General features: G+C 69.3%; 117 protein-coding genes, 1 tRNA gene and 3 pseudogenes (1 of these 121 cut by a window edge). 63 read left to right on the plus strand and 58 right to left on the minus strand.

Annotated elements, in window-relative coordinates; genetic code table 11:
• The 4 genes and pseudogenes from OUA97_RS04360 to OUA97_RS04375 form a co-directional block, all read left to right on the plus strand.
• Positions 1-543 (plus strand): annotated as a pseudogene (locus tag OUA97_RS04360) (TonB-dependent receptor); the annotation flags it as partial.
• Positions 544-652: 109 nt separating this feature from the next.
• Positions 653-1,183 carry a dihydrofolate reductase family protein gene (locus tag OUA97_RS04365; RefSeq protein WP_267230597.1) on the plus strand — a complete coding sequence of 177 codons (531 nt, stop codon included), beginning with the start codon at positions 653-655 and terminating at the stop codon, positions 1,181-1,183.
• A 26-nt stretch (positions 1,184-1,209) separates the two neighbouring features.
• Positions 1,210-2,082, plus strand: coding sequence for an alpha/beta fold hydrolase (locus OUA97_RS04370; protein WP_267230598.1), 873 nt, complete (start codon positions 1,210-1,212; stop codon positions 2,080-2,082).
• A gap of 1 nt (position 2,083) precedes the next feature.
• Positions 2,084-2,428, plus strand: coding sequence for a hypothetical protein (locus OUA97_RS04375; RefSeq protein WP_267230599.1), 345 nt, complete (start codon positions 2,084-2,086; stop codon positions 2,426-2,428).
• A 65-nt stretch (positions 2,429-2,493) separates the two neighbouring features.
• On the opposite strand, the pseudogene OUA97_RS23400 reads toward OUA97_RS04375, so the two are convergent.
• Positions 2,494-2,595, minus strand: a pseudogene (locus OUA97_RS23400) (PEPxxWA-CTERM sorting domain-containing protein); the annotation flags it as partial.
• Between the two features lie 612 nt (positions 2,596-3,207).
• Here OUA97_RS23400 and OUA97_RS04385 point away from each other — a divergent pair.
• Positions 3,208-4,260, plus strand: a complete 1,053-nt coding sequence (locus OUA97_RS04385) for a helix-turn-helix domain-containing protein (RefSeq protein ID WP_267230601.1) — start codon at positions 3,208-3,210, stop codon at positions 4,258-4,260.
• A gap of 9 nt (positions 4,261-4,269) precedes the next feature.
• Here OUA97_RS04385 and OUA97_RS04390 read toward each other — a convergent pair whose 3' ends face one another.
• Positions 4,270-5,067 (minus strand): YgfZ/GcvT domain-containing protein, encoded by a 798-nt coding sequence (locus tag OUA97_RS04390; RefSeq protein ID WP_267230602.1) that lies wholly within the window; start codon positions 5,065-5,067, stop codon positions 4,270-4,272.
• A 61-nt stretch (positions 5,068-5,128) separates the two neighbouring features.
• On the opposite strand from OUA97_RS04390, the gene OUA97_RS04395 reads away from it, so the two are divergent.
• The 6 genes from OUA97_RS04395 (at position 5,129) to OUA97_RS04420 (ending at position 12,677) form a co-directional block, all read left to right on the plus strand.
• Complete coding sequence (locus tag OUA97_RS04395) at positions 5,129-6,103, plus strand: glycosyltransferase family 9 protein (RefSeq protein ID WP_267230603.1); 975 nt, start codon at positions 5,129-5,131, stop codon at positions 6,101-6,103.
• A 15-nt stretch (positions 6,104-6,118) separates the two neighbouring features.
• Positions 6,119-7,453 (plus strand): dihydroorotase, encoded by a 1,335-nt coding sequence (locus tag OUA97_RS04400; RefSeq protein WP_267230604.1) that lies wholly within the window; start codon positions 6,119-6,121, stop codon positions 7,451-7,453.
• Between the two features lie 2 nt (positions 7,454-7,455).
• A complete protein-coding gene (locus tag OUA97_RS04405) occupies positions 7,456-8,109 on the plus strand; it encodes an esterase/lipase family protein (protein WP_267230605.1) in 654 nt (217 codons plus the stop codon).
• Positions 8,110-8,233: 124 nt separating this feature from the next.
• A complete protein-coding gene (locus OUA97_RS04410) occupies positions 8,234-9,301 on the plus strand; it encodes a DUF898 family protein (RefSeq protein WP_267230606.1) in 1,068 nt (355 codons plus the stop codon).
• Between the two features lie 65 nt (positions 9,302-9,366).
• Complete coding sequence (locus OUA97_RS04415) at positions 9,367-11,136, plus strand: feruloyl-CoA synthase (protein WP_267230607.1); 1,770 nt, start codon at positions 9,367-9,369, stop codon at positions 11,134-11,136.
• Entirely contained in the window at positions 11,136-12,677 is a 1,542-nt protein-coding gene (locus OUA97_RS04420) for an acetolactate synthase large subunit (protein ID WP_267230608.1), read from the plus strand. The genes OUA97_RS04415 and OUA97_RS04420 overlap by 1 nt, the downstream gene beginning before the upstream one ends.
• A 138-nt stretch (positions 12,678-12,815) precedes the next feature.
• Here the strand turns inward: OUA97_RS04420 and OUA97_RS04425 are convergent, their stop codons facing one another.
• Entirely contained in the window at positions 12,816-13,271 is a 456-nt protein-coding gene (locus tag OUA97_RS04425) for a hypothetical protein (protein ID WP_267230609.1), read from the minus strand.
• 9 nt (positions 13,272-13,280) lie between these two features.
• Positions 13,281-13,463, minus strand: a complete 183-nt coding sequence (locus OUA97_RS04430; protein WP_267230610.1) for a hypothetical protein — start codon at positions 13,461-13,463, stop codon at positions 13,281-13,283.
• 428 nt (positions 13,464-13,891) lie between these two features.
• Here OUA97_RS04430 and OUA97_RS04435 point away from each other — a divergent pair, with 428 nt between their 5' ends.
• Both OUA97_RS04435 and OUA97_RS04440 read left to right on the plus strand, forming a co-directional pair.
• Positions 13,892-14,017 (plus strand): hypothetical protein, encoded by a 126-nt coding sequence (locus OUA97_RS04435; RefSeq protein WP_267230611.1) that lies wholly within the window; start codon positions 13,892-13,894, stop codon positions 14,015-14,017.
• 134 nt (positions 14,018-14,151) lie between these two features.
• Complete coding sequence (locus tag OUA97_RS04440; protein ID WP_267230612.1) at positions 14,152-15,537, plus strand: RNB domain-containing ribonuclease; 1,386 nt, start codon at positions 14,152-14,154, stop codon at positions 15,535-15,537.
• On the opposite strand, the gene OUA97_RS04445 is transcribed toward OUA97_RS04440, so the two are convergent.
• Positions 15,534-16,436 (minus strand): LysR family transcriptional regulator, encoded by a 903-nt coding sequence (locus tag OUA97_RS04445; protein ID WP_267230613.1) that lies wholly within the window; start codon positions 16,434-16,436, stop codon positions 15,534-15,536. The two genes, OUA97_RS04440 and OUA97_RS04445, sit on opposite strands and share 4 nt — an antisense overlap.
• Positions 16,437-16,554: 118 nt before the next feature.
• Here OUA97_RS04445 and OUA97_RS04450 point away from each other — a divergent pair, with 118 nt between their 5' ends.
• The 3 genes from OUA97_RS04450 (at position 16,555) to OUA97_RS04460 (ending at position 18,658) form a co-directional block, all read left to right on the plus strand.
• Positions 16,555-17,418 carry a pirin family protein gene (locus OUA97_RS04450; protein ID WP_267230614.1) on the plus strand — a complete coding sequence of 288 codons (864 nt, stop codon included), beginning with the start codon at positions 16,555-16,557 and terminating at the stop codon, positions 17,416-17,418.
• A gap of 76 nt (positions 17,419-17,494) precedes the next feature.
• Positions 17,495-18,136, plus strand: coding sequence for a hydrolase (locus tag OUA97_RS04455; protein WP_267230615.1), 642 nt, complete (start codon positions 17,495-17,497; stop codon positions 18,134-18,136).
• A 51-nt stretch (positions 18,137-18,187) separates the two neighbouring features.
• Complete coding sequence (locus OUA97_RS04460) at positions 18,188-18,658, plus strand: cysteine hydrolase family protein (RefSeq protein WP_267230616.1); 471 nt, start codon at positions 18,188-18,190, stop codon at positions 18,656-18,658.
• A gap of 218 nt (positions 18,659-18,876) precedes the next feature.
• Here the strand turns inward: OUA97_RS04460 and OUA97_RS04465 are convergent, their stop codons facing one another.
• Complete coding sequence (locus tag OUA97_RS04465) at positions 18,877-20,199, minus strand: hypothetical protein (RefSeq protein WP_267230617.1); 1,323 nt, start codon at positions 20,197-20,199, stop codon at positions 18,877-18,879.
• Between the two features lie 160 nt (positions 20,200-20,359).
• On the opposite strand from OUA97_RS04465, the gene OUA97_RS04470 reads away from it, so the two are divergent.
• The 4 genes from OUA97_RS04470 (at position 20,360) to OUA97_RS04485 (ending at position 24,197) form a co-directional block, all read left to right on the plus strand.
• On the plus strand, positions 20,360-21,424 hold the full coding sequence (locus OUA97_RS04470) for an MBL fold metallo-hydrolase (protein WP_267230618.1): 1,065 nt from the start codon (positions 20,360-20,362) through the stop codon (positions 21,422-21,424).
• A 176-nt stretch (positions 21,425-21,600) separates the two neighbouring features.
• Positions 21,601-22,380, plus strand: coding sequence for an enoyl-CoA hydratase-related protein (locus tag OUA97_RS04475; RefSeq protein WP_267230619.1), 780 nt, complete (start codon positions 21,601-21,603; stop codon positions 22,378-22,380).
• A 3-nt stretch (positions 22,381-22,383) separates the two neighbouring features.
• Positions 22,384-23,343 (plus strand): oxidoreductase, encoded by a 960-nt coding sequence (locus OUA97_RS04480; protein ID WP_267230620.1) that lies wholly within the window; start codon positions 22,384-22,386, stop codon positions 23,341-23,343.
• Positions 23,340-24,197 (plus strand): SDR family oxidoreductase, encoded by an 858-nt coding sequence (locus OUA97_RS04485; protein ID WP_267230621.1) that lies wholly within the window; start codon positions 23,340-23,342, stop codon positions 24,195-24,197. Before OUA97_RS04480 ends, OUA97_RS04485 begins: the two co-directional genes overlap by 4 nt.
• Before the next feature lie 31 nt (positions 24,198-24,228).
• On the opposite strand, the gene OUA97_RS04490 is transcribed toward OUA97_RS04485, so the two are convergent.
• A complete protein-coding gene (locus OUA97_RS04490; RefSeq protein WP_267230622.1) occupies positions 24,229-24,567 on the minus strand; it encodes a TfoX/Sxy family protein in 339 nt (112 codons plus the stop codon).
• Here OUA97_RS04490 and OUA97_RS04495 point away from each other — a divergent pair.
• Positions 24,566-25,072, plus strand: a complete 507-nt coding sequence (locus OUA97_RS04495) for a GNAT family N-acetyltransferase (protein ID WP_267230623.1) — start codon at positions 24,566-24,568, stop codon at positions 25,070-25,072. The two genes, OUA97_RS04490 and OUA97_RS04495, sit on opposite strands and share 2 nt — an antisense overlap.
• A 107-nt stretch (positions 25,073-25,179) precedes the next feature.
• On the opposite strand, the gene OUA97_RS04500 is transcribed toward OUA97_RS04495, so the two are convergent.
• Entirely contained in the window at positions 25,180-25,866 is a 687-nt protein-coding gene (locus OUA97_RS04500; RefSeq protein ID WP_267230624.1) for a cation transporter, read from the minus strand.
• Between the two features lie 44 nt (positions 25,867-25,910).
• Between OUA97_RS04500 and OUA97_RS04505 the strand changes: the two genes are divergently transcribed.
• On the plus strand, positions 25,911-26,333 hold the full coding sequence (locus OUA97_RS04505; protein WP_267230625.1) for a MerR family transcriptional regulator: 423 nt from the start codon (positions 25,911-25,913) through the stop codon (positions 26,331-26,333).
• A gap of 52 nt (positions 26,334-26,385) precedes the next feature.
• On the opposite strand, the gene OUA97_RS04510 is transcribed toward OUA97_RS04505, so the two are convergent.
• Complete coding sequence (locus tag OUA97_RS04510; protein WP_267230626.1) at positions 26,386-26,937, minus strand: TetR/AcrR family transcriptional regulator; 552 nt, start codon at positions 26,935-26,937, stop codon at positions 26,386-26,388.
• A gap of 71 nt (positions 26,938-27,008) precedes the next feature.
• Here OUA97_RS04510 and OUA97_RS04515 point away from each other — a divergent pair, with 71 nt between their 5' ends.
• Complete coding sequence (locus tag OUA97_RS04515; RefSeq protein ID WP_267230627.1) at positions 27,009-27,446, plus strand: tautomerase family protein; 438 nt, start codon at positions 27,009-27,011, stop codon at positions 27,444-27,446.
• Between the two features lie 122 nt (positions 27,447-27,568).
• Here OUA97_RS04515 and OUA97_RS04520 read toward each other — a convergent pair whose 3' ends face one another.
• Positions 27,569-27,967, minus strand: coding sequence for a hypothetical protein (locus tag OUA97_RS04520; RefSeq protein ID WP_267230628.1), 399 nt, complete (start codon positions 27,965-27,967; stop codon positions 27,569-27,571).
• Positions 27,968-28,035: 68 nt separating this feature from the next.
• On the opposite strand from OUA97_RS04520, the gene OUA97_RS04525 reads away from it, so the two are divergent.
• Positions 28,036-28,638, plus strand: a complete 603-nt coding sequence (locus tag OUA97_RS04525) for a GNAT family N-acetyltransferase (RefSeq protein WP_267230629.1) — start codon at positions 28,036-28,038, stop codon at positions 28,636-28,638.
• Here OUA97_RS04525 and OUA97_RS04530 read toward each other — a convergent pair whose 3' ends face one another.
• The 3 genes from OUA97_RS04530 to OUA97_RS04540 form a co-directional block, all read right to left on the minus strand.
• On the minus strand, positions 28,639-28,929 hold the full coding sequence (locus tag OUA97_RS04530; RefSeq protein WP_267230630.1) for a hypothetical protein: 291 nt from the start codon (positions 28,927-28,929) through the stop codon (positions 28,639-28,641).
• A gap of 143 nt (positions 28,930-29,072) precedes the next feature.
• Positions 29,073-30,008, minus strand: coding sequence for an SDR family NAD(P)-dependent oxidoreductase (locus OUA97_RS04535; protein ID WP_267230631.1), 936 nt, complete (start codon positions 30,006-30,008; stop codon positions 29,073-29,075).
• A 32-nt stretch (positions 30,009-30,040) separates the two neighbouring features.
• On the minus strand, positions 30,041-31,300 hold the full coding sequence (locus OUA97_RS04540; protein WP_267230632.1) for an MFS transporter: 1,260 nt from the start codon (positions 31,298-31,300) through the stop codon (positions 30,041-30,043).
• Positions 31,301-31,549: 249 nt separating this feature from the next.
• On the opposite strand from OUA97_RS04540, the gene OUA97_RS04545 reads away from it, so the two are divergent.
• Positions 31,550-32,035 (plus strand): GNAT family N-acetyltransferase, encoded by a 486-nt coding sequence (locus OUA97_RS04545; RefSeq protein ID WP_267230633.1) that lies wholly within the window; start codon positions 31,550-31,552, stop codon positions 32,033-32,035.
• Between the two features lie 3 nt (positions 32,036-32,038).
• On the opposite strand, the gene OUA97_RS04550 is transcribed toward OUA97_RS04545, so the two are convergent.
• Positions 32,039-32,452 carry a DUF1801 domain-containing protein gene (locus tag OUA97_RS04550; protein ID WP_267230634.1) on the minus strand — a complete coding sequence of 138 codons (414 nt, stop codon included), beginning with the start codon at positions 32,450-32,452 and terminating at the stop codon, positions 32,039-32,041.
• A gap of 127 nt (positions 32,453-32,579) precedes the next feature.
• On the opposite strand from OUA97_RS04550, the gene OUA97_RS04555 reads away from it, so the two are divergent.
• The 5 genes from OUA97_RS04555 to OUA97_RS04575 all read left to right on the plus strand — a co-directional run bounded on the left by OUA97_RS04555 (position 32,580) and on the right by OUA97_RS04575 (position 36,138).
• The gene (locus OUA97_RS04555) at positions 32,580-33,155 is read left to right on the plus strand and encodes a DUF1285 domain-containing protein (RefSeq protein WP_267230635.1); all 576 of its coding nucleotides are present in this window, start codon (positions 32,580-32,582) and stop codon (positions 33,153-33,155) included.
• A gap of 23 nt (positions 33,156-33,178) precedes the next feature.
• Positions 33,179-33,793, plus strand: coding sequence for a CoA pyrophosphatase (locus OUA97_RS04560; protein ID WP_267230836.1), 615 nt, complete (start codon positions 33,179-33,181; stop codon positions 33,791-33,793).
• Positions 33,786-34,061 (plus strand): DUF6111 family protein, encoded by a 276-nt coding sequence (locus OUA97_RS04565; RefSeq protein ID WP_267230636.1) that lies wholly within the window; start codon positions 33,786-33,788, stop codon positions 34,059-34,061. The genes OUA97_RS04560 and OUA97_RS04565 overlap by 8 nt, the downstream gene beginning before the upstream one ends.
• Complete coding sequence (locus tag OUA97_RS04570; protein ID WP_416362409.1) at positions 34,058-35,302, plus strand: CCA tRNA nucleotidyltransferase; 1,245 nt, start codon at positions 34,058-34,060, stop codon at positions 35,300-35,302. Before OUA97_RS04565 ends, OUA97_RS04570 begins: the two co-directional genes overlap by 4 nt.
• Positions 35,303-35,439: 137 nt before the next feature.
• Positions 35,440-36,138 (plus strand): glutamine amidotransferase-related protein, encoded by a 699-nt coding sequence (locus tag OUA97_RS04575; RefSeq protein WP_267230637.1) that lies wholly within the window; start codon positions 35,440-35,442, stop codon positions 36,136-36,138.
• Between the two features lie 94 nt (positions 36,139-36,232).
• On the opposite strand, the gene hemF is transcribed toward OUA97_RS04575, so the two are convergent.
• Together hemF and OUA97_RS04585 are read right to left on the minus strand one after the other, a co-directional pair.
• On the minus strand, positions 36,233-37,111 hold the full coding sequence (hemF, locus tag OUA97_RS04580; RefSeq protein WP_267230638.1) for an oxygen-dependent coproporphyrinogen oxidase: 879 nt from the start codon (positions 37,109-37,111) through the stop codon (positions 36,233-36,235).
• Between the two features lie 12 nt (positions 37,112-37,123).
• Entirely contained in the window at positions 37,124-37,591 is a 468-nt protein-coding gene (locus tag OUA97_RS04585; RefSeq protein ID WP_267230639.1) for a tRNA (cytidine(34)-2'-O)-methyltransferase, read from the minus strand.
• A 229-nt stretch (positions 37,592-37,820) separates the two neighbouring features.
• Between OUA97_RS04585 and petA the strand changes: the two genes are divergently transcribed.
• The 4 genes from petA to OUA97_RS04605 all read left to right on the plus strand — a co-directional run bounded on the left by petA (position 37,821) and on the right by OUA97_RS04605 (position 42,454).
• Positions 37,821-38,375: a ubiquinol-cytochrome c reductase iron-sulfur subunit gene (gene petA / locus OUA97_RS04590; RefSeq protein ID WP_267230640.1), complete on the plus strand. Its 555-nt coding sequence runs from the start codon at positions 37,821-37,823 to the stop codon at positions 38,373-38,375.
• A gap of 5 nt (positions 38,376-38,380) precedes the next feature.
• Positions 38,381-39,700 carry a cytochrome b gene (locus tag OUA97_RS04595; RefSeq protein ID WP_267230641.1) on the plus strand — a complete coding sequence of 440 codons (1,320 nt, stop codon included), beginning with the start codon at positions 38,381-38,383 and terminating at the stop codon, positions 39,698-39,700.
• Positions 39,701-39,707: 7 nt separating this feature from the next.
• Entirely contained in the window at positions 39,708-40,556 is an 849-nt protein-coding gene (locus OUA97_RS04600) for a cytochrome c1 (protein ID WP_267230642.1), read from the plus strand.
• Between the two features lie 128 nt (positions 40,557-40,684).
• A complete protein-coding gene (locus OUA97_RS04605) occupies positions 40,685-42,454 on the plus strand; it encodes a tetratricopeptide repeat protein (RefSeq protein WP_267230643.1) in 1,770 nt (589 codons plus the stop codon).
• 4 nt (positions 42,455-42,458) lie between these two features.
• On the opposite strand, the gene OUA97_RS04610 is transcribed toward OUA97_RS04605, so the two are convergent.
• Positions 42,459-43,250, minus strand: coding sequence for a hypothetical protein (locus OUA97_RS04610; RefSeq protein WP_267230644.1), 792 nt, complete (start codon positions 43,248-43,250; stop codon positions 42,459-42,461).
• Positions 43,251-43,407: 157 nt separating this feature from the next.
• On the opposite strand from OUA97_RS04610, the gene OUA97_RS04615 reads away from it, so the two are divergent.
• Positions 43,408-43,884, plus strand: coding sequence for a hypothetical protein (locus OUA97_RS04615; protein ID WP_267230645.1), 477 nt, complete (start codon positions 43,408-43,410; stop codon positions 43,882-43,884).
• Here the strand turns inward: OUA97_RS04615 and OUA97_RS04620 are convergent.
• The 8 genes from OUA97_RS04620 to OUA97_RS04655 form a co-directional block, all read right to left on the minus strand.
• On the minus strand, positions 43,881-44,396 hold the full coding sequence (locus OUA97_RS04620; RefSeq protein ID WP_267230646.1) for a GNAT family N-acetyltransferase: 516 nt from the start codon (positions 44,394-44,396) through the stop codon (positions 43,881-43,883). The genes OUA97_RS04615 and OUA97_RS04620 overlap by 4 nt on opposite strands.
• The gene (locus tag OUA97_RS04625; protein WP_267230647.1) at positions 44,393-45,073 is read right to left on the minus strand and encodes a dienelactone hydrolase family protein; all 681 of its coding nucleotides are present in this window, start codon (positions 45,071-45,073) and stop codon (positions 44,393-44,395) included. Before OUA97_RS04625 ends, OUA97_RS04620 begins: the two co-directional genes overlap by 4 nt.
• 3 nt (positions 45,074-45,076) lie before the next feature.
• A complete protein-coding gene (locus tag OUA97_RS04630; RefSeq protein ID WP_267230648.1) occupies positions 45,077-45,745 on the minus strand; it encodes a dienelactone hydrolase family protein in 669 nt (222 codons plus the stop codon).
• A gap of 105 nt (positions 45,746-45,850) precedes the next feature.
• Positions 45,851-46,948 (minus strand): redox-regulated ATPase YchF, encoded by a 1,098-nt coding sequence (ychF, locus tag OUA97_RS04635; protein WP_267230649.1) that lies wholly within the window; start codon positions 46,946-46,948, stop codon positions 45,851-45,853.
• Positions 46,949-47,011: 63 nt separating this feature from the next.
• Positions 47,012-47,626 (minus strand): aminoacyl-tRNA hydrolase, encoded by a 615-nt coding sequence (gene pth, locus OUA97_RS04640; protein WP_267230650.1) that lies wholly within the window; start codon positions 47,624-47,626, stop codon positions 47,012-47,014.
• Positions 47,627-47,655: 29 nt separating this feature from the next.
• A complete protein-coding gene (locus OUA97_RS04645; protein WP_267230651.1) occupies positions 47,656-48,264 on the minus strand; it encodes a 50S ribosomal protein L25/general stress protein Ctc in 609 nt (202 codons plus the stop codon).
• A 126-nt stretch (positions 48,265-48,390) separates the two neighbouring features.
• Positions 48,391-49,320 carry a hypothetical protein gene (locus OUA97_RS04650; protein WP_267230652.1) on the minus strand — a complete coding sequence of 310 codons (930 nt, stop codon included), beginning with the start codon at positions 49,318-49,320 and terminating at the stop codon, positions 48,391-48,393.
• Between the two features lie 382 nt (positions 49,321-49,702).
• The gene (locus OUA97_RS04655; RefSeq protein WP_267230653.1) at positions 49,703-50,638 is read right to left on the minus strand and encodes a ribose-phosphate pyrophosphokinase; all 936 of its coding nucleotides are present in this window, start codon (positions 50,636-50,638) and stop codon (positions 49,703-49,705) included.
• A gap of 159 nt (positions 50,639-50,797) precedes the next feature.
• On the opposite strand from OUA97_RS04655, the gene OUA97_RS04660 reads away from it, so the two are divergent.
• Entirely contained in the window at positions 50,798-51,874 is a 1,077-nt protein-coding gene (locus OUA97_RS04660; protein ID WP_267230654.1) for a calcium:proton antiporter, read from the plus strand.
• A 75-nt stretch (positions 51,875-51,949) separates the two neighbouring features.
• Positions 51,950-53,023 (plus strand): mechanosensitive ion channel family protein, encoded by a 1,074-nt coding sequence (locus tag OUA97_RS04665; RefSeq protein ID WP_267230655.1) that lies wholly within the window; start codon positions 51,950-51,952, stop codon positions 53,021-53,023.
• 98 nt (positions 53,024-53,121) lie between these two features.
• On the opposite strand, the gene pgeF is transcribed toward OUA97_RS04665, so the two are convergent.
• From pgeF to lgt, 3 genes are read right to left on the minus strand one after another with little or no spacing between them, the layout of a single operon-like run.
• Positions 53,122-53,910, minus strand: coding sequence for a peptidoglycan editing factor PgeF (gene pgeF / locus OUA97_RS04670; RefSeq protein WP_267230656.1), 789 nt, complete (start codon positions 53,908-53,910; stop codon positions 53,122-53,124).
• Positions 53,907-54,962 (minus strand): class I SAM-dependent methyltransferase, encoded by a 1,056-nt coding sequence (locus tag OUA97_RS04675; RefSeq protein ID WP_267230657.1) that lies wholly within the window; start codon positions 54,960-54,962, stop codon positions 53,907-53,909. The genes pgeF and OUA97_RS04675 overlap by 4 nt, the downstream gene beginning before the upstream one ends.
• A complete protein-coding gene (gene lgt / locus OUA97_RS04680) occupies positions 54,959-55,813 on the minus strand; it encodes a prolipoprotein diacylglyceryl transferase (protein ID WP_267230658.1) in 855 nt (284 codons plus the stop codon). The genes OUA97_RS04675 and lgt overlap by 4 nt, the downstream gene beginning before the upstream one ends.
• A gap of 83 nt (positions 55,814-55,896) precedes the next feature.
• On the opposite strand from lgt, the gene OUA97_RS04685 reads away from it, so the two are divergent.
• The 3 genes from OUA97_RS04685 to proC all read left to right on the plus strand — a co-directional run bounded on the left by OUA97_RS04685 (position 55,897) and on the right by proC (position 57,654).
• Complete coding sequence (locus tag OUA97_RS04685) at positions 55,897-56,142, plus strand: accessory factor UbiK family protein (RefSeq protein ID WP_267230659.1); 246 nt, start codon at positions 55,897-55,899, stop codon at positions 56,140-56,142.
• Positions 56,143-56,284: 142 nt separating this feature from the next.
• The gene (locus tag OUA97_RS04690; protein ID WP_267230660.1) at positions 56,285-56,788 is read left to right on the plus strand and encodes a YbjN domain-containing protein; all 504 of its coding nucleotides are present in this window, start codon (positions 56,285-56,287) and stop codon (positions 56,786-56,788) included.
• Between the two features lie 71 nt (positions 56,789-56,859).
• A complete protein-coding gene (gene proC / locus OUA97_RS04695) occupies positions 56,860-57,654 on the plus strand; it encodes a pyrroline-5-carboxylate reductase (RefSeq protein ID WP_267230661.1) in 795 nt (264 codons plus the stop codon).
• 97 nt (positions 57,655-57,751) lie between these two features.
• Here the strand turns inward: proC and OUA97_RS04700 are convergent, their stop codons facing one another.
• The 4 genes from OUA97_RS04700 to OUA97_RS04715 all read right to left on the minus strand — a co-directional run bounded on the left by OUA97_RS04700 (position 57,752) and on the right by OUA97_RS04715 (position 60,921).
• A complete protein-coding gene (locus OUA97_RS04700) occupies positions 57,752-58,186 on the minus strand; it encodes a DUF2147 domain-containing protein (RefSeq protein ID WP_267230662.1) in 435 nt (144 codons plus the stop codon).
• 50 nt (positions 58,187-58,236) lie between these two features.
• Positions 58,237-59,589, minus strand: coding sequence for an ATP-binding protein (locus tag OUA97_RS04705; RefSeq protein ID WP_267230663.1), 1,353 nt, complete (start codon positions 59,587-59,589; stop codon positions 58,237-58,239).
• 148 nt (positions 59,590-59,737) lie between these two features.
• The gene (locus OUA97_RS04710; protein ID WP_267230664.1) at positions 59,738-60,445 is read right to left on the minus strand and encodes a response regulator; all 708 of its coding nucleotides are present in this window, start codon (positions 60,443-60,445) and stop codon (positions 59,738-59,740) included.
• Positions 60,445-60,921 (minus strand): MarR family winged helix-turn-helix transcriptional regulator, encoded by a 477-nt coding sequence (locus OUA97_RS04715; protein WP_267230665.1) that lies wholly within the window; start codon positions 60,919-60,921, stop codon positions 60,445-60,447. The genes OUA97_RS04710 and OUA97_RS04715 overlap by 1 nt, the downstream gene beginning before the upstream one ends.
• Positions 60,922-61,002: 81 nt before the next feature.
• Between OUA97_RS04715 and OUA97_RS04720 the strand changes: the two genes are divergently transcribed.
• Complete coding sequence (locus OUA97_RS04720; protein ID WP_267230666.1) at positions 61,003-61,890, plus strand: branched-chain amino acid aminotransferase; 888 nt, start codon at positions 61,003-61,005, stop codon at positions 61,888-61,890.
• Positions 61,891-62,199: 309 nt separating this feature from the next.
• Here the strand turns inward: OUA97_RS04720 and OUA97_RS04725 are convergent, their stop codons facing one another.
• The 5 genes from OUA97_RS04725 to OUA97_RS04745 all read right to left on the minus strand — a co-directional run bounded on the left by OUA97_RS04725 (position 62,200) and on the right by OUA97_RS04745 (position 65,385).
• Positions 62,200-62,598: a DUF4870 family protein gene (locus tag OUA97_RS04725; protein WP_267230667.1), complete on the minus strand. Its 399-nt coding sequence runs from the start codon at positions 62,596-62,598 to the stop codon at positions 62,200-62,202.
• A 94-nt stretch (positions 62,599-62,692) separates the two neighbouring features.
• Positions 62,693-63,169 carry a hypothetical protein gene (locus OUA97_RS04730; RefSeq protein ID WP_267230668.1) on the minus strand — a complete coding sequence of 159 codons (477 nt, stop codon included), beginning with the start codon at positions 63,167-63,169 and terminating at the stop codon, positions 62,693-62,695.
• Complete coding sequence (gene folB, locus OUA97_RS04735; protein WP_267230669.1) at positions 63,169-63,516, minus strand: dihydroneopterin aldolase; 348 nt, start codon at positions 63,514-63,516, stop codon at positions 63,169-63,171. Before folB ends, OUA97_RS04730 begins: the two co-directional genes overlap by 1 nt.
• A gap of 94 nt (positions 63,517-63,610) precedes the next feature.
• Entirely contained in the window at positions 63,611-64,345 is a 735-nt protein-coding gene (locus OUA97_RS04740) for an SDR family oxidoreductase (RefSeq protein ID WP_267230670.1), read from the minus strand.
• Positions 64,346-64,497: 152 nt separating this feature from the next.
• Positions 64,498-65,385, minus strand: a complete 888-nt coding sequence (locus OUA97_RS04745) for a LysR substrate-binding domain-containing protein (RefSeq protein WP_267230671.1) — start codon at positions 65,383-65,385, stop codon at positions 64,498-64,500.
• Between the two features lie 94 nt (positions 65,386-65,479).
• On the opposite strand from OUA97_RS04745, the gene OUA97_RS04750 reads away from it, so the two are divergent.
• Together OUA97_RS04750 and OUA97_RS04755 are read left to right on the plus strand one after the other, a co-directional pair.
• Entirely contained in the window at positions 65,480-66,865 is a 1,386-nt protein-coding gene (locus OUA97_RS04750) for a phospholipase D-like domain-containing protein (RefSeq protein ID WP_267230672.1), read from the plus strand.
• 96 nt (positions 66,866-66,961) lie between these two features.
• The gene (locus tag OUA97_RS04755; RefSeq protein WP_267230673.1) at positions 66,962-67,270 is read left to right on the plus strand and encodes a hypothetical protein; all 309 of its coding nucleotides are present in this window, start codon (positions 66,962-66,964) and stop codon (positions 67,268-67,270) included.
• Here OUA97_RS04755 and OUA97_RS04760 read toward each other — a convergent pair.
• Entirely contained in the window at positions 67,267-67,812 is a 546-nt protein-coding gene (locus OUA97_RS04760; protein ID WP_267230674.1) for a porin family protein, read from the minus strand. The genes OUA97_RS04755 and OUA97_RS04760 overlap by 4 nt on opposite strands.
• Positions 67,813-67,944: 132 nt before the next feature.
• On the opposite strand from OUA97_RS04760, the gene OUA97_RS04765 reads away from it, so the two are divergent.
• The 3 genes from OUA97_RS04765 to OUA97_RS04775 all read left to right on the plus strand — a co-directional run bounded on the left by OUA97_RS04765 (position 67,945) and on the right by OUA97_RS04775 (position 71,539).
• Positions 67,945-68,892, plus strand: coding sequence for an SMP-30/gluconolactonase/LRE family protein (locus OUA97_RS04765; RefSeq protein WP_267230675.1), 948 nt, complete (start codon positions 67,945-67,947; stop codon positions 68,890-68,892).
• Positions 68,893-69,016: 124 nt separating this feature from the next.
• On the plus strand, positions 69,017-70,456 hold the full coding sequence (locus OUA97_RS04770; protein ID WP_267230676.1) for an aldehyde dehydrogenase family protein: 1,440 nt from the start codon (positions 69,017-69,019) through the stop codon (positions 70,454-70,456).
• Between the two features lie 150 nt (positions 70,457-70,606).
• On the plus strand, positions 70,607-71,539 hold the full coding sequence (locus tag OUA97_RS04775; protein WP_267230677.1) for an alpha/beta hydrolase: 933 nt from the start codon (positions 70,607-70,609) through the stop codon (positions 71,537-71,539).
• Positions 71,540-71,650: 111 nt separating this feature from the next.
• Here OUA97_RS04775 and OUA97_RS04780 read toward each other — a convergent pair whose 3' ends face one another.
• Positions 71,651-72,919 (minus strand): adenosylmethionine--8-amino-7-oxononanoate transaminase, encoded by a 1,269-nt coding sequence (locus OUA97_RS04780; RefSeq protein WP_267230678.1) that lies wholly within the window; start codon positions 72,917-72,919, stop codon positions 71,651-71,653.
• Positions 72,920-72,968: 49 nt separating this feature from the next.
• Between OUA97_RS04780 and bioF the strand changes: the two genes are divergently transcribed.
• On the plus strand, positions 72,969-74,117 hold the full coding sequence (bioF, locus tag OUA97_RS04785; protein ID WP_267230838.1) for an 8-amino-7-oxononanoate synthase: 1,149 nt from the start codon (positions 72,969-72,971) through the stop codon (positions 74,115-74,117).
• The gene (bioD, locus tag OUA97_RS04790; RefSeq protein WP_267230679.1) at positions 74,117-74,776 is read left to right on the plus strand and encodes a dethiobiotin synthase; all 660 of its coding nucleotides are present in this window, start codon (positions 74,117-74,119) and stop codon (positions 74,774-74,776) included. Before bioF ends, bioD begins: the two co-directional genes overlap by 1 nt.
• Before the next feature lie 47 nt (positions 74,777-74,823).
• Here bioD and nhaA read toward each other — a convergent pair whose 3' ends face one another.
• Entirely contained in the window at positions 74,824-76,011 is a 1,188-nt protein-coding gene (gene nhaA, locus OUA97_RS04795; protein ID WP_267230680.1) for a Na+/H+ antiporter NhaA, read from the minus strand.
• Between the two features lie 82 nt (positions 76,012-76,093).
• On the opposite strand from nhaA, the gene OUA97_RS04800 reads away from it, so the two are divergent.
• Complete coding sequence (locus OUA97_RS04800; RefSeq protein WP_267230681.1) at positions 76,094-77,509, plus strand: protein adenylyltransferase SelO; 1,416 nt, start codon at positions 76,094-76,096, stop codon at positions 77,507-77,509.
• A 61-nt stretch (positions 77,510-77,570) separates the two neighbouring features.
• Positions 77,571-77,891, plus strand: a complete 321-nt coding sequence (locus tag OUA97_RS04805) for a plasmid stabilization protein (RefSeq protein ID WP_267230682.1) — start codon at positions 77,571-77,573, stop codon at positions 77,889-77,891.
• A 3-nt stretch (positions 77,892-77,894) separates the two neighbouring features.
• Here OUA97_RS04805 and OUA97_RS04810 read toward each other — a convergent pair whose 3' ends face one another.
• Positions 77,895-78,563 carry a TetR/AcrR family transcriptional regulator gene (locus OUA97_RS04810; protein ID WP_267230683.1) on the minus strand — a complete coding sequence of 223 codons (669 nt, stop codon included), beginning with the start codon at positions 78,561-78,563 and terminating at the stop codon, positions 77,895-77,897.
• A gap of 115 nt (positions 78,564-78,678) precedes the next feature.
• On the opposite strand from OUA97_RS04810, the gene OUA97_RS04815 reads away from it, so the two are divergent.
• Entirely contained in the window at positions 78,679-79,806 is a 1,128-nt protein-coding gene (locus OUA97_RS04815) for an aromatic ring-hydroxylating oxygenase subunit alpha (RefSeq protein ID WP_267230684.1), read from the plus strand.
• Here OUA97_RS04815 and OUA97_RS04820 read toward each other — a convergent pair.
• From OUA97_RS04820 to OUA97_RS04830, 3 genes are read right to left on the minus strand one after another with little or no spacing between them, the layout of a single operon-like run.
• Complete coding sequence (locus tag OUA97_RS04820) at positions 79,803-80,681, minus strand: DMT family transporter (RefSeq protein ID WP_267230839.1); 879 nt, start codon at positions 80,679-80,681, stop codon at positions 79,803-79,805. The two genes, OUA97_RS04815 and OUA97_RS04820, sit on opposite strands and share 4 nt — an antisense overlap.
• 1 nt (position 80,682) lies before the next feature.
• Positions 80,683-81,528 (minus strand): tRNA glutamyl-Q(34) synthetase GluQRS, encoded by an 846-nt coding sequence (gene gluQRS / locus OUA97_RS04825; RefSeq protein WP_267230685.1) that lies wholly within the window; start codon positions 81,526-81,528, stop codon positions 80,683-80,685.
• A 10-nt stretch (positions 81,529-81,538) separates the two neighbouring features.
• Positions 81,539-82,162: a TetR/AcrR family transcriptional regulator gene (locus OUA97_RS04830; RefSeq protein ID WP_267230686.1), complete on the minus strand. Its 624-nt coding sequence runs from the start codon at positions 82,160-82,162 to the stop codon at positions 81,539-81,541.
• Positions 82,163-82,512: 350 nt separating this feature from the next.
• Here OUA97_RS04830 and OUA97_RS04835 point away from each other — a divergent pair, with 350 nt between their 5' ends.
• On the plus strand, positions 82,513-83,535 hold the full coding sequence (locus tag OUA97_RS04835; RefSeq protein ID WP_267230687.1) for a phosphotransferase: 1,023 nt from the start codon (positions 82,513-82,515) through the stop codon (positions 83,533-83,535).
• A 389-nt stretch (positions 83,536-83,924) separates the two neighbouring features.
• Positions 83,925-84,485 carry an HNH endonuclease gene (locus OUA97_RS04840; RefSeq protein ID WP_267230688.1) on the plus strand — a complete coding sequence of 187 codons (561 nt, stop codon included), beginning with the start codon at positions 83,925-83,927 and terminating at the stop codon, positions 84,483-84,485.
• Here OUA97_RS04840 and OUA97_RS04845 read toward each other — a convergent pair.
• Genes OUA97_RS04845 through OUA97_RS04855 form a run of 3 tightly spaced genes read right to left on the minus strand, consistent with a single transcriptional unit; the run spans position 84,482 to position 87,080 of the window.
• Positions 84,482-85,735: a hypothetical protein gene (locus OUA97_RS04845; protein ID WP_267230689.1), complete on the minus strand. Its 1,254-nt coding sequence runs from the start codon at positions 85,733-85,735 to the stop codon at positions 84,482-84,484. The genes OUA97_RS04840 and OUA97_RS04845 overlap by 4 nt on opposite strands.
• An 8-nt stretch (positions 85,736-85,743) precedes the next feature.
• Positions 85,744-86,424, minus strand: a complete 681-nt coding sequence (locus tag OUA97_RS04850) for a VOC family protein (protein WP_267230690.1) — start codon at positions 86,422-86,424, stop codon at positions 85,744-85,746.
• The gene (locus OUA97_RS04855; RefSeq protein ID WP_267230691.1) at positions 86,421-87,080 is read right to left on the minus strand and encodes a TetR/AcrR family transcriptional regulator; all 660 of its coding nucleotides are present in this window, start codon (positions 87,078-87,080) and stop codon (positions 86,421-86,423) included. The genes OUA97_RS04850 and OUA97_RS04855 overlap by 4 nt, the downstream gene beginning before the upstream one ends.
• Before the next feature lie 83 nt (positions 87,081-87,163).
• On the opposite strand from OUA97_RS04855, the gene OUA97_RS04860 reads away from it, so the two are divergent.
• The 3 genes from OUA97_RS04860 to OUA97_RS04870 all read left to right on the plus strand — a co-directional run bounded on the left by OUA97_RS04860 (position 87,164) and on the right by OUA97_RS04870 (position 90,954).
• Entirely contained in the window at positions 87,164-88,315 is a 1,152-nt protein-coding gene (locus tag OUA97_RS04860) for an alpha/beta hydrolase family protein (protein ID WP_267230692.1), read from the plus strand.
• 147 nt (positions 88,316-88,462) lie between these two features.
• On the plus strand, positions 88,463-90,700 hold the full coding sequence (locus OUA97_RS04865) for a patatin-like phospholipase family protein (RefSeq protein WP_267230693.1): 2,238 nt from the start codon (positions 88,463-88,465) through the stop codon (positions 90,698-90,700).
• A gap of 113 nt (positions 90,701-90,813) precedes the next feature.
• Positions 90,814-90,954, plus strand: a complete 141-nt coding sequence (locus tag OUA97_RS04870) for a hypothetical protein (protein WP_267230694.1) — start codon at positions 90,814-90,816, stop codon at positions 90,952-90,954.
• 3 nt (positions 90,955-90,957) lie between these two features.
• On the opposite strand, the gene OUA97_RS04875 is transcribed toward OUA97_RS04870, so the two are convergent.
• The 7 genes and pseudogenes from OUA97_RS04875 to OUA97_RS04905 all read right to left on the minus strand — a co-directional run bounded on the left by OUA97_RS04875 (position 90,958) and on the right by OUA97_RS04905 (position 97,086).
• Positions 90,958-91,791: a hypothetical protein gene (locus OUA97_RS04875; RefSeq protein ID WP_267230695.1), complete on the minus strand. Its 834-nt coding sequence runs from the start codon at positions 91,789-91,791 to the stop codon at positions 90,958-90,960.
• 10 nt (positions 91,792-91,801) lie between these two features.
• Positions 91,802-94,354: pseudogene (locus tag OUA97_RS04880) on the minus strand (TonB-dependent receptor); the annotation flags it as partial.
• A 130-nt stretch (positions 94,355-94,484) separates the two neighbouring features.
• Positions 94,485-94,751 (minus strand): DUF1294 domain-containing protein, encoded by a 267-nt coding sequence (locus tag OUA97_RS04885; RefSeq protein WP_267230696.1) that lies wholly within the window; start codon positions 94,749-94,751, stop codon positions 94,485-94,487.
• Positions 94,748-95,392, minus strand: coding sequence for a GNAT family N-acetyltransferase (locus OUA97_RS04890; RefSeq protein WP_267230697.1), 645 nt, complete (start codon positions 95,390-95,392; stop codon positions 94,748-94,750). Before OUA97_RS04890 ends, OUA97_RS04885 begins: the two co-directional genes overlap by 4 nt.
• Positions 95,389-95,952 carry a demethoxyubiquinone hydroxylase family protein gene (locus OUA97_RS04895; RefSeq protein WP_267230698.1) on the minus strand — a complete coding sequence of 188 codons (564 nt, stop codon included), beginning with the start codon at positions 95,950-95,952 and terminating at the stop codon, positions 95,389-95,391. Before OUA97_RS04895 ends, OUA97_RS04890 begins: the two co-directional genes overlap by 4 nt.
• Complete coding sequence (locus OUA97_RS04900; RefSeq protein ID WP_267230699.1) at positions 95,949-96,467, minus strand: disulfide bond formation protein B; 519 nt, start codon at positions 96,465-96,467, stop codon at positions 95,949-95,951. Before OUA97_RS04900 ends, OUA97_RS04895 begins: the two co-directional genes overlap by 4 nt.
• Positions 96,468-96,507: 40 nt before the next feature.
• The gene (locus OUA97_RS04905) at positions 96,508-97,086 is read right to left on the minus strand and encodes a YqaA family protein (protein WP_267230700.1); all 579 of its coding nucleotides are present in this window, start codon (positions 97,084-97,086) and stop codon (positions 96,508-96,510) included.
• Between the two features lie 84 nt (positions 97,087-97,170).
• Here OUA97_RS04905 and OUA97_RS04910 point away from each other — a divergent pair, with 84 nt between their 5' ends.
• The 4 genes from OUA97_RS04910 to OUA97_RS04925 are packed head-to-tail and all read left to right on the plus strand — an operon-like array spanning position 97,171 to position 100,028.
• Positions 97,171-98,217 (plus strand): isoaspartyl peptidase/L-asparaginase family protein, encoded by a 1,047-nt coding sequence (locus OUA97_RS04910; protein ID WP_267230701.1) that lies wholly within the window; start codon positions 97,171-97,173, stop codon positions 98,215-98,217.
• Between the two features lie 9 nt (positions 98,218-98,226).
• Positions 98,227-98,502, plus strand: a complete 276-nt coding sequence (locus OUA97_RS04915; protein WP_267230702.1) for a hypothetical protein — start codon at positions 98,227-98,229, stop codon at positions 98,500-98,502.
• A complete protein-coding gene (locus OUA97_RS04920) occupies positions 98,503-99,510 on the plus strand; it encodes a fumarylacetoacetate hydrolase family protein (protein ID WP_267230703.1) in 1,008 nt (335 codons plus the stop codon). It abuts the gene before it with no gap.
• Positions 99,507-100,028: a MarR family winged helix-turn-helix transcriptional regulator gene (locus tag OUA97_RS04925; RefSeq protein WP_267230704.1), complete on the plus strand. Its 522-nt coding sequence runs from the start codon at positions 99,507-99,509 to the stop codon at positions 100,026-100,028. Before OUA97_RS04920 ends, OUA97_RS04925 begins: the two co-directional genes overlap by 4 nt.
• Before the next feature lies 1 nt (position 100,029).
• Here OUA97_RS04925 and OUA97_RS04930 read toward each other — a convergent pair whose 3' ends face one another.
• The 3 genes from OUA97_RS04930 to OUA97_RS04940 all read right to left on the minus strand — a co-directional run bounded on the left by OUA97_RS04930 (position 100,030) and on the right by OUA97_RS04940 (position 102,625).
• Positions 100,030-100,338 (minus strand): hypothetical protein, encoded by a 309-nt coding sequence (locus tag OUA97_RS04930; RefSeq protein ID WP_183772262.1) that lies wholly within the window; start codon positions 100,336-100,338, stop codon positions 100,030-100,032.
• Positions 100,339-100,430: 92 nt separating this feature from the next.
• Positions 100,431-102,302 (minus strand): ferrous iron transporter B, encoded by a 1,872-nt coding sequence (feoB, locus tag OUA97_RS04935; RefSeq protein WP_267230705.1) that lies wholly within the window; start codon positions 102,300-102,302, stop codon positions 100,431-100,433.
• Positions 102,299-102,625, minus strand: a complete 327-nt coding sequence (locus OUA97_RS04940) for a FeoA family protein (protein WP_267230706.1) — start codon at positions 102,623-102,625, stop codon at positions 102,299-102,301. The genes feoB and OUA97_RS04940 overlap by 4 nt, the downstream gene beginning before the upstream one ends.
• Positions 102,626-102,997: 372 nt before the next feature.
• On the opposite strand from OUA97_RS04940, the gene OUA97_RS04945 reads away from it, so the two are divergent.
• Positions 102,998-103,082: transfer RNA gene (locus OUA97_RS04945), tRNA-Leu, on the plus strand.
• A gap of 337 nt (positions 103,083-103,419) precedes the next feature.
• Positions 103,420-104,268, plus strand: coding sequence for a universal stress protein (locus OUA97_RS04950; protein WP_267230707.1), 849 nt, complete (start codon positions 103,420-103,422; stop codon positions 104,266-104,268).
• Here the strand turns inward: OUA97_RS04950 and OUA97_RS04955 are convergent.
• Complete coding sequence (locus OUA97_RS04955) at positions 104,255-104,773, minus strand: NUDIX domain-containing protein (protein WP_267230708.1); 519 nt, start codon at positions 104,771-104,773, stop codon at positions 104,255-104,257. The two genes, OUA97_RS04950 and OUA97_RS04955, sit on opposite strands and share 14 nt — an antisense overlap.
• 350 nt (positions 104,774-105,123) lie before the next feature.
• Here OUA97_RS04955 and OUA97_RS04960 point away from each other — a divergent pair, with 350 nt between their 5' ends.
• Positions 105,124-105,844, plus strand: the 5' portion of a protein-coding gene (locus OUA97_RS04960; protein ID WP_267230709.1) for a universal stress protein. The gene runs 116 nt beyond the window's last position; the window shows 721 of its 837 coding nt (coding positions 1-721); its start codon is at positions 105,124-105,126; its stop codon lies beyond the right edge, outside the window.

Below are 105,844 nucleotides of genomic sequence, written 5' to 3' on the forward strand. Positions count from 1 at the left end.
GGCTTCGGCGGTCCGGGCGGCGGCGGCCCGCGCATGGGCGGCTTCGGGCCCGGCGGCCCGCGCAACGGCGTGTTCCAGGTCGGGCTCTATCATACCGTGGCGTTCAAGGACGAAGTGGAGATCCGGCCGGGCGTGCCGACCCTCGACCTGCTGGACGGCGGGGCGCTGGGCTCGGGCGGCGGCTCGCCGCGCCACCAGGTCGACCTGCAGGCCAACTACACCCGCGGGGGCCTCGGCGTAGCGGCGAACGCCAAGTGGCAGAGCGCGACCAAGGTGGTCGGCCTGACCGCGGCGGACGACCTGGAGTTCTCGGACCTGACGACCGTGAACCTGCGGCTGTTCGCGGACCTGGGCATGCAGCCGATCGCCCGCGAGCAGAAGTGGCTGCGCGGCATGCGCGCCACCCTGTCGGTCGACAACCTGTTCGACGAGCGCCAGGACGTGAAGACCCCGCAGGGGACCACGCCGATCAGCTACCAGCCGGACCTGATGGACCCGGTCGGCCGCTCGGTGAAATTCACGGTGCGCAAGCTGTTCTTCTGATCGGGCTTCGCTCTCACCCTTCTCCCGCGAGGGGCGCGAGCCCGTGTCCTGACGCTACGCAGGCGGGCAAAAGTCGGTCATGGTGCGGACCCAGCAAGGGAGACCGCCCATGGCCAAGCTCGTCTTTGGCATGAACCAGTCGCTGGACGGCTATGTCGACCACATGCGGTTCGCGCCCGATCCGGCGCTGTTCCAGCACTTCGTCGAGCAGGCGCGCGAGCAGACCGGCGCGATCTACGGGCGCGGTCTCTATGAGCTGATGCGCTACTGGGACGAGGACGACGCGGGCTGGAGCGCGGCGGAGCATGACTTCGCGCGGGCCTGGCGGGCCCAGCACAAGTGGGTGGTGTCGCGCTCGCTGACCGAGGTCGGGCCGAACGCAACCCTGGTCGGCGAGGACTTCGAGACCGTGCTGCGCAAGGTGAAGGCCGAGCATCCGGGCGAGATCGAGGTCGGCGGCCCGGTGCTGGCCAAGAGCCTGGGCGAGCTGGGGCTGATCGACGCCTATCGGATCTATCTGCACCCGGTCGTGCTGGGCGACGGCAGTCCCTACTTCGTCGGCCCGCGGCCGCGGCTGCGCCTGGTGGCGCACGAGCGGATCGGGCCGGAGGCGCTCCGGTTGACCTACGTGCCGGCGTGACCGGCTAGGGTACGAAGGAGTGCGCCATGGCCTTCGAAGGCTTCAAGCTTGAGCGGGTGAGCACCGGCGAGGCGGTGCTGCGGTTTCGGATCGGCGGTTCGGGGCCGCCGCTCCTGCTGCTGCACGGCTATCCGCAGACGCACATGATGTGGGGCCAGATCGCCGGCGAGCTGGCCAAGGACTTCACTGTGGTGGCCCCGGACCTGCGCGGCTACGGCGGCAGCTCGGGACCGCCGACGACTCCGGACCACGAGCCCTATTCGAAGCGGGCGATGGCGCGCGACGTCGTGGCGCTGATGAGAATACTGGGGTTCGCGCGGTTCGACATGGTCGGCCACGACCGCGGCGGGCGCACCGCCTATCGGCTGGCGCTGGATACGCCGCAGGCGGTCCGCAAGCTGAGCATCCTCGACATCATCCCGACCGCCGACGTCTGGCGGTTGGCCGACCGGCGGTTCGCGCTGGGCTACTGGCACTGGAGCTTCCTGGCCCAGGCCCATCCGTTCCCCGAGCATTTCATCGCCGCCGACCCGGTGCATTTCGCCTTCCGCATCGCCCAGGGTGCGACCTATTTCGAGCCGGCCGCCTATGCCGATTATGTGGCGGCGGTGGCCGACCCGGCGGTGATCCATGCGATGTGCGAGGACTACCGGGCCGGGGCGACCTATGACGTCGCCGCCGACGAGGCCGACCGCGGGGTCAAGCAGATCGCCGCCCCGACCCAGGTGCTGTGGGGCGCCAAGGGGGCGGTCGGCCACTGGTACGACGTGCTGGAGGTCTGGCGGCCCTGGTGCGAGGACCTGCGCGGCCAGGCGATCGAAGGGGCCGGGCACTTCCTGGCCGAGGAGAAGCCGGCCGAGACGCTGGCGGCGCTGCGGGGGTTCCTGCTTGGCGGGTGACGTGCGCAATCGGCTGATGATGATCGCAGCTGGCGGGGGCATCGTGCTGGCGGCGGGAGCGATGCTGGCGACGTCGGTCAGCCTGTCGCCAGGGCGGCCAGGCTATGGCGCGGTAGTCGCCCTGCTAAGCGTGGAGACGGAGCAGGGCGCGGTTCCAGGCGCGTGGGTCATTGTCGGGGAGCGGCGGGTCCGCGTGACGTTGAACCGCGGAAGCGGCTGCGTGGTCGGCGACCGCATCGCGCTGGTCGAGCACAAGATGCTGCTGGGGCGGCGGTACGTGGCGGGGATCGGAGGGTGCTCAACTCCAACCTTGGCCGAAGCCAGGCGGACGGCCTGGGCAAGCTAGGGGCCTGGGCCGACGAAAAAGGGCACCGGGAAGCCGGCGCCCTTTGCATGCGGCAGGCGGAGACGTCAGGCGGCGAGCGCCGCCGGCCTGCGGCGCCGAACGGCGCCGCCGACGACGCCGAAGCCGGCGATCATCATCGCCCAGGTCGCCGGCTCGGGGACGGCGCTCGTCGGGGAGAAGGTGGCCAGGGTGAAGCCGGTGTCCGACCAGTCGAAGCCGTTTGGAACGCCATAGCCGCCGGGAGCGTACCATCCTCCCGCGAGTTCAACGTAGAAGCCCTGACCATCGAAGGCGTGCGGAACAAGCACGCCAGCAAAGCTCTCGTACGGGAAGAACGACTGGAACTCGGAGCTGGCGAGGATGGCGGCAAGCGCCTCGGCGGCTTGCGCGCGCGTGTTGAAGGTAAGGGTTCCGTCGAAGGCGTCGCCGGTGAACGTGACGTCGTACTTCGCGCCGCCGATCGAAAGGTCGTGCAGGGTGACGCCGTCCAGCAGCGTGGCGGCGTGCGCCGAGGTCGAGGCGACCGCCAGCATCATTGCGGCGAACGCGCCCGCGACCGTCGATTTCAAAGTGAGCATAGTTTTCCCCCTGTTGGCCGTGCTCGGCGCGTGCCGCCGTGGCCCTGTCCACGTCAGTGCACCAGCATCGGCCGGAGCCGAACCGCGAAAGGCCCCGGGGAGTCTCAGCGGAACGGTCAATTCCCGCGATCTGTCTCATTTCACGGAAAATAGTTGGCCGGTGCCGGAAAGCTGGGCCATTCGCTTCCGATGGAAAGAGTCATGAACGCGTCTGGAGGCGAGCTCGTGCTGGGCCAGCCCATCCCGCGCGTTCGCCACGCGCTGCTGCCGGGCGAGACGCGGCTGGATTTCGCGCACCGCCTCGCGCAGTCCGTGGCGTTCGCCTTTTCCGTCGATCCGGCCCGGATGGCGGAACAGCCGGACTTCGACTTTTCCGCCGACGCCTTCGTGCTGCCGGAGGCGGTCGTCTCGCGCTCGAAGCTGTGCGGCCGGATGACGCTGAGCCGAGACGACGCGCTCATCGCCGCCACCGGCGCGGACCAGCTGTTCGTCCATGTGGTCGAGGACGGCGCGCTCGACGTGCAGCCGACGCGGTCCGGCCGGCGCCTGCGCGCCGGGGACATCCTCGTCCTCGACCTGGCGCATGCGGCCACGGTGACGCAGGCCGACTATGCGGCGATCATGATGGTCATGACGCGCGGGGCGCTGCCCGAGCCCTTGCGCCACCTCGATCTGCACTGCGCGGAAATCCGCGGCGACCACCCGTTGGCCCGCGTGATCGCCAGCACGCTGGCCTGCCTCTGCGAGGACGCACCGGACATGACCCAGGCGCAGGGCTCGCTGGTGTTGCGCGCGGCGATAGAGATGCTGGGCATGGCGCTGACCGACGTCAGGCGCGCCCGGCTCGCGCCGCCGGCGCTCAAGGCCATGGCCGAGGCGCTGGTCGACGACCACCTGAGCGAACCGGCCTTGTCGCCCGCCTGGATCGCGGCGCGGCTCGACGTCTCGCGGGCCACCCTCTACCGCGCCTTCGCCCCGTACGGCGGCGTCACCCGCTTCATCAACGACCGGCGCCTGGAGAACGCCTGGATCCTGTTGACGTCGGACGACCATCTCCCGCTTGGCGAGATCGCCGCGCGCTGCGGCTATGTCGGCCGTACGCGGCTGTTCCAGGCTTTCAACGAGCGCTTCGCGATGCCGCCCGACGCCGTGCTCTCGGCCAGCGAGGACGACCGCGCCATGCTCCGGGAGCATGCCGCGCGCGCGATGATGGACGTGTGGGACCGGCGCACCGGCAGGGCGGTCGCCGGCTGAGCCGGGGACCTAGTCGGCTGCCAGCCAGGCCGGCTTTTCGGCCCGGACGTCGCGGCCGTCGGCGGTGAGGGCGCCTTCCAGGCGGTCGAGGCGGACGAGGGCCATAGCGCGGCCTTCGGCGCCGGAGAGGACCTCGCCGGCGCGGCGTTCACCATTCAGCAGTTCGGCGCCGGCGGCGGGGGGCGGGCCGTCGAAGGCGAGCGGCAGCATGCGGTTCTTGATCTGGCCGCGGCGCTTCATGCGCGAGGTCGTCTCCTGGCCGATGAAGCAGCCCTTGTGGAAGTCGATGCCGTGCAGCAGGTCGAAGTTGGCTTCGATCGGGTAGGTCTGCTCGACGCCCCAGTCTGCGGGGCCGGGCACGCCCAGCGCCAGGCGGTGGGCGTCGTAGGCGGCTTCGTCGGTGGTCGGTTCGGCGGCGACGCCGTAGCCGCGCCAGCCGAGCGCGGCCAGCCGCGGATCGGGCGCCCAGCCGGGCCCGGGATCGCCGCCCCAGGCGGCGAGCACCGGGGTCTCGTCGGCGGCGATCTGAACCTTGGCCCGCAGGCGGTACATGGTCAGGCGCAGGATCAGGGCCTCGCGGCTGGTCCGCTCGACGTCGAGGACGGCGCCGTCATCCCGTCCGACCACGAACAGATCGAACAAAAGCCGCCCCTGGGGGTTCAGGAGAGCGCCGAACCGCACCTCGCCGGGCGCGAGGGTCTCGACGTCCTGGGTGATGAGGCCGTGCAGGAAACTGCGCCAATCCTCGCCCGAGACGGCGATCAGGGCTCGGCTGGACAGGGCTGCGATCGGGGGCTGCGTCGACATGGAACAGGAGTTAAGGGCTGCGCGGGTGGAGCGCCAGCGTCAGGAGCCCTATAGAAGGACGATGGCGCACGGGTCCTTCCCGATTCTGTTCATCACCGCGACCCGGATCGGCGACGCGGTGCTGTCGTCCGGCCTGATCAAACGATTGCTGGACGAGGTTCCGAACGCGCGCTTCACGATCGTCGCCGGCAAGGCGGCCGCGCCGCTGTTCGCCGAGGTCCCGCATCTCGACCGCCTGATCGTGCTGGAGAAGGCCAAGAATGGCGGCCACTGGCTGAAGCTGTGGCGCGAGGTGCGCCATCGCAAATGGGGGCTGATCGTCGACCTGCGCGGTTCGGCGATCTCGCAGTTCCTGCGCCGCGAGCGGCGGGCGGTCTACAAGCGCGGCTCCGGCGGCGGGGTCCACAAGGTGATCGAGGCCGCGCGGCTGCTGAAGATCGAGGACGAGCCGCCGGCCCCGTACCTGTTTACCTCTGCGGCGACCGAGGCCTATGCCGACGAGCTGACCACCGGCAAGGGGCCGATCCTGGCCATGGCGCCGGCCGCCAACTGGGTCGGCAAGACCTGGCCGGCCGAACGCTTCGCTCAAGTTGCGATCCAGCTGCTGGGCGGGCCGATGGCCGGCGGGCGGCTGATGCTGCTGGGCGGACCGGACGACAGTCAGGCGGTCGCGGCGCTGCGCAACGTGGTCCCGCGCGAGCGGACCATCGACCTGGCCGGCAAGGTCGAACTGCTGGCCAGCTACGCCTGCCTGAAGCGCGCCCAGCTGTTCATCGGCAACGACAGCGGGCTGATGCACATGGCCGCCGCGGCCGGGACCCCGACCATCGGTCTGTTCGGCCCTTCGGACGACAAGCTCTATGGACCGTGGGGCGAGAATACGCGGATCGTGCGCGGCATTCGCAGCCTGGACCAGATCCGCGAGGTTGACCCAGGGCTCTCGCAGGCGCTCTGTCACATGATGGACCTGCCGGTGGATTGGGTGACCAACGCCGCCCGGGACCTGCTCGCCCAAACCAGTTCCAAAGCCAGTTAAGCCCAGAGACGCAACATGCCCGAGACCTTCGACCTCATCGTGAGGGGCGGCGAGGTGGTGAACCATGCCGGCCGCGGCCTGGCCGACGTCGGCGTGCGGGCGGGCAAGATCGTGGAGATCGGCGACCTCAGCCAAGCCAGCGCCGGGCAGGTGTTCGACGCGGGGGGCCTGACCGTGCTGCCCGGCGTCATCGACACCCAGGTGCATTTCCGCGAGCCTGGCCTGGAGTGGAAGGAAGACCTGGAGACCGGATCGCGGGCCGCGGCCATGGGCGGCGTCGTCGCCGTGTTCGAAATGCCGAACACCGAGCCGACCACCACCGACCCGGACGCCCTGGCCGACAAGCTGCACCGCGCCGCCGGCCGGATGCACACCGACCACGCCTTCTATGTCGGCGGCACGCATGAGAACGCGCAGTTCCTGGGCGAGCTGGAGCGGCTGCCCGGCTGCTGCGGCATCAAGGTGTTCATGGGCGCCTCGACCGGCAGCCTGCTGGTGCAGGACGACGAGGGCATCGAGCAGGTGCTGCGCCATGTGAACCGCCGCGCGGCGTTCCACTCCGAGGACGAATATCGGCTGGCCGAGCGCCGGCCACTGGCCCGCACCGGCGACTGGACCAGCCACGAGGAGGTGCGCGACGCCGCCTCGGCGCTGGAATCGACCCACCGGCTGGTGCGGATCGCCAAGGCGCTGGGCAAGCGCATCCACGTGCTGCACGTGACGACGCGCGAGGAGATCGAGTTCCTGGCGCTGCACAAAGACGTGGCCAGCGTCGAGGTGACCCCGCAGCACCTGACCCTGACCGCGCCGGAAGCCTATGAGCGGCTGAAGGGCTACGCCCAGATGAACCCGCCGATCCGCAACGCCTATCACCAGGCCGGGCTGTGGCATGGGATCGCCGCCGGCATCGCCGACGTGCTGGGCTCGGACCACGCGCCGCACACCAAGGACGAGAAGGCCCGGCCCTATCCGGCCTCGCCATCGGGCATGCCGGGCGTGCAGACGCTGGTGCCGGTGATGCTGACCCACGTTAACGAGGGGCGGCTCAGCCTGGAGCGGTTCGTCGACCTGACCAGCCATGGCGCCAACCGGGTGTTCGGCATGGCCGACAAGGGCCGGCTGGCGGTCGGCTACGACGCCGACATCACCGTCGTCGACATGAAGGCCCGCCGCACGATCAAGCACGAGGACATGGCCACCCGCGTCGGCTGGACCCCGTTCGACGGCTTCGAGGCCAAGGGCTGGCCGACGGCGACGATCATCCGCGGCACGGTGGTGATGCGCGACGACGAGCTGGTCGCCCCCAGCATCGGCCAGCCGGTGCGCTTCGCCGAGACCCTGGGCGGGTAGGCATGCCGACGGCGCCGCCGGGCGAGTGCGTGGTGCTGCTCCACGGCCTGGGGCGCAGCGCCGCCTCGATGGCCCCGATCGGCCGCGACCTGAGCCGGCGAGGCTACACGGTCGTCGCCCGCAGCTATCCCTCGACGCGGCTGAGCATCGAGGCCGCGGCGGCCGGCGTCGAGCAGGACATCGCCCGCTGCCGGCGGGCGCGGGCCACGCGCATCCATTTCGTGACCCACTCGCTCGGCGGGCTGCTGCTGCGCGGCTACTTCCAGGACCATGAGGCGCCCGAGGCCGGGCGGGCGGTGATGCTGGGGCCGCCCAACGGCGGCAGCGAGATCGCCGACGAGCTGAAGCACCACTGGTGGTTCCGGCGCGCGCTGGGCCCCGCCGGCCAGGCCCTGGGCACGCGCGAGCCGATGGCCTTCGCCCGACCCCTGCCGCTGGAGGTCGGGGTGATCGCCGGCACCCGGAACTACGAGCCGTGGTTCGCCGGCTGCTTCGGCGGGCGGCCCAATGACGGCAAGGTGAGCGTTGCGAGCACGCGGCTGCCGGAAATGGCCGATTTCCTGACGGTGCGGGCCGGCCACACCTTCATGGTCCGCTCGCGCCTGGTCCAGAACCAGGTCGCCGCCTTCCTGCAGGACGGCCGCTTTACGCCTTAGTTCCCGCAGCGCGCGAAGCTGCGGGCGCGAGGTTCGGGTCTCGGCAATACTTTCACCCTCATACTATCGTGAGTGGGAAGTAACCGGCGCACTCGCGCGCCGCAGGCTCGTCGCGGGGGAGTAGATGTCGCGATCGAACGCCGCCGAGTCGGGCGGCCCGAGTCTGACGCTCGTGCAGCGACTGGATGCACGGGGCTTCCTGTCGCTCACCCTGCGCCATGGGGCGCTGAACCTGCTCACCCTCGGGCTCCACGGGTTCTGGGGCCGCAGCGCGATACGCCGGCGATTGTGGGCGGCCACGGACATGAACGGCGAGCCGCTGGACTATGGCGGACTCGGCATCGAACTGCTGATCGGCGCGCTGGCCAAGCTGCTGGTCGTCGCCGCTGCGTTGGCGGCGGTCCTGGCGGCGGTGCAGGGGCTGGGCGTCTGGGGCGCGCCGGTGGCGCTGATCGCGGCGGCGAGCGTGGCGCTGTTCATGGGTTTCTGCCGCTTCGTGGGCTTCGTCTACCTGGCGACCCGCACCGAGTGGCGCGGGCAGGTGTTCGAGGTCGACGGCTCGTCGGCCGCCTTCGCGCTGGCCGAGCTGCGCGACGCCGCGCTTATCGCGCTGACCCTCGGCTGGTGGCGGCCGGCGGCCGACCGCCGGCGGGACGCCTTGCTGTGGGGCGGCCTGCATCATCCGCATCGCCCGGCCGCCTATGACGCGGCCGCCGCCGCGCGCCGCCCGCTCTACAGCGCCTTTGCGATCGGCTGGTTCGCCAGCGTGATGATCGGATTGTTCGCGGGCGGGGTGGCGATGGGGCTGGCGGCCGGCTTCCTGCCGACCCCGGTGCTGGGGACCGTGCCGACCCTGGTCGAGCTGGCGGCGCTGGGCGCGCTGGCGCTCGGCCTGTGGCTGGCGCTGACGGTCGCCTGGGCGCCGTACCAGGCCGCGCGGCGCACGGCGACGGCGGCGGGACTGGGGTTGAGGCTGCCGCTCTGCTGGCGGGCCTGGGCGCGGCTGCAGGCGGGCAACACCGCCCTGCGCATCGTCTCGCTGGGCGCGCTGGCGCCCTATGCGGCGGCCCGTGAGAGCGCCTTCGTGTTCGCCCGGCTGGAAGAGGCGCGGCGGCGCTCGAAGCGGGTGCGGGCCGAGCGCCTGTCGGCCGGCGTGAGGTTCACGCCGCTGGAGATGAAGGCCGGCTCGTAGCCGATGGCCAAATCGCTTTGATGGGATGACATCCCCGGCGCTCGCCCGCTAAGGCTATGCGCATCATGGACGCCAGAATCCGCCCGACAGACGCCCCGTTCCGCGACGCGCGCTATGCGCCGCCGCAGCTGGACATCGAGGAGAGGGGCGGCGGCGAGCTGATCCTCACCAATCCGACCCCGTTCTCGGGCGAGTTCACCACCATGACCCAGGCGCTGGACCGCTGGGCGCGCGAGGCGCCGGGGCGGACCTGGCTGGCCGAGCGGTCGGGCGAGGGCTGGCGGCGGACCAGCTTCGGCGAGGCGCGCGAGCAGGTGCGGGCGATCGCAGGCGGCCTGCGCGAACTGGGCGTGGTCGGGACGCGGCCGCTGCTGATCCTGGCGCGCAACGGGATCGACCACGGGCTGGTCGGCTACGCGGCGATGAGCCAGGGCATGCCGATCGCGCCGGTGTCGCCGCAGTACGGCCTGCCGGGTGCGAACCTGACGCGGCTGGCCCATGCGGTCGAGGTGCTGAGGCCCGCTGCGGTCTATACCGAGGACGCGGCGCTGTTCTCCGAGGCGCTGGAGGCGCCGTTCCTGGCCGGGCTGCCGGTGGTCGCGGGCAAGAACCCGCGGCCGGGCGACGTGCCGCTGGCGCGGCTGCTGGGCGCGGCCGGCGTCGAGGCTACCGCTCAACCCGACGACCACGCCAAGTACCTGCTGACCTCCGGCTCGACCGGCCTGCCCAAGGCGGTGATCTGCCTGCATCGCGGCATCGCGCTGAACTCGGCCCAGATCGCGGCCTGCTACGCCGACGACGAGCCTCCGGTGATGGTCAATTCGGCGCCCTGGAGCCATAGCCTGGGGGCCAACTCGATCCTGCACATGGCGCTGCACCGCGGCGGCACGCTGCACATCGACGCCGGCCAGCCGGTGGCCGGGCGGTTCGGCGAGACGCTGCGCAACCTGAAAGAGGTGGCGACCACCTATCACAACATGGTCCCGGCCGGCTGGATGCTGCTGGCCGGCGAGCTGGAGCGCGACGAGGATCTGGCGCGGACCTTCTTCGAGCAGGTGCGGGTGCTGCAGTACGGCGGCGCGGCCCTTGGCCAGGACGCCTGCGACCGCATCCAGGCCGTCGCGGTGGCGAGCGTCGGAGAGAAGATCAGCTTCGCCTCGGGCTATGGCGCGACGGAGACCGGGCCGACCGCCTGCAACGTCCACTGGCGCAACGACCGCATGGGTCTGATCGGCCTGCCGGTGCCGGGCACGTCGGTCAAGCTGACCCCGGCGGCGGGCAAGCTGGAATTCCGGGTGAAGGGGCCGCAGGTCTCGCCCGGCTATCTGGGACGCCCCGAGCTGTCGGCGCAGAGCTACGACGCCGACGGCTTCTACCTGCTGGGCGATGCGGCGCGGTTCGTGGACGAGGCCAGCCCCAAGGCGGGCCTGGCCTTCGACGGGCGCATCTCGGAGAACTTCAAGCTGGCCAGCGGCACCTTCGTCACGGTCGGCGACCTGCGGGTGAAGGCGGTCTCGGCGGTGGGCGACGCGGTCACCGACGCGGTGGTCTGCGGCGAGGGGCAGGAGGCGGTGGGGCTGCTGTTCTATCCGAACCCGAACATGGACCGCGACGCGATCGAGGCGGCGGTGCGGGCCGGGATCGAGCGCTTCAACGCCGGGGCCAAGGGCTCTGGCGGCAAGGTGGCCCGGGCCCTGGTGCTGGCCACGCCGCCGGACGCCAACGCCGGCGAGATCACCGACAAGGGCTATATCGCCCAGCCCGTGGCCCGCGCGCTGCGGGCGTCCGAGGCCGAACGACTGTTTTCCGATGCTGCTGATGTGATGGTGTTCTGATGAACGGCGCCGACGCCCTGATTACCACCCTCGTCGAAAACGAGGTCACCGCCTGCTTCGCCAATCCCGGCACCAGCGAGATGCAGTTCGTCGCCGCGCTCGACCGCGAGCCGAAGATGCGGCCGGTGCTGTGCCTGTTCGAGGGCGTGGCGACGGGGGCGGCGGACGGCTATGGCCGCATCGCCGAAAAGCCGGCCTGCACCCTGCTGCACCTGGGCCCCGGCTACGGCAACGGCCTGGCGAACCTGCACAATGCGCGGCGGGCGTTCACCCCGGTGGTCAACGTGATCGGCGACCACGCTACCTATCACCGCCAGTACGACGCGCCGCTGAACTCGGACATCCCGACCATCGTCGGCCCCAACTCGCTGTGGGTGAAGTCGGCCGACAGCCCCGACAGCGTCGCCGAGCTGACCGCCGAGGCGGTGACCGCCAGCTACGGCCCGCCGGGCGGTCCCGTCAGCCTGATCCTGCCGGCCGACTCGGCTTGGCTGGAGACCGCCAAGGGCGCGGTGAAGGCGAGCGTCCCGACCCGCGCGGCCCCGGCCGGCGGCGTGGTCGAGGACGTGGCCAGGAAGGTCCGCGCGGCGGCCAAACCCGTCGTGCTGCTGGGCGGGCAAGGGACCAGCGCCAAGGCCTTGGAACAGGCCGCGCGCCTGCAGGCGGCCGGCGTGCGGGTGATGGCCGACACCTTCTGCGCGCGCCAGCCGCGCGGGGCCGGCGTCTTCCAGCCGGCGCGGATGCAGTATTTCGGCGAGGCGGCCCTGGCTGACCTCGAAGGCGCCGACCTGATGGTGTTCGTCGGGACGGTGACGCCGGTGGCGTTCTTCGCCTATCCGGACCGTCCCAGCGTGCTGGTCCCGGAAGGCTGCGAGACCATGACCCTGGCGCAGCGCTCGGAAGATGCGGTCGCCGGCCTGGCGGCGCTGGCCGACGCCCTGGGCGCGCCGGCGAGCGGGCCCTCGCAGCCCTACAAGGTGGCGGGCGCCGCCCCGACCGGGCCGCTGACCCCGCAGTCGGCGGGCGTGTCGGTCGCCCGTCACCTGCCGGAAGGCGCGATCATCTGCGATGACTCGGTGACCTCGGGCGGCGGCATCGCCGTGCCCTGCGCCACCGCCAGGGCCCACGACGTGCTGGCCCTGACCGGCGGGGCGATCGGCATCGGCGGCCCGCTGGCGATCGGGGCGGCGACAGCCGCGCCGGACCGCAAGATCGTCTCGCTGAACGGCGACGGCTCGGCGATGTACACCGTGCAGTCGCTGTGGACGATGGCGCGCGAGAACCAGGACGTGACGGTGGTGGTGTTCGCCAACCACTCCTACCGCATCCTCAACATCGAGATGGGCCGCACCGGCTCGGGCAATCCGGGCCCGTCGGCCAGCAAGCTGCTGGACCTGGGCGATCCGAAGATCGACTGGGTGTCGGTGGCCAAGGGCCTGGGCGTGCCGGCGGTGCGCTGCGAGACGGCCGAAGAGTTTGACGCGGCCTTCGCCAAGGCCATGGCCGAGCCGGGGCCGAAGTTCATCGAAGCGGCGATTTAGGGGCGAACGACGGAGGCTCCCCCTTCGGGGGGAGCTGGACTTCAAGTGTGGTCCGAAGCCCAAAAGTCCGCTTATGTGCTGGGCCGTGAAGTCGGCTTTCGACCCGTTCCTGACGTTCGATGAAATCCGCTGCGCAGCCTACTTGCCGAAGATCGAGGCCCACAGCGCGCTCACGACAGCCACGAAGCCCCACAGCAATCCGAACACGATTGCATAGCCCATCCCAGCCGATAACGCGTCTCCAATGCGGGTGCTGAGCGCCTTCGCGATGGGGCTGGGCTGGGGGACGCTGTTCAGAAAGCGCCCGAATAGCGTCTCGTCCTCAGGGTGGATGATCGTGCGCTCGCCGTCCTTCACATGTGTGGGGTAGAGGTCCACGACCTGTCCGTCGGGCCAAAGCTGAATTGGCGTAGCCTTCGGATTTGAGTGTTCAAGTTCGAAGACGGTGTCATCGCCCCGGAAGACGGGTCGATAGCCACGCTCAGCGAGCCGGTGGAGCCTCCGGGCCACCATTTCACCGTGCGCCCAGTGCTGTCGCCAACGCCGCTCATCCTCGGGGGACATCGGTACTTCGGCGCTCTCGAAATCAGGCACGGTCGGCACCTAGTCGTCGTCGGCAATGCCGTGCGCCCTGTCGAAGGGCTTGATGTAGTCCCGGTCGAACCACTTCGATATCATGAAGTGGATTGCTTTGAGTATTTCGAAGATACGCCAGAGCAGCCATAGGCCGATCATGGCCGCGCCGGCCCAGAAGAAGTTGTACATCCCGGCGGTCATGTCGAACATTGGCATCCGCTGACACTAGCTCAGCCTTAGACCCGCTTGCAAAGCAGGCCGCTAACCACCCCTCGGCGACGTTTGAGACGTCTGCTCTCGGGCGAGGAGACCAATGTCCCCTGTGGGGAGCGAAGCGTGTGTCGGCGACGAAGTCGTCGATCATAGACCAGCCAGACAACGCCTGCGTCAGGGGCGGCCCCGCTCCCGTCTCGGCGCCGCCGCCGATCCACCTTCCCCGGCGGGGAGGAATAAGGGCGTCTGGAGTGGCGCTTGCTGCAACTGCGAACGGACCTGCGCCCAGGCTCGGCGGGAGAATATCGCCACCCAGCATTGATCCGTGCGACTTCACATTTTTCATCACAATCGGAAATATTGCGTCGCACCATTGATTTTGTGTGCGTCGCAGCATAGATGGCCTTCAGCATATGGAGGCGATCATGCTGTTTGCCGATTACGAGAACATCGAAGGCCAACTGGCTTTCTATCAAACGGTCAACGCGCTCGTGACCAAGGCGCTGGCGCATCTGCGCGGCAATGCGGAACACCTGCTTTCGCACGCCTAAGTCGACCCTGACCTGACGCGCAAAGGCCCGCGGAGCGATCCGCGGGCCTTTTCGTTTGGGGATCCATGAGATCCGGATGGCGCAGGAGCGCCACGGGGGATGACAGCGGGCGCCGCGGCTGACAGAGCTTGGGCATGAAGACGCTCATCGATCCGCGCAATGCGCTGAGCCAGGGGCTGGCGGCGCTGCGCCTCCGCTTCAAGGTCCCGGAAGGATTTCCGCCGGAGGTCGTGGCCGCGGCGCAGGCCGCGGCGCAGCGGGCGCCGAGCGAGCATGTCGACCGCACCGCGCGGCCGTTCGTGACCCTGGACCCGGCCAGCTCGACCGATCTCGACCAGGCGTTCGCGATCGAGGCCAGCGGCGCGGACCTGCTGCTGCACTACGCCATCGCCGACGTGTCGTGGTTCGTGCGTGACGGCGACCTGCTGGACGTCGAGGCCTGGAAGCGGGGGGCGACGCTCTACCTGCCGGACGGCAAGGCCAGCCTTTATCCGCGCGAGCTGAGCGAGGGCGCCGCCAGCCTGCTGCCGAGCGGGCCGCGGCCGGCGGTGGTGTTCACCGTGCGGGTCGACCCGGACGGCGAGGCGAGCCTGGACGGGGCCGAGCGGGCGATCATCCGCAGCGTCGCCAAGCTGGGCTATGAGCGGGTGACGGCCGCCGAGCTGCCGGCCGGGTTCGCCGAGCTGGCCGAGCGGGTGCGCGCGGCCGAGGCGCGGCGCGGGGCCTCGCGGGTCGATCCGCCGGAGCAGGAGGTGGCGCGGCTGGACGACGGGCGGTTGCAGCTGCGGTTCCGGCCGCGGACGGAGGCCGAGGACCAGAATGCGGCGCTGTCGCTGGCGACCAACCTGGCGATCGCCCAGGTGCTGCTGGCCCATCGCACCGGCCTGTTCCGGGTGATGCCCGAGCCCGACGCGCGGGCGGTGGGGCGGCTGCGCCAGACCGCGCGGGCGTTCGGCCTGGAATGGCCCGAGATGGCCAGCCTGGCGCAGTACGAACTGACGCTCGACCCGGGCGAGGCCAAGCAGGCGGCGTTCATGATGGCGATCCGGCGGGCCAGCACGGCGGCCTCCTACGTGCCCTACACGCCGGGCGAGATTCCGTGGCACGCGGCGATGGCGGCGACCTATGCGCATGCGACCGCGCCGCTGCGCCGGCTGGCCGACCGCTATGTGGTCGACACCGTGCTGGCGATCGCGAACGGGCGGCCGGCGCCGACCGCCGCGACCCTGGCCTTCGCCAAGCTGCCCAAGGTGATGGCGCGGGCCGACAACCAGGCCGGCCAGATCGACCGCGTGGTGATCGACATGGCCGAGGCCGCGATGCTGCGGGGGCAGATCGGCGAGGCCTTCGAGGCGGTGGTCACCGACATCGACGAGCGCGGCGCGCGAATGCAGCTGTGCGAGCTGCCGGTGGTGGCGCGGGTGACCGCCCACAAGGTCGAGGTCGGCGAGCGGCTGGTCGTGCGGCTGACCGCCGCCGACCCGGCCCAGGGGACGGCGCAGTTCGAGCGGGTGGCCTAGGCCTCCAGCGCGGCGAACCGCTCGGCCAGGAAGTCGACCAGCGCGCGGACCGAGGGCATCAGGCCGCGGCGGGTCGGGAACACCGCATGGATGACGCCGCTGCGCGGGGCCCAGCCGGCGGGGACCGCCGCCAGCGCGCCCGTGCGCAGGGTGTCGCCAAGCATCAGGGTCGGCAGCTGCGCCACGCCGGCGCCGGCCAGGGCGGCGGCGCGCAGGGTTTCGAAGTCGTCGGTGGTGAGGACCGGCTCGTGGCGCACCTCGGCCACCGCGCCGCCCGGGCCCTCCAGACGCCAGACGTGCTCGCCGGTCGGCGGGCCCCAGTCGAGGCTGGGCACGCCATGCAGGTCGGCGGGGACGGCGATGTCGCCCAGGCGGGCGAGCAGGGCGGGCTGGGCGACCAGGCGCTGGGGGCTGTCGCCGAGCACCCGGTGGGCCAGGTCGCTGTCGGCGAGCGGCGGGAAGCGGACGCGCAGGGCGATGTCGAAGCGCTCGCCGACCACGTCGACATGGCGGTTGGTCGCCTCCATCTGCAGCTTCACGCGCGGATAGCGGATCAGGAACTGGGCCAGCATCGGGGCGACCTGGGCGTGCAGCAGGGCGATGGGGCAGGCCATGCGCACGGTGCCGCACGGCTCGGAGCGCACCTGGTCGACCGCATCCTGGGCGGCCTCGGCCTCGATCACCATGGCCCGGCAGTGGCGATAGAATTCCTCGCCCACCTCGGTGATGGCGAACTGGCGGGTGGAGCGCTGGATGAGCCGCACGCCGAGCCGCTCCTCCAGCCCCGAGATCCGCCGGCTGAGCTTGGACTTGGGCACCCCGAGCGCGCGGCTGGCCGGGGCGAAGCCGCCGTGATCGATCACCTGGGCGAAGTAGTAGAGGTCGTTCAGGTCCTGCATGATCGTTCTATCAGTGGAACTCTGAGGTCGGAATTCGACGCCTACCGCCGTTATCGTCCCAGGTCTACCTCCTGAGCCAACGCGACCGGGACCAGCTCCCGGTTCTCAGGAGACCACCATGAAGAAGATACTCGGCGTCTACAGCGCCCCCCGCCCGCACTGGGTCGGCGACGGCTTTCCGGTGCGTTCGCTGTTTTCCTACGACAGCCATGGGCGGCACATGAGCCCGTTCCTGCTGCTCGACTACGCCGGCCCGGCGAAGTTCGAGCCGGCGGCCAAGCCGCGCGGCGTCGGCCAGCATCCGCACCGCGGCTTCGAGACCGTCACCATCGTCTATGACGGCGAGGTCGAGCACCGCGACTCCACCGGCGCCGGCGGCAAGATCGGTCCCGGCGACGTGCAGTGGATGACCGCGGCCTCGGGCATCCTGCACGAGGAGTTCCACTCGCACGACTTCACCCGCACCGGCGGGACCCTGAAGATGGTGCAGCTGTGGGTGAACCTGCCGGCCAAGGACAAGCTGGCGGCGCCCGGCTACCAGACCCTGCTGGACGCCGAGATCCCGACGGTCGCGCTGCCGGACGGCGCGGGCCAGGCGCGGGTGATCGCCGGCGAGTACGGCGGCGGCCGCGGCCCGGCCAGGACCTTCACGCCGATGGACGTCTGGGACCTGCGCCTGACCCAAGGCGGGGTCAGCCGGTTCGAGATCGAGGAAGGCCGCACCCTGGCGCTGATCGTCCTGGACGGGGCGATCAACGTGAACGGGCAGGACGTCCGCGAAGCCCAGATGGTGATGCTGGACCGCGACGGCGAAGGCCTCGAGGTCCGCGCCGACACCGACGCGGTGGCGCTGCTGCTCAGCGGCGAGCCGATCGACGAGCCGATCGTCGGCTACGGCCCGTTCGTCATGAACAGCGAGGACGAGATCGCCCAGGCGGTCAGCGACTTCAACCGCGGCCAGTTCGGCCAGATCGCCCACTGATCCCCCTCTCTCCCTTGGGGCGTCGCCGGTTCCCCCCGGGCCGGCGGCCCCCCTCTTCCCCTGAAAGGAACGACCCATGACCAGCGAACCCATTCGCGATCCGGCCAGCGACCACCTGCTGACGCCGCAGAACGCCGCCTTCGTGATCATCGACTACCAGCCGGTGCAGGTGAACTCGATCGCCTCGATGGACCGCCAGCTTCTGGTCAACAACATCGTCGGGACCGCCAAGGCGGCGGTGGCCTACGGCCTGCCGATCGTCCACTCGACCGTCAATGTGAAGACCGGGCTGAACAAGCCGCCGATCGCCCAGCTGCGCAAGGTGCTGGACGGCTATCCGACCTATGACCGCACCACGATCAACTCGTGGGAGGATGTCGAATTCCGCAAGGCGGTGGAGGCGACCGGCCGCAAGAAGCTGATCATGACGGCGCTGTGGACCGAGGCCTGCCTGACCTTCCCGGCCCTGGACGCGCTGAAGGAAGGCTATGAGGTCTATGTGGTCGCCGACGCGGTGGGCGGCACCTCGGTCGCGGCCCACGACATGGCCCTGCGCCGCATCGAGCAGGCCGGCGGCAAGATGATCAGCGTACCGCAGCTGTTCTGCGAACTGCAGCGCGACTGGTCGCGGGCCGAGACCGTCCCGGCGTTCATGAATCTGTTCATCGAGACCGGCGGCACGGCCGGGATCCAGTTCTCCTACGACCGGACGGAGTAGGGACGAGGGGCCCGCAGGGACGACCTGCGGGCCTTTCTGATATGAGGGGCGATGCGACAGGCCCTGCTCATCATCGACATCCAACCGAGCTTTTCCCCGCCGGACTGGCTGGTGGAGGGCGTGCGGCGATTGCTGCCGCGGATGGCGAGCGTGGCGACGGTGGAGCGGCACGACGAGGCCCGGACGCCGTTCCAGAGGCAACTGGGCTGGGCGCCGGGACCGGCTGACGCGTGCCTGCTGCCGGTGGACAGGGTGTTCATCAAGCACGGCTACCTGCCCAGCGCCGAGACGATCGAGCATCTGCGGGCGCTGGGGCCCGAGCGGGTGCTGGTCTGCGGTCTGCAGACCGAGACCTGCGTGCTGGCGGCCGGCTTCATGCTGTTCGACGCCGGCCTGACCCCGACCCTGCTGAGCGACCTGACCGTCGGCTCGTCGTTGGACCGGACGGGCAAGCTGGGAACCGACCTCTGGCGCCACCACTTCGGCGCGGTGACGACGGCGGCGGAGGCCTTGGACAGCTAGTGGGGCGGACGTTCAATCCACAGCTGCGCCGTCCCTCATCCGCTCACCCCGGCGAAGGCCGGGGCCCAAGCGGCGTTTCGGCCATGTCTGGAGCGCCGCTTGCTTGTTTGAGGCTCCGCTTGGGTCCCGGCCTTCGCCGGGATGAGCGGTATCCAGCAAACAAAGAAAAAGGCCCGGGGTCGCCCCCGGGCCTTTCACTTTGGTTCGGTCGGCCGCGCTTAGGTGTTGCCCGGCAGCTTGCACTGGCCCGAGAAGGCGCAGCCGATGGCTTCGACCGGCTTCAGGTCGGCGGTGTACTCGAGCACGTAGCCCTTCAGGCCGTCCGAGCAGGCGACTTCCATGTAGGTCGTGCCCTTGGCGGACTTGCCGATGATGCGGGCGTTGGACACCGTGCAGGAGTCCTTGCCGGCCGCCTTCAGGTCGGCGGTAACGGCGCCGTAGCTGTTGGTGTCGAGCTTGGTGAACGAGCAGCGGTAGCCAGCGATCGGCGCGCGGGCGCAGTCGTAGACGACCGGCTTGTCGTTCGGGCCGCCGAAGACGCCGACGCCGCCGTCCGGACGGTTCGAGCAGGCCATCTCGACGATGTCCTTGTTGTTGGCGCTCGGGAACGGCGCGTACTTGGAGACGTCGCAGTTGAAGCCCGCGGCCTTGGCCAGCTTGGTGTAGAGGCCGTTCTGCTCGGTGACCGCTTCCTTGGTGTCGGTCAGGGTGCAGCCGCCCATGACGCCCTGCGCCTTGGCGCAGTCATAGGTCTGGGTCAGCTTGCCGGCGTCGACGCGGTAGAGGTAGCCCTTGCCGTCGGTACAGGCCGCTTCGAAGAACGACGAGCCGGTCTGGGACATGCCCATGTACCGCTTGTCCTTCACGGTGCAGCCGTTGTTGGCCTGGGCCGCGAAGGCGTCGATCACCGCCAGGCGCTGTTCCTTGGTGCGCAGGGTGCAGGAGATGTTCGACTGGCCGCCGTCATAGAGCATGCAGTCGGTGGCTTCGACCGGCTTGGCCGCATCGATCGGCGCGCTGGTCTTCAGGACGTAGCCCTGGGCCGAGCCCTGGCAGGCGACTTCGAGATAGGTGGCGGTGGCGCTTTGGCCGATGCCGCGGGCGGCCTCGGGGGTGCACTGCACCTTGCCGGCCGCGAGCACGCCGGCCAGGTCGGCCTTCGGATCGGCGTTGCCGGGCAGCTTGCAGGCCAGGTTCGAAGGCTTGCCGTCCGGACCCGGGGTGCCCGCTTCGATGCAGGTGAACGAGGTGGTCGCGCCGCCCTCGACCGCCGACAGCACGAAACCGACGCCCTGGTCGCAGTCGATCTCGTAGTAGGTGGTGTTGGTCTTGGTCTTCTTGTCGCTGGTCTTGCCGACGAACAGCGCGTCGGTGACGTTGCAGGAAATGCCAGCGGCCTTGGCGAGGGCCGGAGCCTCGGCCATCCCCTGGGTGCGCGCCTTATCCGAGATCTCGGCGGCTTTCTTGCCTTGCGAGACGGCGGCCGGCGCCAAGGCCAGCACGGCCAAGGTGGCGGCCAGCCCCGTGATGAATGGCCTCATGGTTGAAAAACTCCTGGGTGGTTCCCTATTGCGCGGACATAAGCCCCCACAGCGCCAGTGGGTCAAGTTCGTCGTGAACGACGTCTGAACCGGGCCGTGGTTGCATTTGCCCTGACCAGCTCTGCGGTCAAAAATGGGGCGGAGAACGAGGGGCACGGCTTTGCGCGACGGATTCGAAGAGACGCAGGAACAGGCGGCGAGGGCGCGGCTGAGCTATCCGTTCGCCGAGGGGCCCGAGCTGGGCGAAGCGGTGGACGTGGCGCCGGGGGTGAAGTGGTTGCGGATGCCGCTGGGCGGCTCGCTGGCCTTCATCAACGTCTGGGCGATCGAGGACGGCGAGGGCTGGGCGATCGTCGACACCGGCATGGGCGGATCGGACACCCAGCAGACCTGGCGCAAGGCGTTCGCCGGCGCGCTGGGCGGCAAGCCGGTGACGCGGGTGTTCGTCACCCACATGCACCCCGACCACATCGGCATGGCCGGCTGGCTGACCCGCAAGTTCCAGTGCCGGCTGTGGATCAGCCGGCTGGAGTTCCTGATGTGCCGCTCGCTGGCGGCCGACACCGGGCGCGAGGCCCCGGCCGAGGCGCTGGACTTCTACCGCGCGGCCGGCTGGGACGACGATGCGCTGGAGGACTACCGCGCCCGCTTCGGCGGCTTCGGCAAGGGGCTGCACGCGCTGCCCGACACCTTCCGGCGACTGTCCGACGGCCAGCTGGTGGAGATCGGCGGGCGGCCCTGGCAGGTGGTGGTCGGATCCGGCCATTCCCCCGAGCATGTCTGCCTCTGGCAGAAGGACCTGAAGCTGTTCATCAGCGGCGACCAGGTGCTGCCGAAGATCTCCTCGAACGTCTCGGTGTTCCCGACCGAGCCGGACGGCGACCCGCTGACCGAGTGGCTGACCACCCTGGCGGCGATCAAGGACCGGGTGGACGACGAGGTGCTGGTGCTGCCGGCGCACAACGAGCCGTTTTATGGCTTGCACGCGCGGATCGACCACCTGATCGGCGGCCATGAGCGCGGGCTGGCGCGGCTGCGCAAGCTGATCGCCGAACCGAAGCGGGCGGTCGACGTGTTCTCGGTGCTGTTCCGCCGCAAGATCGACCAGCGGGTGCTGGGCATGGCCACCGGCGAGAGCCTGGCGCACCTCAACTGTCTGATGACCCGCGGCGAGGCGACGGCGCAGGCCGACGAGGCCGGGGTGATCTGGTACCAGGCGGCGTAGGGCGGCCTTACGGCGTCATCCCGGAAAGCGCGCGGCGGCGCCGCGTTCTGATCTGTCCGGTGTTCATGGGCCCGGTCTTCGGCTGCGCTGAAACCGGGCCGGCACGGGAAAAATAGCGCTTCGATCCTTGCCCCGCGCCGCGTTAGCATACGGCGTAAGTTTAGGAGCGCATTTCAATGTCCGACCATATTCTGATCGAGAAGTCCGGCGGGGTCCTGACCCTGACCATGAACCGTCCCGACAAGAAGAACGCCCTGACCCGGGCGATGTACCAGGCGCTGGGCGACGCCATCGATCAGGCCGAGTTCGACAAGGACGTGCGCTGCGTCCTGATCCAGGCCAACGGCGACATGTTCACCGCCGGCAACGACATCAGCGACTTCGCGGCGGTCAACGCCGGCGAGTCGTCGGCCAACGAGGCGCGGCGCGGCGGCAACCCGCTGCTGGCGGCGCTGGCGCGAGCCAAGACCCCGCTGATCGCGGCTGTGAACGGCCGCGCGGTGGGCGTGGGCACCACCATGCTGCTGCACTGCGACCTGGTCTATGTGGCCGAGAACGCGCTGCTGACCACGCCGTTCGTGAACCTGGCGCTGGTGCCGGAGGCGGCCTCCAGCATCACCCTGCCCAGCCGCATCGGCCATGCGCGGGCGTTTGCGATGTTCGTGCTGGGCGAGGCGGTCGACGCCAAGAAGGCGGTCGACTGGGGGATCGCCAACGAGGTCGTGCCGCTGGACCAGCTGCGCGCTCGGGCCCGCGCCGCCGCCGAGGCCGTCGCCGCCCGTCCGCCGGCCGCGGTGGTGATCACCAAGGCGCTGATGCGCGACGAGACGGGCCTGGCCCAGCGCATGGACGAGGAAGGCGCGCACTTCGCCGCCCAGCTGAAGTCCGCCGAAGCCAAGGAGGCGTTCGCCGCCTTCGCCGAGAAGCGCGTTCCCGACTTCAGCAAGGTGTCCTGACCCATGATCCGCTCCCGCTTCGGCGCCTTCACCCCCGCCCGCGTGGTGGCTGGTGACCACGATCTCTCCGGCCGCAACGTCATCGTCACCGGCGGGGCGAGCGGGATCGGCTACGAGACGGCCAAGGCGCTGGCCGCGGCGGGGGCGGACGTCATGCTGGCGGTCCGCGACCGTTCGGCCGGCGAGAAGGCGGCGGTGGCCATCAACGAAGCGATCGGGGCCGACAACGTGGTGGCCGGGACGCTGGACCTGGCCAGCCTGGCGAGCGTCGGCTCGTTCGTCGACGCCTGGGGCGACCAGCCGCTGGACATCCTGATCAACAACGCCGGGGTGATGGCCACGCCCTTGCTGCGCACCGCCGAGGACCTGGAGCTGCAGATCGGCACCAACCACTTTGGCCACTTCGTGCTGGCCGTCGGGCTGACGCGGGCGCTGCTGAACGCCGCGGAGGACGAGCGCACGGCGCGGGTGGTGGCGCTGTCCTCGATCGGCCACCGGCGCAGCGACATCCATTGGGACGACCCCAACTATCTGAGCCGGCCCTACGACAAGTGGGAGGCCTATGGGCAGTCGAAGACCGCCAACTCGCTGTTCGCGGTCGGCTACAACGCCCGCTTCGAGGAGCACGGGATCACCGCCAACGCGGTGATGCCGGGCGGCATCATGACTCCGCTGCAGCGCTACCTGCCCAAGGAGGAGATGGTGGCGATGGGCTGGATGGACGAGGAGGGCAATGTCCGCGAGGGCTTCAAGACCCCCGAGCAGGGCGCCTCGACCAGCGTCTGGGCCGCGGTCGGCGAGGAGCTGGAGGGGATCGGCGGGCTCTATCTGGAGGACTGCGCCGAGGCGCCGCCCTGGAACAAGGACAACCCGATGAAGGGCGTGATGCCCTACGCCATCGATCCTGACGCCGCCGACCGGCTGTGGGCGCTGTCGGAAGAGATCACGGGAGTGACGGCATGAGCCTGAACGGCAAGACGCTCTTCATCACCGGGGCCAGCCGCGGCATCGGCCTGGCCATCGCGCTGCGGGCCGCCAGGGACGGGGCGAACATCGCCATCGCCGCCAAGACCGCCGAGCCGCACAAGCACCTGCCAGGCACGATCTACACCGCCGCCGAGGAGATCGAGAAGGCAGGCGGCAAGGCGCTGCCGCTGATCGTCGATGTGCGCGAGGAGGCGAGCGTCTACGAGGCGGTCGAGAAGACCGTGGCGGCGTTCGGCGGGATCGACATCTGCGTCAACAACGCCTCGGCCATCCAGCTCACCGGCACGCTGGCCACCGAGATGAAGCGCTACGACCTGATGAACCAGGTCAATGCGCGCGGCACCTACCTGACCTCGAAGGCCTGCATCCCGCACCTGAAGAAGGCGGCCAATCCGCACGTGCTGATGCTGTCGCCCCCGCTGGACATGAGTCCCAAGTGGTTCCAGGGGCACGTGGCCTACACGATGGCCAAGTTCGGCATGAGCATGTGCGTGCTGGGGATGGCCGAGGAGTTCCGCGAGGACGGGATCGCCTTCAACGCCCTGTGGCCGCGCACCGGCATCGCCACTGCGGCGATCCAATTCGCGCTCGCCGGCGAGGAGGGTATGAAGGCCTGCCGCACGCCGGAGATCATGGCCGATGCGGCCCACGCGATCTTCGAGAAGCCGAGCCGCGAGTTCACCGGCAACTTCCTGATCGACGACAGCTTCCTCTATGGCGAGGGCGTACGGGACTTCGACAAGTACCGGGTCGATCCGACCGCGCGGCTGATGCCGGACTTCTTCGTGCCCGAGAGCAGCAAGCCGCCGCCGGGCGTGGTCGTGGGGTGACGCAATTGCGCCGCCCCCGGGGGAACTAGGTTCAGCGCTTCTTTCCGGCTTTGGCGCGCAGGGCCGCGTCGAGGGCCCGCGTGGTCCAGGCGGTCATTTCGTCGGGGTCTTCGAGGGCTTCGAGAGGAACGGTCCAGTAGCTCATCGCCTTGTCGCCGCCGAACGGCTTGAAGGGCTCGCAGCCGGCCGCCTCGAAGTCGGGGATGCTGACCGCGTCCGCCTTGAAGTAGAGCACGTCGTCGGCGATGAGGGCGAAGAACAGCTCATGGCGCGAGAGGCCGACGCCGCCGAACATCCGGCGGTGAGTGATCCCGCCGAGGGATGCGAGCTGCTCGAGCACGTAGTCGAGGAAGTCGGGAGAGACGGCCATGGGCCAGGAGAAGACCGCCGCGGCGGCCAAGGTGCAAGTGCGGCCGGCGACCCCGGCGGACGCCAGCCTGATCTACGGCTTCATCCGCGGCCTGGCCGAGTACGAAAAGCTGCTGCACGAGGTCGAGGCGACGCAGGCCGACGTCGAGGCGGCGCTGTTCGGGCAGACCCCGCGGGCGTTCTGCGACATCGCCGACGCCGACGGGACGCCGGTCGGCTTTGCGCTGTGGTTCTACAATTATTCGACCTTCCGCGGCCGGCACGGGATCTATCTGGAGGACCTGTTCGTGGTCCCGCAGGCCCGCGGCCTGGGGGCCGGCAAGGCGCTGCTGCGCCGGCTGGCGCAGCGTTGCCAGGACGAGGGACTGGCGCGGCTGGAATGGTCGGTGCTGGACTGGAACTCGCCGTCGATCGCGTTCTACGACTCGCTGGGGGCCAGCGCGCAGACCGAGTGGATCGTGCGGCGGCTGACGGATGGGCCGCTGAAGGCGCTGGCGGAGGGGTAAGGGCGCTCCATCAGTGTCATCCCGGTTTGCTCAGGAAGACCGCCGAGCGGTGTCCATGGGGCCCGGTCTTCGGCTGCGTCGAAACCGGGACACCCTGAATTGGAGGCTCAAGCCGCTTGCAGCCTCAATTCCCCGCGGGCCTGGCGGATGATCGACGAGGCGGTCGAGAGGAACAGGCTGGCCATGATCGCGGCGACCGCCAGGTCGGCCCATTTCGTGCCGGTGTAGGCGACGATGCCGGCGGCGCAGAGCACGGCGACATTGCCGATCGCGTCGTTGCGCGAGCAGAGCCAGACCGAGCGGACGTTGGCGTCGCCGTCGCGGAAGCGCAGCAGCAGCAGGGCGGAGATGACGTTGGCGCTGAGCGCCAGCGCCCCGACCCAGCCCATGGTCACCGCGTCGGGCGATCCGTCGACGAAGGTGCGCCAGAGCGCTGCGGCCAGGACGTAGACGCCCATCAGCCCCAGGCTGGCGCCCTTGACCAGGGCCGCCTTCGACCGGAACGCCAGGCTCTGGGAGAGGGCGAACAGCGACAGGCCGTAGGTGGCCGCGTCGCCGGCGAAGTCGAGGGCGTCGGCCTGCAGGGCCATGGAGCCGGCCAGTTGGCCCTGCACCACCTCGAGGCCGAACATGCCGGCGTTGAGGCCGAGCACGATCCAGACGGCGCGGCGGAAGGCGGGGGAGCCGTTCTCGACGGCGGCGGCGGTGGCTTCGCAGCCGCAGCCGGCGGCGGCGCAGGCCGCGCCCTCGGGAGCGGGCGGCGGCGCCTTGCGGTGGACGATCTCGTAGGTCATGCCTAAATGATGCATCCTATAGTCACTATAGGAGCAAGCGGCGAATGACGGGCGACCTTTCGATCGGCGAACTCTCGCGCCGGGCTGGCGTGAAAGTGACCACCATCCGCTTCTACGAAGGCGCCGGGCTGATGCCCAAGCCGCCGCGCAGCGAGGGCGACCGGCGGCTCTATGACGATGGGCACGTGCGGCGGCTGAGCTTCATCCGGCACGCCCGCGAGCTGGGCTTCGAGATGGAAGACCTGCGCACGCTGCTGGAGCTCAGCGACAGCCCGGACGGGTCCTGCGGGCCGGTCGACGAGATCGCCGGCCGGCACCTGGCCGCGGTCGAGGCGAAGATCGCCAAGCTGACCGCGCTGAAGGGCGAGCTGGCGCGGATGCTGAAGAGCTGCAGGCATGGGGCGGTGGCCGAGTGCCGGGTGATCGAGGCGCTGGCCGACCATTCGCACTGCGGCGGAGAGCACTGACAGGATCGCATCAGCGTCATCCCGGTTTGCGCAGCCGGGATGACACAATCGGCTATCCGGCTTCCGAGATCGCCAGCTTGAGGTTGGTTTCCAGCAGTTCGTCGGCCAGCGGTCCGTCGGGGACGGCCCTGGCCAGCATCAGGGCGCCGGCCATGCGGGTGACGACGCCCACGGCGCGGGCGCGGCGGTCCGGGGTGTCGGGGAGGCGGGCCTCCACCGAGGCGATCATCTGCTCGACCCCGCCGGCGAAGGCGGCCTTCACATCGTCTGATCCGCGGCCGGCGTCGCCGCCGAGCGCGGCGGCGGGGCAGCTCCTGCCCGGGGCCTTGCGGGCGGCCTGGGAGAGGTAGTGGGTCAGCATTTCGGCCAGGTCGCGGGCGCGTTCGCGGTGGCCCGCCATGCTGGCGAAGGCGCTTTCCAGCGCCCGGGCGGCCAGGGCGTCCTTGGACGCGAAGTGGTTGTAGAAGCCGCCGTGGGTGAAGCCGGCCGCCTTGGAGAGGTCGCCGACGCTGACCCCGTCGAAGCCGCGCTCGCGGAACAGGGTCGAGGCGGCCCCGACGATGCGTTCGCGGTTCTCCTGCGCCTGCGCCTTGCTGATCTTCATCGGCCTGCCTCTTGACGTCCCTGAGGACTCAATGATGATAATTATCATTATTGAAGTCAAGGAGCCGGCCCATGCCGCTATGGAAGATTTATCACCCGGTGGGTGCGTTCAGCCTGGAGGACAAGAAGGGGCTGTCGGAGGCGATCACCGCGCTCTACGCCCGCGGCCTGCCGAAGTTCTATGTCGGGGTGGTGTTCCAGGAAGTCGCCGCCGACTCGTTCTTCATCGGCGGCGAGAGCGTCGACAATTTCGTGCGGATCTGGATCGATCATATCGCCCGGACCATGCCGACGGCGGAGATCCGCGCGAAGTTCATCGAGATGGTCGATGTGGCGCTGGCCCCCTATGTGCGCGATCGGGGTCTGAACTGGGAGTACCACATCGACGAGACGTCCTATGAGCTGTGGTCGATCCAGGGCTACCGGCCGCCCTTGCCGGGGACCGAGGACGAGATCCGCTGGCGGAGCGAGAACCGGCCGAGCCCGGTGGGGCCGCGGCAGGTGGCGTGACCCCGCCTCCGCTCGTCCCGGCGAAGGCCGGGATCTAAGCTGAGGCGCCACACTCTGCAGCGCTTGTGATGTCGCAGAGCCCGCTTGGGTCCCGGCTTTCGCCGGGATGAGCGGGTATTGGTTCAGACCGAGATGTCGATGATCATCGGCTTGGCCGGTTCGCCGCGCTTGGCGGCCTCGGCGGCCTCGGTCTTGAGGGCCTGTTCCATGGCGTCCTTCACCAGACGGGCGACCTCGTTGTCGATGGTCGCCGGGTCGGCGTCGGGGTTGGCCGAGCGGACCTCGGCCTCGATCTTTTCCTTCAGCTTCTCGAGCTTCTGCTCCTGGGCCCAGGCGTAGATGCCCTTTTCGCGGATCTCGTCGAGGACAGCGCGCTGGCTGGACTTGGCGAGCTCGGCTTTGCGCGCGGCTTCGGCCGCCGCGGAGGGTTTTGCCGAGTCGGTTTTGCCGAGCTGGCCGATCTTGCTCAGCGTGTCGGTGGCGAAAAGGCCGTCTACGAGGTTTGAACTGCCGACTTGCATGCGGAGGCTCCTTGACTGGGCTATGCTGGAGCAAAGGCCGGGCCAACCGGCGGTAGAGGAGGAAACCCATGAGCGCCCCGCCCATGACGGTGCTGCAGGTCAGCGCAGAGGAGGAGGCCGCGATCCGCGCCGCGGTGCGCGGCGCCGGCGGCGCAGAGATGGTCATCGCCGGGCCGCAGCACGTGGCGGGGCTGACGGCGCTGCTGGCCGACCCGAAGGTCTCGGACCCGATCTACGACCTGCCGCGGCCGATTAATGAGACCAATGTCGGTCGTTGGGTGGCGGACAGCGAGGCGCTGCGCCAGCAGGGTGAGTGCATCCTGAGCGTGTCGCTGGACGAGGCCGGGGAGGTCGCCGGCTACTCACGGTTCACGGTCTGGCCGGACCGCTCGGCGGCCGAGATCGCCGGGGCGCGGCGGGCGGACCTGCAGAATTCCCACAGCGGCAAGGCCGGCGTGGCGCGCTCGATCGCCTTCATGTTCGAGCAACTGGGCGTGCGGCTGATCGCGCTGACCGCGGCGCTGGACAATGTCCGCTCGGCCGCCTCGATCGACGCGGCGGGCTTTCGGCGGATGGGCGAGATCGACAGCGTGCGACCGGACGGCACGACGCGCCGCTCGCTCTACTGGGAGATGACCCGCGAGGAGTGGGTGCGCCGCCACCGGCTGTAGTCAGACGCGCAGGTCGACGACCGCCCCGGACGGATCGCGGCCCTGGGCGGCGCGCTGGTCGGCCGCACGCCGAGCGTCGTCCTCAAGGATCTTCTGGAAGTCGCCGGCGGCCATGCCCGCGAGGGTCTTCCTGAGCTTCTCTTCCTCTTCCGGCGTCATCGTCCGGTCGGGCCTGGCCGGCTTCTCGATGCGCAGCTTGCCGGCGTCCTCGCGCTCCTTGGCCTTGCCCGCGGGGGAGGCGAACTGCGGCTGGGCATACCAGCTGGCGGGGCCGACGCTGCTCACGGACATGGGGCGCTCCTGGTGAAGGGACGCCTGGCGTTAAGCAAGTTTCGGGCCAAAACCCTTGCCGCGTAAGCGATTGCGTGGGTGCAAAGAAAAAGCGGCGGCCCCGTGAAGAGCCGCCGCCTTGAAGTCCTAAGCTACCTGGCCGATCAGCCGGCCTTGGCCGGGGCCGCGTCGCCGCCCTGGCTCGCCAGCGGCGGGCGCGAGAGCGGGGTGAACTTCGGCTCCATCTTCGGAATGGCTTCCGACAGGATCGACTGCACGGTCCAGCCTTCTTCCTTGGTCACGGTCTCGACCGGACGCGGCTGGCTGTAGAGGATGATGTTCTCGCCCGAGGCGCCGAAGATCTGGCCCGAGACGCTGGCCGCAGCCGGAGTGATCATGGCGACGGAGAAGCGGGCCGGCTGGTCGGCGCGGATCTTCTCGGCCATCACCGCGCGGCGGGCGGCGGCGGCTTCGTCCTTCACCGGCACCGACTGGGTCATGCGGGTCCAGGCGACCGGGGCCAGGCAGTTCGAACGCACGTTGTTGCGCGCGCCTTCCATGGCGATGATCCGCGACAGGCCGGCGATGCCCATCTTGGCCGCGCCGTAGTTGGCCTGGCCGATGTTGCCCAGCAGGCCCGAGGTCGAGGTGAAGAACATGTAGGCGCCGTCGTTCTGTTCGCGGAACAGCTCGATGGTGGCGCGGGCGACGTTGAACGAGCCGCGCATGTGGACGGCGATGACCGCGTCCCACTCGGCTTCGGTCATCTTGTGGAACATCACGTCGCGCAGGATGCCGGCCGGATTGATGACCGCGTGCAGGCCGCCGAATTCCTTCTTGGCCTGCTCGACCATGCCGTAGACGGCGTCCAGGTCGGTGACGCTGTCGGAGTTGGAGACCGCTTCGCCGCCCGCGGCGCGGATTTCCTGAGCAACCTGTTCGGCCGGACCCGCCGAACCTTCGTCTTCGCCCTTGAGGCCGCCGCCGAGGTCGTTGACCACGACCTTCGCGCCTTCGGCGGCTGCGATCAGCGCGCAGTCACGGCCAATGCCGTTGCCGCCGCCGGTGACCAGAACAACTTTCCCTGAAAGCGAACCCATCGATCAATCTCCCTAAAAGAATGGCGTTGTTGTTATTCGAGCCGGTCGGCCTTGCGCAAGGCGGGAAACAGTTTCGCCCAGACCCCGGTGACGATCAACGCGGCGACGCCGCCCGAGACCGCGGCCCCGACCGCGCCCATGAAGCGGGCCGCCACGCCGGTGCGGAACTCGCCCAGCTCGTTCGAGGCGCCGATGAACAGCGAGGAGACGGCCGCCACCCGGCCGCGCATCTGGTCGGGGGTGACGATCTGCACCAGGGTCTGGCGGACATAGACGCTGAGCATGTCGGCGCCGCCGAGCACGGCCAGGGCCACGACCGACAGCCAGAAGGTCTGCGAGAGGCCGAAGACGATGGTGGCGAGCGCGAAGATCGCCACGCCGACGAACATGATCGGCCCGGCCTTGGTGCGGATCGGATTGGCCGCCAGCCACATGGCCACCAGGGTGGCGCCGATGGCCGGGCCGGCGCGAAGCATGCCGAAGCCCTCGGCCCCGACATGCAGGATGTCGCGGGCGTAGACCGGGAGCAGGGCCGTCGCCCCGCCCAGCAGCACGGCGAACAGGTCCAGCGAGATCGCCCCGAAGACGATCTTGTTGTGCCAGACGTAGCCCAGGCCCTCCTTGATCAGCGTCCAGCGCGAGCCGGCCTGGGCCACCGGCTTGGTGTTCATGGCGATCAGCGAGACGGTGAGCACGGCGACCAGGTAGAGGCCGCTGGTGGTCCCGTAGGCGACGGCCGGCGAGATCGAGACCAGGGCGCCGCCGAGCGCCGGGCCGATGATCGAGCCGCCCTGCCAGGCCAGCGAATTCCAGGCGATGGCGCGCGGCAGCAGGCTGCGCGGCACCAGCATCGGGCCCATGGCGGTGCCGGCCGGGCCCATGAAGGCGCGGCTGGTCCCGAACAGCACGGCGACGCCCAGCAGCAGCGGGATGGTGGCGAACCCGAACAGGCTGGCGGCCAGCAGCAGCAGCACCGAGGCGATTTCGCCGGCGTAGCAGAGCTGGAGGATGCGCTTGCGGTCGTAGCGGTCGGCGGCCTCGCCGGCCCACAGCGCCAGCAGCAGCACCGGGATGAAGGTCACCAGCCCGATCATGCCGACATAGAAGGCCGACTGGGCGACGCTGTGGGTCTCGCGGGCCACGGCGTAGACCTGCCAGCCGAGCGCGACGCTCTGGATCTGCACGCCGAGGGTCGAGGCTACGCGGGTCGACCAGAACAGCATGTAATCGCGGTGGGCGAGGAGCTCGCGGGCGGTGGTCGGCTGGTCGGCGGCGTCGGTCGATTCAGACATGCGAGCTCGGTACTCGAGGACGGCGAAGGCCGGGCAACTTGGACCGCGACGACCTGCGCCGCAACGCGCGATTGACGCGGGCCCGTCATGGCCTTATGCGCCGCGCTTCTAACGTGAACGACCTGGAAGCCGTCCCATGCGACGCCAGCGACGAACCGGGCGCGCCCGCCGCGCCAGCTAGAGCCCCGCTCGCCTGCGCCGCTGCGCGTTGGCGGCGGCCCCCGTCGCCTTCCGCCCGCAAAGACGTCCATGATCGTTCCCGCCGAACAGGCCCTTACCTACACCCAAGAAGACCCCGCCGACGAAGCCGCCATCGAGGCGCTGCTGGACCACGCCTTCGGGCCCGGCCGCTTCGTGAAGGCGTCCGAGCGCGTGCGCGAGTTCGCCGAGTTTCGCCCCGACATGTCATTCTGCGCCTGGGACCAGGGCGTCCTGGTCGGCGTCGTGCGGATGTGGAAGGTGCATGTGGGCGGCGCGCCCGCGATCTTCCTGGGGCCGCTGGCGGTGCAGGCCGAGGGCCGCAAGTTCGGCGTCGGCGGCGAGCTGGTGCAGCGCGCCTGCGCCGCGGCGCAAGCCGCCGGCTATCCGGTGCTGCTGGTCGGCGATGCGCCCTATTTCAGCCGCTTCGGCTTCTCGGCCGCGCCCTGCAAGGGCGTGCGGATGCCGGGGCCGGTGGACCAGCGCCGGGTGCTGGCGCGCGGCGTGGACAAGCTGGACGGGCCGGTCACGGTCTGATCGTCACCCCCCTTTAGGCTTCTTCGTCGAGGCGCTGTTGAGCGCGGCGGCGGCCTGAACCAGGGCCTTGAAGGCCGCTTCGTCCAGGACTGCGTCCTGCGGGATGTCGATGGCCCGGCGGACGTTTCCCTCGAGGCTGGAGTTGAACAGGCCGGCGGGGTCGTCGAGGGTCGCGCCCTTGGCGAAGGTCAGCTTGACGTAGGCCTTGTAGGTTTCGCCGGTGCAGATGATGCCGCCCGACGACCAGACGGGCGTTCCGCGCCACTTCACCTCCTCGACCACTTCGGGAACCGCCTGGTGGATCAGGGCGCGGACGCGGGCGAGCGTCTCGCCGCGCCAGTCGCCGAGCGCGGCGATGCGGGCGTCGATCTCGGCGGAGGCGGAGGAGCTCTCGGGCGTGGTCTTGGAGGTGGTCATGGGGGGTGGTCCTTGCTCGGAGGCGCCACCTTGCGGCGAACCCGGCGGCGATGTCGAGGCGCGCGATCCATGCGCCTTGTGGAAGAACCCCGTTGAGGCGACGCACGCGGGTCCTTACCTTTGCTGCATGGGAGAGACGACAACCAAGCCCGGCCTCGAGGGCGTAATCGCGGCGGCCAAGCAGGCGCCGGGCCGCGGACTGCCGCCGGTGCACCTGTGGCACCCGGCCCACTGCGGCGAGATCGACATCGTGATCCGCAAGGACGGGACCTGGTTCCACGAAGGCACGCCCATCGGGCGCGAGGCGCTGGTGCGATTGTTCTCGACCGTGCTGCGCAAGGACCCGGACGGCTTCCACCTGGTGACCCCGGTGGAGAAGATGAAGATCACCGTCGAGGACGCGCCGTTCATCGCCACGCGGGTGGATCGCGAGGGCGAGGAGCTGAAGTTCCTGACCAATGTCGGCGACGAGGTGGTCGCAGGTCCTGAGAACGAGATCCGGGTGGAAATGGACGCCGAGACCGGCGAGCCGCGGCCCTATCTGCACGTGCGGCGCGGGCTGGAGGCGCTGATCGCCCGGCCGGTGTTCTATGAGCTGGTCGAGCTGGCCCAGGAGCGCGACACCCCCGAGGGGCCGCGGCTCGGGGTCGAATCGAACGGCGCCTGGTTCCCGATCGGCCCGGCCGGGGCCCACCAGCTGTGAGCCCGAACGCGCCGCCGGACGAAATGCGCGAGTGGATCGCCGGCCATCTCGATCCGCTCGACGGCGAACCGGCGAGCACGGTCGCGTCCGATTTCGACCTGGGGCCGAACGCCTTTCCCAACGAGCCGGTCAGCCTGAAGCCGGCGGCGGTGCTGGTCGGGCTGATCGAGCGGCCCTTCGGCTATTCAGTGCTGCTGACCCGGCGGGCCGACACCCTGCGCAGCCACACCGGCCAGATCGCGCTGCCGGGCGGGCGCTCCGATCCGGGCGAGACCAGCCCTGTCACCGCCCTGCGCGAGGCGCACGAGGAGGTGGGGCTGGCGCCGGACTACGTGACCCTGGCGGGGCTGTCCTCGCCGTACCGGACGGGGACGGGGTTCCTGGTGACGCCGGTGGTGGGGTTCATCCAGCCGGGGTTCTCGCTGACGCCCAATCCGGCCGAGGTGGCCGACATCTTCGAGACGCCGTTCGGGTTCCTGATGGACCCGGTCAACCACGAGCGGCACGAGCGCCAGGGACCTGACGGCCAACTGCGCCGTTTCTACGCCATGACCCACGAGGATCGCTTCATCTGGGGCGCGACGGCCGGGATGCTGCGGGCGCTCTACGACCGGCTCTACGGGGCGGCGGTTGCTTAGGGAGCTGGCCCCGCGGCTGCTGTTGATCGCGGCCCCCTTCGTCATCTGGTTCATCTGGCGCGGCGTGGCGCTGCGCACGGGGCGGCCCATGGGTTCGACGCCGTGGACCTGGCTGGTGGCGATCGCCGGGGTGCTGCTGGCGGCTTCGCTGCTGGCGACCGGTCTTTTCCATGGCGACAACCGCGGGGAGACCTATGTTCCTGCGGAGGTCGAGGCCGGCGGCCATGTGGCGCCGGGACATTTCGAGAAGAAGGCGCCCGCGAAGTGACGCAGAGCATCGGCGAAAAGCCCTGGATGAAGCCCGCCGCGCCGGTCATGGAGGCGCTGGAGGCGGTCGGCGGGGCGGGCTGCGCGCGGTTCGTCGGCGGGGCGGTGCGCAACGCCCTGTTGGGCGCGCCGGTCGACGATGTCGACATCGCCTGCACCCTGACGCCGGATGAGGCGACCAAGGCGCTGCAGGGCGCCGGGATCAAGGTCGCGCCGACCGGGATCGAGCACGGCACGGTCACGGCGATCATCAATGGCGAGCCCTTCGAGGTGACTACCTTGCGCCGCGACGTCGAGACCGACGGGCGCCGGGCGGTGGTGGCCTTCACCCAGGACTGGGGCGAGGACGCCCAGCGCCGCGACTTCACGATGAACGCGGTCTATGCCGACCGGCTGGGGAACCTGACCGACCCGACCGGAACCGGCGTGGCCGACGCCCAGGCCGGGCGGCTGGTGTTCGTGGGCGATGCGGCCACCCGCATCGCCGAGGATTCCCTGCGCATCCTGCGCTATTTCCGGTTCCTGGCCTGGTACGGCAAGGGCGAGCCCGACGCCGCGGCGCTGGCCGCCTGCGAGGCCGGGCGCGAGCTCATGGGCAACCTGGCGGCCGAACGGGTGGCCAAGGAACTTCTGAAGCTGGTCGGCGCCTATGATCCGCGGCCAGCGATGGCGCTGATGGCCCAGACCGGAGTGCTGACCCAGCTGCTGCCCGGCGCCACGGACCTGGCCAGCTTCAACCAGCTGGTCGAGATCGAGACCGAGCAGCTGTTCACCTGCGACCCGCTGCTGAGGCTGGCGACCCTGCTGCCGGACAACGAGGTCGGCGTTGGCAAGGCGGCCGAGGCCTTGCGGCTTTCCAACGACCAGCGCGATCGGCTGGTGGCGGCGATGGGCAAGACCCCGCGCATCACCTCGTGGATGAGCCCGCGCGAGAGCCGCAGGGCGGTCTACAGGATCGGCGTGCAGGCGTTCAGCGACCGCATCAAGCTGGCCTGGTCGCACTCGGAACGGTCGGCGGCCACGCACCAATGGCGCGGCCTGCTGGCCCTGGCCCAGAGCTGGACCCCGCCGCCGTTCCCGCTGACCGGTGAAGACGTGCTCAAGTCGGGCGTGCCCAAGGGGCCGATGGTCGGCCAGGTGCTGCGCGAGGTCGAGGACTGGTGGATCGACCACGATTTCATCGACGACAAGTTCTCGGCCATCGAGAAGCTGAAGGCCGTCGCCCAGGGCATGGCGTACTAGGGCGCTGGCTGGAGCGACGGGGAAGGCCAGGATCCGGTCGCACCGATCGCGCTGATCCGGCCATCCCGCGATCATCGGGCCCGGTCTTCGGCCAAAGGCGAAACCGGGATGACGATTGAGTTTGAGGTTCAAGATCCATGAAGCTCGGCATTCTGGAGACCGGCGCGCCGCCGGAGGAGATCCGCGGGCGCTTTGGCGGCTATCCGTCGATGTTCCGGCGGCTGTTCGGCGAGAGCGCCTATGACTATGCGGTGTTCGACGTGGCGGCTGGCGAGATGCCGGCGGGCGTCGCCGAGTGCGGGGCCTGGCTGGTGACCGGCTCGTCGGCCGGGGCCTACGACCCCGAGCCGTGGATCGCGCCGCTGGAGGACTTCCTGCGCGCCGCCAGGGGCCAGGCGCCGCTGGTCGGCATCTGTTTCGGCCACCAGATCATGGCCCAGGCGTTCGGCGGCAAGGTGATCAAGTCGCCGAAGGGCTGGGGGCTGGGCCTGCAGCGCTATCGGCTGGCTGAGAGCCTGCCCTGGATGGACAGCGGCGAGCCGATCGCCGTGCCGGGATCGCACCAGGACCAGGTGGTCGAGGCGCCGCCCGGAGCGCGGGTGATCGGCGGCAACGAGTTCTGCGAGCTCGGGATGCTGGACTATGGCGAAGGTCGGGCGATCTCGCTGCAGCTGCACCCGGAGTTCGAGCCCGACTACGCCAAGGCGCTGATCGAGACCCGGCGCGGGACGCGGCTGACGGCAGAGGAGGCCGACCGCGCGGTGATGAGCTACGAGCAGCCCGACGACCGCCAGCGGGTCGGGGGCTGGCTGCAGCGGTTCATCGAGACCGCCTGACCCGACGTGTCATCCCGGAAAGCCGGCGGGGCTTGTCCGGGGTCCATTCGCGCTTGCGCGCGGGATGGGGCGGGGCGACAGCGGGGGCTTTGGCTTACGTCCAGCTGACCATCGGCGGCATCGAGGACAGGATGGTGTCGATGTTGCCGCCGGCCTTGAGGCCGAACATGGTGCCGCGGTCGTAGAGCAGGTTGAACTCGACGTAGCGGCCGCGGCGAACCAGCTGTTCCTGGCGGTCGGCCTCGGTCCAGGGCTCGTCCATGTGGTGGCGGACGATCTTCGGATAGACGTCGAGGAAGGCCTCGCCGACCGCGCGGGTGAAGGCGAAGTCCTTTTCGAAATCGCCGCTGTTGTGGCGGTCGTAGAAGATGCCGCCGATGCCGCGCGGCTCCTTGCGGTGGGGCAGGTAGAAGTACTCGTCGCACCAGGCCTTGTACTTGCCGTACCACTCAGGATCGAAGGGATCGCAGGCGGCCTGCATGGCCGCATGGAACAGCTTGGTGTCGTCGGCCTCCTGGTTGCGCTGGGCGTCGAGCATCGGCGTCAGGTCGGCGCCGCCGCCGAACCAGCTTTCCGCCGTCGACAGGAAGCGGGTGTTCATGTGCACGGTCGGCACGCGCGGCGAAACCGGATGCACGATCAGGCTGATGCTGGCCGAGACATAGGTCGGGTCCTGGTCGGCGCCGGGCATCTGGGCCGCCATCTCCGGCGAGAAGCGGGCCAGGGCCGCGGAGGTGTGCACCCCGGCCTTTTCGAACAGCCGGCCCTTGAGGTGGCCGCCGATCCCGCCGCCGGTTCCGGTCTCACGCGTCCAGGGGCGGGTTTCGAACTGGCCGGGCGCGCCGGGATAGAGGTCGGCCGGGGCTTCCTCTTCCAGCCGCTCGAGCTCGGCGAAGATCCGCGTCTGCAGGCTTTCGAACCATTCCTTGGCGCGGTCGCGCCGGGCTTCGATCTCGGGAGAAATGTTGGTCATCGCGTACCGCAGTCAGGAAATTTGCATGGGCTTAGGAAATTGATCGGTCTGCCGCAACGCCTCGGAAAGGCCGATGGCGGCCGAGACGGTGACGTTCAGCGAGCGCCGGCCGGGCGTCAGCGGAATGAAGACGCGGGCGTCGGAGGCGTCGTGAACCTCGTCCGGGACGCCGAGGCTTTCGCGGCCGAACAGCAGGATGTCGTCGTGCCGAAAGACGAATTCGTGCAATGGCTGCGCGGCCTTAGTGGAGAACAGCACTATGCGGGCTCCGCCCTTGGCGGCCTGAAAATCGCTCCAGCCGGCATGGCGCACGACATCGGCAGGTTCGCCGTAATCCATGGCCGCACGGCGGATCGCCTTGTCGGAAAGCGGGAAACCACAAGGCTCTATGACGTGCACGGGCACCCCCATACAGGCGCCGAGGCGAAGAGCCGCGCCAAGGTTTTGCGGAATGTCCGGTTGAAAAAGCGCGAGCAGCATTCTAAGCGGTCCAGCCACGGGATTAGCCGGGGCCAGGGGCGAATCACGGAAGGGTGGGGTGCGACATGCAATCCGACTGTCTTCCGCGGGTTTGCCCGGCGCCAGCGTTCAGTTCCGGTGGCCCTTACCAGAACCGCTGGCAGGGGTCGAAGGCGGGATCACTCCGGAATTATCCGTAGTGATCTGACGGGCCGCGGTCGCGCGGCCCCAAACGAAGGGTAGCTTTAAGGTGGCCGACACCGTCGCGGGCGCAAATCCCGATACGCATGCCGCGGGCGACGACCCGAACCGGCGTGATTTCATTCATATTGCGGCGGCGGCCGCGGCTGGCGGTGCTGTCGCGGGCCTCGCCTGGCCGTTCATCGACCAGATGAACCCGTCCGGCGATACGCTGGCCCTGGCGTCGGTCGAATTCGACCTGACCAAGGTCGAGGAAGGCCAGCAGGTCACCATCAAGTGGCGCGGCAAGCCGCTGTTCATCCGCAATCGGACTGGCGCGGAGATCGCCAAGGCCATTAAGGATGACGGCGCGAGCATGCCCGATCCGCAGAAGGACGAAGACCGTCACAAGCCGGGCAAGGCCCAATGGCTCGTGCTGGTCGGCACCTGCACGCACCTCGGCTGCGTGCCGACGTTCGGCGGCGGCGATTACGGCGGCTGGTTCTGCCCGTGCCACGGTTCGCACTACGACGTGTCGGGCCGCATCCGTAAGGGTCCGGCGCCGAAGAACCTGGCGGTGCCCGACTACACCTTCCTTTCCGACACCAAGGTCAAGGTGGGCTGACCCAGATGAGCGGACATTCCAACTACGAACCGAAGACCGGCATCGAGCGTTGGCTCGACACCCGTCTGCCTGTCGTGCGCCTGGCGTACGACTCGATGATCGACTTCCCGACCCCGAAGAACCTGAACTACTGGTGGACCTTCGGCGGCATCCTGGCGGTCTGCCTCGGCATCCAGCTGGTCACCGGCATCGTGCTGGCCATGCACTACGTGCCGCACGTCGACCACGCCTTCGCCTCGGTCGAGCGCATCATGCGTGACGTCAACTACGGCTGGCTGATCCGCTACATGCACGCCAACGGCGCCTCGATGTTCTTCATCGCGGTCTACATCCACATGTTCCGCGGGCTGTACTACGGCTCGTACAAGGCTCCGCGCGAAGTGCTGTGGATCCTGGGCTGCGTGATCTACCTGCTGATGATGGCCACCGCCTTCATGGGCTACGTGCTGCCCTGGGGTCAGATGTCCTTCCACGGCGCCGTCGTGATCACCAACCTGTTCGGCGCGCTGCCGGTCGTGGGCGAAGCGATCACCACCTGGCTGTGGGGCGGCTTCGCGGTCGACAACCCGACCCTGAACCGCTTCTTCTCGCTGCACTTCCTGCTGCCGTTCATGATCGCGGGCGTCGTCGGCCTGCACATCTGGGCGCTGCACGTCCCGGGCAACAACAACCCGACCGGCGTGAACGTGAAGTCGAAGGAAGACACCGTTCCCTTCCATCCGTACTACACGGTGAAGGACGGCTTCGCGATCGTGGTGTTCCTGATCCTGTTCGCGACCTTCGTGTTCTACAACCCGAACGCCCTCGGCCACGCCGACAACTACATCCCCGGCAACCCGCTGGTGACCCCGGCGCACATCGTTCCCGAATGGTACTTCCTGCCGTTCTACGCGATCCTGCGCGCGGTTCCCGACAAGCTGGGCGGCGTGATCCTGATGTTCGGCGCCATCGCGGTGCTGTTCGTCCTGCCCTGGCTCGACACCTCCAAGGTGCGCTCGATGCGCTACCGGCCGACCGCGAAGCTGTACTTCTTCATCTTCCTGCTGGCCTGCCTCGTGCTCGGCTACTGCGGTGGTCAGCTGCCGGACAACCACGTGATCCCGGGTCTGTCGACCTTCAAGCTGGGCGACGCCGACCTGAACTCGATGGTGTGGCTGTCGCGGATCGCGACCCTGTACTACTTCGCCTACTTCCTGGTCATCCTGCCGATCCTGGGCCTCACCGAGACCCCGCTTCCGCTGCCGGAATCGATCAGTGAACCTGTGCTTTCGCATCCTGCCAACGCGCCGGCCGGCGCCGCGGCTTCGCCTGAAAAGAGGGGTTGAGCCTAAGATGCTGCGTAAAGGTATCGCGCTCGCGGCGCTTGGCTTGGCCGTTCTCGCGGCCCCGGCGGCTCAGGCCGCCGGCGGCGCCCTGCCGCCGAAGCATGTGGAATTCAGCTTCGAAGGTCCGTTCGGCAAGTTCGATCAGGCTGAGCTGCAACGGGGTTACAAGGTCTATCGGGAGGTCTGCTCGGCCTGCCACTCGATGAACCTGATGTACTTCCGGAACCTCGGCCAGAAGGGCGGGCCGTTCTACGATCCGAAGTACAAGAACCCGAACGACAACCCGTATGTGAAGTCGATCGCCAAGGACTATCAGATCAAGGACATCGACTCGGAAACGGGTGATGTGATCGAGCGTCCGGGCACCTCGGCCGACAAGTTCCCGTCGCCCTTCCCGAACGAAGCGGCGGCGCGGGCCTCGAACGGCGGCGCCTACCCGCCGGACCTGTCGGTGATGGCCAAGGCGCGTCACCACGGGCCGCAGTACATCTACTCGCTGCTCACCGGCTACAAGAACCCGCCCGCGGGTCTGAAGGTCGGCGTCGGCCAGCACTACAACCCGTACATGGCCGGTGACGTCACCGCGTCGTGGTCGGGCCCGCACGACAAGGTCCCGCCGGGCGGCTTCATCGCCATGGCCCCGCCGCTGGCGGCCGGCCAGGTGACGTTCGACGACGGCACCAAGTCGACGCTGGAACAACAGGCCAAGGACGTTGCGGCCTTCATCGCCTGGGCTTCCGAGCCCAAGATGGAAGAGCGCAAGGCCTTCGGCATGGCTGCGATGATCTACCTCTTCATCTTCGCGGGCCTGCTGTACGCCAGCTACCGCAAGATCTGGAAGAACGTCGCCCACTAGGGCGTCGCGCTTCCGACGAATTGGGAAAGGCCCCGGAGCGATCCGGGGCCTTTTTCGTTGCGTGCGCCTTGCTTGACTCTGGTTGTCCGGAAACCAACGATACGCCAATTGGCTGGCGGAGGTCCGCGATGGGTACCGGGTTCAAGACTGCGGCGCTCGCCGGGCTGGGGCTGTCGCTCACCAGTCTCTCCTTCGAGGCGCCGATCTCTCCGCAGGTGCTGGCCGCCCTCGATCCGACGCTGATCGCCTCGTCGATCTGCGGAAACCCCAAGACCGGCGGGGGCCTGAGCCGCAGCCTGCTGCTGGCCCGGGCGGTGGCCGCCCCGGCCAGCCAGGCCGGGCCGATCCCGCTCTACGAGGACCTGACGACCTCGCCGTTTCCGCTGACCACGGCCGACCCCCAGGCCAAGCGGTACTTCAGCCAGGGCCTGCTGCTCACCTACGGCTTCAACCATGCCGGGGCGGTGCGCTCGTTCCGCGAAGCGCAGCGCCTGGACCCATCGTGCGCCATGTGCTGGTGGGGCGAGGCGATGGCGCTGGGGCCGAACATCAACGCGCCGATGGACGAGCGCGATCGCGACGCGGCGCTGGCGGCGATGGACAAGGCCATGGCGCTGCGCGAGCGCGCCTCGCCGATGGAGCGGGCGCTGATCGAGGCGGTGGCGAAACGTTACTCGCGCGACCCCAAGGCCGACCGCGCGGCGCTGGACGGCGCCTATGCCGACGCCATGTTGGAGGTCGCCCGCCGCTTCCCGGCCGACGACGACGTCGCGGTGCTGGCCGCCGAGGCGGTGATGGACACCTCGCCCTGGAATTACTGGGAGCCCGACAAGAAGACCCCGGTCGGGCGCAGCGGCGAGGCGGTGCGGCTGGTCGAGACGGTGATCGCCCGCAATCCAGGCCACGTCCAGGCCGGCCATCTCTACATCCACCTGCTGGAGGCCGCCGACGCCCAGCGGGCTGAGGCCGCAGCCGACCGGCTGGGCGCCCCGACCGCGCCCAGCGCCGGGCACCTGGTGCACATGCCCTCGCACATCTACCAGGCGCGCGGCCGCTACGCGGACTCGATGCGGGTGAACGTGGCGGCGGCGCGGGCCGACGAGGCGTATATCCGCAGCGCCGGCGACCACAGCCTGGTGCGCTATGGCTACTACCCGCACAACGTCCACTTCATCGTCACCTCGGCCCAGTTGGCCGGCGACATGGACACGGCGATCAGCGAGGCCGAGCGCCTGCGGGTGCTGATGGACACCGACACCTCGGCCAAGATCGGCTGGGTGCAGATCATCGAGGCCGCGCCCTACCTGGCGATGGCGCAGTTCGCGGCCCCCGAGGCGATCCTGGCCATGCCGGCGCCCGACCCACGTCTGCCCTACGCGAGCGCGATGCGCCACTACGCGCGGGCCGTCGCCTACGCCCAGCAGCGCAACAAGGCCGGCTTCAAGGCCGAGATCGCGGCGATGGACGCCCTGATCAGGGCCGACGCTTTCGCCGACCTGACCGCCCAGTTGGTGCCGGCGGTCGACCTCGTGGCCATGGCCCAGGAGCTGGCCCGCGGGCGGTTCTCGACCGCCGAAGGCCGCTATGACGAGGCGGCCGGCCATTACCGCAAGGCGATCGCCATCGAGAGCCGCATTCCCTACACCGAGCCGCCGTACTGGTACTATCCGGTCAACCAGTCGCTGGGCGCAGCGCTGTTCCTGGCGGGCAAGCCAGCCGAGGCCAGCGAGGCGTTCCGCGCCGCCCTGGCGCAGTCGCCGCGCAACGGCTGGGCGCTGTACGGCCTGGCCCGGAGCGAGGATGCGCTAGGACGCAAGGCCGAGGCCGAGGCGGCTCGCCAGGCCTTCGTGCGGGCCTGGGCCGGCCAGCCGCAGTGGCTGAGGATGGAGCGGCTGTAGCCGCCTAGCCGGCCGGCGCGAGGAGCAGTTTGCCGCCCGGAAAGTCGAAGCGCAGGCGCCAGCGGGCGAGCAGCGGCGCGCCGATGATCCCGTCCGCCTCCGTGTCGGCGAGCCCGCTGGGAAGGTTCTCGAACAAGGTCCCGGCGAAGGACGCCGCGCGCAGCTGCGCCCGGGTCTCGCCGTAGGGGAGCAGGTCCTGCGGCTTGGCCGCCCCGGGGACGGATGCGAGGCTTTCAGAGACACGCACGGCGGTGTCCGAGCCGGTGGAAATCACGAAGTCGCCGGCCCGGGCCCTGGGGCCGTCGGCGACCGCCGCGCGGGTGGTGGCGACCCCGCCGGCGAGGCGCAGCGGCAGGTCGCGAACGGCGGCGCGCACGCGCGGGGCCTGGGCGCGTGGATAGATGGCGACCTTGCAGGGCGCGAAGCTGACCTCGACTACATAGGCCGACAGCAGGTCCGCGCCGATCACCCCGGCGATCGGGGTCGGGAAGGCGTAGGTCCGGGCATCCAGGTCGGCGATCACGAATGGACGGTCGGGCAGGGTGAGGCCGGCGATGCGGACCGGGCCGCGCTGGTCCGGCTCGACCAGGCCGGCCCCCTGGGCCTTGGTCTCGTGCAACTGGGTTACGGCAGAGCCGGTGTCGAGGATGTAGTCGCCGGCCAGGCCGTCGATGGAGGCCGGAGCGACGATGACCCCCTGCTCGAACCAGCAGGCGGTTTCGCCGGCGTGGGCGGCGACCGGCAGGGCGGAGACCGGCAGGGCAGCGGCGGCGAGAGCCAGGACGAGGGGCTTCATGGGATCCCGGGGGAGAGAGCGCCGGGGCGCTTGGCGGCCCCTTCGTCCGTAGCATAGCCGTGGATCGCAGCCGCGGCGACGGGCAGCGCGCGAGCCGCGGCGGCTAAAGCGGCGATTGGGCCTTACCCCTGCCGCAACGATCCCCTAAGTCGGAGCCATGAGCTTCATCAAGCCCTGGCGAGACTTCCGGCGGATGCAGGACGTGGCGGTCGGCGCGGCGGTGCTGATCTATGCCGGGGCGGTGGTGAACGCCTTTCGGGTGCTGCCGGGCGGCGTCGAGCTGATCGCTCAGCGCACCCTGATCTGGCCCGCCGTGTTCCTGATCGCGTCGCTGGCTGCGCCGCTGCTGATCGCGCCGCTGAAGCGCGGATTGGCGCGCTACGTGTGGCTGAGCTTCCAGGCCGGGTTCGGCCAGACGCCGGTCTCGGTGCTGACGGGGGTCGGGCTGCTGGCGGCCGCGGCGCTGTTTATCTACTGGCAGGTTTGGGCGGTCGGTCATGGCGGCCGATATCCGGCCGGGGTGTTCTCCGGCTATGCGGCCGGGATCGGCATCCTGGCGGCCCAGGCGATCCTGGTGCGGGCGCTGGAGACGGTGCCGGAAGTTCGAAAGCAGATCGAGGAGCGCGAGCCCTAATCGGCGGCGGCGGGCTGGTCGAATTCCAGGTGCAGCCGCAGGGTGGGCAGGCCGTATTCGTCCTGCTCCTCGCCGACCACGACGAAGCCGAGCTTTTCCAGGATGCGCCAGGAGGCGAGGTTGGCCGGGTCGATGGTGGCGTCTACCGCCTCCGCCTCCGGCGAGCAGGCGGCCAGCAGGCCGCGGGCGGCCTCGGTCGCGAAGCCCTGGCCCCAGTAGGCGCGGGCGAAGCCGTAGATCAGCTCCAGGCGGTTGGGATGCGGCGTGGGGATCAGGCCGACCCAGCCGATCAGGATGTCGCTGTCGCGCAGCACCACGGCGCGGCTGCCGACCTCGCTGATCTTCAGGCTAGCCGCGGCGTTGTTGATCCAGAGCGCGGTGGCCGCCCGGCTGAGCGGCACGCCGTCGCCGACATGGGCCATGACCTGCGGATCGGCGGCGATCGCGCAGAGGGCGTCGAGGTCGCTGGTCGCCAGCGGCCGGAGCCGCAGCCTGGTGGTTTCGAGTATCACGCCGAACTTCGCCCCCCGCCGTTGTTTGAGAACAGGGCCAGGGTCCGCAGGCGCGCCAGCCGGGCGCTGTCGGCGTCGTAGTCGGCCCGCCGGTCGGACACGAAGCCGTGGCCGGCCGGATAGAGGTGGATCGGGATCTCGGGATGGCGCTCGCCGATCTCTTCGATCCGCTCGGGCGGGATCGAGGCGTCGGTCTTGCCGAAATGCAGGATGATCGGAACCTTGGGCGTTTCGTCCTTCAGTTCGCTGATCCGGCGGCCGTAGAAGCTGGCCGCGGCCGAGAGGCCGGTGCAGCGGCAGGCCGCCAGCCAGGTCGCCGCTCCGCCCCAGCAGAAGCCGGTGACAAAGACCGGGGCCTTCAGGGCGTCGATGGCGGCCTGGGCGTCGCCGGCCACCTGGTCCCAGGGCGTGGCTTGCGAGTACTCGACGCCCTTGGCGATGGCCTCCTGGCTGTAGTCGGCCTGGAAGCCCGGCTCGAGGCGGTCGTAGAACGAGGGCGCGATGGTCTCATAGCCGTCGGCGGCGAAGGCGTCGGCCAGCTCGCGGATGTGCTCGGTGACCCCGAAGATTTCCTGGATCAGCAGCAGCCCGCCGCGGCGGGCGTCGGTCGGACGGGCGTGATAGGCGCCGAGCTCGAAACCGTCGAAGGAGCTCTTGAGGGTGATTTGCTCGCCCATGCTTCACGCGTTCTCGAACAGCTCGCGGGTGCGGGCGCGGGCGAGGTCGGCGGCCTCTTCGTTGTAGCGTTCGGGGCTGTCGTTGTTGAAGCCGTGTCCGGCGCCTTCGTAGATGTAGACGGGGACGTCGGGATTGTGTTGGCGCACGGCCTTCTCGACCTCGTCGGCCGGGATCCCGGGATCGGTGTGGCCAAGGTGGATGATGGTCGGGCAAAGCGGCCGGAGTGCGGCGTTGGCCTGCACGAGGCTGCCATAATAGCTGGAGGCCGCCGCGATTCCCTCGACCTTGGCGGCGGTCAGCCAGGTCAGCGAGCCGCCGTAGCAATAGCCGACCACGAACACCTTGCCGCGTTCGGCCAGGAAGTCGCGGCAGGCGGCGATGTCGGTGAGCGCCTGGTCCAGCGGCGTGGCGCGCGCGTGGGCGACACCGGCGGCCAGGCCCTCGGCGTCATGGGCGGCGGTGAAGTGGCGTTCGCGGCGGTCGTAGAGCGAGGGGGCGATGGCCTCGTAGCCGGCCTTGGCCCAGCGTTCGACGTCGGCGCGGATGTGCCGGTCGATGCCGAAGATTTCCTGAAGCACGATGACCCCGCCCTTGCGCGGGGTGAAGGCCTGCTCGTGGTAGGCCGAAAAGTCGAAACCGTCCGCGCCCCGAAGGGTGATCGTCTCGCCCATGCGTTTCTCCCGTCTTGTTAGACGCGAGCTAAGCAGAGAACCACAGCAGGGGGGAGGCGCTTTTCCTCCCCGGCGTTGCGGGGAGGAAATGGCGCCCTTCGCGCCTCAGACGTTGAAGCGGAAGTTCATCACGTCGCCGTCCTTGACGACGTATTCCTTGCCTTCGGCCCGCAGTTTGCCGGCGTCACGGGCCCCGGCTTCGCCCTTGAGGCTCACATAGTCCTCGTAGGCGATGGTCTCGGCGCGGATGAAGCCCTTCTCGAAGTCGGTGTGGATCACACCGGCCGCCTGCGGGGCGGTGTCGCCCTTGTGGATGGTCCAGGCGCGGGCTTCCTTGGGGCCGACCGTGAAATAGGTCTGCAGGCCGAGCAGGTGGTAGGCCTCGCGGATCAGCTTGTTGAGGCCAGGCTCGGTCAGGCCGAGGGTTTCCAGGAATTCGGCGCGCTCGGCCTCGTCCAGCAGGGCGATCTCGCTCTCGATCTGGGCCGAGATCACCACATGGTCGGCGCCGTCGCGCTTGGCGCGCTCGGCGACCTGATTCGACAGTTCGTTGCCGGTGGCGGCCGAGGCTTCGTCGACGTTGGACACGTAGAGCGCCGGCTTGGAGGTCAGCAGCTGCAGCATTCGCCAGGCCTTGTCGTCCTCGGCCGAAACCTGCGCCTTGCGGGCCGGGCGGCCGGCGTTGAGTTCAGCCAGGGCGACATTGACCAGGCGCAGGGTCTGGGCGCTTTCCTTGTCGCCGGTCTTGGCGCGCTTTTCGAGGTTGGCGACGCGCTTTTCGAGGCTCTCGAGGTCGGCCAGCATCAACTCGGTCTCGATGGTCTCCAGGTCGGCGAGCGGGTCGATCTTGCCTTCGACGTGGGTGATGTCGTCGTCGATGAAGCAGCGGGCCACGAAGGCCACGGCGTCGCAGTCGCGGATGTTGGCCAGGAACTGGTTGCCGAGGCCCTCGCCCTTGGAGGCGCCGCGGACCAGGCCGGCGATGTCGACGAAGTTCATCCGCGCCGGAATGATCTCCTTGGACGGGATGACCGCGGCCAGGGCGGTCAGGCGGGGCTCGGGCACGGCCACGTCGCCGGTGTTCGGCTCGATGGTGCAGAACGGATAGTTGGCGGCCTGGGCCGCGGCCGTCTGGGTGAGCGCGTTGAAGAGGGTCGACTTGCCGACGTTGGGCAGGCCGACGATCGCGACTTTGAGAGCCATGGGGAGAGCTGTTCCTGAAATTCGAGCCGGCGACCTAGCACGTTAGGCCGGTTGGCCCAAGCCTTAGGCCTGGCGGCCCCGCGGCACGTCGCTCTTGTCGGCGGGGGCCAGGCGCATGACCTCGGTCTGGTATTTCTCGTCCTCGCCCTCGGCGAGCAGGGGAGCGGCGTCGGCGAGCGCGCGCAGCAGCGCCTCGACCCAGGCCTGATCGACCTTGTGGAAGTCGGAAAGCACGTGGCCCTGGACGCGGTCCTTGTGGCCGGGGTGGCCGACGCCGAGGCGGGCTCGGCGGAAGTCGGGGCCGATATGGGCGGTGAGCGAGCGCACGCCGTTGTTGCCCGCCGCGCCGCCGCCCAGCTTCATGCGGAAGCGGCCGGGCGCCATGTCGATCTCGTCGTAGAACAGCACGAGGTCGGCGGGCTTCAGCTTGTAGAACTTCAACGCCTCGGCCACGGAGCGGCCGCTCTCGTTGTAGAAGGTCTGAGGCTTGAGGATCAGGGTGCGGACCGGGCCGCCGGGGGTTTCGATCTCACCCTCGCGGACGAGGGCGGAGAAACGGGATCGTTCGGGACCGAAGCGCCAGCGGCGCGCGATCTCGTCAACGGCCATGAAGCCGATGTTGTGCCGGTTGCCCGCATAGCGGGCTCCCGGGTTGCCCTGGCCGGCCAGGACGAGCATGCGCTGCCCCCCAACCGGCCGTCAGGGACTTAGGATTCGGCTTCGCCGGCGGCTTCTTCAGCGGCTTCCGAAGCGCCCGCGGCCGAACCGGCCACGGTGGCGATCACGAAGTCGCGGTCGACGGACGGGGAGACGCCCTTCGGCAGCTCGAAGGCGCCGATGCGGATGGTGTCGCCGATTTCCAGGCCGGTCAGGTCGAAGACCAGCTCTTCCGGAATGGCGTCGGCCGGGCAGGACAGCTCGACTTCGTGACGGACGACGTTCAGCGTGCCGCCCTTCTTCAGGCCCGGCGAGGCTTCCTGGTTCTTGAAGTGAACCGGGACCGAGATCTTGATCGTCTGGTGCGCATCGACGCGGAACAGGTCGAAGTGCATCGGCTCGTCGGTCACCGGGTGCATGTCGACGACCTTGGCGATCACCGGCTGGGTCTCATTGCCGTGCTTCAGGGTCACCAGATGGCCCAGCAGCTTGCCGGTGTAGAGCGCCTTGCGGAACTCGTTCGACTTGACGGTGATCGCCACGGGATCCTTGTCGCCGCCGTACAGCACGCCGGGGACCAGACCCTCACGACGGGCGGCGCGCGCACCACCGGTTCCAATGCGCTCGCGCAGTTCAACGTTCAGGATGATATCGGCCATGGCCTCGCCTCAAAACGAAGCCGCCGCGCGAAGACCCGCGCGGCGACGGAACGACCCCTAAGGGCCGAAAGGTGCGCGTAGATACACAAAACCCCCGCCCGTGGCAACGGGCTGGGGGAAGGATTTCTAACCCTTTTTCGCCGGCTTCTTCGTCGCAGGCTTCTTGGCCGGGGTCGGCTTGTAGCTGGCGTTCTCGCGAACGGTCGGCACGAAGCGCGGTTCGAACGGCTCGGGCTGGCCCGAGGCTTTGATGACGCAGCGGGCGGTGTCCATCATCGCGTGCTGGCCCATGCAGAAGACGTCCTCGTAGTGCGGCTTGGACACGGCCAGGCACTGATAGAGGTTCAGCTTGGCCATGTTGGCGCAGGAGGCGACGTTCGGCTCGACCATGATCGCGTTGAGCGTGGCGACGTTCGGTTCGCTGGCCTGGCCGAGCACGGCCAGGGCGGCGACGGCGAGACTGCGAATCACCGCCGGGGTGAACGGCGGGGCGGCCGAGGTTGCGGTCACGCCGAGCGGCTGGGCGCCGGCGACCGCCTGCTGCAGGCGGGAGGTCTGGGTGAGGTCGCCGGCGGCGGGAGTCGAGCCGAGCAGCTTGGCCTGGGACAGGCGCGCGTCGCGGCCGACGACGTCGGCCTTGGACCAGGACTGCTTCTGCACGTCGTAGGCGGCCTGCTTCACGGTCTTGCCGGCCTGGTAGAACTTGTTTCCGTCCTCGCCGAGCGCGGCGATCACGGCGCCGGCGCCGCTGGACGAGCCGGGCAGGCCGACCACATAGGCCGGGTCCTTCATGATCTCGTAGGCGATCTGCTGGCGCTGGGCGGCGGTGCCCGCGTACTGCCGGACGCCGGCGACGAAGGTCGGGTCCTGCAGGGCGACGATGGCCCCATAGGCGATGGCGCCCTTCAGGAACTGCTTGGGCTCATAGGCGGCGGCGACCTTCAGCCCCTCGGCGACCATCTGGCCGTCGACGAAGGCCGGCGAGATCGCGGCGGCCTTGTCCACATAGTAGCGGTAGGCCGAGGCCTGCTCGATGATGCTGGGCGCCAGGCTCACGGCCGGGGCCGGCGGCTCCGCCGGCTTGGGCGGCGGCGGCTCGGCGCACGAGGCCAGAATTGTGGCGAATGCGATAGCTACGGCCGTCAGGCCCGCGCGAGAAGCCGAAATCATCCAGTGCCTTCCCCAGGATATAAGGCGTGGGAGCCTAGTCCCTCCAGCGGGCGAGAATGTGACCGCGAGGGGTTAACGAGGCTTAACCAAACCGAGGCTCAGTCAGGGTCTGACGCTTTTGTGACCTGCCGCGCCGACCAGGGCTGGAACCATAGAGGCGGGCCGGCGGGCGGTCGATGACCGCCGCGGCGGTGGGCCGTTTCGCCGCGGGCGCATCAGGCCGGCGGCGAGGCCGCGGCGGCGCGAAGGCCGCCGCAGGTCGTCCAGGTCAGTCGAACAGCTTGGAGACCGACTCTTCGTTGGCGATGCGGCGGATGGCTTCGCCCAATAGCTGGTCGCAGCTGACATAGCGGATCTTGCCGCCGTCGCGGGCGCGGTCGGGGGCGGGGATTGAGTCGGTCATCACCAGCTCCTTGAGCACCGAGCCGTTGACCCGCTCGACCGCCGCGCCGGACATCACGCCATGGGTGACATAGGCCGAGACCTCGGTCGCGCCGGCGTCGATCAGCGCCTGGGCGGCGTTGCAGAGCGTGCCGCCGCCGTCGATCATGTCGTCGAACAGGATGCAGCGGCGGCCATCGACGTCGCCGATGACGTTGGCGACTTCGCTCTTGCCGGGGCCCGAGCGGCGCTTGTCGACGATGGCCAGCTCGGCGTTGAGGCGCGAGGCGACGGCCAGGGCGCGGACCACGCCGCCGACGTCCGGCGAGACGATCATGATCTCGGACGGCTTTTCGTAGTTTTCCTTGATGTCGGTGGCCAGCAGCGGCGCCGAGATCAGGTTGTCGGTCGGGATGTCGAAGAAGCCCTGGATCTGGCCGGAGTGCAGATCCATGGTCAGGACCCGGTCGGCGCCGGCGCGCTCGATCAGGTTGGCGACCAGCTTGGCCGAGATCGGCGTGCGACCGCCCGTCTTACGGTCCTGCCGGGCGTAGCCGAAGTAGGGCATCACCGCCGTGATCCGCCGGGCCGAGGCGCGTTTCAGCGCGTCGATGCAGACCAGCAGCTCCATCAGGTTGTCGTTGGCGGGATAGTTGGTCGACTGAAGGATGAAGACGTCCTCGCCGCGGACGTTCTCGTCGATGGTCACCCAGACCTCGTTGTCGGCGAAGCGCTTGACCTGCGCGCGGGTGAGGGGGAGGTCGAGGCGCGAGGCGACAGCCTCCGCCAGCGCACGGTTGGAGTTGCCAGCCAGCAGCTTCATCGGTCCCCCAGGGGCAGGTATCGGTAATTGCCGGGCTTTTAGCAGGCGAGGGCCGGGGGGCAAGGGCTCAGAACAGCGCAGGACGAGATCGCATAACAATCTTGCGGGGCGGGAGGGTTCGTCTCGCGGCATGGCGGCGCTTGGTTTACGGTGTTCGCCATGCCCAAAATCGGACTCCCAGCCTGGACCTGGCTCTCCCCCATCATAGGCTCGCTGCTGCTTTTCGGATCTAAGCTCGGCGGGCCGTACGACATAGTTCTGGCGATCGGTCTGGTGGCCTGCGTCCTGGCTGCGGTCCACCATGCCGAAGTGGTGGCCCACAAGATCGGCGAGCCCTACGGCACACTGGTGCTGGCGGTCGCGGTGACGGTGATCGAGGTGTCGCTGATCGTCTCGCTGATGCTGTCCAGCGGCCCGGCCGGCGCGGGGCTCGCACGCGACACGGTGTTCGCCGCGATCATGATCATCCTCAACGGCCTGGTGGGGCTGTGCCTGCTGCTCGGCGGCGCGCGCCACCTGGAGCAGCGCTATGGCCAGGCTGGGGTCAGCGCCGCGCTGGCGACCCTGGCGGCGCTGGCGGTGCTGACGCTCGTGCTGCCGAACTACACGACCAGCACGCCTGGGCCGGTCTATTCCAACAGCCAGCTGGCCTTTGTCGGCCTGGTGGCTCTGGTGCTCTACGGGACCTTCGTGCTGGTGCAGACCATGCGCCACCGCGACTACTTCCTGCCGTCCGGCGCAGCCGCCCACGACGAGGAGGCGCACGCCGCGCCGCCGACCACCCTGGCGGCCTGGTTGAGCCTGGGCCTGCTGGTGGTGGCGCTGGTGGCCGTGGTGCTGCTGGCCAAGGCGCTGGCCCCGACGCTGGAGGCCGCGGTCGCCAACGCCGGCGCGCCGAAGGCGGTGGTCGGGGTGATCATCGCGGCCCTGGTGCTGGCGCCCGAGAGCCTGGCGGCGGTGCGTGCAGCGCGGGCCGACCGCCTGCAGACCAGCCTCAACCTGGCTCTCGGCTCGGCCCTGGCCTCGATCGGCCTGACCATCCCGGTGGTGGCGGTCGTCTCGCTGGTGATGGGCTGGCCGCTGTCGCTGGGCCTCGACGCCAAGGCGATGGTTCTGCTGATGCTGACCTTGCTGGTCACGACCCTGTCGCTGGCCACCGGCCGCACCACGGTGCTGCAGGGGGTCGTGCACCTGGTGCTGTTCGCGGTCTATCTGTTCACGACAATTGTGCCTTGATCCATTCCTGAGCTGTCGCGTTTGTTGACGGACCCAGGCCGGCGCGGCCGGCGCAAGTTCGAGAATAATCGCGACATGATGGAGTGGATGGAGGGCGTTGCGCCCTCGTGGCTGCCTGCGTGGCTGCTGAGTCTGGTGGTTCTGGCGGCCGGCGCGGCGCTGGCGCTGGCGGCCCACCAGGTGCTGGTGACGATCGTTCGGCGACTGATCGCCTCGCGCGACGAGTTCTGGCGCGAGCTCGTCACCCGGACGCGGCGCCCCAGCCGGCTCGCGGCGCTGATCCTGGGCCTGGGCGCGGCCGCGCCGCTGGCGAGGCTGGGACCAATGCAGCTCGACGTGCTCGGCCGCGTGCTGCTGATCGGCTTCATCGTGCTGTGCGGCTGGGCGGCGCTGACGGCGCTGGACATAGCCACGCTGATCTATACGCGCCGCTTCCGGGTCGACGTCGAAGACAACCTGCTGGCCCGCAAACACATCACCCAGACGCGTATCCTGCGGCGCACGGCCGCCGGCCTGATCGTCGTGCTGACCATCGCGTTTGCGCTGATGACCTTCAACGGCGTACGCCAGTACGGGGTCAGCCTGCTGGCGTCGGCCGGGGCGGCCGGGATCATCGCCGGGCTGGCGCTGCAACCGTACCTGACCAACCTGATCGCCGGCATCCAGATCGCCACCACCCAGCCGATCCGGCTGGATGACGCAGTGATCGTCGAGGGCGAGTGGGGCCGCATCGAGGAGATCGGCTCGACCTATGTGGTGGTCAAGTTGTGGGACTGGCGCAGGATGGTGCTGCCGCTGACCTATTTCATCCAGAAGCCGTTCCAGAACTGGACCCGCGAGAACGCTTCGCTGATCGGCACGGCGATGGTCTATGTCGACTACTCGGCCCCGATCGAGGTGCTGCGCAGTAAGCTTGAGGAGATCGCTGCGGCCTCGCCGCTGTGGGACCGCGACGTGGTCAACCTGGCGGTGACCGAACTCGGCGAGCGGACCATGCAGGTGCGCTGCCTGACCAGCGCGCGCAACGCCGGCGAGGCCTTCGACCTGCGCTGCGAGGTGCGCGAGAAGATGGTCGCCTTCCTGCAGGCCGAACTACCGCACGCGCTGCCGCGCGAACGCTTCGACATGCGGGCGGCCGCGCCCGCCTAGAGCAATTTCCGATCTGATTGGATCGAAAATTGCTCAAGAATCTTTGAATTTAAAGCATTTTCTTCGCCGAACTGGCAGCCACTTCGGCGGAAAATGCTCTAGTCGAGGGCGATGGCCGACATCAGCCGGCCGAAGTCGGGCTCGCCGCGCTTGAAGGCCCGGCGGTTGGAGAAGAACAGGTCCTCCTCGGCGCAGGTGTCGCGGCCCAGCCACTCGCATGCGCCGACGCCGGCTTGGCGCAGGCGGTGCAGGACGTAGCCCGGCAGGTCGAACATGGCCTTGTCGGGCGTCTCGCCGGGCTTGAAGAACTCGACGTTATCGGCGGCTTCGGCCGTGAACGCGTCAAGAAACTCCAGGCCGACCTCATAGGAGGCCTGTGCGATGCAGGGACCGACGACGGCCACGATGTCGGCGGGGCGAGCGCCCAGTTCCTGCATCTTCAGGACGGTGGCCCCGGCGATGCCCGCGAGCGCGCCCTTCCAGCCGGCGTGAGCGGCGGCGACGACGCCGGCCTTGGGATCGGCGAACAGGATCGGCGCGCAATCGGCGGCCAGGGCGCCGCAGGCCACGCCAGGACGATTGGCGACGACGCCGTCAGCCTGGGGTCGTTCGCCGTTCCAGGGGGAGTCGGCGATCAGGGCGGTGGCGGAGTGGACCTGGTAGCAGCTGTTGAGCGCCCCTTCGGGCAGGCCGAAATGCTCGGCGACCCGGCGGCGATTCTCGATCACGTCGTCGGGCGCGTCCTTGGAGCCGCGGCCGACATTGAGGCTGGCGTAGAGGCCGGTCGAGACCCCGCCCTGGCGAGTGAAGAAGGCGTGGCGAATCCCCGCCAGGTCGAGCAGCGGCGAGGTCAGGACGGGCAGGGTCTGGGTAATCTGGTCGGTCACGTCAGCGTCTCGAAGGCCGGCGGTTCGAAGCCGGCGGAGTGAATGCAGGCGGCCTTGAACAGCTCGCCCATCTGATCGGGCGAGACGAGGCGTTCGAGTTGGCGTTCGATCACGTCGCCGAGGTCGGGGCGGGCGTTGGCCAGGGCCTCGGCGCGGGCGCCGACCCCGAGCCGGACGAGCAGCTCGCCCTGGGTCAGGATCTGCGGGGTCTGGGCGCCGCGGGCGGCGGCCGCGGCCATCACCGCCGGAAAGTCGGCGTGGACGGTGAGATCGGCCTCGCCCGGCCTAGCCAGCGGGCTTTCCTTCCGGTGCCGGCGCAGGGCCTGGAGCGTGTCTCCGAAGCCGGGCGCGGCGCGGCCGTAGTCGATGAGCAGGGCCGCGCCGCCGTCGGCCAGGACACGCAGGGCCAGCGCCTCGCCTAGAGCGGCCTGGGCGGGGGAGTGCTCGAGGATCGCGCCGACCGGGGCAAGGCGATCGATTCCCGGCGCGCCGGCCAAGCCGAAGGCGAGGGCGCCGGCTTCGTCGAGGCCGACCATCCGCTCAGCCCAGCCCTTTTCGGTGCGCACGTACTGGTGGGCCGGCAGGCAGTCGAGCAGCTCGTTGGCGATCAGGATCAGCGGCGCATCGCCAGGCACCTCGTCCAGGGAGCCGGCCCAGGAGACATGATCGCCGAGCGTCTGGCGCTGGCGGTCACGCAGCGGCTGGGAGACCTCGACCAGCCAGACGTCGGCGGCCTCGGTGAACTCGCGCGAGAGCCGGGCGGCGCGCAGCAGGTCGCTCATCAGGGTGCCGTCGCCGGGCCCCATCTCGACCAGTCGGAACTGCGCCGGACGACCGAGGCGGCTCCAGGTCTCGACCGCCCAGAGGCCGATCAACTCGCCGAACATCTGGCTGACCAGGGGTGCTGTGATGAAGTCGCCGGCTTCGCCGAGCGCCGGCCGGGTCGCGTAGTAGCCGTAGTCCGGATCGTGGAGGCAGGCGTGCATGTACTGGGCGACGCTCATCGGCCCGCTGGCCCGGATCTGGGCCGTCAGGCGGTCGCGCAGGCTCATGGCGTCTCGGTCTTGGCTTGGCCGGGCGGCTCGGCGGCCTGCGTCGCCAGCGGCTCACGCATGCCGCGCCAGATCAGGTAGAGGCCGCCGATCACCATCGGCGCCGACAGCATCATCCCCATGGTCAGGCCGAGCGGGAAATGCTGCAGGTAGCGGTCCGGCTCGCGGAAGTTCTCCACGAAGGTGCGGAAGACGGCGTAGCCCAGCAGGAAGATTCCGGCCACGACGCCGCGCCGCTGGAGCAGGCCGGCGCGATGGGTCGCCCAGCGCAGGATGAGGAAGAGAACGACGCCTTCCAGGGCCGCCTCGTAGAGCTGGCTGGGGTGGCGCGGGGTGACGCCGTCGGCCTGGGGAAAGATGAACGCCCACGGCACGTCGGACGGCCGGCCCCAGAGCTCGCCGTTGATGAAGTTGGCGATGCGCCCGAAGAACAGTCCGATCGGCGCGCAGGCGGTGACCGCGTCGCCCAGGCGCAGCACGTCGATCTTGTTGACGTAGGAAAAGCCGAACACGGCGATCAGCACGCCGAGCGCGCCGCCGTGGAAGCTCATGCCGCCTTCCCAGACCTTCACGATCTGCAGCGGGTCCTGAAGCACGATCTGGGGGGTGTAGAAGAGCACGTGGCCGAGCCGGCCGCCGAGAATGATGCCGAGCGTGATCCAGAGGATCAGGTCGTCGACCTGAGCCGGCGTCGCCGGCGCGCCGCGGGGGCCCCACAGCGCCTGATTCTTCATCATCCCCGCGACATAGCGCCACCCCAGCAGGATGCCGGCCACATAGGCCAAGGCGTACCAGCGGATTGCGAAAGGCCCGATCTGGACGAGGACCGGGTCAAAATCGGGGAATGGCAAGGCGGGCGTCTCCGAATGCTTCGCCGCCAAGGTTTAGACGAGAAGCCCTTCGCTTTCATCCCCCGGCGGGCCATATAGGGCCCATGCAGACTCAGAACCCCTTTCTGGACGAGTTCGCCAAGCTGACCAGCGCGGCGATGGGCCTGGCCCAGACGGCTGGAGACGAGGCCAAGGCCGCGTTCCGCGCCCAGGCCGACCGTTTCGTGGCCGATTTCGACCTCGTCCGCCGCGACGACCTCGACGCCCTCAAGGCCGAGATCGCGGCGCTGCGCGCCGAGGTGGCCGCGCTCAAGGAACAGGCGCCCAAGAAAGCCGCGAAGAAAGACTAGGTCTCGATACACGCGAATGTGGCTCGCGCGGGGAAAGAAACCCGATGACGCGAACGCCGCGAAGCAGCTTACTTTCAATATCGCAGGCGATTCGATGGCCGGCCCGGCCGCGGACGCCCTCTGCGAAAGGACCTCTGGTCTAATGGATACCTCTCAGCCTGACGAAGACGTCCTGGTCACTCTCGACCCGCTAGACGTGGTCGAGCATGTGCTGACCGCCGAAAACCTGCAGTTCGATCGTACGGAAGACGGCGATCTCGCCTTTGCGCTGACCGGCGACTGGAAGGACTACGAGCTGTGGTTCGCCTGGCGTCCGGAAGCGGATTGCCTGCAACTCTGTCTTTCGGTGAACCTGCAAGCCACGCCCGAGCAGAAGGCGGCGGCCTACGAGCTGGTCTCCACCCTGAACCAGCGCGTCTGGCTGGGCCACTTCGAGGTCTGGGACGACGGCGAGATCATCTTCCGCCACTCGATGGCGCTGATGACCGGCGAGCGCCCGAGCCTGGCCCAGGCCGCGGCGATGATCGACGTGGCGATGGAGGCGGCCGACCGCTTCTACCCGGCGTTCGACTTCCTGGTGCGCGGGTCGAAGTCGGCGGCCGACGCCGTCGCCGCCTGCATGTTCGAGACCGTCGGCGAAGCCTAGGCGATACCGAACGAAACCATTAAGCGTGATGGCCGCCGAACCGCGTCGGCTGTCACGCTTGAGGTTTTCCGATGACGCCGATCCTGATGCTGGGCGCCGGCCGCATGGGCGGGGCGCTGATCGAGGGCTGGCGCATGGCGGGGGCTTTCCAGGCCTCTGACCTGCTGATCCGAGAACCCTATTCAAACCCGACGCTGGAGGGGGCCCAGGCGGCCGGCGCGCGCGTCAATCCGCCGGACGCCGAGCTGGCGCAGGCGCAAACCGTGCTGCTCGCGGTCAAGCCGCAGCTGTGGCGCGAGGCGGCCGCCCAGGTCGCCGGTCACCTGGCCCCCGACGCGGTGATCGTCTCGATCGCCGCCGGGGTGCGGGCGGCCGACATCTCGCAGGCGTTCGGCGGCCGCGCGGTGGCGCGGATCATGCCGACCACGGCGGTCGCGGTCTGCCAGGGCGCGGCCAGCATCTTTGCGGCCGACGGCGAGGCCAAGGCCCGGGCCCACGCGCTGTTTTCGCCGGTCGGGACGGTGGTCGACGTCGCCGACGAGGAGCTGATGCACGCGGCGACCGGGGTGTCCGGCTCGGCGCCGGCCTATCTCTACGCCTTCGTCGAGGCGCTGGAGGCGGCGGGCGCGGCGGCCGGGCTGCCGGCCGCAGATTCCGCGCGGCTGGCGCGTTCGACGATCGCCGGCGCCGCAGCGCTGATGGCCCGCAGCGGCGAGGAGCCGGCCGAGCTGCGCAAGCAGGTCACCTCGCCCGGCGGCACGACCCAGGCGGCGCTGGAGGTGCTGCTGGCCGACGGCGGCTTCCCGGACCTGCTGCGCGAGGCGGTGGCCGCGGCGGCGCGGCGCTCGAAGGAACTGGGCGAGTAGGGCGCTGCCCGCGGACACGGGAGGTCACATGTCATCCCGGATTCGGCGCAGCCGAAGGCCGGGATTCATGAACACCGGGTCCACCGGAAGTCGGCGTCTAGCTCGCGCGCTTCCAGGTCTGGGCCTGGCAGACGACGGCCACGCAGCCCTCAACCTTGAGGGTGCCGTCGGGATTGGCGTTCATCTTCGAGCCATAGGTCTTGCCCGAGTTGGGATCGTAGATCTTGCCGCCGGTCCATTTGCCGGGGCCGGCCGACTTGAAGTCGCGGATCATCAGCATGCCCATGATCGGCCGGCTGCGCAGGGAGGCGTCGGGATTGTTGGCGTCCTTGGCGCCGGGCGTCTTCAGCCAGGCGACCTGGCCGCACATCCTGGATTTGTCGCTGGCGCAGGGGGCGACCTTGACCTTGGCGGTTCCAGCCTGGACCAGCCAAAGTCCCTCGACCGGATCGGCGGCCAGGGCGGGCGAGGCGATCGCGACGGCCAGGGTCGCAGTGGTCAGGGCGGTCGCGGCGAGGCGGGCTATGGGCATCGGGGGCTCCTCGTAGGGCGGGACGCCCGGCGGAGACTGGCCGAACCCGGTTATCCAGGCAACCTGACAATCGCCCTGAGGCCGCCCAGCGGCGAGCGGTCGAGCACGATGTCGCCGCCGTGGCTGCGGGCCACGTCTCGGGCGATGGCCAGCCCGAGGCCGACGCCCTTCTCGTTCTGGTTCCGGGAGTCGTCGAGCCGATTGAACGCCTTGAAGGCGTCCTCGTAGCGGTCTTGCGGGATGCCGGGGCCGTCGTCGTCGACGACGATCTCGACCCCGCCGGAGGCGCGCGGCGCGGCGGCGACCTGGACGGTCTCGCCATGGGCCGCGGCGTTCATGATCAGGTTGGAGAGCGCCCGCTTGAGCGCGTTGGGGCGCACCGCGGCCAGCAGGTCCGGATCGGCGTCCACCCGCACCTGGGCGCCCGCGCGCACGGCGCCTTCACTGACCTCGTCGATCAGCGACTTCAGGTGGACGGTCTCGACGGACTCGCCGCCTTCGCCGCGGGCGAAGGCGAGATATTCGTCGATCATGTGCTCCATCTCGGCCAGGTCGCGCTTCATCTCGGCCGTGCGCGGTCCGGGTTCGGCCAGGGCCAGCTCCAGCTTCAGGCGGGTCAGCGGGGTGCGCAGGTCATGGCTGACGCTGGCCAGCAGGGCGGTGCGCTGGTCGATGTGGCGCTGGATGCGCGACTTCATCGCCAGGAACGCCTGCGCCGCCTGGCGCACCTCGCGCGCGCCGCTGGGCTTGAAGGTCGGCGCATCGACGCCCTTGCCGAAGGCGTCGGCGGCCGTGGCCAGGCGCTCGATGGTGCGGGTCTGGTTGCGGATGAACAGGATGGCGATGGCGGTCAGCAGGATCGTGGCCATGGCCAGCCAGAGCACGAAGATGTGGCCCTGGGTGGCGAAGGCGCGGTCGCGCGGGGCGAGGATGCGGATCACCCCCTGGTCGATCTTCACACGGATGTCGACATAGGCCGGGTAGCGGGTGGTGTCGAACCAGTAGGGGGCGTCCAGCCGCTGCGAAAGCGCACGGTCGATGGCCCGATCGACGACGGCGAAGGCGTTGGTGCGCCGGCCCTGCGGCAGCTCGCGGCCCGGCTGCAGGGCGATGGACAGGTTCAGCGACTTCTCGGCCCGGTCGGCGATCGTCGCCATGGTCTGCGGGCTGGGGTCGTCCTGGTAGCTTTCGACCGCCCAGGCGACCTCCCCGGCCAGGCCGTCGGACAGCCGGCTGGTGACCGTCTGCCAGTGGGCGTCGAAGAATATCCAGGTCACCGCGATCTGCATCAGCGCGACCGGCAGCACGATGATCAGCAGCGAGCGGCCGAACAGCGAGGTCGGCAGGCTGCGCTTGATCAGCCGCTGCACCAGACGCGGTTCGAGGCGGCGGGGGAGTTTCACTTTCCGGTTCCTCCCCTCTTGGGGGAGGTGGATCGACGCAAAGCGTCGAGACGGAGGGGGACTGCTCTTGCGGAGTCAAAGTCCCCCTCAGTCAGCCGTTCGGCTGACAGCTCCCCCAGCGGGGGAGCAGTTATACGGCGCCCAGCCATCAATCGGGCGCCAGCAGGTAGCCGACGCCGCGCACGGTCTGCAGGTAGCGCGGGGTCTTGGGATCGTTCTCGATCTTGCGGCGCAGGCGGGTGACCTGGACGTCGACGGCGCGGCCGGAAGGGTCGACGGTCTCGCGGGCCAGCTCCAGCCGGTCGACGGGCTCGTGCGGGTTGCGGGCCAGGCGGCGCAGCAGCGCCACCTCGGCCTCGGTCAGGCGCACCGGGACGCCGCCGCGGCTCAGCTCTCCGCGCTCTAGGTCGAAGGCGCAGGCGCCGAGCGAAAGGCTGCCGTTGGCGGCGCCGGCCGGTCGCTGGTCGGAGCGACGCAGGATCGCCTCGATCCGCAGGAGCAGCTCCTCCGGCTCGAAGGGCTTGGCCAGGTAGTCGTCGGCGCCGAGCTTCAGGCCCTCGATGCGATCCTCGGCCAGGCCGCGGGCGGTCAGCATCAGCACCGGGGTGCGGCCGGCCGCGCCCTTGCGCTCGCGCAGCCAGCGGACCAGCGAGAAGCCGTCCTCGCCGGGCATCATCACGTCGAACACCGCCAGGTCGAAGTCGATGGTCTCGATCAGGCTGCGGGCGTGGGCGCCGCCGGGCGCGGTGGTGACGCGGAAGCCGTGCCGGGTCAGGTACTGCTTGAGCAGGTCGCGGATGCGGTCGTCGTCATCGACCACCAGCAGGTGACGTTCGGCAGTCTCGACCGCGGCCATCAGGCGCCTCCGCTCTTCATCCGCCCGCCGGCCAGGGCCGACAGGATCTGCCTGGCGCCGGCCACGCCGTCCAGGCCGCCCACCCGATAGGACCGGGCGAGCTGAGCGCGCAAGCGTTCTGAGATGCGGTCCTCGAAGGCGGCGCCGGCGGCGGTGAGGCTGACGGCGCGGCGGCGGCCGTCGAGATCGCCGGCGATCTTCTCGGCCAGGCCCTTGGCCTCGAGGTCAGCGACGATGCGGCTGGCGGCCTGCTTGGAGAGGCTGGTCAGGTGCGCCAGTTCCTGCACCCCGACCCCCGGTCGGCGCTTGAGCAGAAAGGCCGCGCGCCAGTGCGAGCGGCCAAGACCGAGGGCGGATTCCGCCTCCAGTCCGGCGTCGACGCCGGCCCATAGCGCGGCCTCGGCAAGCAGCAGCATCTCGAGCCCGCCATCGAGTTCCTCGTCGCGCAGAATGAGCCTTGGATCGGCTGCGACCATTACACTTTGAAACCCATTTTGTTTGACGCAGGGGGCAAGGAAGTCTGTAAGGGGGCCAGATTGAAAGGAGGACTTTCCCTCATGTCTCTAGTGCCCTTTGACGATCGCGACGGATGGATCTGGCTGGACGGCCAGTTCGTGCCCTGGCGCGAGGCGAAGGTGCACGTACTGACCCACGGCCTCCATTACGCCTCGGCGGTGTTCGAAGGCGAGCGGATGTACGGGGGAGAGATCTACAAGCTGCGTGAACATACCGAGCGTCTGTTCAAGTCGGCCGAGATGCTGGACTTCGAAATCCCCTTCACGGTGGAGGAGATCGACCAGGCCTGCAAGGACACCTGCGCCAAGAACGGCCTGACCGACGCCTATCTGCGCCCGATCGCCTGGCGCGGTTCGGAGATGATCGGGGTTTCGGCCCAGAACACCAAGATCCACGTCGCCATCGCGGTGTGGGACTGGCCGAGCTATTTCAGCCCGGAAGAACGCGCCAAGGGCATCCGCCTGACCTGGGCCAAGTACAAGCGCCCGTCGCCGGAGACCGAGCCGGTCCACGCCAAGGCCACCGGCCTCTACATGATCTGCACCATCTCCAAGCACGCCGCCGAGAAGGCCGGCTACACCGACGCGATGATGCTCGACTACCGTGGCTACATCGCCGAGAGCACCGGCTCGAACGTGTTCTTCGTCAAGGACGGCGCGCTGCACACCCCGACCCCGGACTGCTTCCTGAACGGGATCACCCGCCAGTCGGTGATCGCGCTGGCCAAGTCCAAGGGCATCGAGGTGATCGAGCGCCACATCAAGCCGGAGGAGCTGGCGGGCTTCACTGAGTGCTTTGTGGTCGGCACCGCCGCCGAGGTGACCCCGGTCGGCGAGATCGGCGAATACCGGTTCACGCCGGGCGCCCTGTCGCTGGGGCTGGCCGACGACTACGCTCGCATGGTGCGCCGCGAGAGCGTGCCGGCCTAAGCCGCCCCACGATCACGCAGACAAGTTCGCCGCCTGGATCGCTCCAGGCGGCGTTTTTGTTTCCGCGCCCGATGACGAATGGGGATGGGGGGATTCGCCCTCCAGCCGCCCCTGGACCGTCGCTCGCGCTCCCCCGCAGCAGCGCCAGACCAGGTTGGCTACGAACCCCCCCGCGCCGTCGCCCCCCATGGCGTCGACGAGGGCCGATGCTGCCAAAGCGGGGGGAGGGGGTCTAGTGCGGGGGCGCCACAGGCCGGGCGCGACAACGGCCGCGCCGCCCTTTCGAGCGGCGCGGCGCTGCGATTGCCGTCAAATCAGCCAGGTGTTCGGCCGCGGATAGGCCTGGTCCTGCGAAACATAGACCAGACCGATGATGCAGCGGACGGCGAACCAGACCCCGACCGCGCCCCAGAGGAAGAGGAACAGCATCAAGAACGGGATCCCGATCAGCACCAGCGACAGCACCGCGCTGATCCCGATCAGCAGGCCCAGCGACAGGAAGATCGCCAGCCCGATCCAGAAGGTGCGGATCTGGAAGTCGTAGTGGGTCCGCATCCGCGGGCCGGCCTTGTCGAGGTTGATGTAGGCCACCACCAATCCAACCAGGATGGTCAGGCCGTTCACCAGCCCGAGCAGGTAGAGGCCGTAGACCACTGCCGGCAGGACGCGGTCCTCGGTCGTCACAACGGTGGTTTCGGTTTGGCTCAATTCAGTCTCCCAAGCGAAATGCCTGAACAGGATGTGGCCCTGATCAGCGCGAATTCCAGCTTAATTCGCGTTCATGTCGCTTGGGTGGGAGCGATTACCGCTTCTTCGGCCTCAACCACGGCAGCACCGCGGCGCCCAGGATCACTACGAAGACCAGCCGCGCGGCCAGGGCGACGCCCAGCAGCCAGGCCCCGGCGACGCCGGCGGCCAGCAGCACGGCCGCCGCGCCGACCGCCATCAGGCCCATGATCCAGAGCACGGCTTCGGCGTTCGGCGAGGGGCGGCGGATCGGGCGGTCAGGGGCGGCCTGGGACAGGGCCGCCAGGAACGCCTCGAAGGTCTCGGCCTGGTCCTGCGGGCGCAGGGCCTCGCCATAGGTGAGGGCCGGGATGGTCAGGCGGCGGCGCTGGAACTGCAGCACCGCGCCGCGGCCGGCGCGGGTGACGCCGCGCAGCTCGGCCAGCGGGAAGCGACGCTCGCGCCCGGTGCGGCGCTCGACGATGGCGGATTTCTCGATCGTCCAGACGGTTTCGCCCTGCAGCGGCGAGAGGCGCGCGGCGTAGCTGGCCATCAGCCCCGGACGACGGTGATCTCGACCCCGGCGGCGGCGGCGTGGGGCGCCAACGCCTGCGGCTTTTCCACCCGCACGCGGGCGCGCATCACCCGCGGATCGGCGAGGCAGGCGCGGGCCAGCCGCTCGGCGAAGTCCTCGACCAGCTGGATGTGGCCGGCGGCGGCGATAGTGCGCGCCGACTCCCCGATCGTCTCGTAGTTGACGGTGTCGGCCAGGCGCGTAGCGCCGGCGGTCGGCACGTCGAGCTCGACGTCGACGATAAGCGGCTGGGAGGCGCCCTTCTCGTGGGCGTAGACGCCGATCTCGGCGTCGACCTTCAGGCCGGTGACGAACACCTTGGTCATGACCACGCGTCCCTGCGGCTCGGGGGACGGAGCCTCGGGCGAACTTTGCTGCAACGATGGAAGAACCAAGGGGGCTCCGTTCCGGGGAAGCGGCTCAGGCCAGGTGCTGGCCCGCGTCGACGGCGATCATCTGGCCCGTCACTGACTTTGCGTCAATGAGGTACCGCAGCGCATGGCCGATCTCGGCCGGATCGACCGGTTGCTTGAGCAGGGTGCCTGCGACTTCGTCATCGAAATCGCTGCCCTGCTGGTGGATCGAGGGCAGGGTGGGGCCAGGGCCGATGCCGTTGACGCGGATGCGCGGGGCCAGGTCCTGGGCCAGCATCTGGGTGGCCGCCCACAGCGCGCTCTTGGACAGCGAGTAGCTGAAGAACTCGGGGCCGGGCGCGAACACCCGCTGGTCGAGGATGTTGACGATCTGGCCGGTGCGGCCGGCGGGCAGCCGGCGGGCGAAGGCCTGAGCCAGCACCAGCGGGGCGCGCAGGTTCGTCTCCAGGTGGGCGTCCCAGGAGGCGCGGTTCATGCTGGCGAAGGCGTCGTTCTCGAACACCGAGGCGCAGTTGACCAGCAAGGTGACGGGGCCGAGCTCGCTCTCAGCCGCGCCGACCAGCGGGGCGGTGGCCCCCTCGTCGCGCAGGTCGCAGGCGTGGAGGGAGGCTTTGCGGCCGCGGGCGCGAACGTCAGCCGCGGCGGCCTCGGCGTCGTCGTCGATGGTGCGGACGTGGATGGCGACATCGAAACCCGCGTCGGCGGCGGCCTGGGTCAGGACCCGGCCGATCCTGCGCGAACCCCCCGTGATGAGGGCCGCGCCGCGCGCGGTGTCAGCCAACGAGCGCCCTTAGTCGAGCCGGCCGAACTCGAAGTAGTTCAGCCCGCCGATGACGACGATGAAGGCAAGGATGGTCAGGATCGCGGTCATAGGAAGCTCCGGCGTTATGGGACCGGCTTTAGAGCGGGCAGGGGGCGTTCGCAAGGGGCAGGTCAGGGGGGCGGTCCGACACCCGGCGGCAGCGGGCCGCTGGCGCCCTCGGCCACCACCCAATCGCGGAAGGCTTCGGCGAGGGGATCGGGCGTCGCGCGGGCCCGCACGAACACGCAAGGGGTCAGCGCCTGGACGAAGCCGAACGGCGCCAGCAGCGCGCCGCTCTCGATCTCGGACTTGACGGCGAACCAGGAGCCGATGGCGCAGCCCAGGCCCGCTGCGGCGCCGTCGATGGCCTGCAGATAGCGAGCGAACTCGATGACGCCCGTGGGCGCGGGCAGCTCGACGCCGGCCGCCTGCGCCCAATGCTCCCACTCGCCCGGATAGGTCCGCGAGATCAGGCGGGGCATGCGCAGGACGTCGTCGGGCGAGAGTTCCCGGCCAGCCGCCGCCGTGACGACCGGCGCGTGGTGCCGATTGAGGAAGGGGACGATCTCGGCGGCGTCGGCCGGCGCGTCGTGACCCAGTTGCAGGGCGCAGTTGATCTCGGCGTTTGGGCCGTTGGCGTCGACGATCCTGACCGATGCGCCCGGTCGGTGGTCGAGAAACGCCGGGAGCCGGGGAATGAGCCACTTGGACGCCAGGGTGCCGACGCAGGCCAGCTGAAGCACCTCGCCTTCCGGCTCGCGCCGCGGCAGGGCCGCCTCCAGGTCGTCGAAAAGCGGGGTCAACGCCGCGGCGAGCCGCCGGCCCGCCTCGCTGAGGCGCAGGCCGTTGCGGGGGCCTTCCGTCAGGCTGACCCCGAGCGCGGCCTCGAGTCCCTTGATCTGCCGGCTGACGGCGCCGTGGGTGACGCAGAGCTCGGCCGCAGCGAGGGTCATGCGGCCGTGACGCGCGAACACCTCGAAGGCGCGAAGCCCGTTCAGCGGCAGATGCGAGCGGCTCATTGTGAAGAAATCTCACAGACAAGCTCAGCTATAATCGATTTGCCCGCTATCGCAACGGGTGCAGAACCGCGTTCGGACAGGCGGGGAGGCGGTCATGCAGGCAGCTGAAGTCGAGGGGGCGAGCGCCTTCCTCGAGGGGAGCTCATATCCGGTGCGAGGTGGAAACCTTGTCCGCCCGCTGATCGACGGTGAGCCGGCCTTTCGGCGCATCTGCGAGGCGATCGAGGCGGCGGAGCGGAGCGTGTGGGTGACGGTGGCCTTTCTCACCGCCGACTTTCAGATGCCCGATGGGCGTGGATCGTTCTTCGACGTGCTCGACAGGGCCGCGGCGCGCGGCCTTGAGGTGAGGGCGCTGTTCTGGCGCGACAACGAGGGCAGCGGGTTCAAGAAGGAGGAGGTGTTCTCCGGCTTCGCCGAGCACCGCCGGGAGCTGGCGGCCCGCGGCGCGGGGTTCCAGGCGCGTTGGGATCGGGCGCAGAAGGCGTACTGTCATCACCAGAAGAGCTGGGTCATCGACGCGGGCCAGCCCGGCGAGGTCGCCTTCGTCGGCGGCGTCAATCTCAACACCCACGGCATGGGCGTGCGCGGCCACGGCGGCGTCCATGCGCGACAGGCGCATGATCTCTATGTCGAGGTGCAGGGCCCCTGCGCCGTCGATGTCGCCCACAACTTCGTCCAGCGCTGGAATGAGGCCAGCGAGCGGTCGCTGCCGGACGGATCCTGGCGCGACGACGGCCAGGACATGGCGTTCCCGACCGCGCCCTCGCCGGCGCGGGGCGCGATCCTGGCGCAGGTCCAGCGCACGGTGCGCGCCGGCCAGTACGCCGATGCTCAGGCGAGCCCGGGGGGCGAGGCGTTTCCGATCGCGGGCGGCGACCTGGGGGTGTTCCGGCAATACCGGCAGGCGATCGCGGGGGCCCGACGCTCGATCTACATCGAGAACCAGGCGCTGGGGACGCCGGAGATCGTCGAGGATCTGCACGCCGCCTTGGCGCGGGGCGTCGCGGTGGCATGCCTCGTGCCCGCCGACGCCAACGGCTTCATGCGCGTGGCGCGCGCCAGCCCTCAGTCCCGGCCGTTCTTCGAGCGCCTCGGCGCGTTGGGCGATCACCCGAACTTCCTGCTGGCGGGGATCGCGGCGCGGGGCGACGACGGCGTGCGCCGCAACATCTATGTGCACGCCAAGGCGATGCTGGTCGACGACCGGTGGGCGACGATCGGGTCGTGCAACATCGGCGGCCGTTCGTTCTTCGGCGACACTGAATTGAACCTGAGCTTCGAGGATCCAGGCGTGGTTCGCGAACTGCGGCGGGATCTATTCGCCGAGCATCTCGATTGCGACACCTCTGAGCTGGAAGACGTCGAGGCGCTCGGTCTCTATGCGCAGATCGCGCGGGCAAATCGCCTTGCGCACGATGCCGGCCAGGGCGCCTGGCAGGGGCTGGCCTTCGCGCTCGATCCGAAGACCTACGGGGAGTGAGGCCGACCTGCTCGGCGAGGGAACCGGAAGCCGCCTCAAGCCTTTGCTTTGGCGGGGCGTCGCCCTGCGGCTTCGCCCGACGGCAGGAGCATCTAGATGATTAAAGACCAGGAGTCCTTCGAGGCGGCCCTTCAGCGGGTGGCGGACCTTCTGGAACACCCCCCGGCGCATGGCAGCCGGGAGGACCACGAGTTCCTTCAGCTGCTGCACGACATCGAGGTTTTCCATCCGACCGCGCTGACGGCGCCGCCGGATTCGAACTTCGCCCAGCTTGGCCGCGACGCGAAGGCGCTGATGTCGCGGGCCAACGACTTCCAGGCCAAGCGCGAGGCGCGCGAGAAGCAGGAGAAGTGGATGACCTTCCCCGAGGACGGTGAAGGCATCGGCCCGACGACGGGCGTCTAGCGTCTTGAGAACTTGCGGACGTAGGCCACGGCCCAGGCGTCGGCGGGGGCGTCGCCGCCGAACTCGTGGCGGGTGTAGTCGATCCGCACCCCGTTGGCGCCGGCGAAGAAATACTGCGCGCCGACGCCGAAGCTGAAGGCGTCCTCGGTTCGGTCTACGTCGATGGATTGACCGAGGTAGCTGGCCTTGGTGTTGAGCTTGGCGTAGCCGAAGCCCAGCCGCGCGAAGACCTCGGCGTTCTCGGTGATCGGCAGGAAGCCCACCGCGTAGAGTCCCGCCTGGTGCTTGAGTTCCTCACTCCAGGCGTAGCCGAGGACGGGCATATCGACCTGGTCGTCATCGACGCCGAAGGCAAGCTCGCCTTCAATCCCGAGATGCGGAGCCACGCGGGCGCCGAAGCGGCCCTGGACGGCGCCCAGACTCGTGTCGAGCTGCTTGGTCTCGAACTGCGCGTAGCCGAGCGAGCCGTAGAGATCTGCGGCCTGAGCCGAACCGGCGATGGCGAACGCGGCGGCGAGCAGCGGCAGCTGAGCAAGTTTCATAGATGCCCCCTAATGGCGAATTTGTATTTTTCTCACACCTTATGCGGGTGGCGTTGGGGCGGAAAGATGACCGTCGCCTTGCTCAATCGCCTCCGTGCGGGCCAAGCTCGCGAAAACGCCGGAGGAAACGCCATGCCGCTATCGCCCATCGCGCCGGGCGACCTGACCAAGGTCGCCGTGGGAATCGATCGCCCGGAGGACGTGGTGGTCGGCCCGGACGGGCGGGTCTTTGCCTCCGACCACCAATGCGCGGTGGCCGAGATCTTTCCCGATGGTTCGTTCAAGCGGATGGGCCCCCAGGGCGGCGCGCCCAACGGGATCAACATGGACCGCCAGGGCCGCGTGCTGATCGCCAACTTCGGCATCTATGACCGCCAGGACGGGCCGCTGCAGCGGTTCGATCCGGCGACCGGGGCGCACGAGACCCTGCTGACGCAGGTCGGCGGGCGACGGCTGACCAGCGCCAACTACCCCGTGATCGATCGCGCCGGAAACATCTGGTGCGCCAACTCCACCCATGCGGAGACCTGGCCGCAGGCGCTGGACGGACGCACCGACGGCTTCATCTTCGTGCTGCGGCCGGACGGCTCGAGCGAGGTGGTGGCCGAGGGGCTGAAGTTCCCGAACGGCATAGCCCTGTCGGCGGATGAGCAGTACCTGTTCTGCGCCCAGACCAGCGGCGCCGACGTGCTGCGCTTTCCGGTCCACGCGGGCGGCAAGCTGGGGGCCGGCGGCCGATACGGGCCGGTGCTGGGCAAGCTGCAGGCGCCGGGCCCCGGGGTCGACCACAACGATCTCGGCTACACCGACGGCATCGGCCTGGACGCCGAGGGCAATCTCTGGGTCTGCCTGCCGGCCGCCAACAAGGTGGTGGCGATCACCCCGGCGCTCGAGGTGACGACGGTGATTCACGACCCGTCCGGCGAGGTGGTGAACCATCCGACCAACGTCACCTGGGGCGGCCCGGATCTGAAGGACCTTTACATCGGCTCGATCCGGGCTGGTTATGTCTTGAAGGGCCGCAGCCCGGTTGCGGGACAGCCTCACGTGCACCAATTGGAGGGGCGGGTTTCGGCCTGAATCCCTCAGGGTTTGAAGGTTGCCTCTTCCACAGTGATCAATGATCACTAAAATGCTTGTTTGAAGCCGTCGGGGGACCTCGTCGGCGCGCCAATAATCCAACGAACGCCTCCGGGAGGACGTCATGCGCGAGTACCTGCAGTTCTATATCGACGGTCAATGGGTCGATCCGGTCGAACCCAAGACGCTCGACGTCATCAACCCGGCGACCGAGAAGGTGGCGGGCAAGATCTCGCTTGGCTCGGCGGCCGACGTGGACAAGGCCGTGAAGGCCGCCCGCAAGGCGTTCGCGACCTGGTCGCAGACCACCCGCGAAGAGCGTATGGACGTGCTGAACCGCATCCTGGCCGAGTACCAGAAGCGCTTCGGCGACCTGGCCGTCGCGGTCACCGAGGAAATGGGCGCCCCGGCCAGCCTGGCCCAGCGCGCGCAGGTTCCGATCGGCATGGGCCACCTGGGCACCGCCGTGGCCGTGCTGAAGGACTACAAGTTCACCGAGGACCGCGGCCCGACGATGATCGTCAAGGAGCCGATCGGCGTCTGCGGTTTCATCACCCCCTGGAACTGGCCGCTGAACCAGATCGTCTGCAAGGTGGCCCCGGCCATCGCGACCGGCTGCACCATGGTGCTGAAGCCGTCGGAAGTGGCGCCGTTCACCGGTCACATCTTCGCTGAGATCATGCATGCCGCCGGTGTGCCGGCCGGTGTGTTCAACCTGGTCCAAGGCGACGGCGTCGGCGTCGGCGTGCCGCTGTCGAGCCATCCGGACGTGGATCTGATCTCGTTCACCGGCTCGACCCGCGCCGGCATCGAGGTGGCCAAGAACGCCGCCCCGACCGTCAAGCGCGTGGCGCAGGAACTGGGCGGCAAGAGCCCGAACATCGTCCTGGACGACGACGCCTTCGCCAAGGGCGTGGGCCGCGGCGTGGCCACGGTGATGACCAACTCCGGCCAGTCCTGCAACGCCCCGACCCGCATGCTGGTCCCGCAGAAGCGCATGGACGAAGCGATCGCGGTGGCCAAGGAGGCGGCCGCCCAGATCACCGTCGGCGATCCGAACGGCAACAGCCAGCTCGGGCCGGTGGTTTCGGAAGTCCAGTTCAACAAGATCCAGAAGCTGATCCAGGCCGGCATCGACGAGGGCGCGACCCTGGTCGCCGGCGGCGTCGGCCGTCCGGACGGCTTGGACGTCGGCTACTACGTCAAGCCGACCGTGTTCGCCAACGTGACCCCGGACATGACCATCGCCAAGGAAGAGATCTTCGGCCCGGTGCTGTCGATCCTCGGCTACGAGAACCTCGACCAAGCCGTCCAGATCGGCAACGACACCGAGTACGGCCTGGCCGCCTATGTTCAGGCCGCCGATCTCGCCAAGGCCCGCGAAGTGGCTTCCAAGCTGCGCGCCGGTCAGGTGTCGATCAACGGCGGCGGCGGCGACCTGATGGCGCCGTTCGGCGGCTACAAGATGAGCGGCAACGGGCGCGAGTGGGGCGATTTCGCCTTCAACGAGTTCCTCGAAGTGAAGGCCGTCCTGGGCTACGCGCCGAAGGAAGCCGCTGAGTAAGGACGACGACACCGCTTCCTGAAGGAAGGGATCATCCTTGAGACGGGCCGGCGAGAGACAATCTTGCCGGCCCGTTTTCATAAGACATTTCAACGGCCCCGATCCGAGAGGGCCGGCGCCGCGCGCGGCGCAGCGATTAGGAAGGACCAGATGCTCGACCCCCATTTCAAGGCGATGATCAACGCCGCCGCCGAGCAGGCCGCGAACGCCCCGCCGCTGGACGCCGTGCCGCCCGCCATGATCCGCATGGGCTACCAGATGCAGCGCAAGGCGACCGACCAGAACCCGCCGCAGGACGTTACGACCAAGGACCTGCAGGTCGGCGGCGGGGCCGGTCCCGTCCCGGCGCGGCTGTACATCCCGGCCGGCGCCCAGACCCCGAGCGGCGGCCTTGTCTATTTCCACGGCGGCGGCTTCACCATCGGCGACCTGGAGACCCATGACGGCCACTGCAGGCGACTGGCCTCGCTGGCCGGCGTGCGGGTGCTGGCGATCGACTACCGGCTGGCGCCGGAGCATCCTTTCCCGGCCGGCCACGACGACGCGCTGGCGGCGACCAAGTGGGCGTTCGACCACGCCGCCGAACTGGGCATGGATCCCAAGCGCATCGCGGTCGGCGGCGACTCGGCCGGCGGCAACCTGGCGGCCTCGGTCTCCATCGACCTGAAGAACGACCCGGCCCGCAAGATCGCCTTCCAGCTGCTGCTCTATCCAGGCATCTGGCCGGAGGTGGAGACCGCCTCGCGCAAGGAACTCGACGGACCGATCCTGACCAAGGCGGCGCTGGCCTGGTTCGACAAGTCGCTGGCCGCGATCGGCCATGCGCAGTCGGGCCGCGCCTTCCTGGGCGGCGCCAAGCTGAGCGGCGACCTGCCGCCGGCCCTGGTGGTGACGGCCGGGTTCGATCCGCTGAAGGATGAGGGCCGCGACTATGCCCGCCGCCTGACCGAGGCCGGTGTTTCGGCGACCCACGTCGAGTATCCGGGGCTGATCCACGACTTCTACGTCATGCCCGACGTCTCGCCGGCGGTGCATGAGGCGGTGAAGGAAACCGCCGCGGCGCTGAAGGCGGCGGTGGGGTAGGCCAGTTCCTCCCCTCTGGGGGAGGTGGCGCGCGAAGCGAGACGGAGGGGGCCTGCTGACTTGCGGTCCCCTCAGTCAGCTTTGCTGACAGCTCCTCCAGCGGGGGAGCAACTAGAGGCCCAGCAGCACCTTGCGGATCGCGCCGGTGAGCTGGGCCAGTTCGGCGTCGATGGTGACGTAGGGCGGAGTCAGGTAGACGACCTTGCCCATCGGGCGGATCCAGCAGCCATGCTCGGCGAAGGCCATGCAGAGCGGGCCGCTTTCCACGTGGCGGTCGAACTCGACGACGCCGATTGCCCCGTAGGTGCGCACGTCGACGACGCCGGGCGCGGCGCGGCAGGGTTCTAGCCCGGAGGCCAGGGCGGCGTTGATGCGGGCGACATCGACCTTCCACTGGCCGGTCTCGAAGAGGTCGAGGCTGGCGTTGGCGGCGGCGCAGGCCAGCGGATTGGCCATGTAGGTCGGGCCGTGCATCAGGGCCGCGCCGGCGTCGTCGGACCAGAAGGCCTCGAACACCTTGCTGCGGGCGATGGCGGCCGAGAGCGGCAGGGTGCCGCCGGTCAGCGCCTTGGACAGGGTGACGATGTCGGGCGTCACGCCCGAGCCGGAACAGGCGAACAGGTCGCCGGTCCGGCCGAAGCCGACGAAGATCTCGTCGAAGATCAGCAGCAGGTCGTGCTTGTCGGCCAGCCGTCGCAGGGTGCGCAGCACCTCGTCCGAATGGAACAGCATGCCGCCGGCGCCCTGGATGCGCGGCTCGACGATGATGGCGGCGATCTCGCCGGCCTTCTGGCCCATCTGGGCGTCGAGGGCGGCCTCGGAGGCCGGATCGACCGGCAGGGCGGTGACGATCTGCGACGGCATCACCCCGGAGAACAGGCTGTGCATGCCCTCTTCCGGATCGCAGATGGTCATCGTGGCCAGGGTGTCGCCGTGATAGCCGCCCTGGAAGCTGAGGAAGCGGGTGCGGCCCGCGACGCCGCGGTTGATCCAGTACTGCAGCGCCATCTTCATGGCGATCTCGACCGAGACCGAGCCGCTCTCGGCGAAGAACACGTGGTTCAGGTCGCCGGGCAGCAGGTCTGCGAGGCGGGAGGCCAGGCGATAGGCCGGCTCGTGCGCCAAGCCGCCGAACATCACGTGCGGCGCGCGCTCCAACTGCGCGGTCACCGCCGCGCGGATGTGCGGGTGATTGTAGCCATGGCAGGCGGTCCACCAGGAGGCGATGCCGTCAATCAGCTCGCGGCCGTCTTCCAGGATGATCCGCGCGCCTTCCGTGCGGGCCACCGCCAGCGGCGCCGGCGCGGTCTTCATCTGACAATAGGGACGCCAGACGTTGCGGGCGCCTTGGGTAAGCCAGTCCGGTGTCGGGAAAGTCATGAGCCGTGGCTTTAACCGAACGCCGGCCTCGTGCATACCGCGCGCCGTGATGGACAGCCTGACCGCTTTCGCCCAGTCCAAGCTCGACGCGCTCGAGGCGCGCAGCTTGAAGCGCACCCTGGTCCCGACCCGCCGGATGGATGGGTTGTGGGTCGAACGGAATGGGCGGCGGTTGCTGTCGTTCTCGTGCAACGACTATCTGAACCTGTCGCATCATCCGGCCGTGAAGGCCGCGGCGCTCGCCGCGGTCGAGGAGCACGGGGTCGGATCGGGCGCCTCGCGGCTGGTGACCGGCGACAACCCGATCTTCGGCGAGCTCGAGGCGCGGCTGGCGGCGCTGAAGGGCGCAGAGGCCGCCTGCGTGTTCGGCTCGGGGTACCTGGCCAATTCGGGGATCATCCCGACCGTCGTCGGCGAGGGCGACCTGATCCTGATCGATGACCTGGCCCACGCCTGCATCTGGTCGGGCTCGCAGCTGTCGCGGGCGAAGATCGTGCCGTTCGCGCATAACGACGTCGCCGACTTGGCCGCCAAGCTGGCCGCCTATCGCGGCGAGGCCGGGCGGGCGCTGATCGCCACCGACGGGGTGTTCTCGATGGACGGCGACGTCGCGCCGCTGGACGAGATCAGCGCCCTGGCCCAGGCGCACGACGCCTGGCTGCTGGTCGACGACGCGCATGGGCTGGGGGTCGTCGGCGAGGGGCGCGGGACAGCGGCGATGTTCCCGGGCGCCAAGGTCGACCTGGCGATGGGCACCTTCTCCAAGGCGCTGGGCGGCTACGGCGCCTATGTCTGCGCCAGCGCCCCGGTCATCGACTTCATCAAGACCCGCACGCGGACCGTGGTCTACACGACCGGCCTGCCGCCGGCGAACGCGGCCGCGGCGCTGGCGGCGCTGGACGTGATCGCTGCGGAGCCGCAGCGCGTGGCCGCGGTGCTGGCCAAGGCGCGGCGCTTCACGCGGGCGCTGAACCTGCCGCCGGCGACCAGCGCGGTGGTGCCGATCGTGCTGGGCGAGGCGGGCCGCACCCTGGCGGCTGCGCAGGCGCTGGAGGCGCAGGGCTTCCTGGTGGTGGCGATCCGCCCGCCGACCGTGCCGGCCGGCACGGCGCGGCTGCGGGTGGCGTTCACCGCCGGACATCCGGACGAAGAGATCGATCGCTTGGCGGCGGCGGTGCGCCCGCTGATGGAGGCCTGATGCGCCAGCTGTTCGTAACCGGCGCCCATACCGACGTCGGCAAGACCTATGTCGCCTGCGCCATGCTGCGCGCGGCCCGGGCCAAGGGGCTGAGCGTCGCGGCGCTGAAGCCGGCGGTGAGTGGGATCGACGAGGCTGATTGGGCGCAGAGCGATCCGGGGCGGCTGCTGGCGGCGATGGGGCGGCCGCTGACCCTGGCCGAGCTGGACGCCATCGCGCCGCTGCGCTTCACCGCCCCACTGTCGCCGCCGATGGCCGCGCGGCTGGAGGAGGTGGACCTGCGGATCTCGACCCTGACCGAATTCTGCCGGGCCGGGCTGGCGGCCAGCGCCGCGGACCTGATGCTGGTCGAGGGGGCCGGCGGGGTGATGTCGCCGATGGCCGAAGACGGCACGGGCCTGGACCTGATGGTGTCGCTCGGCCTGCCCAGCGTGGTGGTCGGCGGATCCTATCTTGGCGCGATCAGCCATACCCTGACGGCGATCGAGACCCTGCGTGCGCGCGGCCTGCCGATCGCCGCGGTGGTGATCAGCCAGAGCGGCGAGCCGGACGCGCCGGACTTCGCCCAGACGGTGGACAGCGTGGCCGCCTTCGCCGGCGAGGTGAAGATCATCGCCGCCGCGCGGGACGACGAGGCCTGGGCGAGCGAGCTGGTCTGAGGCCGCTTTCGGCCTGCGGCGCTCTGCTGCGCGGCGGCGGACGGACGCTAGTCGTTGGCCTCGTTGCGCTGGCGCTGGGCGTAGGCGAGCACGCCCATGCCGACCAGCGCCGATAGGACCGAACCGGCGATGACGCCCATGCGGACCTCGGTCTGGGCGAGGGTGTCGTTCGGGTCGAAGGCCAGGCCGCCGATGAACAGGCTCATGGTGAAGCCGACCCCGCAGAGCAGCGAGACGCCATAGAGCTCCAGCCACTTGGCGCCAGTGGGGCGGCGGGCGAGTTTCAGGCCGATGACCGCCGCGGAAAACCCGAAGACGCCGATCTGCTTGCCGACGAACAGGCCCATGGCGATGCCCAGCGGCACCGGGTTGGCCAGGGTCGAGAGCGACAGCCCCTGGAACGAGAACCCGGCCGCGGCGAAGGCGAAGAGCGGCAGGATCAGGTAGGCGACATAGGGGTGCAGGCTCTCCATGAAGTGCTTCAGCGGCCCTTCGTGGCCCGGCTTGCGCGGGTCGATCGGCACGGTCATGGCCGCGGCGACCCCGGCCAGTGAGGTGTTCACCCCGCTCTTCAGGCAGAAGGCCCAGGCGAGCGCGAAGCAGGCCGCGTAGAACAGATAAGGGGCCGATTTCCACTTCGACATCAGCGCCATCAGGGCGATGGAGGCGGCCGCCCCGCCCAGGGCGTACATGTTGACGTCGGAGGTGAAGAGGATGGCGATCAGCGCCACCGCACCGAGGTCGTCGGCGATGGCCAGGGTCAGCAGGAAGATCCGCAGCGACGAGGGCAGGCGCGGGCCGGCCACGGCCAGGGCGGCGAGGGCGAAGGCGATGTCGGTGGCCGTCGGGGTCGGCCAGCCCTGGGGCGCACCGCCCGCGCCGAGGTTGAGCAGCAGGTAGACGCCGGCCGGGGCCGCCATGCCGCCCAGCGCCGCCAGCACCGGCAGGGCCAAGCGGCGGGGATTGGACAGCTCACCGCGCAGGATCTCGTGTTTGATCTCCAGCCCGACGACGAAGAAGAAGATCGCCATCAAGCCGTCCTTGATCCACTTGTAGACCGGCTTGGCCTCGTGGAAGGCGCCGATCTGAATGGTGATCTCGTGCTTGATGAAGGCGAAGTAGTGATCGGCCCACGGCGAGTTGGCCAAGGCCACGGCCAGCAGCGCCGCCGTGGTCAGGATCACCCCCGAAGCGGTCTCGGTCTTTAGGAAATCTAGTGTCAGTCTGCGCGCCATGGCTCCGGTTACCACGGGCGGCGCTGGTGAAACACGTCAATCGGACGTTGCTGGCGTCGATGTGATCGCGCATCTGAGGGGCATGCCCGTCTCAGCCGCCTACCGCCCCGAACCGCATGTGCAGGACCTGGGTCCCGCGTTCTTCGATCCCGTCGCGGCGGCGGATTTCCCGTTGACGACGCTGCGGTTCCGCAACGATCGCGCGGCGGCGACGATCGGCCTGGGGGAACTGACCGATGATGAGTGGGTCGCCCACTTCGGCCGCTTCGCGCCGCTGCCGGGGCAGCTGAGCGCGCCTCTGGCCATGCGCTATCACGGCCATCAGTTCCGCATTTACAACCCCGACCTAGGCGACGGCCGCGGCTTCACCTTCGCACAGCTGCGCGAGGCGGGAACCGGGCGCCTGCTGGAACTGGGAACCAAGGGCTCGGGGACCACGCCATGGTCGCGGGCCGGCGACGGGCGGCTGACCCTGAAGGGCGGGGTGCGCGAGGTGCTGGCCACGGCGATGCTCGAGGCGTTGGGCGTGCCGACCTCGCGCTCGTTCTCGCTGATCGAGACCGGCGAGCAGCTGATACGCGGCGACGAGCCGAGTCCCACCCGATCCTCGGTGCTGGTGCGGCTCTCGCACAGCCACGTCCGGTTCGGGACTTTCCAGCGCCAGGCCTACCTGCAGGACACGGCCGCCATTACGCGTCTGGTCGAGCATGTGGTCGAGCTCTACTACCCGGAGTTGGGGAACGCTCCGGACAAGGGGGCGGCGCTGCTGGAGGCCGTGGCCGGACGCGCGGCGCGGCTGACGGCGCGCTGGATGGCGGCCGGGTTCGTGCATGGGGTGCTGAACACCGACAATATGAACATCACCGGCGAGAGCTTCGACTACGGCCCCTACCGGTTCCTGCCGCACAACGACCCGAACTTCACGGCCGCCTATTTCGACACCGCCGGGCTCTACAGCTTCGGCCGCCAGCCCGAGGCGGTGTTCTGGAACCTGCAGCAGTTGGCCGGGTGCCTGGCGCAGGTCAGTCTCGACGAGCCGCTGATCGCGGCGCTGAACGGATTTGGGCCGCGCTATCGGCATGAACTGGCCGGGGCGCTGCTGAACCGGTTGGGGCTGCAACGCGGCGAGGAGGCGAGGGAGGTGGCTTTCGCCAACGCCACGTTCAAGGCGATCGCCCAGGGCGGCGAGCGCCTGCGCTGGGAGCCGTTCTTCTTCGACTGGTTCTGCGGCGACGAGGCCCGGGCGCTGGCGAGCGTGCGCGGCGACATCTACGGCGGCGAGGACTTCGCCGAGTTCCGCGAACTGGTGAAAGGCTTTGCGCCCGAACGGCCCGAGCGGCTGGCCGATCCGTACTTCGCAACCCCTGAGCCGCAGGAGCTGCTGATCGACGAGATCGAGGCGATCTGGGCGGACATCGCAGAGCGGGACGACTGGAGCGCGTTCCAAGCCAAGCTGGCGGCCATCGACGCGGCGCGGACCGCCTGGGCGCTGAGCTAGGCGCTGGGAACCATCGACGTCGCGCCGGGTTGCCCCTGCCTCAGCAAGAGGAGTGTTCGTCATGCCTCGCGGAGACAAGTCGAAGTACACAGGCAAGCAGGAACGCAAGGCCGATCATATCGCGCAAGGCTACGAAGCCAGGGGCGTGCCTGAGAAGGAGGCCGAGCGCCGGGCCTGGGCGACCGTCAACAAGGACGACGGCGGCGGCAAGGCGCCGGGCGGTTCGGGCCGCGGCAAGCACACCGATCATCCGGCCGCGCACAAGGGCGGTCGGAAGGGCGGGGCGGCTTCGGCTGGCCGCACGGCCGCCGAGCGCTCGGCTTCGGCCAAGAAGGCCGCGGCGACCCGCAAGCGCAACGCCGAGCATCATGCGGCGCATTGAGGACTAGAGGATCGTCAGATCCACCCGCGAAGCCTGGGCCTCGACCGCGTCGAGCCGCGCCGGATCGGCGAGCAGGGCGCGCAGGGCGAAGCGGGCGCTCGCCCTGGCCTGCGCCTGAGGCGAGGCCGGCAGCATAGCCAGGACGCTGGTCTCGCTCATCTGCAGCATCTGTTCAGCGGCCAGATCGGGCAGGTCGCACTGCAGCGCTCCATTCGCCAACCCGGCCTCGATCAGCCGCCGGTAGTGAGCGACCAGCGCCGCGCGCGCCTGCTGCGCCGGCCCAAACTGCGGCTTTTGCAGTTCCGGCAGGTAGAAGATCGCCGGCAACGTCCGGTCCACCGAAGCGACGAGGGCCGCTTCCTCAAACAGGCTCTTGAACAGCGCGACGTCGGGCGGGAGGGCCAGGGCCGTCAGGCGCGCGTAGAAATCGAGCGAAGGGGCGGCGAGATAGACCACCAGCTCGTTCAGCAGCGCGTCCTTGTTGGGGAACAGATTGAATAGCGAGGCTGGCGCCGCGCCCAGCGCCTGGGCGATCATGCGGATGCTGGCGCCGGTGTAGCCCTCGGCGCTGATGAGCCGCGCGGCGGCGAGTAGCGCCTCGTCGCGGGTCAGGTGGGGCCGCCCGTCGCCGCGCGGGCGGCCGACGGGGCGACGGGCGGGCGTCGGCGTCATGGAGATTCCATACTCCCGACGGCGTGGTTCGTCCAATTTAAAACGACCGATCAAAATAATTGACTCTCGGTCCTTCGGCGACGTATCGAGCGACAACGCCAAGGGAGGCGACGAGATGGAAGCGAGCCCATTGCCCGGCCTCAGCGCCGAGCAGATCGCGCGGTCGCGGCGGCCGCTGGAAGACGCCTGGACGCTGCCTGCCGCCGCCTATGTGCGTCAGGACATCCATGCGCTGGAGACCGAGCGGATCCTGCGGCGCAGCTGGTCGCCGCTGGCGCGGGTGGACCAGGTCCCTGAGCCCGGCGACTTCATCGCCATGGACTTGGCCGGCCAGCCGGTGCTGTTGGTGCACGGCCTGGACGGGACGTTCCGGGTGATGGCCAATGTCTGCCGTCACCGGGCCGCGCCGGTCGCGCAGGGAACGGGGCGGCGGAAGCTGTTCACCTGCCCCTATCACGCCTGGAGCTACGATACCGAAGGACGGCTGGCGGCCGCGCCGCTGATGGAGGGGGCGAGGGATTTCCCCTCCGACGACTGTCGTCTCACCCAGTTCCGCAGCGAGGTGTGGGAAGGCTTCGTGATGGCCAATCTCGACCCGCAGGCGCCGCCCTTCGCGCCGCAGGTCGAGAGCCTGCGCCGCTACTTCGAGGCGTTCGGCATCGGCGACATGGTGGTCGCGCGAACCCTCACCTACGACAGCGGTTGGAATTGGAAGGTTCTCGTCGAGAATTTCATGGAGGCCTACCACCATCTGGCCGCCCACGCGCAGACCCTGGAGCCGGGGTTTCATGCGCGGGATTCATCGGTCCCCGACAATGACGGGCCCTGGTCGATCCTGCACATGCCGGCGGCGGCGCCCGACCCTGGCCGTCCGCGGCTGGTCCAGGGCCTGCCGGACTGGCAGGCCGGGGCGCTGTTCGCGGCGGTGGCCTTCCCGCACTTCATGTTCGCGATGCATGGCGACGGCATGGCCTGGTACCAGGTCATGCCCATGACGGGCGACCGCTTCGTGCTGAAGATCCACGTCTGCGTTCCGCGCCATGTGCTCGACATGGAGGGGGCTGACGACGTGCTTACGCATCTGGAGCAGGCGACGGCGGCGATCCATGCTGAGGACATCGCCGTCAACGACCTCGTCTGGCGCGGCCTGAACGCACCGGCGAGCGGGCAGGGCCGGCTCTCGCCGCTGGAGCGATCGATCTGGCAGATGAACCAGTGGTGGCTGGCCCAGATGGGCGCCTAGGCGGGTCGGCGCGAGGCGGCCTGGGACAGGACCACGCCGAAGAGGGCGATGGCGCCGCCCAGCGCCTGCAGCGGGCCAAGCGCCTCGGAGAACAGCAGCCAGCCGAGCAGGGCGGCGACCACCGGCTGGATCAGCACCACCACCGAGGCGGTGGCGGCCGGCAGCCGGCCAAGCGCCCAGGCGATCGAGCCCTGGCCCGCGACGTGCATGACCCCCAGGCCGACGACCGCGCCCCAGCCGCCGAGCGTCAGCGGCAGAACATTCTCGCCCATCACGAGCGCGGCGACCAGCAGCAGCGGGGCGCTGGCGGCGCTGGACCAGAACATCACCCGCGCGGCGCCGACGCTGCGGCGGGCGGCGCTGATCGCCAGGAAGTAAAGCGCGTACCAGAGCGCCGTGGTCAGCGCCAAGGTGTCGCCCAGCGGCGGGTTGGCGCCGGGCGCGTGGGCGCCGCGCCCGACCGCCATCAGCCAGGCGCCGGCGACCGCCAGGGTCACGGCGGCGACGAACAGCTTGGCGGGGCGCTGCTTGAGGAAGATCCAGGCCGCCGCGGTGACCACCACCGGCGTCAGGTTGGTCAGCACCGTGGCGTTGGCCACCGAGGTGAAGTGGATGCTGTAGTGCCAGAAGCCGAGGTCGCAGGCGAAGGCCAGGCCCGCCAGCAGGGCGAAGCGGTTGGGGCGTCCGACCCCGCCGTCGGTGCGCAGCGCCATCAGGCCGAGCAGCGGCATGGCGAAGGCCACGCGCCAGAAGCCGACCGCGGCCGGGCCAGCGTCTGCCAGCCGCACGAGGATCGGCGCCAGACCGATGATCGCCGCGCCGGCGACCAGCACCGCCAGCGCCTGGGCCTGGCCGCGGTCGCGCGAGGCCGTCATCTCAGTCAAAACCCATCTCCGCTCGCAGTTCGCCGGGGCTGACGCCGCGGGCGCGCAGGTCGCGCAGCGTCTCGGCGTGGTCGCGCTTGGCGAAGCGCTTTCCATCGGGACCGGTCAACAGGCGATGATGGCGATAGATGGGCGTAGGCAGGTCGAGCAAGGCCTGCAGCAGCCGCTGGACGTGCGCGGCCTCGAACAGATCCTGTCCGCGGATCACGTGGGTGACGCCCTGCAGCGCGTCGTCGACCACAACGGCCAGATGGTAGGCGACCCCGACGTCCTTGCGCGCCAGCACGACGTCGCCGCCCGCCAGGCCGGGATCGATCGCGATGGTCCCATGCTCGCCGCCTGGGCCTTCGCCTTCCTCGACGAAACTCAGCGGCCGGCCGGCTAGGGCCTGCTCGGCGGCGTCGAGCGAGAGCCGCCAGGCGAAGGGCTGACCGGCGGTCAGGCGCTCGGCCTCCTCAGGCGGCGGCAGCGGCCCCCCGCGGAAGGTCTCGGCCCGCCCGTGCGGGGCGGTGGCGGCGGCCTGGGCCAGTTCCTTGCGGGTGCGGAAGCAGCGATAGGTCAGGTGGTCGGCGGTGAGCGCAGCGAGGGCGGCCTGATAGTCGTCGAGATGCTCGGACTGGCGGCGGACCGGGGTTTCCCAGGCGATGCCGAGCCAGTCGAGGTCCTCGTAGATGGCGTCCTCGAACTCGCGCCGGCTGCGGGTGACGTCGATGTCCTCGATGCGCAGGATGAAGCGCCCGCCCGCGGCGCGCGCGACCTCGAACGCGGTCAGGGCCGAGAAGGCGTGGCCACGATGCAGGTAGCCGGTCGGCGAGGGGGCGAAGCGGGTGACGAACACCCGGTCAGCTTTAGCCCTGCTTGCCGAAAATGCCCATGTGCTCGAACACGCCGCGCAGGAAGGCGTCGTCGCCGCCCAGCGCCTCCTTCAGGTGGTCGAACTGCCGGAAGGAAAACATCTCGGCCAGGCCGTGGGCCGCGCTCCAGGCCGCGGTGGTGGCCAGCTCGAGTTCCTGTTCGTCCATCGGGCCGGCGCCGGCCTCGATCAGGGTGTCGCGCACCTGGCAGTAGGCGCTGTCGTTCTGCGCGTGGACGTGCTCGGGCAGGCTGTCCTTGTCGCGCGAGCAGTCGTACATCACCCGATAGAGGGCCGGGTTGTCGCGGGCGAAGCGGACATAGGCGACGCCGAGCGAGGTGAGCTTGTCGCGCACCGAGGTCTGGCTGGCGCGGGCCTTAGTCATCTGATCGTTGAGCAGGTCCCACCCCTCGTGGGCGACGGCCTCGAGCAGGTCGCTCTTGTCCTTGAAGTGGTGGTAGGGCGCGGCGGGGCTGACCCCGGCTTCGCGCGCCACGGCCCGCAGCGACAGCGCCGTCGGGCCCTCGGACTCCAGCAGGCGCTGGGCCGCGTCGATCAGCGCGCGGCGCAGGTCGCCATGGTGGTAGGGGCGATTGTCGGCGGCTGCAGCTTCTCTCATGGCGGTCACTCTAAAACTGAATCTGGACGCCGTAAAGATCATCTTGACGGCGTTCAGATCGCTGTTATCTTAGCGGTGTTCAAATTACAAAACCCTCGCTCCCCCGAGGGTTCCAACTTGGAAGGTGTGTGTGATGTCTCTCGCTCGTTTCCATCGTTTCGAACGTCTCTTCGACCGCATTGCGCCGGTCGTGCTGATCGCCCTGAGCGTCAGCCTTGCGGGCGCTACGCTCGCTGTCGGCGCGTAACGGCCGACCTTCCAGTCAGTGTCGAAAGGGGGCCGGCTTCGGCCCCCTTTTTGTTGCGCCATCCTCTAAGGGCAGGGCCTTATCCTGTCTCGGGGAGGGGCGGATGTCTCGCGATCTACTTGGCGACATGTTCGGCGCGCTGGCGACTGATCGCCAGGAGGCGGCGCGCGCGGCGTTGCGACAGGTGGCCGGCCGCCGATCGATATCCAGCCTCTCGTCGGTATCGGGCGGTGCGTCCGGCGCAGCAATATTCCGCGCCGAGATCGAGGGGCGGAGCTATCTGCTGCGGGTGGAGGGCGCCGAGCTTCCGGGCTTGCCGCGCAATCCACATCGGCACGAATGCGCGCGGCTGGCCGCCGAGGCCGGAATCGCCCCGGCCATTCGCCGTCTCGACGAGACGTCTGGGGTCATGGTGACCGACTTCGTCGAAGCGCAGCCATTGGAGGCGTTTCCAGGAGGAGAGCTGGCGCTGGCGCAGGCGCTCGGCGAGCTTGTCCGTCGGGTCCAGTCCGGTCCGGCGTTCCCGCCGCTGGTCGACTATCTGGAATTGATGGAACGACGGCTGGCAGGTCTCGTAGCCTCTGGGCGTTTCGTCGCCGGGGTCCTGGACCCCTATGGTGAGCGTCTCGCGGCGATCCGGCTGGCGCGGCAGGACGAGCCGCCGTCGCTGGCGCCGAGCCATAACGACCCCAATCGCGGGAACATCCTGTTCGACGGCCAGCGGCTTTGGCTGATCGACTGGGAGTCAGCCTACCGCAACGATCCCTTCGTCGACGTCGCGATCATGCTCGACAGCCTGGCGACCGGCCCTGCGTTCGAGGCTGGCCTGCTGGAGGCCTGGCTCGGCCGGTCGCCGAACGCGACCGATCGGCGGCGGCTCGAGCTGGCCCGGTCGCTCGCGCGTCTCTACATGGCCTGCTTCCTGCTCGACATCGGACCGGCGGCGGCTGCGGCCTCCGCCGTCGATGCGCCGGACCCTGCCGACGTGCGGCGGGCGATCATCGCCGGCAGGCTTGCCCCGGGCACGCCCGAGACGGCGCAGGCCCTGGGGCGGGTCTATCTGAGCGGCTTCCTGACCGGCGAGCCCTTGCCGGGTCTGGCCGCGTTTAGATTTCGGCTTATCTAAACATCGTCCAGATGGACCTGGGCCGGCGCCGCCGCCCCGGATCAACCAAGGGAGTGCAGATCATGACCATCCTCAGCCAACTCGGCCGCATATTCGACGCCAGCGTCAGCGTCGTGTTCGTCGCCATCAGCCTGGGCCTGGCCGGCGCCACCGCCGTCGTCGGCGCCTGATGCTTGGGCAGCGCGCCCCGTCCGCCGGAAGCTGCGCGTGCGGATGGGGCCGCCGAGCTTCATTTCATGGAGCTGTCTCAAAAACCGGCCTATAATTCCCTGGCTACGGGAATTCCCCCAGTGGGCGATTCGCCGAGCGCTCGGATCGCGAAAGGGGGCCTGTCTTCAGTCTCTACGCGTACGACATAGGGGGGACCGCCCCCGCCCGGAGGGCCGACCATGCAGGTGCTTAACCACCCGCCGTCCGGCTGGCCCTGCCTTGTGCTGAACGCGGACTTCCGTCCCCTCAGCTACTATCCGCTGTCCCTCTGGCCGTGGCAGGAGGTGATCAAGGCGGTGTTCCTCGATCGCGTCGACGTCGTCTCGACCTACGATCAGGAAGTCCACTCTCCATCCTTCGCGATGAAGCTGCCCAGCGTGGTGTCGCTCAAGCACTACGTGCCGCAGGATCGGCCGCCGGCCTTCACCCGTTTCAACCTGTTCCTGCGCGACGCCTTCAGCTGCCAGTACTGCACGGCCGGCGAGGACCTGACCTTCGACCATGTGGTGCCGCGCTCGCGCGGTGGGCGCACGACCTGGGAAAACATCGTCACGGCCTGCGCGCGCTGCAATCTGATGAAGGGCGGGCGCACTCCGCACGAGGCGCACATGCACCCGTTCAACACGCCGCGCCGCCCGAGCGCCCACGAGCTGCAGGAGCGCGGCCGCCGGTTCCCGCCGCATCACCTGCACAAGAGCTGGCTCGACTACCTCTACTGGGACATTGAGCTGGAGGCCTAGATCAGCATCGAGTTCGGCGGCAGGCCGATCAGGCTGCGGCCGTGCAGCTCGTTGGCGGTGTCGACGTCGAAGACGACGTGGCTCGACAGCACGTTGAGGTCGCGCACCGAGCGTTGGAACGGCTGGTCGAGCATCTGGGCGCTGGAGCCGGCGGATTCGCCGAGCAGCGCCACGGCCTCGCGGCAGATCGAGACGGCGTAGGCGATCAGGGCGCGGGTGCGCACTCGTTCGGCCACCTGCTCGTCGCCTTCCAGCGCGCCGGCCGCGACGTTGTCGCGCCCGGCCTGGCGGATGACGCCCTCGGCGGCGTCGATCATGGCGGCGGCACGGCCGAGCCGCATCTGGGCGGCGGGCTTGTCGCCCTGGCTGGATAGCCCCCCCATGCGGACGTGGCCGGCCAGCCGCTCGCGATAGGCGGCCAACGCGCAGCGCGCCGCCCCGACCGCCGAGATCGCCGCGGTCATCGCCAGGAACGGCAGCATCGGCATGCTGTAGATCGGGTTCGCATAGCCGCGCGAGCCGGGCCCTCGGCCGGCGGCGATCAGATCGAACCGCGCGGTCCGCGCCTCGGGCACGAACAGGTCCTGGACGACGATGTCGTTGCTGCCGGTGCCGACCATGCCGGCCACCCGCCAGGTGTCGAGCACGCGGGCGTCTCCCGCCGGCAGCAGGCAGCTCAGCAGCCGCGGCGGCCCCTCGTCGCCGGTCAGCAGGGCGCTACCGACGATCCAGTCGGCGTGCATGACGCCGGTGCCCCATTTCCAATGGGCGGTGATCTTGTAGCCGCCCGGCACGCGCACCGCCTTGCCGGGCGGGGCGCTGACCACGGGGGCGACGACATAGGGATAGTCGCCGCCGAACAGCGCCTGCTGGGTCTCTTGTGGGAAGTGGGACAGGAACCAGTTGTGCTCGGCGCAGAACGAGGCGGCCCAGCCGGTCGAGGGGCAGGCCTCGGCGACCGGCAGGCTGATGTCGACGAACTGGTCGATGGTGACTTCCAGCCCGCCGAACGCCTTGGGCACGAACTGGTAAAAATAGCCGGCCGCGCGCAGGGCGTTCCAGATCTCGTCGACCGGGCGGCGCAGGCGCTCGGCGTCCGCCGCGGCCGCGGCGATCCGCGGGGCCAGCGCCTTCATCCGCTGCACCAGCAACTCAGGGGTCAGTTCGGCGAGCGCCTGCGCCGAGAGGAAGTCGCCGCCCGTCGGGATGCGGCGGTCGGCCAGCGGCGGATCGATGCTGTCATAGCTCATGGCCGGCCTCAGGCGACCGGCGGGGCGGTGTAGGAGGCCATCTTGGTCAGCACCTCGTCGGGCGTGGCCAGCAGCTGCTCGTAGACCGCCTTGGGATAGACCATGTGCGGCATCGCGGGATCGTAGGGCGGCTGCGGCACCGGGGAGGGGCCGTCATAGGCGGCCGGCGCCTTGAAGCGGGCGGCCTCAGCGTCCGAGATGCCGGCCTTGGCCAGCACCGCCGGGTCGATCCAGGCGGCGGGGTCGAGCGTCTTTTCCGACGTCGCCACCTCCAGCGTCATCTGGTCGGGGCCGGCGAAGTAGATCGACTTGCACATGCCGTGGTCGATCGGGCCGATGACGTTGACGCCCTTGCTGCGCATGCGGTCGCGCATGGCCAGGAGGTCGGCTTCCGTCTCCACGCCGAAGGCCAGGTGCTGCAGCGTGCCCGCGGCGCTGGGCAGGGCGCCGGAACCGGCGTGCGTGCGGCCCAGCTCGATCGGGATGTCGGCCACCGCCGGCAGCTGCACGATCGAAAAGTAGCAATGGTCGTTCAGGCGCAGGAAGGCGTGCAGCCCGCCGGGCACGCCGTGCATGTCGAACAGCGCCACCAGCGGACAGCCCATGACCTCGGAGAAGAAGGCGATGTGCTTCTTGATGTCCGCGGCCATGAAGGCGAGGTGGTGAATGCCGTTGGGTTGCTGGCTCACTGGGCTTCCTCCCGGGCTCTGCGGCCCTTTTCAGTCAGGAAGCCGCCGAGGACGGCCTCCAGGATCATCTCGTCGTGGATCTCGCGGGCGGCGGCGACGTCGCAGTCGAAGGTCGTCCGCATCATCGGCGCCAGGTTGATCACCCCGGCCGCGGCGGTCTGCAGCGTCACCACGATCTGTTCGGGCGGGTAGGGCAGGAGGTCGCCGGCGGCGACCGCCTCGGCCGCGATAGCCGCCAGCCGGCGGTTGCGCGGGCCGAGCAGGTGGCGGTCCAGCCAATCCAGCCGCTCGCCCCCGGCCATGCCTTCCAGCGCCACGATCCGCCCCAGCGCCGGGTGCTTCCAGCTGATCTGCAGGAAGAGGCGCATGGCGACCCGAAGCTGGGTCAGGGGCGGGGCGTCGGCGGCGGCCTCGATCAGCCGCTCCTCTTCCTGGATCACCGCGCGCAGGCCGAGCATGGCGCTGCGCCAGAGGTGGGCCTTGTCCTCGAAGTGATAGTGCAGCGCCGGCTGCGACACGCGCGCGGCCTTGGCGATGCCGCCCATCGTCACCCGCTCGAAGCCCAGCTGCGAGAATTGGTCCAGCGCGACCGCGCGGATGCGCGCGGCGGTGGCTTCGCCCTTGGTCGTCGCGGCCCATTCACCGTCGTGCGGCATGACGATTGACTCTGTAATCAGCTTTTCTGATTTTGTAGTCAGAAATTGAGGGCGCCACAAGCCGCGCCCCAGGGGAGGGACAGATGGCGGTCGTTCGGGAGGCCTATGGCTTCGTCCACGCGGACAAGAGCCGGCTGAAGGAGGTCTATGGCGGGCCCACCGGCCAGGTGTTCGTCGAATGCATGCGCGTTCGGCCGGACGTCGGCGAGTCCAAGACCGTCATCCTGTTCAGCCACCCGGTCGGCGGCGGCTCGTTCCTGCCGCTGGTCTCGGCCCTGGCCCGCGCCGGGCGGCACGTCGTCTACTGCAACCCGCGCTATCGCGGGAACGACACGGCGCTGATCATGGAGAAGTGCGTCCTCGACCTGGGGGCCTGCATCGCCGATCTGAAGACCCGCTTCGGCTACGAGAAGGTGGTGCTGGGCGGCTGGTCCGGCGGCGGGTCGCTGTCGCTGTTCTATCAGGACCAGGCGCAGACCCCGACCATCACCCACACGCCGGCGGGCGACGAGGTCGACCTGGTCGGGGCCGGGCTGCAGCCGGCCGACGGCGTCCTGCTGCTGGCCGCGCACATCAGCCGCTCAGTGACCATGACCGAGTGGCTCGACCCCTCGATCCTCGACGAGACCCGCCCGTTCGAGCGCGATCCCAGCCTCAACCTCTACGATCCGGCGTTTCCCGAGACGGCGCCGTACTCCGAGGCCTTCGTGCAGCGGTTCCGACAGGCGCAGATCGACCGCAACCGCCGGATCACCGCCTGGGCCAAGGCCCAGCTCGCCGAGCTGAAGGCGGCCGGCGATCCGGACGCCGAGCGCTGCTTCGTGGTGCAGGGCACGATGAGCGACGTGCGCTGGACCGACCCGACCCAGGACCCGTCCGACCGCCGGCCGCACACTTGCTATCTCGGCGATCCGAAGATCGTGAACGACGGGCCGGTGGGGCTGGGCCGCTTCACCACCCTGCGCTCGTGGCTGTCGCAGTGGAGCTATGACGAGAGCCGGGCCAACGGGGTGGTCAATGCGCGGCGGATCTCCTGCCCGGTGCTGGTGGTCAACAACACCGCCGACCTCGCCTGTACGCCCAGCCATGCCCAGCGCCTGTTCGACGCCACCGCCTCGGCCGACAAGAGTCTCGTGCATATCGAGGGCGCCGACCACTACTACGCCGAGCGCCCCGACCTGTTGCCGCGGGCGACGACCGCGATCGGAGAGTGGCTGGACGCGCGGGGCTTCTAGGCGTTCGCTTCCGACGTCTCGGGGTTTCGCCCGATGCCACCGGCGGCACGTCGGCCTGTAGCCTGAGCATCCAAGGCCTCCGCGGACTGGCGCGCAGGCCGTCAGTTCGCGATGGGCGCCATCGCTGTGCCGACAGGGTGAGCCCCGATGTCCGTCGCGGATGCACTTGCGCTCGTCAAACGCCTGATCATCCTCAGCTGCATGCTGGGCGTGATGTGGCTCGGGGTCTGGATCGCCCCGGCCTTTGGCCAGGAAGCGGCCCCGCCGACACGGCCGAAGATCGGTCTGGTCCTGTCGGGGGGCGGGGCGATGGGCATGGCCCACGTCGGCGCCATCCAGACGCTGGAGAACCTCGGCATCCGGCCCGACATGGTGGTCGGAACCTCGATGGGGTCGATCGTCGGCGGCCTCTACGCTTCGGGCATGAGCGGCGCCGAGCTCGAGCACGCCATCGAAACCATGGACTGGGATCTGATCTTCGACGCCTCGCCGCCGCGCGAGGGGCTCACCTATCGCGAGAAGCAGCTGCAGGCCGCGTTTCCGGTCAAGGCCAGCGTGGGACTCGCCGGTGCGCGGCTACGCAGACCCGACGCGCTGATCTCGGACGCCAACCTCTTGCTCGAGCTTCGCCGACTGGTGCGGATGCGCGCCGCCGTCCCCACCTTCGACGACCTGCCGATCCCGTTTCGGGCCGTCGCGACCGACATCGAGACCGGCAAGAAGGTGGTGCTTGATCGCGGCGAGCTGGCCGGCGCGATGCGCGCTTCGATGTCGGTGCCCGGCGTATTCGCGCCCTATAGCCTGGATGGCCGACTGCTGGTCGACGGCGGGATGTCCGACAACGTGCCGATCGACGTCGCGCGCGAGATGGGGGCCGACATCGTCATCGTCGTGGCCACCCAGACGCCGATGCTGCCGGCCGACCAACTGCGCAGCCTCGGCGGGATTCTCGGCCAGACCGTCACCATGCTGATCCTCGCCAACGAACGCCAGCAGCTGGCGACGCTGAAGCCTGGCGACGTGCTGATCAGCGTCAACACCGGCGACCTGACCGCTGCGGATTTCAAGCGCGGCGCGGAGTTCATCGCGATCGGCAAGGCCGCGTCCGAGAAGCAGGTCGCCGGCCTGCAGCGCATCGCAGCGCTTGGCCCGTCGCAGCCGGCGATCAGCATCGCCAAGCCGCCGCCGAACATCGACTACGTGAAGGTGGAGAACGACTCCCGGCTTTCGGACAAGATCCTCCTGCGGCGGGTCGAGCCGTTCGTCGGCAAGCCGATGGCGCCTGACGAGGTCGGGACGGCCATGCGCGACATCTACGCCATGGGCATGTTCTCCCGTGTCGACTACCGGATCGAGGAGGGCGCGGACGGGCGGACCGGCCTAGTGGTCAACGCCGTTCAGCGGCCCGGCGACGCCAACCGGCTGCGCCCCGGCGTCGCCATCGCCGCCTCCAGCGAGAGCGGCACGGAGTTCGACTTTTCCGCCGAACTGCGGCTGGTGCAGCTGGACAGCTACGGTTCGGAGGCGCGCTTCGTCGGCGCGCTCGGTGAGCGCACCCTGTTCTCGGCCGAGTATTTCAAGGTGCTCGACAGCTACCAGCGCTGGTTCGTGGACGTGATGGGCTCGGTGCAGAAGCGCCCGATCAAGGTCTACAACGACACCGGCTTCCGGCTGGGCGAGTACGACGCCTCCTACGGCCTGCTCTCGCTGGCCCTGGGACGGCAGTTCGGGACGATCGGAGAGTTGCGGGCCGGCGTCGACCTCGGGACCGGATCGGCCTCGCTGCAGGAAGGCGAGCTGACGCCGAGGGACGTCGACCTCGATTGGGGACAGCTGGCCTTCGCCGCCGGCGCCGACACCTTGGACAATCCGTACTTCCCCAGTCGCGGCATGAGCGGGCGGCTGCAGTGGAACGTCGGTCTGGAGGCGCTGGGCAGTCCGACCGGCTTCCAGACCCTGCGGCTGGATGGCCTCTATGCCGTCAGCTGGGGACGCCAAACCCTCAACTTCAATGTCTCCGGCGGCGATACGGTCCAGGGCGACCTGCCGTTGGCGTCGCTGTTCACCCTGGGCGGACCGTTCAGCTTCCCCGGCTATTCGGTCGAGGAGCTGACGGGCGAGACCTTCGCGGTCGCGCGCGGCATGTACCGCTACAAGCTCACCGACAGCTCCCAGAGCCTGATGAGCGTGCCGCTCTATGCCGGAGCGACGCTGGCGGTCGGAAACGCTTGGGCGCGGCATGGCGATGCGCAGGCCGACGATCTGCGCGTGGGCGTCAACCTGTTCCTGGCGGCCGACACCCTGATCGGCCCGGTGTTCATCACCGCCGGGGCCGCCGACGACGGGCGCACGGCCCTCTACTTCTTCATCGGCAAGCCGTTCTGAAGGGGAACCCCGCCGCGGGGCGGGCGGTTGCCTCGGTGGAGGCAGCGACCGTCATGGCGTAGGCTAGACATACCCAGGACGGGGATCGGGCGGAGGCGCGGCCGCGCTCGCGGTTGGACGGCCATCGGGCGATCCTGTGGATCCTGGCCCTCGCGTTCGCGGTGTTCGTCGTGGTGTTCCTGACCAGCCCGAAGGAGGCGGCCGATCCGGTGACGGGGACGCCGCCGGGCGAGGCCCCGGCGGCGCAGCCCTGAGGTCTATTTCGCCGGCAGGACCCGCTGGGCGACCATCTCGCGGCCGGCGCGGCTGATGCCGTAGAGCACGCCGCGGTCGCTTTCGTCCCAGTCGATGGCCTGGCCTTCGGTGGCGACGCCGATGGTGTCCAGGTGGTCGAGCACCGCGCCGCCTTCGGTCGGCAGGGCCAGGACATAGAGCTCCGGGTGGTCATGGCCGGTGATGTAGAGCTTGCCGTCAGGACCCCAGGCGCCGCCCGACGAGCTCATCGGCTTGAATCGGTCGAGCACCGACTGTGGGAAGCTCCAGCTCTGCGTCTGACGCCAGTCGTCGTCGAGGCGGACCAGGACCGAGTGGCGGTGGTCGCGCGGGGCCTCGCCGCCCTTGCCGTCGTAGTTGGCGAACGTCGCCCACCAGGCGCCGTCCTTGCGGTCGACCCAGGTGATCGAGCCGCGGCCGGGTCCGAGGGCGACCGTGCGCAGGTGCTTCATGGTCGCCGGATCGAAGAATTCCACAGCGCTCCAGTGCGGCACGGCTGGGAAGTTCGAGCTGGCGCAGACCAGCTCCTTGGCGATCACCGCGCAGGAGTTGATGTGCGGGTAGCGGGTCGGATCGCCCTTCCACTCGGCCAGCTTGGCGCCGGTCTTCTTGTCGTACTTGGCGATGGTCGAGTTGGCGACGGCGTAGACGTGCCCGGCGTCGACCGCCACGCCTTGCCGCGCCTCGGGGGCCGGGTAGCGGCGCAGCACCTCGGCCGTGCGGGACGGCGCGGGAGCGGCGGCCTCGTCGGCCAAGGCGGCGGCCAAGGCGGGGGCCGAGGCGGCGAGCGCCCCGGCCAGGATCAGCGAACGGATCATCCCCCGCCTCCTAGAAATTCACCGCCGCGCCGACCCAGTAGGTGCGGCCGTAGTTCGCCCACTCCTGCAGGTAGCGGCGGCCAGGGCCGGTCACTTCCTGGCGGCCGGTGTTGGACAGGTTCTGGCCTTCGACAAAGACGGTGAAATGGTCGTTGAAGCGATAGGACAGGCTGGCGTCGAAGACGTGGCGGCCTTTCCAGTACTGGTCGGAGTTCGGGCTGGTGTCGTTGATCGTCTCCAGCTGGCCGCCGATATAGTTGTGCGAGACCCGGGCCTCGAAGGGGCCGCGCTGGTAGTAGATCGACTCGTTGGTAGTGATTTCGGGCTGCTGGAACAGGCCCGTGACCCGCGGTCCGGCCGAGGTCAGGAAGGTGAACTCGGTGTCCAGCCAGGTGACGTTGCCGTTGAAGCCGAAGCCGTCGAACGGCGCGGGCAGGAAGGTGAAGGCCTGCTGCACGGCGAACTCGACGCCGCGGATCTTGGCGCTCTCGGCGTTGCGCGGGGTCGAGACCATCACGCTTTCCGGGCCGCGGCCGACGTCCAGGGTCTCGGTCGAGGACAGGGTGAAGATCTCGTTCTCGATGTCCTTGGAGAAGACCGCCAGCGAGACCATGCCGTCCTGCGGATAGTATTCGACCGACAGGTCCAGGCCGCGGCTTTCGCGGGCCTTCAGGTTCGGGTTGCCGCGCGACAGGGTCGGCTGGCTGCCGTCGAAGTTCAGGCCTTCGGTCGCCGCCAACGACTCGTAATCCGGCCGGCCGATGGTGTTGGTCCAGGCGGCGCGGACGATGACGTCCTCCCGCGGCTTCCACTCCAGGTGCAGGCTGGGCATCCAGTTGCCGTAGGAGCCGGAATTGCTGACCGGGGTCAGCGCCCCGCCGGCGGAGCGCACGGCGTCGGATTCGACCTCGGTGCGCTCGTACCGAACGCCGCCGAGCACCGTGAAGTCGCCCCACGAGTAGCTGGCTTGGGCGAAGGCGGCATAGATGTCTTCCTGGACCTTGTAGTCGCCCGTCGGGGCGGCGGTGGTGGTCGTGAAGCGGCCGCGGTTGGCGTTGAAGAAGTCCATCGCCGCGCCGGCGTCGATGCGAGGCGACAGCAGGTAGCGGCCGGCGATCAGCTCGCTGGGGCCCGGCTTGTCGACCTCGGCCAGGGTGTACACGAAGCCCGAGCCGGCGCGGTAGTTGGTCTGGCTCGAGTTGAACTCGCGCTTGGTGGTGCGCAGCAGGCCGCCGAACTTGGCCTTCAGATTGCCGTCCGCGTTCCCGTCGTCGAAGGCCAGGTCGAAGCGCGCCTGGGCGGTCTTCTCGTCGGTCTTGGTCAGCGAGTCGCGATGCTGTTGCAGCAGGTAGTTGGCCGGGTTGCGGGCGGCCGCGTCGTTGACGGGCGTGAACACCGGGAACAGCGGGTTGGTGGTGTCGTAGTTGAAGGCGTAGTTGGCGCCCTGGGCGTCGACGGTGCGGAACTCGACCGAGTGGTTCGGCACTTCCAGCCCGGCCTGCGAATAGACGAGGTCGCCGCTGGCGGTCCACTCCGGAGCGAAATCCCATTCGAAGCCGCTGCGCAGCAGGCCGATCTCGCGCTTGGTGATCGGCTGGTTCAGCTGGATCACGCCGCGGCCGCGGGCGAAGTAGCCGCTGGTCTGGGTCTGGTTGGCGACATTGCCGAGCGGCTCGAGGCGGTACTCGATGCGCTCCTCGTCGTCCTCCATGCGCGAGAACAGGCCCGCGGCCTCCCAGCGGAAGCTGTCGGTCGGCCGATACTCGATCTTGGCGTTCACGCCGCTGCGCTGCTTGGTGTTGTTGTACCAGAACAGCCGCTGGTAGGTCGGCACCTGGATGCCGTTGCCGAGCGGCGAACCGGAGACGACCGGGGCGCCGGCGGCGGTGTATTCGCGCACCGACGGGCTCTGCGATTCGACCTGCGGGATATCGTAATCGAGCTGCTCGTGCGAGGCGCCGACGACCACGCCCCACTGGTCGGCGTCGCCGAAGGTCGTGCCGGTGGCGAAGGCCAGGCGGTAGGACGGCTTGTCGTTGCGCACGCCGCCGCTGAGCTCGTAGTCGCCGTACGAGGCCATGCCGTTGAAGAACGGGCGGCCCATGTCGAAGGCGCTGCGGGTGGTGACGTTGATCACCCCGCCGATGGCGTTGCCGTCGTTCTCGGGCGTCACGGTCTTGATGACTTCCAGGCGGCCGGCCATCACCGAGGGAACGATGTCCATCGGCACGGTGCGGCCGCTTTCATCGACCGAGGCGACCAGGGCGCCGTCGATGGTGGTGCGGTTGTAGGTCGAGCGCAGGCCGCGGATGACCGGGAAGCGCGGCTCGCCTTGGTCTTCCATCACCGAGATGCCGGGGATGCGGCGCAGGGCGGCGGCGGTGTTGTGGTCGGGCAGCTTGCCGATGTCGTCGGCCGAGACGACGTCGGCGACCACGAACGACTCGCGCTTCACCTCGATGGCGGCCCGCTGGGCTTCGCGTTGGCCGGTGACGACGAGTTCCTCGACGGCGGCCTCGTCATTGGCGAACGCCGGAGTCGACAGCGCCGTACCGGCGAGCAGAAAAGCAAGGCAACCCGTGATACGCGGGACAAAAGGCATGTGCACCCCCGAAGAACTGGAACTGGCGCGGACCAGTAGGGAGGGCGCACGACGGTCCGGTGACGGGCCTATGAACGGAATGCGAAACCGGTCAGGCCTGGTTGAGCCAGAACAGGGCCAGCACGAGCTGTGCGATCAGGATCGCCAGCAGGGCGCCCGCAAAGGGCTGTTTGCGGGTCTTGTGGCGAAAGACCTGTTGGGCGAGCGCCGCGCCGAGGCCGCCGCCGGCCAGGGCGAGGGTGAGCAGAGCGCGCTCGGGGATCCGCCGCTCGCCGCGCCGGGCGCAGGACTTGTCCCATCCCATCGCGGCGAAGGCGGCCAGGTTGGCCAGCGCCAGATAGCCCAGGGCGGCGATCACTCGGGCGCGCGCGCCTCGCGCCACATGGCCCACATCTCGGGCGCGTCGGGGGTGGCCCTCAGCACCTCGACCACCTCGAAGCCGTGGCGGCGGTAGAGCGGCACGTTGGCGGGGCTGGAGCTTTCCAGATAGGCGGGCAGGCCCTTGGCGTCGACGCGGGCCAGGCCCGCGGCCAGCAACCGCGAGCCGACCCCCAGGCCCTGGGCGTCCGGCCGCACGCCCAGGAACCAGAGATAGGCGTGGGGCGGGGCCTTCGGATGGTGGGCGTCCATCATCCGGCGCATGGCCGAGATGCGCGACAGGCGCGAGAAGCCGGTGGCGCCGATGATCCGGGGCAGGGCGCGCAGCTCCTGCAGGAAAGGGGCCGGCCCGAGGCTTTCGGAGGGCAGCCAGATCGAGGCCGCCCCGCCGCCGGCCGGGCGGAACACCTCGCCGTCGGCCAGGCCCATGGCGATCAGCGCCTGGAACAGCTTCAGCCGCGCCGCATCGTGCCGGGCGTCGGCGCGCAGGAACCAGTTGAACACCGGGTCGGTGGAAAAGGCGGCCGAGAGGTCCTGGGCGACCGCGCCGATGTCCGCCATGCCGGCGGCGACCGGGGCTTCGGCGCCCCGGCGCAGGTCCAGGATCTCCGCTTCGGTCATATCTTCTCGCTGATCTTGATGGCGGTGCGGCAGCCGGCTCGGATCACCGCGGCCAACAGCGGATAGCCGGGCGCCTCGCGCGCGCCTTCTTCGAGGGCGTGGTCGCGATGGGCGATCTCCTCGTCGCGGAACTTGGTCAGTTCGGCGGCGAGTTCGGGCTCGCGGCCCTCCAGCTCGGTGATCTGGGCGGCGTAGTGGCGCTCGATCACGTCCTCGACCGCCTCGGTGCAGGCGTGCGCGGCCTTCTCGCCGAGCAGGGCGGTGCCTGCGCCCAGCGCGAAACCGGCCACGCGCCACAGCGGCGCCATGGCGGTCGGGCGGACCTTATGCTCGTTCAGCAGCTTGTCGAAGCGGGCCAGATGGTCGGCCTCGTCCTGCTCCATCTCCGCCAGTTGGCCGGCGATACGCTCGCGGCCCTTGCCGGCGCGCAGGACCGCCAGCTGGCCGCGATAGATGTGGACCGCGCCGAGTTCGCCGGCATGGTCGACGCGCAGGATCTCGGCCAGGCGGCCGGTCATCGCGCCGACGCCGGGGCGCGGGGGGATCGGCTTGTCGCTCATGACGGCTTCCTTTTCTCGTGACGCACGGCCAGCAGGCTGAGCGCGGTCAGGCCCAGCGAGGCCAGGGCGTTCCATCCGGCCATCGACAGGCCCAGGAACACCCAGGCGGCCTTGTCGCAGGCCGGGGGCGCGATCTTGGCGCCGCCCAGCAGGTCGGCCATCTGGCCGGCGCTGACCGAGCCGCCGCCGCCCGAGCAGGCGGTGGGGCCGGGCCACCACTTCCACTCGACGCCGGAATGATAGACCGCCAGGCCGACGCCGAAGGCGAACACCGCCGCCAGCGCCGCGTCGAACGCCCAGCGCCAGCGCGCGCCGGCGGCCATCCGCGTGACCAGCATCCCGGCCAGGGCCAGGCCCGCGGCGACCCAGTAGACCTCGCGCGCGCGCAGGCAGAGCGCGCAGGGGGCCAGGCCGCCGAAGGTCTCGAAGGCGTGGGCGATGGCCAGCATCGCCAGCGAGGCGACCAGGGCGGTCAGCCGCCAGCGTTCGAGGAAAGGCTTAAGCAACGCGCTCATCGGCGGGATATGACCTCAAAAGCTTCACCGCCCCAAGCGATCAGATGAGCACCTTGAGGACCACGATCAAGCCGACCAGCGCGATCAGGCCGAGCGTGCCGTAGAGCGCCATGCGCTTTTCGAACTCGGCCAGCATGGCCGGGCCGAAATACTTGAGGATCGCGGCGACCGCGAAGAACCGCAGGCCGCGGGTCAGGACCGAGGCCCAGATGAAGGTGACGAGCGAGAACTGCGCCAGGCCCGCGGTGATGGTCACCAGCTTATAGGGGATCGGGGTCGCGCCCTTGATCAGGATCACCCACAGGCCCCAGTCGGCGAACCACTTCTCGAACGCGGCCTTGCCGTCCGGGTGGCCCATCAGGTTCAGCAGCCACATGCCGACCGGCTCGAGATAGAAGCCGATCGCGTAGCCCAGCAGGCCGCCCACCACCGAAGCGGCGGTGCAGATGCCGGCATAGACGAAGGCGCGGTCCGGACGCGCCAGCACCATCGGGGCCAGCATCACGTCCGGCGGGATCGGGAAGAACGAACTTTCGGCGAAGGAGACTACCGCCAGGCTCGCGGGGGCATGGCGAGATCCGGCCAAACCCATGACCCAGTCGTACAATTTGCGAAACATGCTGATCCGGCCCGACGTTCGTCGCCTTGCTAGCAGGCCGCTGGGCGCTTGTCTCGGGCCGCGCGCTCAGGCAATTCCATCCTCATGCGCCTCCTTACTCTCGCCGCGGCGATCGCAACGCTGATGACCAGCCAGGCCCAAGCCGCCCCGCCACCCGCGCCCAAGTGGGCGATCGTCGTGCACGGCGGCGCCGGCGTCATTGAGCGCAGCCAGCTGACCCCCGAGCAGGAGAAGGCCTATCGCGCCGCCATGACCCGGGTGACCGAGGTCGGCGCCAAGGTGCTCAAGGACGGTGGCTCGGCGATGGACGCCATCGAGGCGACCATCCACCTGCTGGAGGACGATCCGCTGTTCAACGCCGGCCGCGGGGCGGTGTTCACCGCCGAGGGCCGCAACGAACTGGACGCGGCGATGATGGACGGCCGGAGCCTGAAGGCTGGCGCCGTCGCCGGCGTCACCCGCACCCGCCATCCGATCTCGCTGGCCCGGGCGGTGATGGAAAAGTCGCCGCATGTGATGTTGATCGGGGCCGGGGCCGACGCCTTCTCCAAGGCTCAAGGGTTGGAGCAGGTCGATCCCAGCTACTTCTTCACCGAGCGCCGCTGGAAGAGCCTGGAGAGTTTCCTGAAGGCCAACAACCTGCCGATCCCGCCCAAGCCGGCGGGCGGCGCGCCCGATCCGGCCCAGGGCCTGGCCCACGACGAGGGCAAGAAGGGTACTGTCGGCGTCGTCGCCCTCGACAGCCATGGCGACGTGGCGGCCGGGACCTCGACCGGCGGCACCACCGGCAAGCGCTGGGGCCGGGTGGGCGATGCTCCGATCATCGGCGCCGGCACCTACGCCTCGAACGCCTCGTGCGCGGTCTCGGCGACGGGCACGGGCGAGTACTTTATCCGCCTGACCGTGGCGCGCGAGGTCTGCGCCCTGGTCGAGCTGAAGGGCATGAGCCTGCAGGCCGCCGCCGACCAGGTGGTCCAGAAGCAGCTCACCGCCCTGGGCGGCGACGGCGGCGTCATCGCCGTGGCCCCCGACGGACAGATCGCCTGGAGCTACAACACCTCGGGCATGTACCGGGCCAGCGCCGCCGAAGGCCGCCCGTTGACGGTGGGCATCTATAAGGACGAGCCCTAAGTTAGGGCCATGGCCCATATCGACCCGCAACTCGACCTGACCGAAGCCGCCGACGAGGAGATGGAGCGCGCCTGCGCGCTCAGCCGGCGCGACATGGCCGCCTGCACGCCCTGGGGCGACACCTACGAGGGCTATACGCCGGCCGGCCGCGACGTGTGCTTCGAGCGCAATTATTTGTGGGTCGACGAGCCGGGCGGAGACATCTGCGTCGAGGTCGTGGTCTACTTCCCCGAAGCCTACGAAAACGGCGTGCGCGTGACACGTACGGTGGGCCGGGAGGAATGAATGAAGCTCGCCTCTCTGAAGGGGGGACGTGACGGTCGTCTGGTCGTCGTCTCGCAGGACCTCGCCTGGTGCGCCGATGCGGGCGCGATCGCGCCGACCTTGCAGGCCGCGCTGGACGCCTGGGGCGATATCGAGCCGCAGCTGCGCGGCCTGGCCGAGAGCTTGGAGCACGGCTCCATTCCCCGCGAACGGTTCCATGAGCACGAGGCGGCCAGCCCCTTGCCGCGAGCCTACCAGTGGGCCGACGGTTCGGCCTATGTGAACCATGTCGCCCTGGTGCGGAAGGCCCGCGCCGCTGACATGCCGGGCAGCTTCTGGACCGATCCCCTGATGTACCAGGGCGGCTCGGACGGGTTCCTCGGCCCGCGCGATCCGATCCCGCTCGCCGACGAGGCATGGGGCTGCGACATGGAGGGCGAGATCGCCGTCGTCACCGGCGACGTGCCGCTGGGCGCCAGCCGCGAGCAGGCGCTGGCGGCGATCCGGCTGGTGATGCTCTGCAACGACGTCTCGCTGCGCAACCTCATCCCGGGCGAGATCGGCAAGGGTTTCGGCTTCTTCCAGTCCAAGCCGGCCTCGGCCTTCTCGCCGGTGGCGGTGACGCCCGACGCCCTGGGCGAGGCCTGGAAGGACGGCAAGCTGCACGGCGCGCTGGAGGTTGAGCTGAACGGCGCGCCGCTGGGCTGCGCCGACGCCGGGGTCGACATGACCTTCGACTTCGGGACCCTGATCGCGCACGCGGCCAGGACCCGGGCGCTGGGCGCGGGCACGATCATCGGCTCGGGCACGGTGTCGAATCGCGGTCCCGACGGCGGTCCAGGAAAAACCATCGCCGAAGGCGGCGTCGGCTATTCCTGCCTTGCTGAGTTGCGGACGGTGGAAACAATCGCCCAAGGCGGCCCCAAGACGCCGTTCATGAAGGCGGGCGACGTGGTGCGCATTGAGATGCGCGACGGGCGGCGGCATTCCATCTTCGGAGCGATCGAGCAGCGCGTGGCGGCCTCATGACCGGACCATCCCACATCGTCGAGGGCGACCAGGCGGCCGCGTCGCTGCAACTGGACGCCTATCTGCCCTATCGATTGTCGGTGGCCTCCAACGCGGTCAGCGGCCTGATCGCGCGGGCCTATGAGGATAGGTTCGCGCTCAGCGTGCCGCAGTGGCGGCTGATCTGCGTGTTGGCCGAGGACGGCGGCAAGACCCAGCGCGAGATCGTCGACCGCACGGTGATGGACAAGGTGACGGTCAGTCGGGCGGCCCGCGGCCTCAGCGCCCGGCGGCTGATCGGCCGGTCGGAGAACCGCGCCGACGGACGCTCGCACGTCCTGAGCCTGACCGAGGAGGGGCGGCGGCTGCATGCGGAAATCGCGCCGCTGGCGCTGGCCTACGAGGCGGCCTTGATCTGCGGCCTGGCGCCGGCCGAGGTCGCCCAGCTCAAGCGGCTGCTGGCGCGCCTGCAGCACGCGGCCGGAACTCTGGCCGGCGGCGCGGCGCCGCTCGCCGATCCGGGGCTGACCGGGCTCTAGCTCAGTGCGCGGTGGCGGCCTTCAGGCCCCACCGGTGCGAACCTTCACCGAAGCGCAGATGGAAGCCGTAGAGCGCGCGCCGGGCCTCGTCGCGCCAGATCTCCTCGAAGGAGACGATCACGGCGCTTTCGAAGTCTTCCGGGATGTTCTTCACGTCCACCCCGACCTCGCGCGCCACATTGGCGATCACGTCGCGCCGGTGGGCTTCGCCACCGAAGTACAGGAGCGTCTCGCGGATGCGCTCGACAAGATGTTCGCTCGTCGGACGCTTGGCGGCCTTGCGCCGCGGTTGCTTGAGAGTTTGGTCCATTCTAGTCCCCACCCAATGATGGAAAGCTAGAACCGCCGGTTTATCGGAGGGTTAATCGCCGTGCTTAATATCGCCTTCAGGTTGAGGGGGCGTCAGCCCCCTCCGAGCGCCACGGCCGTGTGATAGACGATGAACGAGGCGAGGTAGGCCAGCGTCACCATGTAGCCGAACATCACCGTCGGCCAGACCCAGCTGTTTGTCTCACGCTTCACCACCCCCAGGGTCGGGGCGCACTGCGGCGCGAAGATGTACCAAGTCAGGAACGACAGGCCGGTGGCCAGCGACCAGTGGTCGGCCAAGGTCGAGGCCAGGGTCCCGACGTTGTTCTCGGCGTCGCCCACCGCATAGACCGTGCCCAGGGTGGCGACCGCCACCTCGCGCGCGGCCATGCCGGGGATCAGGGCGATCGACATCTGCCAATTGAAGCCGATGGGGGCCAGGACCGGCTGGATGAAGTGGCCGATCATGCCGGCGAAGCTGTAGTCGATGGCCGGGCCGGTGGCGCCCTCCGGCGGATAGGGGAAGGTCGACAGCACCCAGATGATGATCATCATCGGCAGGATGATGCGGCCGGCGCGATTGATGAACATCTTCGCGCGCAGCCAAAGATTGCGCAGCACGCTCTTGGGCTCGGGCAGCTTGTAGGTCGGCAGCTCCATCAGGAACGGCTCGACGGTGCTGCGCCAGAAGATCCGCCGGGTGACGAACGAGACGAGCAGGGCGCTGAGGATGCCCGTGGCGTAGAGCCCGAACATCACCAGGCCCTGCAGGCTGAACAGGCCCCAGACCTGGGTGTTGGGAATGAACGCCCCGATGATCAGGGTGTAGACCGGAATCCGCGCCGAACAGGTCATCAGCGGCGCGACCAGGATGGTGGTGATGCGGTCCGCCTTGGAGTCGATCACCCGCGTCGACATGATCCCCGGGATCGCGCAGGCGAACGACGACAGCAACGGGATGAAGGCCCGGCCATGCAGGCCCGCTCCGCCCATGATCTTGTCCATCAGGAACGCGGCCCGGGCCATGTAGCCAAGGTCTTCGAGCATGATGATGAAGAAAAACAGGATCAGGATCTGCGGCAGGAACACCAGCACGCTGCCGACGCCGGCGATCAGGCCGTCCGAGACCAGGCTGTGCAGCAGTTCGTTGGGAATATACTGGCCGACTGCGACGCCCAGCCAGCCGAAGGCGGCCTCGATGGCGTCCATGGCCGGGGTGGCCCAGGTGAACACCGCCTGGAACATCAGGAACAGCAGGCCGAGCAGGATGGCCAGGCCGGCGACAGGGTGCAGGAGCACCGCGTCGATGCGGCCGGTCCAGGTGTCGGGATGCTCGGGCGGGCGCACATAGGTGCGCACCAGGCGCTGGGCCTCGGCGTGGGCCTGGCGGATCTCGGCGGCGTTCGGCTCGCGCCAGACATTGTCGGCGGCCAGATGGCCGGCCTCGACCAGGGCGTCGACCTGGGCGAGCAGGTCGGAAATGCCGCGCTTGCGGGTGGCCACGGTGGTGACGATCGGGGCGCCGATCTCGCGCGAGAGGCCCTCGATGTCGATCCGCAGGCCCTGGCGCTGGGCGATGTCGTACATGTTGAGCGCCAGCACCATCGGCCGCCCGACCTGCTTCAGCTCCATGGCCAGACGCAGCACCAGGCGCAGATTGGTGGCGTCCGCGACGCAGACGACGATCTCGGGCGGCATCTCGCCGGCCAGGCGGCCGAGCACTGCGTCGCGGGTCACCGCCTCGTCCGGGCTGCGGGCGCGCAGCGAATAGGTGCCCGGCAGGTCCAGCACCATCAGCTGGCGGCCGGCCGGCGAGGTGACGACGCCTTCCTTCCGCTCGACGGTGACGCCGGCGTAGTTGGCGACCTTCTGGTGCGAGCCGGTCAGGGCGTTGAAGAGGGCAGTCTTGCCGGAGTTCGGATTGCCGACCAGGGCGACGCGGGCCGGGGACAGGGTCTGGTTCATGCGGGGCGCTTGCCCAGCAGCACATAGACATCCTCGGCGTCGCGGCGGCGCAGGGCCACGCGCATGTCGTCCAGCCGCACGGCGATCGGATCGCGGCCGATGGCGCCCTCGTGGATCACCTCGATGTGCGCGCCCTCGACAAAGCCGAACTCCAGCAGCCGGCGCTGCAGTTCCTCGACGCCGACGCCGTGCGCGGTCGAACTATGCTCGGCGCGGACTTCGAAGATGACCCCGGCGTCCCCGACGGACGCTTCGCTCAGGCGCACGACGGCGCCCTCCGTGGCGGCTCCAACGGCCGCCGGCCGGGTCGAGATATTGTTCATCCAGAAATCCCTACGCGCACTCTTGAGAATGATTATCATTTGGCCGCGGCCCCGTCGAGAGCTTTGCTCGGCAGCCGCCGCGGCCCTGCCTGTGTCGCCCATTCCGCGTGGTCGCATGTCGTTGACGAGACGCGGCGCGCTCGCCACATAAGCCCTGTCCGGCACGATCGATCGACGCTTGCTCCGCCTGATCAACGGAGCCGTCGGCGACACTCTGCAGGACCGCCCAGAACGTGCGGCAGCGGCCTCGGAAACCGCCTTGTCCCCCTCCTCGGGATGCCGCCGTTCTGGTTTTCTATCTGGACCCTGAGGGATGCGCGGTCGCCTCTGGCGTTCCCCGAGCAGGCTTGTTAAACGGTCGCCCTCACGCGCGCGGGCGTGGTGAAACTGGTAGACGCGCTGGACTCAAAATCCAGTTCCGCAAGGAGTGTCGGTTCGAGCCCGACCGCCCGCACCAAACCTCCCTATTTCTGAGATCGCTCGCCGTGGCGTCGCTTGTGCCGCGAAGTCGCTCAGCTCGTCCTTGCTGGGACGGGGGCGACTTCGCCCTTGGCTTGTCGCGTAGCGGCGGACTCGTGGTGCTCGTCGGATCGTGTTCCCGGTCATCGGGTTAGGCGTTCATGGCGCAGCCGTGGGGCTAGGGCGTCTAGTGAGCTGGTCGCGTTCAGCGCTGGCGGCCGCCACGCTCAATTGACCCGGATCAAGGCCTGGGCGCGGGTCTCGGCCCATGGTCACCGAGGAGGCGGCTTTGTTCGGCCAATGGAACACGCCGCATGTCGAGAAGAGGCTATGCTGTGGCGTACGATGATCTGTTGGTCTGCTTTAGCAGCTACCCCGAAGCCACCCCGCCAGGCGTGATCAGTGAGGCCGCGCGGGTGACGGCCGCGCTCGGCGCCTCCGTCTGCGCGGTGGCGGGCCACGTCAAGATACCCCTTAAGAGCAATCAGCTGGCCGAGATGCTCCTGCACCTCTCCGATCTGGCGCGAGACGAAGAGGCCAAGAGCCTGCACAATGCGCAATCGGTGATGCAAGGCTTCCAGAGCGCCGCGGAGAGTCATGGTCTGTCGGCGACAACCACGATCATCCACGCTGAGCTTCACACACTCGTCGATCGTCTTACCCAAATGGCGCGCACGCGCAGCCTGACCATTCTCCCCGTCGAGGCGTTCGCATCGGTCCCGGGCGGGCTCGCTGAAGCGCTTATCTTCGGCTCCGGCCGCCCGGTGGTGGTGTTCGCACACGGCCAACGCATGCCAGCCCATCCACGCTTTGAGCGGATCCTCGTCGCTTGGGATGGGGGGCGGGCCGCTGCGCGCGCAGTGGCGGACGCCATGCCGTTGCTGCGTCGCGCGGAGGAAGTGTCCATCCTCGCCGTGATCGGCGATAAGCCCTCCGTGCCGAAGGGCGCGCTTGGCGAACTGGTCCGTCATCTTGCGGCCTGCGGAGTTGCTGCGGTTGCGCAAGAGGTCATGAAGACCGATCCCGACATCGGCCGCGTGATCAACGACCATGCCGTCGCGACCGGTGCTGACCTTCTGGTTATGGGTGCTTTCGGGCACTCCAGGGTTCGGGAATTCGTGCTTGGGGGCGCTACCCAGAGCCTGCTCACCGAAGCGAGCATTCCAGTCTTCATGTCCCACTGATCGGCGGGCCGGGGTTGACGTCCAGGTGGGTCCAGGCCTCGTTCAGGAGGGGCAGCAGGCTCCTGTGAATCCGCGCTAGCGCGACTTCTGCGCTGCAATACTCATAGGCGTCGATCTCTGGGGCCGAGCGCAGTGTTCCCCGGCGATCCATGAACTCGAAGGTGTTGCTGCTGGCCTTGCTCAAGTCGAGATCCGCCTCGGCCATCCAGCAGAATGTCAGACCGCCTCGCGAGCGCTTGACTGGTGAGAGCGGAAGAAAGGGGCCATCGATCTCTAGGCCAGTTTCCTCCCTGAACTCACGCCTGGCGGCCGCCAACGGCTCTTCGTCTGGACCGATATGGCCCTTGGGAAACGACCAGGCGCGGAGGTCCTTCCCGCGCCAGTACGGCCCCCCCGGATGCACCAAGAGGACTTGAGGACCGCCAAGGCGTCGACGGTAGACGAGCAGGCCGGCGCTGCCGGCGCTGTCGGCGTTGGCGTCGCTGGCCCTTTCTGTCGCACTCACGCTGCGGGTCGCCGAAGCGCCTCCTCCATGATCTCTACATCGCTCACAAGGTGGTGCACGTCCTTGGGATGGTAAAGTTCGTGCCGGCGTCTCCTCCGGCGACGCCAATGCGGAACGCTGCCAAATCCGGTCCGCCCGTCGCCATGGCCCACGCCATCGCGCCGAGGAAGCTGTCGCGGCGGCGGCGCGGCGATGCTCTATGAGCCCGCGGCACGTGGCAAGCAGGGCGTAGTCGCTGTCGAGCGCCTCGCATGCCGCGATTGCTTGAGGCGGAGCCGACCTTTGATCGCGATCAAGGGTCGGCGCGCTGGAAGCGCTCAGATTGGTGAAACGCCGGACGGAGCTGCGTCATGAGCATTCGCGATATCCTCGTCCAAGTCGACGAGCGTGAGACGTCGGCGCCGCGATGCGAGCTGGCGGCGGCGCTGGCCCGAGCGTGGGACGCGACACTGACGGGCGTCTATTTGACCACCCCCTATCCAAGCGACGTCTTCGCTGCTGAAAGGTTGGCCTACCTTCCCCGGGCGGCTGCGGACGCGCTAAAGACGCAGCACGACGTGGTCGCCAAGCGCGCCGCCGAGGCGGCTCAACAGGTCCTTCGGCGTGCGGCGGACGCCGCCTCGACCTCTTTCGAGTGGCGTCAGATCGACGGCGGCGGCGATACCGAACTCATCCGTTTGGCGCGCCGCACCGATCTTGTCGTCTTCCCGCCATGCGCGATGACCAGCTTAGGAGGGCGCGTGATCGAGGTCGCCACGCTGGGTTTGGCCTGTGGCGGCCCTGTGCTCATCGCGCCTGAGGCGTGCGCCTGGACTGAGCCGCCCAAACGGATTCTGGTCGCCTGGAAGAACACTCGGGAGGCCGCTCGAGCGTTACACGACGCCTGGCCTTTCCTCAAGACGGCGGAGGAGGTGACGGTGGTGATGGTGCGCCCGACAGGCGAGGAGAGCGCCGCAGCCGCCCTATCCGAGCATTTGAAGCGTCATGGCTGCAACGCGCGGATCATGGTCGAACGTGACGAAGGCCCGTCCGCCGCTGGAATACTACGTCGCCAAGTGGAGGCGCTCGGAG

The sequence above is a fragment of the Phenylobacterium sp. 58.2.17 genome (genome assembly GCF_026411515.1).
GTDB lineage: Bacteria > Pseudomonadota > Alphaproteobacteria > Caulobacterales > Caulobacteraceae > Phenylobacterium.

Bases quoted from the DNA above. Each gene is read 5' to 3' on its own strand.
- OUA97_RS04365 (WP_267230597.1), top strand. From the start codon at position 653: ATGGCCAAGCTCGTCTTTGGCATGAACCAGTCGCTGGACGGCTATGTC.
- OUA97_RS04370 (WP_267230598.1), top strand. From the start codon at position 1,210: ATGGCCTTCGAAGGCTTCAAGCTTGAGCGGGTGAGCACCGGCGAGGCG.
- OUA97_RS04385 (WP_267230601.1), top strand. From the start codon at position 3,208: ATGAACGCGTCTGGAGGCGAGCTCGTGCTGGGCCAGCCCATCCCGCGC.
- OUA97_RS04390 (WP_267230602.1), bottom strand. From the start codon at position 5,067: ATGTCGACGCAGCCCCCGATCGCAGCCCTGTCCAGCCGAGCCCTGATC.
- OUA97_RS04395 (WP_267230603.1), top strand. From the start codon at position 5,129: ATGGCGCACGGGTCCTTCCCGATTCTGTTCATCACCGCGACCCGGATC.
- OUA97_RS04400 (WP_267230604.1), top strand. From the start codon at position 6,119: ATGCCCGAGACCTTCGACCTCATCGTGAGGGGCGGCGAGGTGGTGAAC.
- OUA97_RS04405 (WP_267230605.1), top strand. From the start codon at position 7,456: ATGCCGACGGCGCCGCCGGGCGAGTGCGTGGTGCTGCTCCACGGCCTG.
- OUA97_RS04410 (WP_267230606.1), top strand. From the start codon at position 8,234: ATGTCGCGATCGAACGCCGCCGAGTCGGGCGGCCCGAGTCTGACGCTC.
- OUA97_RS04415 (WP_267230607.1), top strand. From the start codon at position 9,367: ATGGACGCCAGAATCCGCCCGACAGACGCCCCGTTCCGCGACGCGCGC.
- OUA97_RS04420 (WP_267230608.1), top strand. From the start codon at position 11,136: ATGAACGGCGCCGACGCCCTGATTACCACCCTCGTCGAAAACGAGGTC.
- OUA97_RS04430 (WP_267230610.1), bottom strand. From the start codon at position 13,463: ATGTTCGACATGACCGCCGGGATGTACAACTTCTTCTGGGCCGGCGCG.
- OUA97_RS04435 (WP_267230611.1), top strand. From the start codon at position 13,892: ATGCTGTTTGCCGATTACGAGAACATCGAAGGCCAACTGGCTTTCTAT.
- OUA97_RS04440 (WP_267230612.1), top strand. From the start codon at position 14,152: ATGAAGACGCTCATCGATCCGCGCAATGCGCTGAGCCAGGGGCTGGCG.
- OUA97_RS04445 (WP_267230613.1), bottom strand. From the start codon at position 16,436: ATGCAGGACCTGAACGACCTCTACTACTTCGCCCAGGTGATCGATCAC.
- OUA97_RS04450 (WP_267230614.1), top strand. From the start codon at position 16,555: ATGAAGAAGATACTCGGCGTCTACAGCGCCCCCCGCCCGCACTGGGTC.
- OUA97_RS04455 (WP_267230615.1), top strand. From the start codon at position 17,495: ATGACCAGCGAACCCATTCGCGATCCGGCCAGCGACCACCTGCTGACG.
- OUA97_RS04460 (WP_267230616.1), top strand. From the start codon at position 18,188: ATGCGACAGGCCCTGCTCATCATCGACATCCAACCGAGCTTTTCCCCG.
- OUA97_RS04465 (WP_267230617.1), bottom strand. From the start codon at position 20,199: ATGAGGCCATTCATCACGGGGCTGGCCGCCACCTTGGCCGTGCTGGCC.
- OUA97_RS04475 (WP_267230619.1), top strand. From the start codon at position 21,601: ATGTCCGACCATATTCTGATCGAGAAGTCCGGCGGGGTCCTGACCCTG.
- OUA97_RS04480 (WP_267230620.1), top strand. From the start codon at position 22,384: ATGATCCGCTCCCGCTTCGGCGCCTTCACCCCCGCCCGCGTGGTGGCT.
- OUA97_RS04485 (WP_267230621.1), top strand. From the start codon at position 23,340: ATGAGCCTGAACGGCAAGACGCTCTTCATCACCGGGGCCAGCCGCGGC.
- OUA97_RS04495 (WP_267230623.1), top strand. From the start codon at position 24,566: ATGGGCCAGGAGAAGACCGCCGCGGCGGCCAAGGTGCAAGTGCGGCCG.
- OUA97_RS04490 (WP_267230622.1), bottom strand. From the start codon at position 24,567: ATGGCCGTCTCTCCCGACTTCCTCGACTACGTGCTCGAGCAGCTCGCA.
- OUA97_RS04500 (WP_267230624.1), bottom strand. From the start codon at position 25,866: ATGACCTACGAGATCGTCCACCGCAAGGCGCCGCCGCCCGCTCCCGAG.
- OUA97_RS04505 (WP_267230625.1), top strand. From the start codon at position 25,911: ATGACGGGCGACCTTTCGATCGGCGAACTCTCGCGCCGGGCTGGCGTG.
- OUA97_RS04510 (WP_267230626.1), bottom strand. From the start codon at position 26,937: ATGAAGATCAGCAAGGCGCAGGCGCAGGAGAACCGCGAACGCATCGTC.
- OUA97_RS04515 (WP_267230627.1), top strand. From the start codon at position 27,009: ATGCCGCTATGGAAGATTTATCACCCGGTGGGTGCGTTCAGCCTGGAG.
- OUA97_RS04520 (WP_267230628.1), bottom strand. From the start codon at position 27,967: ATGCAAGTCGGCAGTTCAAACCTCGTAGACGGCCTTTTCGCCACCGAC.
- OUA97_RS04525 (WP_267230629.1), top strand. From the start codon at position 28,036: ATGAGCGCCCCGCCCATGACGGTGCTGCAGGTCAGCGCAGAGGAGGAG.
- OUA97_RS04530 (WP_267230630.1), bottom strand. From the start codon at position 28,929: ATGTCCGTGAGCAGCGTCGGCCCCGCCAGCTGGTATGCCCAGCCGCAG.
- OUA97_RS04535 (WP_267230631.1), bottom strand. From the start codon at position 30,008: ATGGGTTCGCTTTCAGGGAAAGTTGTTCTGGTCACCGGCGGCGGCAAC.
- OUA97_RS04540 (WP_267230632.1), bottom strand. From the start codon at position 31,300: ATGTCTGAATCGACCGACGCCGCCGACCAGCCGACCACCGCCCGCGAG.
- OUA97_RS04545 (WP_267230633.1), top strand. From the start codon at position 31,550: ATGATCGTTCCCGCCGAACAGGCCCTTACCTACACCCAAGAAGACCCC.
- OUA97_RS04550 (WP_267230634.1), bottom strand. From the start codon at position 32,452: ATGACCACCTCCAAGACCACGCCCGAGAGCTCCTCCGCCTCCGCCGAG.
- OUA97_RS04555 (WP_267230635.1), top strand. From the start codon at position 32,580: ATGGGAGAGACGACAACCAAGCCCGGCCTCGAGGGCGTAATCGCGGCG.
- OUA97_RS04560 (WP_267230836.1), top strand. From the start codon at position 33,179: ATGCGCGAGTGGATCGCCGGCCATCTCGATCCGCTCGACGGCGAACCG.
- OUA97_RS04575 (WP_267230637.1), top strand. From the start codon at position 35,440: ATGAAGCTCGGCATTCTGGAGACCGGCGCGCCGCCGGAGGAGATCCGC.
- hemF (WP_267230638.1), bottom strand. From the start codon at position 37,111: ATGACCAACATTTCTCCCGAGATCGAAGCCCGGCGCGACCGCGCCAAG.
- OUA97_RS04585 (WP_267230639.1), bottom strand. From the start codon at position 37,591: ATGCTGCTCGCGCTTTTTCAACCGGACATTCCGCAAAACCTTGGCGCG.
- OUA97_RS04595 (WP_267230641.1), top strand. From the start codon at position 38,381: ATGAGCGGACATTCCAACTACGAACCGAAGACCGGCATCGAGCGTTGG.
- OUA97_RS04600 (WP_267230642.1), top strand. From the start codon at position 39,708: ATGCTGCGTAAAGGTATCGCGCTCGCGGCGCTTGGCTTGGCCGTTCTC.
- OUA97_RS04605 (WP_267230643.1), top strand. From the start codon at position 40,685: ATGGGTACCGGGTTCAAGACTGCGGCGCTCGCCGGGCTGGGGCTGTCG.
- OUA97_RS04610 (WP_267230644.1), bottom strand. From the start codon at position 43,250: ATGAAGCCCCTCGTCCTGGCTCTCGCCGCCGCTGCCCTGCCGGTCTCC.
- OUA97_RS04615 (WP_267230645.1), top strand. From the start codon at position 43,408: ATGAGCTTCATCAAGCCCTGGCGAGACTTCCGGCGGATGCAGGACGTG.
- OUA97_RS04625 (WP_267230647.1), bottom strand. From the start codon at position 45,073: ATGGGCGAGCAAATCACCCTCAAGAGCTCCTTCGACGGTTTCGAGCTC.
- OUA97_RS04630 (WP_267230648.1), bottom strand. From the start codon at position 45,745: ATGGGCGAGACGATCACCCTTCGGGGCGCGGACGGTTTCGACTTTTCG.
- ychF (WP_267230649.1), bottom strand. From the start codon at position 46,948: ATGGCTCTCAAAGTCGCGATCGTCGGCCTGCCCAACGTCGGCAAGTCG.
- pth (WP_267230650.1), bottom strand. From the start codon at position 47,626: ATGCTCGTCCTGGCCGGCCAGGGCAACCCGGGAGCCCGCTATGCGGGC.
- OUA97_RS04645 (WP_267230651.1), bottom strand. From the start codon at position 48,264: ATGGCCGATATCATCCTGAACGTTGAACTGCGCGAGCGCATTGGAACC.
- OUA97_RS04655 (WP_267230653.1), bottom strand. From the start codon at position 50,638: ATGAAGCTGCTGGCTGGCAACTCCAACCGTGCGCTGGCGGAGGCTGTC.
- OUA97_RS04660 (WP_267230654.1), top strand. From the start codon at position 50,798: ATGCCCAAAATCGGACTCCCAGCCTGGACCTGGCTCTCCCCCATCATA.
- OUA97_RS04665 (WP_267230655.1), top strand. From the start codon at position 51,950: ATGATGGAGTGGATGGAGGGCGTTGCGCCCTCGTGGCTGCCTGCGTGG.
- OUA97_RS04675 (WP_267230657.1), bottom strand. From the start codon at position 54,962: ATGAGCCTGCGCGACCGCCTGACGGCCCAGATCCGGGCCAGCGGGCCG.
- OUA97_RS04685 (WP_267230659.1), top strand. From the start codon at position 55,897: ATGCAGACTCAGAACCCCTTTCTGGACGAGTTCGCCAAGCTGACCAGC.
- OUA97_RS04690 (WP_267230660.1), top strand. From the start codon at position 56,285: ATGGATACCTCTCAGCCTGACGAAGACGTCCTGGTCACTCTCGACCCG.
- proC (WP_267230661.1), top strand. From the start codon at position 56,860: ATGACGCCGATCCTGATGCTGGGCGCCGGCCGCATGGGCGGGGCGCTG.
- OUA97_RS04700 (WP_267230662.1), bottom strand. From the start codon at position 58,186: ATGCCCATAGCCCGCCTCGCCGCGACCGCCCTGACCACTGCGACCCTG.
- OUA97_RS04710 (WP_267230664.1), bottom strand. From the start codon at position 60,445: ATGGCCGCGGTCGAGACTGCCGAACGTCACCTGCTGGTGGTCGATGAC.
- OUA97_RS04715 (WP_267230665.1), bottom strand. From the start codon at position 60,921: ATGGTCGCAGCCGATCCAAGGCTCATTCTGCGCGACGAGGAACTCGAT.
- OUA97_RS04720 (WP_267230666.1), top strand. From the start codon at position 61,003: ATGTCTCTAGTGCCCTTTGACGATCGCGACGGATGGATCTGGCTGGAC.
- OUA97_RS04730 (WP_267230668.1), bottom strand. From the start codon at position 63,169: ATGGCCAGCTACGCCGCGCGCCTCTCGCCGCTGCAGGGCGAAACCGTC.
- folB (WP_267230669.1), bottom strand. From the start codon at position 63,516: ATGACCAAGGTGTTCGTCACCGGCCTGAAGGTCGACGCCGAGATCGGC.
- OUA97_RS04745 (WP_267230671.1), bottom strand. From the start codon at position 65,385: ATGAGCCGCTCGCATCTGCCGCTGAACGGGCTTCGCGCCTTCGAGGTG.
- OUA97_RS04750 (WP_267230672.1), top strand. From the start codon at position 65,480: ATGCAGGCAGCTGAAGTCGAGGGGGCGAGCGCCTTCCTCGAGGGGAGC.
- OUA97_RS04755 (WP_267230673.1), top strand. From the start codon at position 66,962: ATGATTAAAGACCAGGAGTCCTTCGAGGCGGCCCTTCAGCGGGTGGCG.
- OUA97_RS04760 (WP_267230674.1), bottom strand. From the start codon at position 67,812: ATGAAACTTGCTCAGCTGCCGCTGCTCGCCGCCGCGTTCGCCATCGCC.
- OUA97_RS04765 (WP_267230675.1), top strand. From the start codon at position 67,945: ATGCCGCTATCGCCCATCGCGCCGGGCGACCTGACCAAGGTCGCCGTG.
- OUA97_RS04770 (WP_267230676.1), top strand. From the start codon at position 69,017: ATGCGCGAGTACCTGCAGTTCTATATCGACGGTCAATGGGTCGATCCG.
- OUA97_RS04775 (WP_267230677.1), top strand. From the start codon at position 70,607: ATGCTCGACCCCCATTTCAAGGCGATGATCAACGCCGCCGCCGAGCAG.
- OUA97_RS04780 (WP_267230678.1), bottom strand. From the start codon at position 72,919: ATGACTTTCCCGACACCGGACTGGCTTACCCAAGGCGCCCGCAACGTC.
- bioF (WP_267230838.1), top strand. From the start codon at position 72,969: ATGGACAGCCTGACCGCTTTCGCCCAGTCCAAGCTCGACGCGCTCGAG.
- bioD (WP_267230679.1), top strand. From the start codon at position 74,117: ATGCGCCAGCTGTTCGTAACCGGCGCCCATACCGACGTCGGCAAGACC.
- nhaA (WP_267230680.1), bottom strand. From the start codon at position 76,011: ATGGCGCGCAGACTGACACTAGATTTCCTAAAGACCGAGACCGCTTCG.
- OUA97_RS04800 (WP_267230681.1), top strand. From the start codon at position 76,094: ATGCCCGTCTCAGCCGCCTACCGCCCCGAACCGCATGTGCAGGACCTG.
- OUA97_RS04805 (WP_267230682.1), top strand. From the start codon at position 77,571: ATGCCTCGCGGAGACAAGTCGAAGTACACAGGCAAGCAGGAACGCAAG.
- OUA97_RS04810 (WP_267230683.1), bottom strand. From the start codon at position 78,563: ATGACGCCGACGCCCGCCCGTCGCCCCGTCGGCCGCCCGCGCGGCGAC.
- OUA97_RS04815 (WP_267230684.1), top strand. From the start codon at position 78,679: ATGGAAGCGAGCCCATTGCCCGGCCTCAGCGCCGAGCAGATCGCGCGG.
- OUA97_RS04820 (WP_267230839.1), bottom strand. From the start codon at position 80,681: ATGACGGCCTCGCGCGACCGCGGCCAGGCCCAGGCGCTGGCGGTGCTG.
- OUA97_RS04830 (WP_267230686.1), bottom strand. From the start codon at position 82,162: ATGAGAGAAGCTGCAGCCGCCGACAATCGCCCCTACCACCATGGCGAC.
- OUA97_RS04835 (WP_267230687.1), top strand. From the start codon at position 82,513: ATGTCTCGCGATCTACTTGGCGACATGTTCGGCGCGCTGGCGACTGAT.
- OUA97_RS04840 (WP_267230688.1), top strand. From the start codon at position 83,925: ATGCAGGTGCTTAACCACCCGCCGTCCGGCTGGCCCTGCCTTGTGCTG.
- OUA97_RS04845 (WP_267230689.1), bottom strand. From the start codon at position 85,735: ATGAGCTATGACAGCATCGATCCGCCGCTGGCCGACCGCCGCATCCCG.
- OUA97_RS04855 (WP_267230691.1), bottom strand. From the start codon at position 87,080: ATGCCGCACGACGGTGAATGGGCCGCGACGACCAAGGGCGAAGCCACC.
- OUA97_RS04860 (WP_267230692.1), top strand. From the start codon at position 87,164: ATGGCGGTCGTTCGGGAGGCCTATGGCTTCGTCCACGCGGACAAGAGC.
- OUA97_RS04865 (WP_267230693.1), top strand. From the start codon at position 88,463: ATGTCCGTCGCGGATGCACTTGCGCTCGTCAAACGCCTGATCATCCTC.
- OUA97_RS04875 (WP_267230695.1), bottom strand. From the start codon at position 91,791: ATGATCCGTTCGCTGATCCTGGCCGGGGCGCTCGCCGCCTCGGCCCCC.
- OUA97_RS04890 (WP_267230697.1), bottom strand. From the start codon at position 95,392: ATGACCGAAGCGGAGATCCTGGACCTGCGCCGGGGCGCCGAAGCCCCG.
- OUA97_RS04895 (WP_267230698.1), bottom strand. From the start codon at position 95,952: ATGAGCGACAAGCCGATCCCCCCGCGCCCCGGCGTCGGCGCGATGACC.
- OUA97_RS04900 (WP_267230699.1), bottom strand. From the start codon at position 96,467: ATGAGCGCGTTGCTTAAGCCTTTCCTCGAACGCTGGCGGCTGACCGCC.
- OUA97_RS04905 (WP_267230700.1), bottom strand. From the start codon at position 97,086: ATGTTTCGCAAATTGTACGACTGGGTCATGGGTTTGGCCGGATCTCGC.
- OUA97_RS04910 (WP_267230701.1), top strand. From the start codon at position 97,171: ATGCGCCTCCTTACTCTCGCCGCGGCGATCGCAACGCTGATGACCAGC.
- OUA97_RS04915 (WP_267230702.1), top strand. From the start codon at position 98,227: ATGGCCCATATCGACCCGCAACTCGACCTGACCGAAGCCGCCGACGAG.
- OUA97_RS04920 (WP_267230703.1), top strand. From the start codon at position 98,503: ATGAAGCTCGCCTCTCTGAAGGGGGGACGTGACGGTCGTCTGGTCGTC.
- OUA97_RS04925 (WP_267230704.1), top strand. From the start codon at position 99,507: ATGACCGGACCATCCCACATCGTCGAGGGCGACCAGGCGGCCGCGTCG.
- OUA97_RS04930 (WP_183772262.1), bottom strand. From the start codon at position 100,338: ATGGACCAAACTCTCAAGCAACCGCGGCGCAAGGCCGCCAAGCGTCCG.
- feoB (WP_267230705.1), bottom strand. From the start codon at position 102,302: ATGAACCAGACCCTGTCCCCGGCCCGCGTCGCCCTGGTCGGCAATCCG.
- OUA97_RS04940 (WP_267230706.1), bottom strand. From the start codon at position 102,625: ATGAACAATATCTCGACCCGGCCGGCGGCCGTTGGAGCCGCCACGGAG.